This window comes from Olivibacter sitiensis DSM 17696 (assembly GCF_000427965.1).
Classification (GTDB): domain Bacteria; phylum Bacteroidota; class Bacteroidia; order Sphingobacteriales; family Sphingobacteriaceae; genus Olivibacter; species Olivibacter sitiensis.
Genome location: NZ_ATZA01000001.1, coordinates 1 through 115,343, shown reverse-complemented (window position 1 = coordinate 115,343; position 115,343 = coordinate 1). Strand labels below are relative to the sequence as shown.

The 115,343-nt window shown below is 46.7% G+C and carries 98 protein-coding genes and 1 pseudogene (1 of these 99 running past the window's edge); 43 read left to right on the top strand and 56 right to left on the bottom strand.

The window, feature by feature from the left end:
• From A37S_RS0100530 to A37S_RS0100510, 5 genes are all read left to right on the top strand, one after another.
• Positions 1–281: the 3' portion of a TPM domain-containing protein gene (locus A37S_RS0100530; protein WP_028295302.1), read on the top strand. 163 nt of this gene lie to the left of the window's left edge; the window shows 281 of its 444 coding nt (coding positions 164–444); its start codon lies beyond the left edge, outside the window; the stop codon is at positions 279–281.
• A gap of 10 nt (positions 282–291) precedes the next feature.
• A complete protein-coding gene (locus tag A37S_RS0100525) occupies positions 292–1,086 on the top strand; it encodes a TPM domain-containing protein (protein WP_028295301.1) in 795 nt (264 codons plus the stop codon).
• A gap of 68 nt (positions 1,087–1,154) precedes the next feature.
• On the top strand, positions 1,155–1,550 hold the full coding sequence (locus A37S_RS0100520) for a hypothetical protein (protein WP_157278278.1): 396 nt from the start codon (positions 1,155–1,157) through the stop codon (positions 1,548–1,550).
• Between the two features lie 19 nt (positions 1,551–1,569).
• The gene (locus tag A37S_RS0100515) at positions 1,570–2,517 is read left to right on the top strand and encodes an alpha/beta hydrolase (RefSeq protein WP_245586275.1); all 948 of its coding nucleotides are present in this window, start codon (positions 1,570–1,572) and stop codon (positions 2,515–2,517) included.
• A gap of 13 nt (positions 2,518–2,530) precedes the next feature.
• A complete protein-coding gene (locus tag A37S_RS0100510) occupies positions 2,531–3,325 on the top strand; it encodes a carboxylesterase family protein (RefSeq protein WP_028295298.1) in 795 nt (264 codons plus the stop codon).
• 16 nt (positions 3,326–3,341) lie between these two features.
• Here A37S_RS0100510 and A37S_RS0100505 read toward each other — a convergent pair whose 3' ends face one another.
• From A37S_RS0100505 to A37S_RS0100475, 7 genes are all read right to left on the bottom strand, one after another.
• Positions 3,342–4,739, bottom strand: a complete 1,398-nt coding sequence (locus tag A37S_RS0100505; RefSeq protein WP_028295297.1) for a TlpA family protein disulfide reductase — start codon at positions 4,737–4,739, stop codon at positions 3,342–3,344.
• Positions 4,736–6,091 (bottom strand): M56 family metallopeptidase, encoded by a 1,356-nt coding sequence (locus tag A37S_RS0100500; RefSeq protein ID WP_028295296.1) that lies wholly within the window; start codon positions 6,089–6,091, stop codon positions 4,736–4,738. The genes A37S_RS0100505 and A37S_RS0100500 overlap by 4 nt, the downstream gene beginning before the upstream one ends.
• Positions 6,088–6,471 carry a BlaI/MecI/CopY family transcriptional regulator gene (locus tag A37S_RS0100495; protein WP_028295295.1) on the bottom strand — a complete coding sequence of 128 codons (384 nt, stop codon included), beginning with the start codon at positions 6,469–6,471 and terminating at the stop codon, positions 6,088–6,090. Before A37S_RS0100495 ends, A37S_RS0100500 begins: the two co-directional genes overlap by 4 nt.
• Before the next feature lie 311 nt (positions 6,472–6,782).
• The gene (locus tag A37S_RS0100490; RefSeq protein ID WP_028295294.1) at positions 6,783–7,529 is read right to left on the bottom strand and encodes a LytR/AlgR family response regulator transcription factor; all 747 of its coding nucleotides are present in this window, start codon (positions 7,527–7,529) and stop codon (positions 6,783–6,785) included.
• Positions 7,530–7,545: 16 nt separating this feature from the next.
• Positions 7,546–9,144 carry a sensor histidine kinase gene (locus tag A37S_RS25975; RefSeq protein WP_084163700.1) on the bottom strand — a complete coding sequence of 533 codons (1,599 nt, stop codon included), beginning with the start codon at positions 9,142–9,144 and terminating at the stop codon, positions 7,546–7,548.
• On the bottom strand, positions 9,141–10,622 hold the full coding sequence (locus tag A37S_RS0100480; RefSeq protein WP_169719409.1) for a TlpA family protein disulfide reductase: 1,482 nt from the start codon (positions 10,620–10,622) through the stop codon (positions 9,141–9,143). Before A37S_RS0100480 ends, A37S_RS25975 begins: the two co-directional genes overlap by 4 nt.
• A 113-nt stretch (positions 10,623–10,735) precedes the next feature.
• Positions 10,736–11,920 carry a formimidoylglutamase gene (locus A37S_RS0100475; protein WP_028295292.1) on the bottom strand — a complete coding sequence of 395 codons (1,185 nt, stop codon included), beginning with the start codon at positions 11,918–11,920 and terminating at the stop codon, positions 10,736–10,738.
• A 116-nt stretch (positions 11,921–12,036) separates the two neighbouring features.
• Here A37S_RS0100475 and A37S_RS0100470 point away from each other — a divergent pair, with 116 nt between their 5' ends.
• Positions 12,037–13,023, top strand: a complete 987-nt coding sequence (locus tag A37S_RS0100470) for an NAD-dependent epimerase/dehydratase family protein (RefSeq protein WP_028295291.1) — start codon at positions 12,037–12,039, stop codon at positions 13,021–13,023.
• A 7-nt stretch (positions 13,024–13,030) separates the two neighbouring features.
• On the top strand, positions 13,031–14,323 hold the full coding sequence (locus tag A37S_RS0100465; protein WP_028295290.1) for an HAD-IB family phosphatase: 1,293 nt from the start codon (positions 13,031–13,033) through the stop codon (positions 14,321–14,323).
• Between the two features lie 4 nt (positions 14,324–14,327).
• On the opposite strand, the gene A37S_RS0100460 is transcribed toward A37S_RS0100465, so the two are convergent.
• A complete protein-coding gene (locus tag A37S_RS0100460; protein WP_028295289.1) occupies positions 14,328–14,909 on the bottom strand; it encodes an O-methyltransferase in 582 nt (193 codons plus the stop codon).
• A 152-nt stretch (positions 14,910–15,061) separates the two neighbouring features.
• On the opposite strand from A37S_RS0100460, the gene A37S_RS0100455 reads away from it, so the two are divergent.
• Complete coding sequence (locus A37S_RS0100455; RefSeq protein WP_028295288.1) at positions 15,062–15,670, top strand: hypothetical protein; 609 nt, start codon at positions 15,062–15,064, stop codon at positions 15,668–15,670.
• A gap of 149 nt (positions 15,671–15,819) precedes the next feature.
• Here the strand turns inward: A37S_RS0100455 and A37S_RS0100450 are convergent, their stop codons facing one another.
• On the bottom strand, positions 15,820–16,929 hold the full coding sequence (locus A37S_RS0100450; RefSeq protein WP_028295287.1) for a TlpA disulfide reductase family protein: 1,110 nt from the start codon (positions 16,927–16,929) through the stop codon (positions 15,820–15,822).
• A 227-nt stretch (positions 16,930–17,156) separates the two neighbouring features.
• Here A37S_RS0100450 and A37S_RS0100445 point away from each other — a divergent pair, with 227 nt between their 5' ends.
• On the top strand, positions 17,157–18,227 hold the full coding sequence (locus tag A37S_RS0100445) for a branched-chain amino acid aminotransferase (RefSeq protein ID WP_028295286.1): 1,071 nt from the start codon (positions 17,157–17,159) through the stop codon (positions 18,225–18,227).
• A gap of 58 nt (positions 18,228–18,285) precedes the next feature.
• On the opposite strand, the gene A37S_RS0100440 is transcribed toward A37S_RS0100445, so the two are convergent.
• The 8 genes from A37S_RS0100440 to purL all read right to left on the bottom strand — a co-directional run bounded on the left by A37S_RS0100440 (position 18,286) and on the right by purL (position 33,712).
• On the bottom strand, positions 18,286–20,061 hold the full coding sequence (locus A37S_RS0100440; protein WP_028295285.1) for a hypothetical protein: 1,776 nt from the start codon (positions 20,059–20,061) through the stop codon (positions 18,286–18,288).
• Positions 20,062–20,111: 50 nt separating this feature from the next.
• A complete protein-coding gene (locus A37S_RS0100435; RefSeq protein ID WP_028295284.1) occupies positions 20,112–21,779 on the bottom strand; it encodes a hypothetical protein in 1,668 nt (555 codons plus the stop codon).
• 141 nt (positions 21,780–21,920) lie between these two features.
• On the bottom strand, positions 21,921–22,559 hold the full coding sequence (locus A37S_RS0100430) for a hypothetical protein (protein ID WP_028295283.1): 639 nt from the start codon (positions 22,557–22,559) through the stop codon (positions 21,921–21,923).
• A gap of 211 nt (positions 22,560–22,770) precedes the next feature.
• Positions 22,771–24,495, bottom strand: coding sequence for a RagB/SusD family nutrient uptake outer membrane protein (locus A37S_RS0100425; RefSeq protein ID WP_157278274.1), 1,725 nt, complete (start codon positions 24,493–24,495; stop codon positions 22,771–22,773).
• A 17-nt stretch (positions 24,496–24,512) separates the two neighbouring features.
• Positions 24,513–27,995: a SusC/RagA family TonB-linked outer membrane protein gene (locus A37S_RS0100420; RefSeq protein WP_245586274.1), complete on the bottom strand. Its 3,483-nt coding sequence runs from the start codon at positions 27,993–27,995 to the stop codon at positions 24,513–24,515.
• A gap of 183 nt (positions 27,996–28,178) precedes the next feature.
• Positions 28,179–29,219: a FecR family protein gene (locus A37S_RS0100415; protein WP_028295280.1), complete on the bottom strand. Its 1,041-nt coding sequence runs from the start codon at positions 29,217–29,219 to the stop codon at positions 28,179–28,181.
• Between the two features lie 97 nt (positions 29,220–29,316).
• The gene (locus tag A37S_RS23085; RefSeq protein ID WP_036600759.1) at positions 29,317–29,904 is read right to left on the bottom strand and encodes a sigma-70 family RNA polymerase sigma factor; all 588 of its coding nucleotides are present in this window, start codon (positions 29,902–29,904) and stop codon (positions 29,317–29,319) included.
• A gap of 145 nt (positions 29,905–30,049) precedes the next feature.
• On the bottom strand, positions 30,050–33,712 hold the full coding sequence (purL, locus tag A37S_RS0100405; protein WP_028295279.1) for a phosphoribosylformylglycinamidine synthase: 3,663 nt from the start codon (positions 33,710–33,712) through the stop codon (positions 30,050–30,052).
• A 125-nt stretch (positions 33,713–33,837) separates the two neighbouring features.
• Here purL and A37S_RS0100400 point away from each other — a divergent pair, with 125 nt between their 5' ends.
• A complete protein-coding gene (locus A37S_RS0100400; protein ID WP_028295278.1) occupies positions 33,838–36,732 on the top strand; it encodes a DEAD/DEAH box helicase in 2,895 nt (964 codons plus the stop codon).
• On the opposite strand, the gene A37S_RS0100395 is transcribed toward A37S_RS0100400, so the two are convergent.
• The 7 genes from A37S_RS0100395 to fucP all read right to left on the bottom strand — a co-directional run bounded on the left by A37S_RS0100395 (position 36,729) and on the right by fucP (position 43,407).
• Entirely contained in the window at positions 36,729–37,508 is a 780-nt protein-coding gene (locus tag A37S_RS0100395) for an L-fucose dehydrogenase (RefSeq protein WP_028295277.1), read from the bottom strand. The two genes, A37S_RS0100400 and A37S_RS0100395, sit on opposite strands and share 4 nt — an antisense overlap.
• Positions 37,509–37,520: 12 nt before the next feature.
• Entirely contained in the window at positions 37,521–38,351 is an 831-nt protein-coding gene (locus A37S_RS0100390; protein ID WP_028295276.1) for an amidohydrolase family protein, read from the bottom strand.
• 5 nt (positions 38,352–38,356) lie between these two features.
• A complete protein-coding gene (locus tag A37S_RS0100385; RefSeq protein ID WP_028295275.1) occupies positions 38,357–39,214 on the bottom strand; it encodes a fumarylacetoacetate hydrolase family protein in 858 nt (285 codons plus the stop codon).
• Positions 39,215–39,271: 57 nt separating this feature from the next.
• The gene (locus tag A37S_RS0100380) at positions 39,272–40,036 is read right to left on the bottom strand and encodes an SDR family NAD(P)-dependent oxidoreductase (RefSeq protein WP_028295274.1); all 765 of its coding nucleotides are present in this window, start codon (positions 40,034–40,036) and stop codon (positions 39,272–39,274) included.
• A gap of 113 nt (positions 40,037–40,149) precedes the next feature.
• Complete coding sequence (locus A37S_RS0100375) at positions 40,150–41,802, bottom strand: UxaA family hydrolase (protein ID WP_028295273.1); 1,653 nt, start codon at positions 41,800–41,802, stop codon at positions 40,150–40,152.
• Between the two features lie 13 nt (positions 41,803–41,815).
• Positions 41,816–42,145 (bottom strand): L-rhamnose mutarotase, encoded by a 330-nt coding sequence (locus A37S_RS0100370; RefSeq protein WP_028295272.1) that lies wholly within the window; start codon positions 42,143–42,145, stop codon positions 41,816–41,818.
• Positions 42,142–43,407, bottom strand: a complete 1,266-nt coding sequence (fucP, locus tag A37S_RS0100365; RefSeq protein WP_051292625.1) for an L-fucose:H+ symporter permease — start codon at positions 43,405–43,407, stop codon at positions 42,142–42,144. The genes A37S_RS0100370 and fucP overlap by 4 nt, the downstream gene beginning before the upstream one ends.
• Before the next feature lie 195 nt (positions 43,408–43,602).
• Between fucP and A37S_RS0100360 the strand changes: the two genes are divergently transcribed.
• Together A37S_RS0100360 and prfB are read left to right on the top strand one after the other, a co-directional pair.
• On the top strand, positions 43,603–44,460 hold the full coding sequence (locus A37S_RS0100360) for an AraC family transcriptional regulator (RefSeq protein WP_028295270.1): 858 nt from the start codon (positions 43,603–43,605) through the stop codon (positions 44,458–44,460).
• Between the two features lie 67 nt (positions 44,461–44,527).
• Positions 44,528–45,617, top strand: a protein-coding gene (prfB, locus tag A37S_RS0100350; protein WP_157278271.1) for a peptide chain release factor 2 whose coding sequence is annotated in 2 segments (ribosomal slippage) — positions 44,528–44,587 and positions 44,589–45,617 — 1,089 coding nt in all. Because the reading frame shifts where the segments join, the coding sequence is not laid out codon by codon here.
• On the opposite strand, the gene dcd is transcribed toward prfB, so the two are convergent.
• Positions 45,614–46,150 carry a dCTP deaminase gene (dcd, locus tag A37S_RS0100345; protein WP_028295268.1) on the bottom strand — a complete coding sequence of 179 codons (537 nt, stop codon included), beginning with the start codon at positions 46,148–46,150 and terminating at the stop codon, positions 45,614–45,616. The genes prfB and dcd overlap by 4 nt on opposite strands.
• A gap of 54 nt (positions 46,151–46,204) precedes the next feature.
• On the opposite strand from dcd, the gene A37S_RS0100340 reads away from it, so the two are divergent.
• Entirely contained in the window at positions 46,205–46,879 is a 675-nt protein-coding gene (locus tag A37S_RS0100340) for a 4'-phosphopantetheinyl transferase family protein (RefSeq protein ID WP_245586273.1), read from the top strand.
• Between the two features lie 62 nt (positions 46,880–46,941).
• Complete coding sequence (lipB, locus tag A37S_RS0100335) at positions 46,942–47,643, top strand: lipoyl(octanoyl) transferase LipB (protein WP_028295266.1); 702 nt, start codon at positions 46,942–46,944, stop codon at positions 47,641–47,643.
• Between the two features lie 31 nt (positions 47,644–47,674).
• Here lipB and A37S_RS0100330 read toward each other — a convergent pair whose 3' ends face one another.
• Complete coding sequence (locus tag A37S_RS0100330) at positions 47,675–49,111, bottom strand: S41 family peptidase (protein ID WP_028295265.1); 1,437 nt, start codon at positions 49,109–49,111, stop codon at positions 47,675–47,677.
• A gap of 141 nt (positions 49,112–49,252) precedes the next feature.
• Between A37S_RS0100330 and A37S_RS25970 the strand changes: the two genes are divergently transcribed.
• Positions 49,253–50,920, top strand: a complete 1,668-nt coding sequence (locus A37S_RS25970; protein WP_084163698.1) for a S41 family peptidase — start codon at positions 49,253–49,255, stop codon at positions 50,918–50,920.
• On the opposite strand, the gene A37S_RS23075 is transcribed toward A37S_RS25970, so the two are convergent.
• Entirely contained in the window at positions 50,921–51,850 is a 930-nt protein-coding gene (locus A37S_RS23075) for a M28 family peptidase (protein WP_036600808.1), read from the bottom strand.
• Positions 51,851–51,986: 136 nt separating this feature from the next.
• Complete coding sequence (locus A37S_RS0100315; protein ID WP_028295264.1) at positions 51,987–53,417, bottom strand: L-serine ammonia-lyase; 1,431 nt, start codon at positions 53,415–53,417, stop codon at positions 51,987–51,989.
• Positions 53,418–53,583: 166 nt separating this feature from the next.
• Here A37S_RS0100315 and A37S_RS23070 point away from each other — a divergent pair, with 166 nt between their 5' ends.
• Both A37S_RS23070 and A37S_RS26510 read left to right on the top strand, forming a co-directional pair.
• Entirely contained in the window at positions 53,584–54,036 is a 453-nt protein-coding gene (locus A37S_RS23070) for a DUF5684 domain-containing protein (protein ID WP_036600756.1), read from the top strand.
• A 12-nt stretch (positions 54,037–54,048) separates the two neighbouring features.
• Complete coding sequence (locus A37S_RS26510) at positions 54,049–54,387, top strand: DUF2752 domain-containing protein (RefSeq protein WP_084163697.1); 339 nt, start codon at positions 54,049–54,051, stop codon at positions 54,385–54,387.
• A gap of 31 nt (positions 54,388–54,418) precedes the next feature.
• Here A37S_RS26510 and A37S_RS0100300 read toward each other — a convergent pair whose 3' ends face one another.
• Positions 54,419–55,153 carry an RDD family protein gene (locus A37S_RS0100300; protein WP_028295262.1) on the bottom strand — a complete coding sequence of 245 codons (735 nt, stop codon included), beginning with the start codon at positions 55,151–55,153 and terminating at the stop codon, positions 54,419–54,421.
• A gap of 116 nt (positions 55,154–55,269) precedes the next feature.
• Between A37S_RS0100300 and A37S_RS0100295 the strand changes: the two genes are divergently transcribed.
• From A37S_RS0100295 to A37S_RS0100270, 6 genes are read left to right on the top strand one after another with little or no spacing between them, the layout of a single operon-like run.
• Complete coding sequence (locus tag A37S_RS0100295; RefSeq protein WP_036600754.1) at positions 55,270–56,238, top strand: stage II sporulation protein M; 969 nt, start codon at positions 55,270–55,272, stop codon at positions 56,236–56,238.
• A gap of 2 nt (positions 56,239–56,240) precedes the next feature.
• On the top strand, positions 56,241–57,128 hold the full coding sequence (locus A37S_RS0100290; RefSeq protein ID WP_028295260.1) for a hypothetical protein: 888 nt from the start codon (positions 56,241–56,243) through the stop codon (positions 57,126–57,128).
• Between the two features lie 13 nt (positions 57,129–57,141).
• A complete protein-coding gene (locus A37S_RS25960) occupies positions 57,142–57,879 on the top strand; it encodes a DUF4129 domain-containing protein (RefSeq protein ID WP_084163696.1) in 738 nt (245 codons plus the stop codon).
• Entirely contained in the window at positions 57,876–59,093 is a 1,218-nt protein-coding gene (locus tag A37S_RS23060) for a DUF4350 domain-containing protein (protein WP_051292594.1), read from the top strand. The genes A37S_RS25960 and A37S_RS23060 overlap by 4 nt, the downstream gene beginning before the upstream one ends.
• Positions 59,060–60,034 carry an AAA family ATPase gene (locus tag A37S_RS0100275; RefSeq protein WP_028295259.1) on the top strand — a complete coding sequence of 325 codons (975 nt, stop codon included), beginning with the start codon at positions 59,060–59,062 and terminating at the stop codon, positions 60,032–60,034. The genes A37S_RS23060 and A37S_RS0100275 overlap by 34 nt, the downstream gene beginning before the upstream one ends.
• A gap of 17 nt (positions 60,035–60,051) precedes the next feature.
• Entirely contained in the window at positions 60,052–61,398 is a 1,347-nt protein-coding gene (locus tag A37S_RS0100270; protein WP_028295258.1) for a DUF58 domain-containing protein, read from the top strand.
• Positions 61,399–61,451: 53 nt separating this feature from the next.
• On the opposite strand, the gene A37S_RS0100265 is transcribed toward A37S_RS0100270, so the two are convergent.
• The 3 genes from A37S_RS0100265 to recJ all read right to left on the bottom strand — a co-directional run bounded on the left by A37S_RS0100265 (position 61,452) and on the right by recJ (position 65,529).
• Entirely contained in the window at positions 61,452–62,966 is a 1,515-nt protein-coding gene (locus A37S_RS0100265; RefSeq protein WP_028295257.1) for a GH3 auxin-responsive promoter family protein, read from the bottom strand.
• Positions 62,967–63,070: 104 nt separating this feature from the next.
• The gene (gene lptB / locus A37S_RS0100260) at positions 63,071–63,808 is read right to left on the bottom strand and encodes an LPS export ABC transporter ATP-binding protein (RefSeq protein ID WP_028295256.1); all 738 of its coding nucleotides are present in this window, start codon (positions 63,806–63,808) and stop codon (positions 63,071–63,073) included.
• 17 nt (positions 63,809–63,825) lie between these two features.
• A complete protein-coding gene (gene recJ / locus A37S_RS0100255) occupies positions 63,826–65,529 on the bottom strand; it encodes a single-stranded-DNA-specific exonuclease RecJ (protein ID WP_028295255.1) in 1,704 nt (567 codons plus the stop codon).
• A 159-nt stretch (positions 65,530–65,688) separates the two neighbouring features.
• Between recJ and A37S_RS0100250 the strand changes: the two genes are divergently transcribed.
• Positions 65,689–66,465, top strand: a complete 777-nt coding sequence (locus A37S_RS0100250) for an MBL fold metallo-hydrolase (RefSeq protein WP_028295254.1) — start codon at positions 65,689–65,691, stop codon at positions 66,463–66,465.
• A 311-nt stretch (positions 66,466–66,776) separates the two neighbouring features.
• Here the strand turns inward: A37S_RS0100250 and A37S_RS0100245 are convergent, their stop codons facing one another.
• The gene (locus tag A37S_RS0100245; protein WP_169719408.1) at positions 66,777–69,182 is read right to left on the bottom strand and encodes a SusC/RagA family TonB-linked outer membrane protein; all 2,406 of its coding nucleotides are present in this window, start codon (positions 69,180–69,182) and stop codon (positions 66,777–66,779) included.
• 166 nt (positions 69,183–69,348) lie between these two features.
• Between A37S_RS0100245 and purD the strand changes: the two genes are divergently transcribed.
• The 4 genes from purD to thrC all read left to right on the top strand — a co-directional run bounded on the left by purD (position 69,349) and on the right by thrC (position 75,818).
• Positions 69,349–70,626, top strand: a complete 1,278-nt coding sequence (gene purD / locus A37S_RS0100235; RefSeq protein ID WP_028295251.1) for a phosphoribosylamine--glycine ligase — start codon at positions 69,349–69,351, stop codon at positions 70,624–70,626.
• Positions 70,627–70,919: 293 nt separating this feature from the next.
• Entirely contained in the window at positions 70,920–73,370 is a 2,451-nt protein-coding gene (gene thrA, locus A37S_RS0100230) for a bifunctional aspartate kinase/homoserine dehydrogenase I (protein WP_028295250.1), read from the top strand.
• 130 nt (positions 73,371–73,500) lie between these two features.
• Complete coding sequence (locus A37S_RS0100225; protein WP_028295249.1) at positions 73,501–74,436, top strand: homoserine kinase; 936 nt, start codon at positions 73,501–73,503, stop codon at positions 74,434–74,436.
• A 74-nt stretch (positions 74,437–74,510) separates the two neighbouring features.
• Positions 74,511–75,818: a threonine synthase gene (gene thrC, locus A37S_RS0100220; RefSeq protein WP_028295248.1), complete on the top strand. Its 1,308-nt coding sequence runs from the start codon at positions 74,511–74,513 to the stop codon at positions 75,816–75,818.
• Positions 75,819–75,888: 70 nt separating this feature from the next.
• Here the strand turns inward: thrC and A37S_RS0100215 are convergent, their stop codons facing one another.
• The 4 genes from A37S_RS0100215 to xseA form a co-directional block, all read right to left on the bottom strand.
• Positions 75,889–76,161, bottom strand: coding sequence for a Txe/YoeB family addiction module toxin (locus tag A37S_RS0100215; protein ID WP_028295247.1), 273 nt, complete (start codon positions 76,159–76,161; stop codon positions 75,889–75,891).
• Positions 76,152–76,352, bottom strand: coding sequence for a DUF2683 family protein (locus A37S_RS0100210; protein WP_028295246.1), 201 nt, complete (start codon positions 76,350–76,352; stop codon positions 76,152–76,154). The genes A37S_RS0100215 and A37S_RS0100210 overlap by 10 nt, the downstream gene beginning before the upstream one ends.
• Positions 76,353–76,555: 203 nt before the next feature.
• Positions 76,556–76,804, bottom strand: coding sequence for an exodeoxyribonuclease VII small subunit (gene xseB, locus A37S_RS0100205; protein WP_028295245.1), 249 nt, complete (start codon positions 76,802–76,804; stop codon positions 76,556–76,558).
• A 90-nt stretch (positions 76,805–76,894) separates the two neighbouring features.
• On the bottom strand, positions 76,895–78,229 hold the full coding sequence (gene xseA, locus A37S_RS0100200; RefSeq protein ID WP_028295244.1) for an exodeoxyribonuclease VII large subunit: 1,335 nt from the start codon (positions 78,227–78,229) through the stop codon (positions 76,895–76,897).
• A 96-nt stretch (positions 78,230–78,325) separates the two neighbouring features.
• Here xseA and A37S_RS0100195 point away from each other — a divergent pair, with 96 nt between their 5' ends.
• The 5 genes from A37S_RS0100195 to A37S_RS0100175 all read left to right on the top strand — a co-directional run bounded on the left by A37S_RS0100195 (position 78,326) and on the right by A37S_RS0100175 (position 87,964).
• A complete protein-coding gene (locus tag A37S_RS0100195; protein WP_028295243.1) occupies positions 78,326–81,229 on the top strand; it encodes a ligand-binding sensor domain-containing protein in 2,904 nt (967 codons plus the stop codon).
• A gap of 213 nt (positions 81,230–81,442) precedes the next feature.
• Positions 81,443–84,562, top strand: coding sequence for a SusC/RagA family TonB-linked outer membrane protein (locus A37S_RS0100190; protein ID WP_028295242.1), 3,120 nt, complete (start codon positions 81,443–81,445; stop codon positions 84,560–84,562).
• A gap of 12 nt (positions 84,563–84,574) precedes the next feature.
• A complete protein-coding gene (locus A37S_RS0100185) occupies positions 84,575–86,098 on the top strand; it encodes a RagB/SusD family nutrient uptake outer membrane protein (RefSeq protein ID WP_028295241.1) in 1,524 nt (507 codons plus the stop codon).
• 9 nt (positions 86,099–86,107) lie between these two features.
• Entirely contained in the window at positions 86,108–87,034 is a 927-nt protein-coding gene (locus A37S_RS0100180; protein ID WP_028295240.1) for a hypothetical protein, read from the top strand.
• 75 nt (positions 87,035–87,109) lie between these two features.
• Complete coding sequence (locus A37S_RS0100175) at positions 87,110–87,964, top strand: glycoside hydrolase family 16 protein (protein WP_028295239.1); 855 nt, start codon at positions 87,110–87,112, stop codon at positions 87,962–87,964.
• 54 nt (positions 87,965–88,018) lie between these two features.
• On the opposite strand, the gene A37S_RS23055 is transcribed toward A37S_RS0100175, so the two are convergent.
• From A37S_RS23055 to A37S_RS0100150, 5 genes are all read right to left on the bottom strand, one after another.
• Positions 88,019–90,481 carry a DUF5686 and carboxypeptidase regulatory-like domain-containing protein gene (locus A37S_RS23055; protein ID WP_051292592.1) on the bottom strand — a complete coding sequence of 821 codons (2,463 nt, stop codon included), beginning with the start codon at positions 90,479–90,481 and terminating at the stop codon, positions 88,019–88,021.
• 96 nt (positions 90,482–90,577) lie between these two features.
• Positions 90,578–91,240, bottom strand: a complete 663-nt coding sequence (gene pdeM / locus A37S_RS0100165) for a ligase-associated DNA damage response endonuclease PdeM (protein WP_028295238.1) — start codon at positions 91,238–91,240, stop codon at positions 90,578–90,580.
• Positions 91,231–93,654, bottom strand: a complete 2,424-nt coding sequence (locus A37S_RS0100160; RefSeq protein WP_028295237.1) for a ligase-associated DNA damage response DEXH box helicase — start codon at positions 93,652–93,654, stop codon at positions 91,231–91,233. Before A37S_RS0100160 ends, pdeM begins: the two co-directional genes overlap by 10 nt.
• A gap of 82 nt (positions 93,655–93,736) precedes the next feature.
• Positions 93,737–94,207 (bottom strand): MBL fold metallo-hydrolase, encoded by a 471-nt coding sequence (locus A37S_RS23050; protein ID WP_051292589.1) that lies wholly within the window; start codon positions 94,205–94,207, stop codon positions 93,737–93,739.
• Between the two features lie 55 nt (positions 94,208–94,262).
• Positions 94,263–94,721, bottom strand: coding sequence for a cold shock domain-containing protein (locus A37S_RS0100150; RefSeq protein ID WP_028295236.1), 459 nt, complete (start codon positions 94,719–94,721; stop codon positions 94,263–94,265).
• 279 nt (positions 94,722–95,000) lie between these two features.
• Here A37S_RS0100150 and A37S_RS0100145 point away from each other — a divergent pair, with 279 nt between their 5' ends.
• Positions 95,001–95,750 carry a rhomboid family intramembrane serine protease gene (locus A37S_RS0100145; RefSeq protein ID WP_028295235.1) on the top strand — a complete coding sequence of 250 codons (750 nt, stop codon included), beginning with the start codon at positions 95,001–95,003 and terminating at the stop codon, positions 95,748–95,750.
• Between the two features lie 89 nt (positions 95,751–95,839).
• On the opposite strand, the gene A37S_RS0100140 is transcribed toward A37S_RS0100145, so the two are convergent.
• The 4 genes from A37S_RS0100140 to A37S_RS0100125 all read right to left on the bottom strand — a co-directional run bounded on the left by A37S_RS0100140 (position 95,840) and on the right by A37S_RS0100125 (position 98,672).
• Positions 95,840–96,556 carry a hypothetical protein gene (locus A37S_RS0100140; RefSeq protein WP_157278265.1) on the bottom strand — a complete coding sequence of 239 codons (717 nt, stop codon included), beginning with the start codon at positions 96,554–96,556 and terminating at the stop codon, positions 95,840–95,842.
• A gap of 116 nt (positions 96,557–96,672) precedes the next feature.
• Entirely contained in the window at positions 96,673–97,185 is a 513-nt protein-coding gene (locus A37S_RS0100135) for a hypothetical protein (RefSeq protein WP_036600795.1), read from the bottom strand.
• Between the two features lie 47 nt (positions 97,186–97,232).
• Positions 97,233–97,967, bottom strand: coding sequence for a carboxypeptidase-like regulatory domain-containing protein (locus A37S_RS0100130; protein WP_084163694.1), 735 nt, complete (start codon positions 97,965–97,967; stop codon positions 97,233–97,235).
• A 234-nt stretch (positions 97,968–98,201) separates the two neighbouring features.
• Positions 98,202–98,672: a hypothetical protein gene (locus A37S_RS0100125; protein ID WP_157278262.1), complete on the bottom strand. Its 471-nt coding sequence runs from the start codon at positions 98,670–98,672 to the stop codon at positions 98,202–98,204.
• 286 nt (positions 98,673–98,958) lie between these two features.
• On the opposite strand from A37S_RS0100125, the gene A37S_RS0100120 reads away from it, so the two are divergent.
• The 4 genes from A37S_RS0100120 to A37S_RS0100105 all read left to right on the top strand — a co-directional run bounded on the left by A37S_RS0100120 (position 98,959) and on the right by A37S_RS0100105 (position 100,647).
• Positions 98,959–99,138, top strand: coding sequence for a hypothetical protein (locus A37S_RS0100120; protein WP_028295230.1), 180 nt, complete (start codon positions 98,959–98,961; stop codon positions 99,136–99,138).
• Entirely contained in the window at positions 99,135–99,344 is a 210-nt protein-coding gene (locus tag A37S_RS0100115) for a hypothetical protein (protein WP_028295229.1), read from the top strand. Before A37S_RS0100120 ends, A37S_RS0100115 begins: the two co-directional genes overlap by 4 nt.
• A gap of 317 nt (positions 99,345–99,661) precedes the next feature.
• Complete coding sequence (locus A37S_RS0100110; RefSeq protein WP_028295228.1) at positions 99,662–99,856, top strand: hypothetical protein; 195 nt, start codon at positions 99,662–99,664, stop codon at positions 99,854–99,856.
• Positions 99,857–99,858: 2 nt separating this feature from the next.
• Complete coding sequence (locus A37S_RS0100105) at positions 99,859–100,647, top strand: SPFH domain-containing protein (RefSeq protein ID WP_028295227.1); 789 nt, start codon at positions 99,859–99,861, stop codon at positions 100,645–100,647.
• 262 nt (positions 100,648–100,909) lie between these two features.
• Here A37S_RS0100105 and A37S_RS0100100 read toward each other — a convergent pair whose 3' ends face one another.
• The 3 genes and pseudogenes from A37S_RS0100100 to A37S_RS28245 all read right to left on the bottom strand — a co-directional run bounded on the left by A37S_RS0100100 (position 100,910) and on the right by A37S_RS28245 (position 102,905).
• Positions 100,910–102,259, bottom strand: a complete 1,350-nt coding sequence (locus A37S_RS0100100; RefSeq protein WP_028295226.1) for an RNA-binding domain-containing protein — start codon at positions 102,257–102,259, stop codon at positions 100,910–100,912.
• A gap of 240 nt (positions 102,260–102,499) precedes the next feature.
• Positions 102,500–102,670: a hypothetical protein gene (locus A37S_RS26945; protein WP_157278259.1), complete on the bottom strand. Its 171-nt coding sequence runs from the start codon at positions 102,668–102,670 to the stop codon at positions 102,500–102,502.
• A gap of 30 nt (positions 102,671–102,700) precedes the next feature.
• Positions 102,701–102,905, bottom strand: a pseudogene (locus A37S_RS28245) (DUF6934 family protein).
• A 137-nt stretch (positions 102,906–103,042) separates the two neighbouring features.
• On the opposite strand from A37S_RS28245, the gene A37S_RS0100085 reads away from it, so the two are divergent.
• Positions 103,043–103,945, top strand: a complete 903-nt coding sequence (locus A37S_RS0100085) for an Rpn family recombination-promoting nuclease/putative transposase (RefSeq protein WP_028295224.1) — start codon at positions 103,043–103,045, stop codon at positions 103,943–103,945.
• Positions 103,946–104,272: 327 nt separating this feature from the next.
• Here the strand turns inward: A37S_RS0100085 and A37S_RS0100080 are convergent, their stop codons facing one another.
• The 4 genes from A37S_RS0100080 to A37S_RS0100065 are packed head-to-tail and all read right to left on the bottom strand — an operon-like array spanning position 104,273 to position 105,777.
• The gene (locus A37S_RS0100080) at positions 104,273–104,506 is read right to left on the bottom strand and encodes a hypothetical protein (protein WP_028295223.1); all 234 of its coding nucleotides are present in this window, start codon (positions 104,504–104,506) and stop codon (positions 104,273–104,275) included.
• Between the two features lie 52 nt (positions 104,507–104,558).
• On the bottom strand, positions 104,559–104,729 hold the full coding sequence (locus A37S_RS26940) for a hypothetical protein (RefSeq protein ID WP_157278256.1): 171 nt from the start codon (positions 104,727–104,729) through the stop codon (positions 104,559–104,561).
• 29 nt (positions 104,730–104,758) lie between these two features.
• Entirely contained in the window at positions 104,759–105,205 is a 447-nt protein-coding gene (locus A37S_RS0100070) for a DUF6934 family protein (protein WP_028295222.1), read from the bottom strand.
• Positions 105,206–105,216: 11 nt separating this feature from the next.
• The gene (locus tag A37S_RS0100065) at positions 105,217–105,777 is read right to left on the bottom strand and encodes a helix-turn-helix domain-containing protein (RefSeq protein ID WP_028295221.1); all 561 of its coding nucleotides are present in this window, start codon (positions 105,775–105,777) and stop codon (positions 105,217–105,219) included.
• A 585-nt stretch (positions 105,778–106,362) separates the two neighbouring features.
• Here A37S_RS0100065 and A37S_RS0100050 point away from each other — a divergent pair.
• The gene (locus A37S_RS0100050) at positions 106,363–106,809 is read left to right on the top strand and encodes a hypothetical protein (protein ID WP_157278253.1); all 447 of its coding nucleotides are present in this window, start codon (positions 106,363–106,365) and stop codon (positions 106,807–106,809) included.
• Between the two features lie 342 nt (positions 106,810–107,151).
• On the opposite strand, the gene A37S_RS0100040 is transcribed toward A37S_RS0100050, so the two are convergent.
• Positions 107,152–107,940, bottom strand: coding sequence for a hypothetical protein (locus A37S_RS0100040; protein ID WP_028295218.1), 789 nt, complete (start codon positions 107,938–107,940; stop codon positions 107,152–107,154).
• Between the two features lie 632 nt (positions 107,941–108,572).
• Here A37S_RS0100040 and A37S_RS23045 point away from each other — a divergent pair.
• The 3 genes from A37S_RS23045 to A37S_RS0100025 are packed head-to-tail and all read left to right on the top strand — an operon-like array spanning position 108,573 to position 114,176.
• Positions 108,573–111,473 (top strand): SusC/RagA family TonB-linked outer membrane protein, encoded by a 2,901-nt coding sequence (locus tag A37S_RS23045; RefSeq protein ID WP_051292588.1) that lies wholly within the window; start codon positions 108,573–108,575, stop codon positions 111,471–111,473.
• A gap of 32 nt (positions 111,474–111,505) precedes the next feature.
• Positions 111,506–112,915 (top strand): RagB/SusD family nutrient uptake outer membrane protein, encoded by a 1,410-nt coding sequence (locus A37S_RS0100030; RefSeq protein WP_169719407.1) that lies wholly within the window; start codon positions 111,506–111,508, stop codon positions 112,913–112,915.
• A 28-nt stretch (positions 112,916–112,943) separates the two neighbouring features.
• Positions 112,944–114,176, top strand: coding sequence for a TlpA family protein disulfide reductase (locus A37S_RS0100025; RefSeq protein ID WP_157278250.1), 1,233 nt, complete (start codon positions 112,944–112,946; stop codon positions 114,174–114,176).
• An 80-nt stretch (positions 114,177–114,256) separates the two neighbouring features.
• On the opposite strand, the gene A37S_RS0100020 is transcribed toward A37S_RS0100025, so the two are convergent.
• Both A37S_RS0100020 and A37S_RS0100005 read right to left on the bottom strand, forming a co-directional pair.
• Positions 114,257–114,670, bottom strand: a complete 414-nt coding sequence (locus A37S_RS0100020) for a hypothetical protein (protein WP_028295215.1) — start codon at positions 114,668–114,670, stop codon at positions 114,257–114,259.
• Positions 114,671–115,087: 417 nt separating this feature from the next.
• On the bottom strand, positions 115,088–115,343 hold a 256-nt coding region (locus A37S_RS0100005; RefSeq protein WP_028295214.1), incomplete at its 5' end, for an integrase core domain-containing protein.

The window sequence follows — 115,343 nt, the reverse complement described above, 5'->3', positions numbered from 1 at the left end:
CAAACCTCCACAATGGAGTACTTATCTATATGTCAATGAATGACCATAAGTTTGCCATCATCGGCGACAAGGGTATCCATGAACAAGTTGGCAGCAACTTCTGGGAAGACACCAAGCAAAAAATGCTTGTTCACTTCAAGGAAGATCACCTCACCAATGGCATACTGGCGGGCATTGCATGTGTAGGCGAAAAATTGCAGGTTCTTTTCCCTTCTCAGGAAGACAACAAAAATGAGCTGCCAAACGAAATCGTATTCCTAGACAAACAGAAAAAAGATTAAACCAATATCCATGCGCATTTTATTCCGGCTGTTACTTTCCTTTTTCTTACTGTTGTCTTCTCCATGGCTATCGGCGCAGGATTTTCCCGCACAGTCAAAAACACTGGTGACGGACTACTCCAACACTTTGAGTAGCAATGAGAAACAATTTCTAGAAAGCAAGCTGGTAGCATTTGACGATAGTACGTCCAATCAAATAGCGGTAGTAGTGATGCGCTCGGTGGGCGATTATGACATTGCCGACTACGGCGTGCAGCTGGCCCAGAAATGGGGCATTGGCAGCAATGGAAAGAACAACGGCATTTTGTTGCTGGTCGCTAAGGACGACCGCAAGGTGACCATACAAACGGGCTATGGACTGGAAGGAGCTGTACCCGATGCCATCGCCTTTAAGATTATTCGCGAGATCATTACACCAGCCTTTAGGCAAGGTGACTACTTTGTGGGCATAGATAAGGCCACTGATGCGCTCATAGCTTATACCAAGGGCGAGTTCAAGGCCGATCCGAAAAAAGCTTCCCGTGGCAATAATATAGGTGGCGTGCTTTTCTTTGTAATATTGGTCATTATCGTGATTGCTGTCCTCTCCAGAGGTGGCGGAGGCAAAGGCGGTGGAGGCCAAGTCATTGGGGGCAGAGGTAGTTCCGATCTCTTTTGGCTCACCATGCTGGGAGGGCTAGGCCGCGGCGGACACCGTGGCGGAGGAGGCTTCGGAGGTGGGGGCGGCTTCGGTGGCGGAGGCGGTGGTTTTGGCGGTTTTGGTGGCGGTAGCTTTGGCGGCGGTGGCGCTAGTGGGAGCTGGTAAATCATTGTTGGGGCGTATCGCCATAGGCCCTAACAACTACGCCCCAACAGATAGAATATATAGAAAAAATGCTAAAAAGAGATTCATTAATGGCCCAGATGCAGCTCCTTGGCCACGTGCTGGACAAGGTGAAGCGGCAGATATTGGAAGATAAGGAAGACTTGGCCTTGAGTGAGGTAAGGGATACACTAACTCACTATTATGACATGACAGAAGCTTATTTATCCCGTACACCCATTGACATATTCTTGCTCGAGGTGAAGCAGCGACAATACGAAGCGGAGGAGCTACGGATGCTCGCCGCTTTTATAGATGAACTGGCAGGGCTCATGGAAGATGACAATCAGCGAAAAGCCCTTTGGCATAAAGTCGTTGCATTATACGACCTGCTAGAACAGGAATACAAGGTCTTTTCCTTCGATCATGTCAGCCGTAGACAGCTATTGATGAAAGCACTTGAATGATGACCAATAATAACCTAATATGATGAAACATATATTGATCTATTCCATCTGTTTACTGACGATGATTTTCCAGGCAAAAAACATGAAAGCCCAAGAGTCCGACTATATACCCATCTATCCCGAAGGGAAAATACCGAACACAAAACCAGCCTCCGTCAAACTCAAGGAAAAAGTGGATGGGCGCGATGGCAGTAATGCCTTCGTCACCGGCATCAGTGTCCCCACCATGCGCTATTACCCTGCGCCCAGGGAGAGAACTACGGGCAGCGCTGTCATCATATTTCCCGGCGGTGGCTATGTTGGCCTGGCTTTTCAACATGAGGGCGAAGAAGTGGCCCGAGCATTCAATGCACGGGGCATTGCCGCATTTGTTGTAAAAAACAGGCTTCCAAACAATATTATTATGGAAGATAAGCGTATCGGAGCCCTTCAAGATGCGCAGCAGGCCATTTATTTGGTACGCAAAAACGCATCGTCTTACGGCATAGACCCTAACAAGATAGGGATCATGGGCTTTTCTGCCGGTGGTCACCTGGCTTCCACTGCAGGTACGCATTTCAAGGATTCCAAGATCGGTGATACGGGAGGTATCTCTCTTCGTCCCGACTTCATGTTGCTCATCTATCCGGTCATCAGTATGGACAGCAGCATCACGCACATGGGCTCTCGGGAAAATCTCTTGGGCAAATCGGCCAGTGCAGAGGATGTAAAGTTGTATTCCAATGAATTGCAGGTAGATAAGGACACCCCACCTACCTTTTTGGTGCATGCCGAAGACGATACGGCCGTCCCCATTGCCAATAGCAGACACTTTGACGAAGCCTTGGCAAAACAGGGTATAGCCCACAAACTCATTACCTATTCCAATGGAGGGCACGGTTTTGGCTTGCACAACCGTACCACCAGCGATGATTGGTTTGTCCATGCCATAGCGTGGCTCGACCAATTGGGCTTTGGAAAAAAATAATAAAGCTATACTTATGATACGCACACTAAAATACACCTTGTTCGCCCTGTTCCTGTCTTTTGGTATATCCCATGCGCAGGACAAAACGGTTGTCGAGGCCTTTGAGGCAAAACTATTTGTTAAAGGACAAGACACCCTTCCATACCGCATCCTCTACCCTAGAGACTACGATGCGGGAAAAAGTTATCCTGTCCTTTTCGTACTTCATGGAGCAGGGGAACGCGGCAACAACAACCAGAGTCAATTGGTACACGGAGCCAAGCTGTTCGTAGCATCAGATATCCGAAACGATTACCCAGCCATCGTCATCTTCCCTCAGTGCCCTAGCGATAGCTATTGGAGCAATGTGCATATCCAGACCGACAGTCTGGGCAAGCGTTCCTTCCATTTTCAAAAGAAAGGGAAACCGACCAAGGGCATGAAACTGTTCATCGGGCTGTTGGAAAAGACCCTGAAAGAGCCAACTACCAAGCTGGACCAGGTGTATGTCGGTGGCCTTTCCATGGGTGGCATGGGCACCTATGAAACGCTTCGCAGAAAGCCCAAGGTCTTTGCCGCGGCTTTTGCCATTTGCGGGGGAGACCTGCCCAGCAATGCCAAAAAATACAAACATATGCCCTTGTGGATATTCCATGGCGAGCGAGACGACGTCGTTCCACCCACTTTCTCACACGATATCGTAGCCGAATTGCAGCACCTAGGTGCTCAGCCCAAGAGCACGTTTTACCCAGAAGCCGACCACAATAGTTGGGATCCGGCTTTTGCCGAGCCAGATTTATTGCCTTGGTTGTTTTCTAATAAGAAGTGATCATTACGGCATTGTACTAATAAAAGGATTCGAATGTTTTCAATGTCATGTCACTTCCGTCTGCCTTTGTGACCAAATAGCCTTCGGCGTCTAAGATAAACTTGGCAGGGTAGCCATTGACTTTCAGTTGTCTGGTTAGCTGATGGACTTCGTCATCGAAAAATACTGGAAAGTCAACCCCCTTTTCATCCATGATCTTTTTGACATAAGACTTGTCTTTGCGCGTAACAAAATGATCGGCATTGATGGACAAAAACACTATCCCATCACGTTCTGCCAATTTCTCGTGAAAGGCATTCAATGCCGGAATCTCATTCAAGCATGGTATGCAGGAGGTATACCAGAAGTCTACCAAAATATAGTTCGCCTGCTTGATCTTTTCATCATTCAAGAGCTTGTTCAACAACTTCCACTCGCCTGGTAACACCACCTTTTCTAGTGCCATTCTTTTTACAAACCTATTACCAGACAATTTATGATCCATGCCCTCGTATAGTTGCTGCCCATATTCTTTGTCAACCTTAGAATACCATGTGATCAGGCTATCTCTGGGCAGAAGATCTTCATCCACATTGATCATTAAATTATTCAAAACAGCAAAGCATTTGTCTTTTTCCTCTCGGTCTAAAAAGTAATCTAGCAAGGTTTTGCCAAAAGGTAGGGCAAGTGGTTTTGGATAGTTATTAGCCGAAAGACCCGCTACCCAATTGGAAAAAGCTAAGTCTGATTGGCCATTAAAGAAATATCTTTTTGACTCCACATCATAGCGATACCACTGCATGGCATTAAAAAGACTGCTCCTATGTTTTTGCAAGGTGGTTTCCATAGGGACCTTTGTGCGCAATAGCTGGTCCAAACCATAGTAAACGGCAGAGAACCGATCAAAGGCAGGCTTGTCCCATGCGTATTTGACCCCATACCACAGCACATTGTTCAGAGTAGGCATCCATATGATTTCCAGATCTTTATAAGCCAGATGATTTTCTTTTATATAATTCAAATCCCTTTCTAAGGAAGGCAGCAGGTATTCACTAAAAAGATACTTGTCCAGGGTATCCCAATCATCTTGTTCGATTTTTTCTTCCAGGCTCTTCATGCACAGGATATAAGCATAGGCATCCATGTTCTTGAGAATGGGCTCGGGCAACCAAGATTGTACCTTCAAGGAATCGTCCACATAACGCTCCCAGTGACTTTTAATGGTCCAACAGAGGCTATCTATCTTTTCTGCCGTATTTAAGAGCAATTTGTGCTTTTCCAATTGGGGTATGATGACATCTCTTAACAGGATGTTTTGTTGCAGGATGTTCCTTTGCAATGCCACACTTTCGGTTTGGGCAAAGCCCTTAGAAAACAGAAAGCCTGACACTGATAAAACAAGTACGAGAATTGGTTTCAAGGACAATTGGTTCATTTTTTACTATTGAAAGGCGGTGTAGGAGTATTTCCCGACAGATTTTCGATGTAGCTACAGCCTGATGACATAAAGGTAATCTTTGTCTTTCCATCCTTCGAGGTGAACACGGAGTCCTCCCTTCCCTGCCGTTTCGCATATTCATACAGGCGTCTCAACGAATCGGACGTGTTTGAATCTATTTTCCGCATTTTTAGGAGTGCGTCTACTAGTTCCATGTCATTCTCGTTATCTATAATGGTGAAGCCCCCTCCCTTGACATTATCTAATGAGTCCCATAAACCTTGCATGTTACTCGAGCGAAATGTCCATTCCTTCCTGTAGCCATCGACAATACGGATAGTGAACTGTTCGACTGGCGGAACTTCCCCTGGTGGTTTTGGTTTGATCCATGCCAAAGCCAAAGTGGCAAAAAAGATCAAGGCGATGGTAATCAATTGGTGCTGCATGCAAGTACGCTGTTTTCTTATCGCCGTAATCCGTTGGATGCGATGAGCCAATTGCGATCTGCCCCTACCCATAGTCGCCAAGGAAAACGCATTTCTTCGTTGATGCTGCTGTAGCAAGGCAAGCTTAAAAAGGGTTTCTGCATAAAAAATGGGGGCTCCTGTCCTTTGTAATACGATCTCGTCGCAGGCATGTTCTCGCTCATCCCTCACCAGCTTGTCGATTAACAGTGAAAAAGGGTTGAAAAAAAGAAAAGTACGCATACATAGCCTAAATATGTTGAGCAGGTAGTCGTTCCTTCGTACGTGCGCCAGTTCATGGATGAGGATGGCCTCGACCTGCACCATATCCAAATGGGAAATGAGAGACACGGGAAATAAGACAATAGGTTTGATGAAGCCTATGACAAGCGGTGTACTTACTTTCTCTGACAGGTAAAAACACACCTGATGGCCAACGCCCATGTAGGTCCTTACTCGATGGAACAACCCATGGAGTTCATCGGAAGGTTCTACAATACCCGTCTTTCTCAGTCGCATGACACGGTAGTAGGAAAAAAGGAGCAAGAGGAGCTGAACAGATAGGCCTACCAGATAGGCCATCGACAGGTAGTCCATCAAGTGGGCTATTTTGCTCTTAGGCAATCGCCACACGACCGTAGCCGTTGGCACATTCTCCTGTACCGCACCAGTAGAAAAGACGGCGATGTAGAGAAATATCCCCGCAAAGAGGAAGAACAAAAAGCTCATAGCCAAGTAGGCAAGATGGTGCCGCATCTTGGCATCTAAGGAAGGGAATGCCCTAAACATAGACAGCAGTAGCACATAAAGAATAGCACCCAACCACAGTGAATGGACAATGCTCCATCCTATGGCTTCCAAGATATGATCAATAGCCCAGTTCATTTTTTCTTGTTCTTTAGTTTATCCAGGTATTTCCTTATTTCCCTCAATTCTGCCGAACTGGGCTGCTGACTGCCCAGGGCCTGCATCACCAATTGGGAAACAGATCCGGAAAACAGGTCGTTGGTCAATTTACCTATCAGCTGCTTTCCTAGACTTTTTTTATTCACGAGAGCCTCGTACACATGGGTCATGCTCGACTCGTCTCTACTGACCAATCCTTTCTCCAGCATATTCTGCATCACCTTCAGCGTGGTGGTATAGCCTACCTCGCGGCGCTCAGTAATGACGTTGTGCACTTGCCTTACCGTGCTGGCGCCATCTTGCCAAAGCACGCCTAATATTTCCAGTTCGCTCTCCGTTGGCTTCAGTCTATTGCTCATTTCTTATCATACGATTTTGATCGTAGGTAAAGATACGACAAAAATCGTATATTCAAAATATTCATGAATATCTTCAATTGTACGAATATCTTGAATGGTGCAGCAGCCATCGAGCGGTCATTGAGCATTCTAAGATTAATCCAAACAATTATGCTGCTAATTTTAGAAAAGGTCGAAATGCAGCGAGACAGCTTATCCGCCCCTTGTGGAATGTTCCCTTAGGCTTGCGCTAGCACCGCATGATGATCTTCGACCCATCATGTCGAGCGGTCATTGAGCTTGTCGAAATGTAGCGAGATACACCCACTGAACTAAAATCCCAGCAACCGTTTTACCTCTTCTTTTTTCTGTCTAGAGACGGGTATCTTATAACCGTCGGCCAAGCGCAAGTATCCCCCGTCTTCCTTTAAAAACGAGAGTACGTGTTTCCGATTGACCAAATGGCTCTGGTGGCATCGGACAAAGCCATAATGGGACAATAGCTCTTCATATTCGTATATAGGCCGGGACACAACTAGTTCTTCTCCCGAAAGCAGGTAGAAACTGGTATAGTTGTTGGTTGCCTCACACCGAACGATTTGCTGAACTTCCACCAAACGAACCTCTTTTTGCGAAGGCAAGGCTATGCGGTGATTTTCCTTTGCAACGCGCTGTTCGATGATGCCAAGCAGGTTTTCGAGTTGCAGATTGCGTTTTCGATTTTCCAAGCGCTGTCTCACCTTATCTACCGCCCCTTTCATCTCTTCTATATTGATGGGCTTTAACAGATAGTCGATGGCCGAAAACTTCACAGCTTGTATACCGTACTGATCGTAAGCTGTCACAAAGATCACTTCCATATCCCTTTCAGGCAAAGCCTTCAACAGCTCAAACCCATTTTTATCGGGCATCTGAATATCGAGGAAAATCAAGTCTGGGCGGTGCAATTGAACAAGCTCAAGTGCCGTATCTACATTGCCGGCTCTACCCACAACCGATACTTCCGGACAATGCTTGCCGAGCAGGGCCTGCAAATTGTCCAAGTTGTTTACCTCATCATCCACTAACAGTGCATTCATAGAACCGACCGTTTATTTATAAAAACCAATTCACAAAAGTAAGCATTGCACTTGTTTTGGTGTCCATCCGATAATCCAATCGTATTTGCCTATCTCGATTAATGCTATTATGAAGACGAATACGTTCATTCGTCAACTTCATTCCATAGCCCAAATTTACCTCCTTTTCCAAGAACCCATATCCACTGTCTCTTATTTCGATCAAAAGGTCCTCATCGGAACGCTTTACCATAAGAACAATTTCTCCCACCTCGCCCAAACCAGCCACGCCGTGCTTCACTGCATTTTCCACTAAAGGCTGCAGCAAGAGGGTAGGGATCTCTACGGTGGCGCTTTGTATGGATTCATCCACGACGATCTCCCAGCGAAATCCAAAACGAAGCTTTTCCAGATTGAGGTACACCCGAAGCACTTCCAACTCCTTATCCAAGGTATTGGTGATGGACTCGCTGCTTTTGAGCGTGTTGCGCAGCAAGGAGCTGAATTCCCCCAGATACTGGTTGGCCTCCTCCACCCTATCGGTATTGTTCAATCCCTGAATGGAACTCAGCGCATTGAAGATGAAATGGGGGTTGAGCTGGGCTTGTAAGGACAAGAGCTGCTGCGTGGTTTCGGACTGCGACTCTTTCGCCTTGCGCAAGCGTAGCAACATCGTATATAAAAAAGCTCCTGCCAGCGCGGCAAAAAGAAGACCACTTGAAATGGCGTAAAAACGCGTGGTTTGGTACCAAAGCGGCACCACCCGTATTCTGTAGCGACGGGCGTATTGTGATTCCGGTTGGAAGTCATACCTTACGGTCAACAAGTAGTCGTTCCCCGCCTCCAATTGCTTCAATACGATGCTTGCCCCATCGCTCTTTCCCGACAGGGTATCTGTATGCCCATCCTTGACCAACTGATATTCCAAACCCAGATTGCCCATAAGGGCCGTAGGCTTACCAAAAACCAAGCGAAGCGCCTGACCGTACTTTGTCTCAATCAGCTCGTTCACGCGTTCCCAGCGCTTGGACTCGGCTGTATCGCTCGTCAGGTACCCCGTAATGATGACTTCCCCACCGTCATAGTTGCGATAGCTTTTCAGCTGTAGAGGCATTGGCTCTCTTTCCAGGTAATACCCCTGTATCAAGGTATCGTTCGCGTTATCATAAAAATTGATCAATAAAAAATCCTGCACTTGAATGGCGGTATCAAGTATTGTCCTATTTACCTTGATCACGTTCTGAATCAACTCATATTCATTCGGATGCCTGCTGACCAATTTGGTGGCTATGGCATGCCTTGTTACCTCATTTTCCTGCCTGTCCAGCACTTTGTAATAGTACTTGCGCCCCCTTGCCGACCTATCCTTACCACCCAACAAGATGTCATCAAAATAGGGCGAACCAAAATCAGCATTCATCCCCACATAGCGACTGGCAAAGCGAAAACATTTCATTTTTCCTTTGTACTTATCGGAGAGACCTTGAGGCCATTCGCTCATTTCGGTCAACTCGCCGAACACCTTAAGTACGATGGGTATAGGGCCCCCAGAGTAGTATTCTTCGGCCTTGGCCCAAGTCATGCCCGATAAAAGCAGGACAAAACAAAGAAAACAGCGAAAACGGTCAATAGTCATTTCTTTTCCTCTTTTAAGATGGCATGGAGCATTTCCTGTAATCCCCCCTGACTGGGTCGCGGAGCTTTGTACTGGACAAACCTCCCTCCTTCGTCCAGTAACATATAGTGCGGAATGGCATACACGTTGTATCGCTTGGCCAATTCGCTCTTGAAACCGCCTTGAGCCCAGTACTGTTGTCCAACCGGCTTGTGCTGCTTGATGCCCTTTCTCCAATCTGTTTCCCTGTCGTCCAATGACACGGAGATAAACAGTAGACGATCGTCACTTTTGAATTCAGCTTCCAATTCCCTGGCTGCTGGAAACTCGGCAATGCAGGGTCCGCACCAGCTGGCCCAAAAATCGACATATACCGTTTTTCCCGCGAGGTCGGCTAGGTGGATGGTATTGCCCAAGGTATCCCGAAGCTCGAACGGAAAAGCAGGTTGCCCCGCCATAACGGCAAGCCTAAATAGTTTGATGTCGGAGATTTTCGTCCTATAGGATTTTTTCCTTTCTTCATGTCCCATAATGGTATAAAGGGCATTCATAGTACGGTCATAATATGAAAGTAAGCTATCTTCCGCCGTTTTATATTCCATGGTCATACCCTCCAATATAGTTTCGACCACATAACGTTGCAGGGGCCATATGAGGCTCTTTCCCATTAATTCGGGTACTCTTTCATAATAGGCATGATAGGCCAATGGCTCATGTCCCTGCTTTTGTCCTTCTTCGTTGGCCAAATCAAATTGTCGTCTAGTATGGGCAGCAAAAAACCATCGGTAATTACTAGAGGTCAAGTAATGCCAATCATTCTGCTGATCGTATGCATAAGGTGCTATATATTTCGCGTAAAATGTGTTTTGCTCTTCCTTGGGGAGAAATTGCATATAAGAGCGCCACACAGATATCTGGTTATATGCCTTATGTATACTGTCCAATAGCATGAAGTCTTTCAAGCCTGAAATATGCACATTGCCCTCAAAAAAAGCCCTTTTGATACTATCGCGTAAGGCATAATACTTGTTTATGGCAGGAACAAACTCTTCCTTGGGCAGGCGATATGTCTTTGCGTCATAGGCATGCTCTTTTAGTAACTTATTGCGCCGCAGGTCGGCAAGGAAATTATTATACAAGGCAGCAGAACCGGTATATCGTTGCGTTTGCCAAAACGTCAACGCATCGGAGCAATCGGCCTCGATGTGCAGGTCAGCCTTGGGCAGGAGATAGATCTCCTCATTCCTGAAATCAGAACCCCATAACCATATATAGCCGGGTGTGTCCATCTGCAGCTCCAACGCAAAATAACCATCATCGTCTGCATACAACGTATCTCTTTCCATGTAGACAAAGTCGCGGAGTGTCATCACAATCAACTCCTTGTTGTTGAGATGCTGGAACTTACCGCTCAGTTTTTGCCCTAACGCATCCCCCCGGCCCATTAAAAAAAGCAGGCATAGGGTGATACCACGATTTATATAACTTATCCGCTTCATTATTTTATGGTATTTTTCCGTATGGCCATAAATATACGAGGAGTATCTTGTGGCAAGATGCTGAAATGTGAATTTGGCCGCATCAACTGTGAGAACGACCGGGAGCCACCAATCTACACCAATTTCTGGTACGTACGCCACCATAGGTCGGGCATCTCGCCATCTACGGCCATCTGGTAGTCCTCGTATCGGCAAGGAACCATATGGAAGCGTTCATTGGCCGATTTCGTATTGGGGTAAGGTACTTGCATCCACCAGCGGTCGGATTTCTTGCTTTTCACGAAGACCAGTTCGTGCTCGTTTTCGCTCAGTGCAGCACGGTAGATAATATAGGATGTCTTGGGTTGTAAGGGGAAGTCCTTTTTTCTATTGTAATAGCCATCGATAAAATACCAGATCATCTGCGACAACAAAGTGGCCGTCTGCCCATTTTGGTCATAGGCTGGGTTCATCTCGTAAAAGCCGATGGACGACAGCTTATCGCTCATGCCCGCATAGCGGCATATCTGACAGGCCTGCTCTCCATAGAAGCCATTGGGTGTGGCGTTGGCATTGGCTAATGCGTCCGAAGAGCGTATGGCGCTGACATCAAAGCTCAGCAGGTCGGCATTTCGTATCACAGGTTCGGATTGATCGATCTTCCCGTTGGCGAAAAGACCCAGCCGGTAGGCATCAAAATAGAGCTTCTCCATCACGCGCAAGCTATCTTGACTTGTATAATATGTTTGGTAACCCACATTGCTATAGTTAAACAAATAGTTGGGCTGATGAAGCAATATCTTAGACAGAAAAGTGTGGGATGTATTTTCCAATTGCTCATCGATATCATCGTCGAGGTCAAAGTGCGAGTCGATCACCACGAGATCTACTCTCTGCTCCAATTCCTCATAGGCGGCATATTGGGGATAAGTGAGGTCTTGCCCTCCTCCCAAGATGATGGGCACGATATTCTTCTTCAATAGCTCGGCCACCACGGTCTTCACGGCCGCATAAGTATCGGCCACCGTTTCTCCTGCTTTTATATTACCAAGGTCTGCCATTTTGATCTTGTAGTCACCTTTATGTAGGGCATACAGGCGCTCACGAATATAATCGGGAGCCAAGGCGCAGCCTTGATTGCCCACGGCCCTACGGTCGTCCAGCACCCCAAACAACGCCAAATCGAAACTTTCCTCTTCGTGATTGGGAAACATATCGCTATGGATAAGGATATGGCTACCCAATTGACTGGTGAAGAATCCACTGGAAGGGGTTAGTTTCTGGAGATCTACGGGAGCAAAAAAATCGATCAATGACATGCAGGTATAAATATAAAGGTGGTAACAAAAAACGGCTTAACTAATTATTTTGTGCAAATATCCATTTAATAGCTTACTTTTGAAAGTGTTTTGGATCTATCAAGAATAAATTAAACGTGATACTGGTAACCGGCGGAACAGGATTTTTGGGCTCCACCCTTATAAGACAATTGCTTACAAGTGGCAAAAAGGTCCGCGCCACCAAAAGACCCACCTCACAAATACCTGCCGACCTGTCGAAACACCCCCAAATGGAATGGGTAGATGCCGCCCTCAACAATTACTTCGAATTGCAGGATGCATTCTCGGGCGCAACCCAGGTATACCATTGCGCCGCATTTGTATCGCTCGATCCCCAGGACAGGCAACAGCTGCTGGAGACCAATGTAGAGGGTACAGCCCATGTGGCCAACCTAGCGCTGGAAAACGGTGTCCGCCTACTTCATGTAAGCTCCATCGCCGCCATAGGTGAGCCTGCTCCCAACAAACAGCTGGCCACGGAAAACGATATCTGGGAGTTCAACGGCAAGCAAAGTAGCTATGCCATCTCCAAGTACGAGGCCGAAATGGAGGTTTGGCGCTCTATGGAAGAGGGCCTGGATGCTGTTATCATCAATCCGTCCGTCATCATTGGTGCCCATGCCGGAGAAAGTGGTAGCGGAGCGCTTTTCTATACGGTAAAAAGGGGGCTTCCCTACTACCCCACGGGCAGTATCGGCGTGGTCGACGTGGAAGATGTGGCTACTATCGCCATTGCCCTTATGGAGTCTGACATCAGCCATGAGCGCTTCATCCTCAATGCCGAGAATCTTTCCTACCAATCTCTTTTTCAAAAAACAGCTCAATACCTGGGTGTGCAAGCACCAACGAAAAAACTAAGCAATACCGTTCTTCAGCTGACCTGGCGCGCAGCCAAGTTGGCCAGCATATTCAATGGAAAACGCGCCAAACTCACAAAAGATACCGTTCGCTCTGCACAAAAAAAGCAGGCCTACTCCAATGAAAAAATCAGGAAACTCCTGGATTTTCATTTCAAACCAATAGATCATAGTTTACAAGACATCGCAATAGCCATCAACAATCATGGAAGCAACCATCAATAGCACTGCTATGAAACATTACTACATCATCGACTTCGACAGTACATTCACCCAAGTAGAAGCGCTTGACGAGCTTTCGCTCATCTCCCTGGAAAACCATCCCGCCAGGGACCTCATTTACAAAGAAATCGAGCGGCTCACCAATGCTGCTATGGAAGGGCGCATTTCCTTCAGGGAAAGTCTATCTGGGCGTGTCAAATTATTGGAAGCCAACAAACAGCACCTTGAAAAGCTGGTACATGTCCTGAGCAAAAAGGTTTCCGCTTCTTTTCTCCGCAATAAGGATTTCTTCAAAGAGCACAGCGATGAGGTCTTGATCGTGTCGGGTGGTTTCAAGGAATTTATCACACCCATTGTCACCAAGTACGGCATCAAGGAAGAAAACATCTATGCCAATTCGTTCAAATTTGACGAGAATGACAATATCACGGGCTACGACGAAAGCAACCCCCTCTCGGAAGAGAATGGTAAGGTGAAGCTACTGAAACAACTGCAATTGGACGGGGTTATCTACGGCATTGGCGATGGCTATTCGGATTTTCAGCTGAAAGAATCGGGTCTGATAGAAAAGTTCTATGCCTTTACGGAAAACATCGAACGTAAATCCGTCACGGAAAGAGCAGACCATATTACACCCAACTTTGACGAATTTCTCTATGTGAACCACCTACCTAGGGCCATCTCTTATCCCAAGAACCGTATCTCCTGCCTCATCGTAGGCAAGGTACCCGAACTTAGCATCTATTTGCTGAAAAGGGATGGCTTCACCGTGCGCTACCTGAACGACATAGACCAAAAGGAACTGAAGGATGTGGGCATGATGCTGGTGGCGGACGACATCAAAGTGCCGAACGACAAACTGAGCCAGGCACTCAAGTTAAAGACCATTGGCTACCTGGGCAATAGCAAGGAACATATAGACAGAAACATCTGCAATCAGCTAGGCATCGTGCTGTTCGACAACAAAAAGGGCAAGCGCAATGCCGACGAGTTCATTCCCAAGCGCATGATTGACTTCATCAACAAGGGCGATACGGAAAAAAGTGTCAACTTCCCCAATATGAAGCTGCCCCGCATGCACCAGGCACACCGCCTCATCCACATCCACCACAATGTACCCGGCATCATGGCGCAGATAAACAACATCTTTGCCGAAAACCAAATCAACATCGTGGCCCAGTTCCTGATGACCAAAGGCAACATCGGCTATGTCATCACCGATATCAGCAAAGGCTATGATCCCAAGCTGCTAAAGGAGCTGAAGAAGATCGACACAACCATCAAACTGAGGATATTGTATTAGCGCGCTATAGCTTTTTCACGGCTACGATAATACCCGTAGCCCAGTGCTGCTTGGTCAAGAACAGGTCCTTTCTGCTCTCCAGTGCCTCTACGAATTGAACAGCTTTCTCCTTATGCCCTTCCGGCCAGTTGGCCTGTGGCAGCATATCATCCACGATGTAGAGCGCTCCCTTGTTCAGCATGTCCAGTGTTTCGTCAAGCAGCAGGTACTTTCCATGCCAGGTATCGGCAAAGATATAGTCGAACCGTTGCCCCTCATTGGCCTTGATCCATGCTTCGCCATCCGCGTGCACCAAGGTAAGGCGTGCATCATGCCCCAGCTCTCCTCGTGCTATGTCCAGAAAGGCCTCGTCATAGTCGACGGAAACCAGCGTAGAGGCCTCATCCATGCCGCCCAGTATCCATGCGGTGGAAAGACCCGTACCTGTCCCCAACTCCAGGAAACGGCCCGAGGGTTTGCTCGCCGCCAGCGTGCGCAGCAAAGAGCAGGTATGTATGTCCGATGGCATGGTGAAGCCGCTGACTTCGGTCGCTTTGGCAATGGCCGCATAGGCCATTGGCACCGGTTGGTTTATTTCTTCCGTCATGGCATCAAAGATATAAATTGGAAGAGATATAGATTGCAAGACAGCGCAATTCCCTTTAGATAAATTCACGGTATTCTAGGATTGATACCTTTTTGGGCCAAGGGTACCTTTGTATTTGAGTACAAATATCTACTGACTGAAATACATTGATCATGAAAAGACCTATCAATATACTATTTTCCTGTCTATTGGCAATAGGCATTGCCTGTAGCAAGGACGAGCAGGGCGGACAAGAACATGAAGCTTCCTTCAGCGAAAAATACGGTGGACAACCCTATACAGGAGAGGCCAAGGGCGAACTGCTTATTGACGGCAAAGTCGTCCACACCTTCGAGGGAAAAGGAACGGTAGCCGCCATTGAACCAACTAACGACTCTATATCCCTGGTGTTTCGCGCTGATTTTGACGCCTCCGGAGAGATTACTTTCAAGGTCAGGGGCCAGCAACGCGGCGAAAACTTCTTTTCCGAAAATGAGGCGATAAACTTCCGTATTGTAGATCAAGAAATAGAGGGCGAAATGACCAATAGCGTACAACAGATTCACTTCTCGGGCGACGCCCGCGAGAAATTGGTTTTTATGGACATGAATGTTCTTTTTTTGGAGAACTCAGATCCTTTTCCAAAAGGTTCAACGCTGAAACTGGCATTTAGGACCTCGCGCGAGGTGACAGATTCCGAGGATGGTGAGGGCTGCCAAATGAGGCTGGTTCCCATATGGAGTCCAAATGGCATGACCATGGGCATGGTACCCGATTGCTAGGTATTTGTTCATTTGGCAAATGGGCTTCCACCCCAATACTCGGAGGAATAATGTTCAGATTGCGGGGCCTACGCTACAGCGTACAACTAAGATAAGAAGAGCCAGATCTTATAACAGATCTAGCCCTTCTTCTTAATTTTGGTCTTTGCCTAAAGCAGTTCTTCCAGTTTGCTGACCAAATCTTCTCCCCTCAAGTCTACGGCCACGATCTTGCCTTCTGGATCGATGAGGTAATTGGCCGGGATGCTCCTCACACCATACTGCACAGCCACCTCATTTTCCCAGAACTTCAGGTCGGATACTTGTGTCCATGCCAAGCCATCGGCCTTAATGGCGCCCAGCCAGGCCTCGCGCGCATTGGGCCTATCTAGAGAAACGCCCAGCACGGTGAAGTTCTTGTCCTTGTATTTGTTGAATGCCGCTACTACATTGGGGTTTTCCTGACGACAAGGGACGCACCAGCTGGCCCAAAAGTCTACCAGCACGTACTTACCCTTGAAAGACGAGAGCGATACGGGCTTGCCGGTCGTATCTGCCTGTGTGAATTCCGGAGCTATTTTCCCTACCTGAGTAGCTGCCACTTTGTCTTGGCGCTCTCTATATTCCTTACCAATCTCCGAATCCCTGAGATCGTTGGATAGGATCTCAAACAAGGCCTTTGATTTCTCAAAGTCGCGCTTTGGATCTATCCGCGACACCGTATAGAGGCTTACTAAGCTGGAAGGGTGCGTCTTCACAAAATCTTCCTGCACCTTTAACTGGGCAGACTGCATGGCTTCCACCTTTTCTTCCACCTGTTTTTCGAAATCCGGCGACTGACGTTGTTCGTCAGAGGTGCCATAGTAGAAAGACATCAAATCTGCCTCTAGCTTTTTCACCTCGCGCAGGGCTACATTTAGCTCTCCCTGATCTTTGTTGAGTTCCGTTCCGGCGAGCGTAGCCTTGGAAAGCGAATCGGCAGAGGCCACGGTAGTGGTGCCCTCGACAAGGTACAGGTTCAAGGCATCGGCCTCACGCTGTTGCCGGATATCCTCACCTTTGTGAGCCAGTACCAAAGTGGCCGCGGTAGGGCGCTCTACCTCTCCAGAAAATTTGAAAACACCGTTCACAATATCAGCAGAATCCAAGCCACCGCGAGTGGAAAGGTATACTTTTGCAGGAGCATTCAAATCGCCTACTTTCCCTTCGATAGTATAGGTTTCCTGACAGAATACTGCCAGTGGTGTAGCCAATATAGCGCTCAATATCACTCTTTTCATTCTTATCAATTTAGTTCATCATTTGTTCATCAATAAACAAACTTAAGAAAAAAGATTGGCAATCCAAGCCTTGCACTTCACATGTATCTCCCCCCGTATGGAGCCCATTCGTGCCGTTGTGACGTTGTAGCAAAAAATATCCGTCTATTTCGTTGCTCTTTTTATCAAATAGTCACTAACTTGTGCGCTCTTAGCGTGCTTAGCATTTTCTAATAAAACAAATTAATATGATGACGGAGGAGAAATATAGCATCAAGGTTGTTCCGAACGAAAATTCTCGTATAGGAGAAGTGGATTTCAACAACTTGGCATTTGGCAAGATCATGTCAGACCACATGTTGGTGGCCGACTACGATGACGGTGAATGGAAAGAAGTGAGCATAGTGCCTTACACCAACTTCAACCTAAGCCCCGCATCGTCTGCCTTGCATTATGGCCAAGCAATTTTTGAGGGCATTAAAGCCTACAAATTTGCTGATGGCCGCGTGAGTATCTTCAGGCCAGATAAAAATCACGAACGCTTTAACCGATCGGCCTTACGGCTGGAAATGCCCGAGGTGCCGACCGAAATTTTCATGGATGGTCTCAAACAACTTGTAGATCTAGACAGGGATTGGGTGCCTGAAAAGGAAGGATGTTCGCTATACATCAGGCCATTTATGTTTGCCACCGAGCCCGCTTTGGGCGTACATCCTTCAAAATCCTACAAATTTGTAGTTATCACATGTCCAGTGGGAGCCTATTACAACAAACCCTTGCGCGTAAAGGTAGAGACCGAATACACCCGTGCGGCAAAGGGCGGTGTAGGTTTTTCAAAAAATGCGGGCAACTACGCTCTTTCCCTATACCCTACTCGCCTGGCACAGGAGCAAGGCTTCGACCAGCTGATATGGACCGATGCCAAGGAACACAAGTACATTGAAGAAGCTGGAACGGCCAACCTCGTTTTCATGCTAAATGGTACACTCGTAACCCCTGGTTCAGACACTGTGTTGCAAGGCGTCACGCGTTACAGCATCATGTCGATAGCAGAGCACTGGGGCATCCCTACCGAAACAAGGGACGTTACCGTGCAGGAGCTTATAGACGGCATAAAGGCTGGCAATGTAACGGAGGCTTTTGCTGCCGGAACGGCTGCAACTTTAACCCCTATATCCGAAATAGGTCACGAAGGTGAAATCTACACCTTGCCAGCTCCCGAAACGAGGGAATTCTCCAATAAGGTATTGCACTATCTCAATGAGCTTCGCTATGGCAAAATAGAAGATCCTTTTGGATGGAATTTCCTTGTAGGTTAGTAATAAGAGTAATAGCTTTACCAAAGTTTGCCTGCGCACAACTTTGGTAAAGCCATTACTACTTCTTTTCCTTCTCTTTGCCAAATACTCCCTTAAAGAATCCCTTTACCTTTTTTGCGGTGCCAGATGCTCCCTCAGCGGTATTCATCAACCTGGCTTCCCTTTCCTTGGAGACACCTACGCTGGCTTTCACTCCTTCGAAAAGGCTTTTCCACAAGAAATTAAAGAAAGAAGCTTCGGGCGGCCTTTGATAGTGGATGGGCCCTGGATGGAACATGTCGTTGGCATCGGGATTGCTGTCGTTAATGATGAACGCATTGGCCAGTGTAGACACCATCCCCATCTTCGCCACTTTGCCCGTCTTATCGTCTTTCTTGAGTATAACCGCCTTTAGGTTGTTGTAGCGAAACGAGACCATCCCTTTGGCCAGCTTCTCATTTGCCTGTACATCAAAACGGAGGTCGTTCAAATTGCCCGAACTGACCTCTATCATGGCCAATGGCTTCGTAAGCGGATTGAGTGCCGTTCCGTTCATGTTCTTAAGGCTCCCACTGTAGCTAAAGGCACCCCATTGATCTTTTTGGTCAAACTTGAATGTAATATCCAAATGACCATTGCCCATGAAGCGCGAATCGATCTTGGCCGTCAGCACTTTATTCTTGGCCAGCGAGGCCGAATCATTGGTAATGTTGTAAAAGGAACCATGTGTCTTGCTAAAGAAAACACTGCCGGTTTGCTGCGTCTTGCCGTTCAGCTCCGTGTATCTGATGAAGGCTTCGCCCAGCAGCAATGTATCTATCTTAAGATCCAAAGCCAGCTTGCTCAACTGCTGAATGGGGAAAGCATGCACCTTGGCCTTTTTTGGTTTCTTGGGATACAGCCCATTCTTATAGATCTCCACAGTGCCTTTTCCCAGTTTCAGGTTGCCGGCAAACAACTTCTGCTGCTTGACCAGCTTGAACAGGTCAATATTGTTGATGCTGAGTGAATCGAAGGCAATGTCATAGCGCTCTTTGGCCAGTTTCACTTTCTTGTAGAAGTCCGTTCTGTTGTAGCGTGGCGTCAATTTCACTTTTCCCAGCGAAATACTGCGCCTGGAAGTAGAAAAAGCGATGCCATCTACATCCAAATAATACAGGCTATCGCCCGTGGCCATGCGGTATTTGTCCAATTCAAAATCTACCGACTTGGCATTGTAGAATCGGTTCAAGTCTTTTTGCGAAGTGGAATCTATCAATATATCCGTCACGTTGACATTCACATTGCGCAAGCTGGTGGATTTTTCCTGCCTATTACTCCGGTTCACATGGGTAAAGTCGATATTCTTGAGTGCCACATGTTCCACGCGCAACTCTTTCATCACTGGCGAAATCCGTTCGTAAAGGCTCTTTTCATCTCCGTTATGCTGCACCGTATCGTTATAGGGCTGATTATCGTTGATGATCTTGATCGTAGGATGGTCAATGACAATTTGGTCTATATTGAGTCTCCTTTCTGAATAGATTCGTCTAGGATGGAAATCTCTTATCAGCAATTTGGCAACCTCCAGCTCATAGAGATTGTCGGGTGCCTTTTGCTGAGCTTTCAGCTGATTGTACACATTGGTATCGGGAATGAGCCGGAAATTCCTGACCTCGGCATTGCCTGTGGCCAGGTTGAAATCAAAATCGTCGTACTCCACATGATAGAGGCTATCACTGGAACTGATGACCAAGGCGTGAATCTGCTCATTGAGAAGCGGGCGCCAATGATTGCTCAAATACCACAGGCCGCCTCCCAGTAGGATGGCCAAAAAGGCAATTATTCCCAAGAACCACTTTACGAACGTTTTCATATCACGAAAAACAACATACTACTATTTAAGTTTATTAGTCGCTAAAATAATTATTTCATTGCCGTATCCTGTATGCCCGCCATTAAGGACTTCCACAAGAGGTTGAAAAACGAGCGCCCTTGTGGGTGGTCATACCTCACCGAGCTGTGCTTGGGCTGTTCCCCTTCCTTCTCCGGATTGCTATCGTTTACTTTCAGCCAATTGACAAAAAGGGAAAACAGCCCCCTCTTCTCGATCTCTCCACTATCTTCACGTAAGGTAGCTACTTTTAGATCGCGATACAAGATCGTCACGTTTGACTGTGCTCCAAACTTATTGCCTGCCACTTGAAAATGCAAGCCTTGCAAGCTGCCTTGCTCTACGCGTATCAGTGCCAAGGGCTCCAGGAAACTATTGGCGAAGGAGAGATCGCGGGGGGCTAAGCTGCCCTTGTAGTTGAAAGCAGCATTGGGATCGGTCATGTCTATATTGACATTTAGGTCGAGCTTCGTAGCACCCATAAACTGCGTCTGCAGCAGAAAGCGCACCCACTTGTCCTTTTGCAGTTCGGCATCCATATTGGTTACATGACTAATGGTGCCATTGAGCCGCTGAAAGTTTACTTCGCCTATTCGCTTTGCCTTTGGATTGTACTCGCGATAGTGGATATTCGATTGCTTGAGGATAACGGTATCCACCTTGACTGGGAGCTTCAGTTGTTGAAAGGCAATAGCCGGAAAGGCCGCCGGCCCTTTATTCGGGTCGTCCGGCATCCCTTTATGGACAAATACTTTTAGCAGTGCGCCGTCTATAGCTACGCGCTTGGCACTAAACGACTTTGCACTTTCCATCTGCTTGAAATCGAGCTGGTCCATACGGAGATGGGCTATATGGATATCGAATCGATCTCCTTGGTACACCAGCCGCCTGGCAAATTCCATTTCGGGGAACAGGGGCGTGCAACTGAAGTCGGCAAGTTCTAATACCTCCTCCTTTGTAGATAGATGAACCTTGCCCGTACGGAAGCGATACATCCCTCCCTCCTCTTCATAACGTAACCCATCCGAATCAAGCATTATATCCCTAGCAAAGAAAACCCGATCTTCGCGCTTCAGGCTGGCCGAATCTAATACAAGGCTGCGAAGCTCTACGGAAAACTTCCCGATGGCAGCGCTGGTAACGACCTTCGGGATACGTCTATCTGTCCAATGCAAAGACATGCTGTCCAGAGCGACATGTCCTATCTGTGCACCTTGCAAAAATTCGGGAATAGATTCGTACAAACTTTTCTCTTGCTCATCACTGGAGGTGCTATCTTGCCGCAGATGGGTAATGGTGAGATTTGGCTCGTCTACTTTAAGCGAGCTTAGCTTAATTTTACCATGCAAGAGGTAACGCCATAGTGACGCACCGCTTATACTTATTGCCTTTATTTGCACGTCATATAGACTACTAGGTTTCAGGCTATCGGCAAGATCTACCAAACGGGAAGTATCGGGTTTTAGCTCGATACTATCGGCGGTCATTGCTCCCCGCCAAAGGCTCACCTTAAATGTTTTGAATGTAAGGGCATACACTCCATTCGATTTATCGTAAACAGTAGCCCTAAGCTTGTCGGGAAATTTCCTTTCCATCACCGTGCTAGCAATGGCGGCGAGTACCAATAGCAATGCCAAGCCCACACCTATCCATAGGCCCCGCTTGCGCCATCCCACCTTATTCCCTGAAATCGTCGCCATATACCAAAATCAAAATGACAATATCTGTTGATTGCTTAGTAGGCAACAATGCAATGTCGAAAATGTTGCGTCAACACGTCCACATAATAAAAATGGCACATGCTAGACAGATTAGCAAAGCATGGGGCAATGCGCTTTCAATCAGAAATGATAGGACAGGCCTAAGGTATAGAACATCAAGGAATTGACACTGCTTCCATCTTCCAAAATTGGTCCTGCATCCTTCTTCCTGTTGTAAAGGAACAGCCCTATGACGGGCGATAGCCCATCCCGTGGGGTGGACAACATATCATGTTTCCTTAAAGAAAAAGTATATACATGAAAAAGTGCGCTGCTCACCAAGTTGAAATCCATATCGTTAATGCCATAACGAACGGACAGGTCTAAGAAATATTTGTCTTTATTGGTTCTATGCTCCTTACCGTGATAGCTTTGTATATATACATCCTTTTTCTTAAACATCCCCACAATATAGGCGGGAAAAACAGAAACCCCAGCGCCAATGGCATAATGGTGGAAGCTCTCGGCACCACTTCCCTGTATGTAAGCGTAGTCTGCCAAGACATGGGCATCTGCAATATCTGATATGCCGATATACCTCTTCATGGATAGGGTATGGCTATTGCCATAGTAATCTTTCTTGGAACTTTCTTGCAATCCAAAGAGGTAGGACGCCGACCAATTTTTGCGTTTCCATTCACCATAAAAGTCTTGGCCAAACAAAGAATACGAATTGATGATCATCGTTGCCAACAAGAGCATTACGTACTTACTATTCATAAAGGTTGATTTAGATAAAGAATAGTCAAAGCTAACAAGTTTTTTCCAGAAAACCTTTATGTGCCCCTTATTTAAGATACAGCACAGATTATATACCCGAATCAAGCAGCGGAATGGATATGACCTTATAACTCCGATTCCTGAAAATGGCAGAAGGGCGCCAAAAGCTCCCCTTTTGACACCCTTCTACTGTTTTTATGCCGTTTTACGACTAATAACCCGAATTTTGGGTCAAAAATCCTCCGCTTCGGTCTATCTCGTCCTGCGGTATAGGATAGTATTCATTGTGCGGCTGGAAATCAATAGCTCTGGAGATGCTCAAATACGTGCCCTCAAAAGAAGAATAGCTATTGATGACCTGTTGCGCTATGCCCCACCTCACCAGGTCATAGAAACGATGACCTTCCAAGGCCAGTTCCAGGCGTCTCTCAAAGCGCACGGCATTTCTGGCATAGTCCGCACTGGGAAAAGCGGGATAGGGCGCTACCTGATAATTCGCTATAGGCTGTCCGCCTACCATCTTCGGCCCCAATGTCGCGGCACGTTCTCTCACGGCATTGACCAAGGCAAGTGCTCCCGCGAGATCTCCCGACTCCACCTTGCACTCGGCCGCCATCAAATAGACATCTGCCAAGCGGATGATCTTCACGTTCAGGCCCGTCACCTGCGGCGTACCTGCCACGCTATTGGCAGCCAACTGAGCCAGCTCTATGGTATGCTTCATACCAACGAATGGCCCTGCAAAGCCCGGATCACGTATCCACGCATCGCCTGGCATTACCCCCCAATCTCTAAAAGGCACTCCCCTACGGCCCACGGTATAGTCCAAACGCGGGTCTACTCGCAGTGTGCGATCTACCTGATAGTTGGTCTTGGCTGCGCCGGTAAGCCCAAAGTCTGACATATAGGGATCTGTACGGTAGCTGCCGTCCAGCAGAGGAAGTCCATTTGCATCCACCCTATAGGCATTGACCAGGTCAAAGGATGGTTGGAAAAAGCCGCAACAGCTTACCGGCGCACTGCCGTAAAAGAAATTGAGCATATCGCCCACATTGGCATTATCTCCACCGCCATCGGGATTGAGCCCGTGCTGTACTTCAAAAATGGATTCTACTCCGTTCTCGCTAGCTATATCGTAGTTTTCCGTAAACGAAAGGCCCCTGATATCCGGTTTGCTCGCAATAACGGCTTCCAAAAAAGGTAATGCCTCATCGTGTCGTTGTTGGTACAGCAGGAATTTGCCCAGATAAGCTTGTGCTACTGTCAAATTTACCCGACCAACTTCCCCATTATACTTTTCTATCGTGAGAGTTTCCACGGCAAAACGGAGATCAGCTTCAATTTGGGGGACTACATTGCTACTATTAGGCGTATTGACGGCATCTTCCGTAGTAGTTATGCTTTCATCTATCCAAGGAAGGTTGACGAAAACCCTGTGGATGAGGAAATAGTAATGCGCCCTGAGCAAACGTGCCTCTGCCTGAATCTGCACGGCGCGCTCAGCATCAAAACTATCTTCCCCTCTTTCTTGTACAGATGCCAATACCCTTAACGTATTGTTGCACCGTACGATACCTTCGAAGGAACGGTTCCACAAAACCTGCAGGTTATCGTTGGTACTTGTCGGCAGGTGCCGTTCTATGAGGTTCATGTTTGGCTGATCCCCATTGTTGCTTCCCTTATGCGCATTGTCTGCGGCAACCTCTCCCAACAACCACTGGCTGGGAGCTGAAGCATAATTCCCCCATAGTCCCTCTATCGTATTACCGTTCAATAAGGCATATGAGCCTATGAGCAGTCCTTCCACGCCTTCTCTACTTTCTATCTGCGGGATGGTGAGTTCACCCTGAGGGTTGAGTTCCAGAAAATCTCTACTACAGGATATGATCGCAAAAAGCAACGACAATCCAACAAATGCATATTTAAATCTTTTCATCTTCATACTCGTTAATATTAAAAGCCAAAATTCACGCCTACCAAAAACTGCCTATTTACCGGATAGATACCCCGATCTACGCCAAGTACCGGAAAGGTACTGTTGGCCTGGCTCACCTCTGGATCCAGACCGGTATAATTGGTGATGGTAAACAAGTTGGTAGCTCCCAGGTAAATGCGCATTTTCGTTATTCCCCATTCCTTGCCAAACAGGTTGTCCGTGGGCAGGTTATAACCTATTTGAAGGTTTCGCATCCGGAAGAAGCTGCCGTCCTGCACATAGTAGCTGGAAGACGCGTATTCAAAATCAGATGCTCCGCGGTACAAGGACGGAATATTACTGCCTGTATTTGTCGGGCTCCAAGCATCCAACAGACGGGTGGTAAGAGCTCCATCAAATGTTGTGAAATCGGTAAAATAACGAGTTGCCTCATAGAGATCGTTGCCTTGCGAGGCGTTAAAGAACATGGATATATCGAAGTTCTTATAGGATGCGTTGAGGCTCAATGAGTAGACAAAATCCGGAAAAGGATTTCCGATGATAGTCCGGTCTTCTGGATTGATGACGCCATCACCGTTGATGTCGGCATATTTTAAGCCCCCTACGCGGGCGCCTGGATAGGTAGCTTCTGAAGCTAGTTCCGCCTCACTTTGGTAGGTGCCCGACACTTGGTAACCAAAGAAAGAACCAAACGGTGCTCCCGCGCGCAATACGGTAGTACTTAAGCTTCTGAAATTACCATAAATCTGCTGTGTCACCCCAGGTGCCAAGCTAGTTACTTCATTCACGTTCCTGGAGAAGTTCAAACCTACGTCGAACTTAAACGGCCTGTCATCTACCCTGCCATAATGATAGCCCAGGCTCAGTTCGATGCCCTTATTCTGCATGTCGCCCACGTTTACGTAAGGGGAAGCGCCTCCACCTACAGCAACGGATGGTAAGGGGACTTGATAAAGCATGTCGGTAGTCTTCTTATTGTACCAATCGAATGATCCATCAATCTGGCCATTGAACAAGGTAAAATCTGCCCCTATATTGAACTGAGCTACTTCTTCCCACTTCACGGCCTCGTTGCTGTAGGCATTTTGTCTTACTCCCGTGGTACTTCCCTGCCCATCTATGGGATAGGTGGAGGTGATGAGCGATGACTGTAGCCTATTGAGATACTGGAAGGCGGGTATACGCTGGTTACCGGTAATACCATAGGAAACACGAAATTTCAGGTCGGTGAGCCATTCTGCTCCGCTCATGAATTCTTCCTGCGATAAACGCCAGGCGATACTTCCTGCCGGGAAGACCCCATATTTGTTTTCCGTACCAAAGTTAGAAGATCCATCGCGCCGTACAGTAGCACTTAGCAGGTAGCGATCCTTAAACGAATAGTCTGCCTTGGCAAACAAAGAGAAGAGCGTTCCTATAGAGCCCGTACTGGCATTGCTAATATTGGCGGTTCCAGCATTCAGGTAATAATAGTCGAGGTCTCCTAGTATAAAGAAGTTATTCCTACCACCATTCAACTGCCTATTGCGGTTACTAATGGCTTCCGTACCGGCTAATATGTTTAAGTTATGTTCATCGGCGATGTTCAGCTTGTAGTTTAAGGTATTTGTCCAAGTCCATTCAGTAGTATATCCCTGATATTCACTTAAATTATTATTGTTGCTTCCCTCAGAGTGCTCCAAATTTGGATATGCCATGCTCAGTCCATTGTAGTTTTCATAGCGCAAGCCAAAGGCCGTGCGGGCTGTCAAGCCATTTATGAGATCCACCTCACCATAGATGTTTCCAAAAAAGAAATTGCTTCTATTCTTATTGTCCTTGGCACGATAAAGCATAGACATTGGGTTTTGAGCATTTCCCAACATGCCGCCACGCGTTCCCGCAAAATTGCCCATTACATCATATACGGGCACAATAGTCGGTATCCGATAGGCAAAGCCTAGTGCACTGCCCTCATCCTGGTATTCGCCCGGTACGTTCACATTGGAGCCCATACCGAAGTTTTCCGTATAGCTGTATTGGGCGTTCTCGCCAAAGCGAAACTTGCCGTTCAGGGCTTTTATCTGGGTATTTGAACGAAAATTGAAACGTTCGAAACCTGTATGGGAAATAATGCCTTTTTGACCGAGATAACCTGCCGATACCGCATAGGTGGTATTCTCGCTGCCACCCGTAGCACCCAGCTGATAATTCTGCATGGGGGCGCTTCCCATAATCTCATCAAACCAGTCCGTTCCCGCCTGATTGGCCCGTGTAATTTGGTAAAATGTGGACCCATCCCTAGAATAGTTGTAATTGGACAGATCTGCCGCCTCGGGCGTCACCTCAAATCCAATGGCCCCACCGGCAAGTAGGTATTCGGGTAGAACGGGGTTGTCCCCGCCGCCATACATATCGGCCAGCGCACTGGCGGGATTCAAGCCTGAATTTCGATACGACAGATAAAGGTTTTCTGCATATTGCGTAGGATTCATCATAGTGGGGAAACCACTCTTCCGCGGCATCTGCGTGCCGTAATTGGCGTCTAGCGTGATATTTGGTTTGCCAGACACCCCTTGTTTGGTGGTCACGATGATGACCCCGTTGTTTGCCCGTGCACCATAAATGGAGGCGGCCGATGCATCTTTCAGTACCTGCATGCTCTCGATATCGTTCTGATTCAACCAGCTCAGCTTACCCTCGTACGGCACGCCGTCTATCACATACAAAGGCTCGTTATTGTTGATGGTACTGAAACCCCTGATGCGGATCTGTGGCGTAGAACCTGGAGCACCATCCGTCACGATATTAACGCCAGGTGCCCGCCCTTGCAAAGCCTCTACGGCGGAAGAAGCTGGCTGGCTTTTAAGCTCGCCTACGTTGACCACGGCTACAGATCCCGTGATGTCTCTCCTGCGTTGGCTTGAATAACCCGTTACCACCACTTCCTCGAGATTGCTCATCTCTGGATGCAGGTTCACATTATATGTTTGCTGTGAGGCCGTCACCGTAAATTCATGGCTTGTGTAGCCCACAAATGAAACCACGATGACGTCATTCACCTTTACCTTTAATTTATATTCTCCTTGGCCGTTCGTTATAGTACCCCCAGTTTGGGCTCCTTTTATCAATACACTTACCCCAGGTAGGGTCATTTTCGTCCCCGCATCTGTCACGGTACCGCTTATTTCTATATCTTGTCTGTTTTGTATCAATAGAATGCGTTCATTATCTATTTTATAATGGATCCCTAGCGGAATCAATGTAGCGTCCAACACTGATTTCAAATCTTTTTGTTGCGCACCAACCTCTACAGTGCGGTGTGTGTTTATAACAGAAGGGCTATATAAAAACTTTACCTGAGACTGTTTTTCCAAGCTCTCCAAGAAGTTTTTTAGACTCATCCTGGTTTTAGTTATAATAACTGTTTTCTCCAATGCCCCTTGTGCATCTGCCGGATTGGCATACGAAGTAAATCCGCCAATAGATATTAATAGGGCATGAACAAAGGATATTCTCATCGCTATTTTTATTAAAGCAATAATTCGTTCTTTTTTCATAAATTCGAAAAATTATGGTTCGCAAAAAAATCATGATTTTAACTTATGACCGACAATACCCCCATATTGTCGGTCTTTTTCATCACTATAATCAGGTTATATTCATAGGCACATTTATTTAGCTTGTTTGAAATTGGTCATTAATTATTGAATAAAAATTTCTTTCCCTTTTATTTCGTACTTGGTGGCGGTTACACAACAAATCATCTCCAACAAACTGAACAGCTCCAGATTATCCAGATTGCCCGTAAATGTAAGATGTCCCACATTCGGTTCGGCCTTAATGCCTATGCCGTAGATGTCGCTCAACTTCTCTGTCAACTTATCGAGTGGCATTTCGTCGAAGCTACCGGCTTTCAACAGATTTTGTTTAGTTTCTAAAGGCATGGGATGTTCCACGATAGTCTCACAGATGGTATGTTTGTCTTTTTGCACGATAGCCCGTTGATTGACGGATAGGCTCACGCGTGCTGGTTTTGTCATCATCCTGGCAATCAAGTTCCTTTTTTCATTATTCTCCATGACCTCTACCTTTCCGTCATATACGATAACCTCACTGCTACCCTGCTCTCCATCACCTTTAATCAAAAACCTGGTACCAAGTACCTTTGTTATCGTTCCTTCACGATAAACTACAAAAGGAGAATGGGCATTCTTCTTCACATCGAAAAGAGCGTCTCCTTTCAATAAAATTTTCCTGTTTTCATCAAATCGCTTTGCGTATTTCACCTCGGATCCTTTGTATAATTCTATAGTAGACGAATCGGGCAGGATTATTAATTTCGGACGATCATGCTCATTGCTTACGACGATAACCTTACTGCTTGCTGAAGTCAAAAAACTAGGCTCCCCCATAGCACTACTCTTCCCATTGTTTATCCACCAAGATACCATGATCAATAAAACCATACAAACTGCAATGGCCAACAAGGGTTTCTTAACGGACAGTGATTTATGACCGTTATCTCGTGCTTCGGTATTATTAACTTGGTTTATGGTGGTCGTCTTCTGGCTAATTTGGCTCCATAGGCGCGCTTCTATCTCATCAAAGTCGGCATCTCCTAACTCAAAGTCCCTGTCGGTATCGAGCAAATCATACCATTGACGCACGATTTTCTGTTCCTTTGGCGAGCATTTACCTTTTAGATACCGCTCCAATAAATCACGAAATGCCTTGCGACTCATAATGGTTCTACTAATTAGTTAATTCGGCTTTAAGAGAGCCTTTCATATAATATAGTAAAACAAAAAGGCCACATCCCTAAGATTTTTTTGTTTTTTTTTAGGCAATGGGCAAAATAGCTAGCAACACCATCACGATGATGTAATCCTTCAAGACCACTCGCATGATCTTCAGCGATTGGGTGATATGGTATTCGACTGCTTTTTCGGAAATTTTAAGTGCTCTGGAAATTTCCTTCACCGACTGGTACTCTAATCGGCTCAAGACAAATATTTTTCTGGTTTTGAGGGGGAGCATGTTGATGCCTTTCTCTATGGCAGATAGTAGGTCTTGAACGGCCAATTGCTCTTCTAGGTTATTGCAGTCTGTTTTGCCATGCTGCTTTTGGTAGTCCGCATAGTTATCTAGCTGGAGCATGGTCTTCAGATGATTGATAAATGCATATCTGGCAGCGGTCTGAAGGTAGGACGACAAATTGGCGATAACCACGATCGATCGCCTTTCCCAAAGCGATACGAACACGTTCTGGGTCAATTCTTCCGCTAGCTCTTTATTGCCTGACTTACGGTATAATTGTAAAAAACACACTTTCCAATATCGACGATAGATTTTTTGGAAAGATTCGTGGCAATTTTCTTTTAATCTAGACAATAACTCGGTATCGGCAAAGTCTCGATAGCCTATCATAATGTGGTTTGTTATAATGTGGTCTCGCAAATATAAACACAGCAATCCATTCGTCAAATAGATAAACGCCTATTTGTAACAATTTGCACATAAAAAAGGGGGTATCGTGGTAATTACCCCCTTTTTATAGTCAATAGGTTCTTGCTTAATGTTTTTCCAGCCATTTCCTGGCATTCACGAAGGCCTCTATCCAAGGCGACACCTCGTCCTTTCTGCCCATGGGGTAGTGTGCCCAGTGCCATTGGAACAAGGACCGTTCGATGTGTGGCATCATCACCAGATGCCTGCCACTCTCATCACACAGCATGGCCGTGTTATAGTCAGACCCATTTGGGTTAGCAGGATAGGTTTCATAACCATATTTGGCCACGATACGGTATTGGTCTTCGGCGTACGGTAGGTGGAACTTGCCCTCGCCATGCGATATCCACACGCCCAGCGTACTTCCTGCCAGGCTCTTCAGCATCACCGAATTGTTTTCTTGAATAGTTAGCGAGGTGAAACCGCTTTCGTGCTTGTGGCTGTCGTTGTGAAGCATCTTGGGTTTATCGGCATGGTCTTTATTGATGAGTCCCAGTTCGATAAACAATTGGCAACCGTTGCAAATACCCACTGATAGGGTATCCTCTCGATCAAAGAATTGTTGCAAAGCTTCCCTTGCCTGCTCATTGTACAGAAAAGCCCCTGCCCAGCCCTTTGCGGATCCGAGAACATCCGAATTGGAGAAGCCCCCCACGGCACCAATGAAGCGGATGTCTTCCAGTGTTTCCCGTCCGCTGATGAGATCGGTCATGTGCACATCCTTTACGTCAAAACCGGCTAGGTAAAGCGCATTGGCCAGTTCGCGTTCCGAGTTGCTACCTTTCTCACGAATGATGGCAGCCTTTGGCCTCGGGCGCGTGTTGTCTATCACCGGCTTTTTACCATCAAAAGCAGCCGGAAACACATACCGCAATACATGGTCTTTGTAGTGCTCAAAACGTTCTTTAGCCTTTAGTGTGCCACTTTGTTTCTGATCCAGCAAATAAGAAGTCTTGAACCACACGTCGCGCAAATGGTCGATATCGAAATTCCATGTGCTACTTCCGCCATTGGACACATGGAGCGCAGGCTCTTCCAGTACGGTTCCTATTTTATGAAAAGCGATGCCTTCGTTTGTAAGCAACGACTCAACCTCTTCCTCTGCCTGAAATACCAAGCCTATGTTCTCCGCAAAAAGCACTTTTACGATGTCGGCTTCGCCCAGGCTACTCAAGTCGATTTGCGCACCCAAGTTGCGATCCGCAAAACACAATTCCAATAGGGTAGTGATCAATCCGCCACTGCCAATGTCGTGTCCTGCCTGAATTTCACCCGCTTTTATCAATTCCTGCACGGCATCAAAAGCTTTCTTGAAAGCTGCAGCATCTTGTATATCGGCCGTCTCATTGCCTATGGCGTTGCGTATCTGGGCAAAAGAAGTACCACCCAGTTTATATTTATCCCCTGAAAGGTTAATGTAGTAAATGTGGCCTCCACCTTTTCGCAGCACCGGCTCTACCACTGCCGTGATATCCGTACAATGTCCACCTGCCGATATGATGACCGTACCAGGAGCAATGACATCGCCATCGGGGTATTTTTGTTTCATGGATAGGGAATCTTTGCCCGTGGGGATATTGATTCCCAATGCGATGGCAAAGTCAGAGCAGGCCTGAACGGCCTCGTACAGGCGGGCATCTTCCCCTTCATTCTTACAGGCCCACATCCAGTTGGCCGACAGCGAAACGCTCCTGATCCCTTCCTTGAGCGGTGCCCACACGATGTTGGACAGGGCTTCGGCTACCGCAATGCGGCTACCCGCGGCGGGATCTATCAATGCCGATAGCGGGGCATGCCCCACGGAAGTGGCGATACCATCCTTCCCCTGAAAATCGAGTGCCATTACGCCACAATTGTTGAGGGGCAGCTGCAAAGGACCTGCACACTGCTGCTTGGCCACCCTGCCACCCACGCAACGATCCACCTTATTGGTCAGCCAATCCTTGCAGGCCACCGCTTCCAGTTGCAGTACCTGTTCGAGGTAGGCAGATAGGTTATCTATATCGTAATCCAGTGGCTTGTATTGGCGCTCTACTGCCGTATCTTCCATGATGGTCTTGGGCGAGCTGCCGAACATGTCTTTCAGTTCCAGGTCCATCGGCTTTTCTCCCGTGGACGAGGACTCGAACGTGAAGCGGTGGTCGCCCGTCACGTCTCCTACGGTATACATCGGGGCGCGCTCTCTGTCCGCTATGCGCTTCAGCGCTGCAAGATGCTCTTCCGCAATCACTAGTCCCATGCGTTCCTGGGACTCATTGCCAATGATTTCTCGGGCAGAGAGCGTTGGATCGCCCACGGGCAGCTTATCCAGGTCTATCTTGCCCCCGGTCTCTTCCACCAGCTCGGACAGGCAGTTCAGGTGCCCACCGGCACCGTGATCGTGGATGGACACGATGTCGTTGTGGTCGCTCTCTACCATGGCACGGATGGCATTGGCGGCCCGCTTTTGCATTTCGGGATTGGAACGCTGCACGGCATTGAGTTCGATGCCCGAGCCAAAGGCTCCCGTATCGGCCGAAGAAACCGCCGCACCTCCCATACCAATACGGTAATTGTCGCCACCCAACACCACAATCTTATCGCCAGTCTTGGGCACGTGCTTCTTAGCCTGATCGGCCTTGCCATATCCCACGCCACCAGCCAGCATAATGACCTTATCGTAACCCAGTTTGCGCCCGCTCTCCTCATGCTCGAAGGTCAGCACAGAACCAGCAATGAGGGGCTGGCCAAACTTGTTCCCAAAATCGGAAGCGCCATTGGAGGCCTTGATGAGGATGTCCATCGGGGTTTGGTACAGCCATTGGCGTTCGGCCATGGCCTGCTCCCATGGCCTGTCGTTTTCCAAACGCGAAAGTGCTGTCATATACACGGCAGTTCCCGCCAGCGGAATGGCTCCCTGGCCACCGGCCAGCCTATCCCTGATTTCGCCACCGGAGCCCGTAGCAGCGCCATTAAAGGGCTCCACGGTTGTGGGAAAATTGTGCGTTTCGGCCTTGATAGACAATACCGAGTCAAACTCCTTCACTTCATAGTAGTCCGGTACATCAGCGCTTTTGGGCGCAAACTGCTGCACACGTGGCCCTTTCAAGAAAGCTACATTGTCTTTATAGGCCGATACGATACCATTGGGGTTGACTTCTGCAGTCTTTTTGATGAGCTTAAACAAGGAACTGGGCATCTCTTTCCCGTCTATGATGAAGGTGCCATTGAATATCTTGTGGCGACAATGCTCTGAATTGACCTGCGAGAAACCAAACACCTCCGAGTCTGTCAGCCTACGTCCAAGACGGTCGGCCAGCTTGTTGAGGTAATCTACCTCGTCGGCGCTCAATGAAAGTCCTTCCTGCTGGTTATAGGCAGCGATGTCGTCTACTTCCAAGACCGGTTCGGGCTGTATATGTATGGTATATATCTCTTGGTCCAGCTTACTGTATTTCTGCAATAGCATGGGATCGAAATCGGCAAACCCCTCCTCCACCCGGTGGAATTCCTCTATGCGTAAGATGCCGCTTATGCCCATGTTTTGGGTAATCTCCACTGCATTGGTACTCCATGGAGTGACCATGGCGGCGCGGGGACCAACAAAAAAATCCGTCAAAACGGATTCTTCTATCAAGTATGCCTCCCCAAAGAGCCAGTTCAGTTTCGAGATTTCGGGCACTACGAGCGGTCGTTCTATTTGTACGGCAAAAATGGTATTGGATTGGTTTCCGAAGAAATAAATCATTTTCGTTGTTATTTGATGGCACAAAATTACGGAAATAAAAATTAATTTTTACATCGGGAGAAAACTCGCATTTCATGTATAATTCCTATCTTTAAAGCTTTTTTAATGAAACTGGCATTCGATATATGGTACGGATAGATACGCAAAAGCCTTATGCTTTAGTTTATTCCCTTTGCAAACACGAATTTTTGGACTACGTCATGGAGCCCCATATCGTACAGCTCAATGCAGATGGGGGCTTTTCGCTCACGCACCAACGCATCTTCAGCCATACGGCCAAGGATTTTGCTGCTTCCATGGATGCTACCGATCTCAAGCTCATCAAATTGATGGATGGACTAGAACAAGGAGCCTTAATAAAACGGATGCACAAAAAGCCAATCCGCGCGACCGAGTTCTTCCAATCTATCTTTGACAAAAAGTTATATGCCTATATTAGGCCCAAGATAGAGCATGTACTCAATCAGATTTTCTCCCTCATTGGCGAAAAGCCCCTTTATCTAATGAGCAAAGAAGGCTGGCCCGTGGAGCGTGAAGTAAAATTGGCTTCCGAGCCTGCTTCCATACTGTTTCACTTCAGGCGCAGCGAAGAGGAGACGCGCTATTTTCCTACGATCAAATACCAGGGTATCCGCATCGAGTTTATGTTCAAGGATGCGCAGATCATAGTCAACGAACCGGCACGCATGCTCTTGGAAGACACGCTGTACCATTTTGACCAAGCACTGGACGGCAAGAAGCTCCTCCCATTTCTCAACAAGCGCTATATTTCCATACCTCGCAGCTCGGAACCCACCTATTACGACCGCTTCGTCAAGGGTCTGATAGAGAAACATCATGTGTATGCCGAAGGGTTTGAAATCAAAACCTATCAGCACGAAGGCACTCCTATTCTCAAAATCATTGATCCTCAACAGGCGGGACCATTCCTGGAACTATTTTTTAAGTACGGCCCCTACACTTTCCCTGCGGGAAGTGAACATAAAGTGAGCGTGAAACTAGAACACCGCGAAGAAGAAGACCGCTACGTCTTTCATCGCATCAAGAGATCGCTACAATGGGAAAGCAATAAGCTGGAAAAACTTCTTGCGCTTGGACTGGAAAAAAGACCGGATATGTTTGTCTCCCTACAGCTGGCAGGCAACCCCTCCACTGATCCCTATGCCCTCATGGCTTGGCTCAACGAGCACTACGACAAATTGCAGGAAATGGGTTTTAAGGTAGACAGTGAAACCAACAAGAAAAAATACCTCTTGGCACAGACCTCCATCAATATGGAGGTGACGGAAGACAATGACTGGTTTGATGTCAAGGCCACCGTGAAATTTGGCAATTATCAGATTCCTTTCATGTCCCTTAAGGAACACATCCTGAACAATAAAAGGGAATTCACACTTCCATCGGGGGAGATAGCCATTATTCCGGAAAGTTGGTTTGCAAAGTTTAGCGATCTTTTTCATTTTTCCCAATCTGGAGATCAATTGCACTTGCAGAAATACCACCTTGGCCTCCTCGATCGGCTGGATGACGGAGGCATAGCCTACCTGAGCATGGAACGCAAATTGAGCAAATTGGTCGACTTTGAGCATATAGAGCCCTATGCCGTGCCCCTCAACTTCAAGGCTAAGCTGAGACATTACCAAAAAGCGGGCTATGATTGGTTCCATTTTCTGAAGAAATACCATTTCGGGGGATGTCTTGCGGATGATATGGGGCTGGGGAAGACCATACAGACGCTGGCCTTACTCCAAAAGGAAAAGGAAGAGCAAGAGATCTTGGGAAATGGCACCACTCCCTCCCTTATTGTGATGCCCACCTCGCTTATCTACAATTGGCTACAGGAAGCGCAGAAGTTTGCCCCCGACCTGCGAATACTCTCCCATACGGGCACCAACAGGAGTAAAAATGCAGCTATTTTCTCCTCGGTCGACGTAGTGATTACCACTTATGGCATCGCACGGATAGATATGGACCTGCTTAGCGAGTTCTTCTTTCATTACATCATATTGGACGAAAGCCAAATCATCAAAAACCCCAGCTCGCAATCTTTTCTTGCCGTAAAGAAATTGAAGGGCAAACACAAGCTCATTCTAAGCGGTACGCCCTTGGAAAATTCAGTGGCCGATCTATGGAGCCAGATGACTTTCCTCAACCCGGGCTTGCTGGGTGGGCACAGCTATTTCCTGAACGAATATGTCACTCCCATAGAAAAGAAAAAAGATGAAGAAAAGGCCCGCAAGCTGCAAGCCATAATAAAACCCTTCATGCTGAGGCGTACCAAGGCACAGGTAGCCACCGAGCTGCCTCCAAAAACGGAGCAGGTCATCTATTGCGACATGAGCGAAGAGCAGGCCCAGAAGTACGAGTCCATCAAATCGGAATACCGCAACCTAATACTCAATACCGAGGGCGAAACCCTCGGCCTCTCGTCCATACAGGTATTGCAGGGACTCACCAAACTAAGGCAAATAGCCAATCACCCCAAGATGCTGGACCAAACTTACGAGAATGGTTCAGGTAAGTTTGACAATGTGTTGTACACCTTGGAAAACGTGCTGAGCAGGGGCCACAAGGTGCTTATCTTTTCGCAGTTTGTGCGCCAGCTCGACCTCTTCAAGCAGCATTTTGGCCAAGAGGGGCTCGACTATGCCTATCTGGATGGCTCCACCAAGAACAGGGAGGAAGTAGTCACCAGTTTTCGTCAAAACGACAACATCAAACTGTTCCTCATATCCATTAAGGCCGGCGGCGTGGGGCTCAACCTGATAGAAGCCGACTATGTATTCATCCTCGACCCCTGGTGGAACCCTGCCGTGGAACAGCAGGCCATTGACCGATCGCACAGGATAGGGCAAAAGAAAAATGTCTTTATCTATAAATTCATCACCAAGGACAGCGTAGAAGAAAAGATCCTTTCCCTACAAAATCGGAAAAAGACCGTAGCAGACCAATTGATCACCACGGAGGAGACCTTCGTGAAGTCCCTCACCTCGGATGACATCAAGGAGCTGCTTGCCTAAATCCCTCTATCCAAATGCACGTAGCCTCCATCTACATGGATAAGTTGCCCGGTGGTATGGCTAGAGCGTGGTGATAGCAGAAAAACGGCCATATCGGCTATCTCCTGCGAGGTGGTCATCCGCCTTCCCAAAGGGATATTTCGGGTAATTGTTTCTAGTTTTTCATCACCATCAGGCAGGGATGCTAGCCATTTTTCGTACAGCGGAGTCCAACATTCTGCCACAATGATGGCATTCACGCGTACCTGATGGGGTAGCAGTTCCACGGCCCATTCGCGTGTTAAGGCATTGCGTGCGCCATTGGAGGCTGCATAGCCCGATGTTCCACCTTGACCGGTCTCTGCCACCTTAGACCCTATATTGAGTATGCTACCGCCGTTCTTCTTCAGTTCGGGTAAGGCAAAGTGCGCCATCAGGTAGTAGTGTACGAGGCTCTTGTGCAGGCTATCCATAAAGCTTGCGTAGGTGCCTTCGGCTAGGCTCACATTGTCATTCACACCCGCATTGTTCACTAGGCCATCTATGCGTCCGTATTTTTCTACGGCCTCGCGTACGGCCATCTCGCAAGCTTCGGGCCGAGTCAGCTCGGCCAGTACCGTAGCTACCTGATATCCCGCGTTCATTAGTTCTTGCCGGGCCTGTTCATTATCCCGTTCGTTGCGGCCTATGATGATGGGCAGGGCACCTTCCCGCGCTAGCGCATCTACAATGCCCCTACCTATTCCCTTGGCTCCGCCCGTCACCAGAATGACTTTATCTTTTAGCCCCAAATCCATATCGTCCCAATATTACAAACCATAAAAATCCTTGGCATTCAGTGCCCAAATCTGTGCTTGCTCATCCATAGAAAGTGAACTCAAGAAACCCTCTATCAAATCAGCTACCTGTTCATAAGATGCTGCCAATGTACACACGGGCCAATCCGTCCCGAAAATAACACGCCCCGGCCCAAATGCTTCCAATACATGTTCGATATAGAAAGAAAAATCGTCGGCACGCCAGCCTTTCCAGTTTATATCTTCCGCGAAAAGCCCAGACAGCTTGCAATAGACCTGCTCATGTGCGGCCAACTTGCTTACATCTTCTTTCCATGGCGCCCGCTCCTTCCCATTTATATTCGGCTTGCCGAGATGATCCAGCACAAAGCGCTGTTCCTCAAAATCGCCCACCCATGCGGCAATAGACGCGATCTGGTGCCTATGGACCAATATATCATAAGTATACCCATACTTCCCCAATGCCTTTATTCCTTCCCGAAATCTTTTTTCTTGAACAATGGCAATATCTTCTGCTTGCAGAATATGCCTAAAGCCCTTGAGCTTAGGAGAGCTGCTATACTTTTCCAAATGTGCTTCTATGTTTAGATCCAGAAGGTCAATCCAGCCCACTACTCCTTTTATCGCATCGTATTTTTCTGCAAGGACCAGGAGGAAATCGGTTTCGGCCTGCGACTGGTCTGCCTGTACGGCCACACAACCCGATATACCTGCGGCCTGCATAGATGGCAAGACATTGGTGGGCAGGAAATCCCTGGCGATAGCGCGCATCTCTTCCGTGATCCAGCTATCCCTTATGGAATCGTAATGCCAAAAGTGCTGATGGGCATCTATACGCTCCATACGCGCTATGGCTTTTGATAGGCTACCACCTTTTGCCTGGCCACTCCCAGTCCATCGGCTCCCAATTCTACCACATCGCCAGGCTGTAGGTAGATGGGGGGATTGAAGCCAAGACCTACTCCGGCAGGCGTACCCGTAGAAATCACATCACCCGGCAACAGGGTCATAAACTGGCTCACGTAGGACACCAAATAGGGAATATCGAAAATGAGATTGCTGGTGTTACCATCTTGCATCACCTGGCCATTCACGCTCAGCCAAAGCCTGATATTGTTCGTGTCTTTGATTTCATCTTTCGTGGCCAATATGGGCCCTATCGGAGCAAAGGTGTCGCAGCCTTTTCCCTTGTCCCAGGTGCCGCCTCGCTCCAGTTGGTACTCGCGTTCGGAAACATCATTGTGCAGCACATAGCCGGCCACATAGTCCATCGCCTCGGACGGTTCTACATAAGAGGCCTTGGTACCTATCACTACACCTAGCTCTACCTCCCAATCGGTCTTGGTAGAATTGCGCGGAATGACGATATCATCATCGGGGCCGATCAAGGAAGTGGTCGATTTCATGAATATAATCGGCTCTGTCGGAATCTTTGCTTTCGTCTCTTCCGCATGGTCGCGATAGTTCAGTCCAATGCAAACGATCTTGGAGGGCCGCGCTATGGGGCTACTCAAGCGCGTACCTTCAGGTATTTCAATGAGTTCACCTTCATTGGCCTTCACAAATTCTTCCAGCCGGGCAAGGCCGTCATCAGCAAAGAACTCCTCGTTGTAATCGCCTCCCAAAGCAGAGACATCGTAGTTTCTGCCATCTATTTGTACGCCTATTTCTTCTCTTCCGGCATCGCCGTACCTAATCAATTTCATGGTTGTAAATTAAAAAGTTAAAAAACAAAAAATAAAAAACATGCCTGCTTCTATTCATCAATTATTCAATTTAATAAAGCCGCCATCTATGGGATAGTCATTGCCCGTAATGAAGGAGGCTTCGTCCGAACAGAGGTACAGCACCAATCCCGCTATCTCTTCAGGCTTGGCCATGCGGCCTATAGGCTGGCTCTGGGCCAATTTCTCAAACATCCCTTTCTCTTGTCCAGGGTAATTCTTGGCCAAAAAGCCATCCACAAAAGGGGTGTGTACCCGAGCAGGGGAAATGCTATTGCAACGTATGCCATATGCGATATAGTCCCTGGCGACGGACAGGGTCATGGCAGCAATGGCGCCCTTGCTCATGGAGTAGGCAAACCTGTCCGTGATGCCCACCTGTGCCGCTATTGAAGCCAAATTGAGGATGACGCCGCTCCGGTGTTCCTTCATCTTGGGCACTACCGCATAAAGTGCATTATATGCCCCTTTCACATTCACATTGAAGATACGTTCAAAATCTGCGCTATGGCAATTTTCCAGATTACCAACATGCGCTATGCCCGCATTGTTTACCAATATATCCACTTTGTCCATTTGCTGCACAATGGCCGTCAATTGCTCCTGCTTGCTCACGTCGCAGACGTGTATGAACACCTCGCCTCCGCTTTCCCTTATTTCTTGGAGCACACCGGCACCGGCCTCATGGCTTAGCTCCACGATATGCACCGTAGCCCCTTGCTGGGCAAAAAGCTTGCTAATGGCTCTTCCTATACCACTGCCGCCACCTGTGACGATGGCTACTTTATTTTCTAAACTGAACATATTAAAAAGTAAAAAACAAAAAGTAAAAAATAAAAAAGACTAAAGCTGCCTAGAAACTTCCATATGGCCAATAAACTAATGGCTAATCTACCAATCAACTAATTAACCAACAACTACAAAGAGACACCCCTTCTCCAAGGAATAAAGTCATCCTGCCCCAATTGAACGGCCTTTGCCTCCGTGCGTCCACTTGCCACCTCGATGACATAGTCCAATATGCGATGTGCCGCCTCGGCCACGCTTTCCGTTCCTTCTATAATGGTACCGCAATTGATATCAATGATGTCGGGCATCTTTTCATAGGTCTTGGTGTTGGTCGAAATCTTGATGACGGGTGCAATGGGATTGCCGGTAGGCGTACCCAGCCCCGTGGTAAACAAGACCAGGTTGGCCCCGGCCGCCACCTCTGCCGTGGTGCTCTCCACATCATTGCCCGGCGTACATAGCAGGTTGAGGCCAGGACCATTGGCTAGCTCTGGATAATCCACCACCGCCTGCACGGGAGATGTCCCACCCTTCTTGGCTGCTCCTGCCGATTTGATGGCATCGGTGATCAAACCGTCACGAATATTCCCGGGTGAGGGATTGGCATAAAAGCCCGACCCATCCGCCTCGGCCTTGGCATTATAGGTTCTCATCAAGTGGATGAATTTTTGTGCCGTTTCTTCATCCTTGCAGCGGTCGCTCAACTCCTGTTCCACACCGCACAGCTCGGGAAACTCGGCCAAAATGACGCTCCCCCCGATGCTGACCAACATATCCGAAAGATAACCTAAGGCTGGATTGGCAGATATACCCGAGAAACCATCGGAGCCTCCGCATTCCAGGCCTACGCACAGCTTGGATATGGGAGCAGGCGAACGCTCGTTTTCGTTGGCCTTGACAAGCCCTGCAAATGTTTGCTTCAAAGCTTCTTGCAACATGGACTGCTCCGTGCCCATCTGCTGCTGTTCAAAAACGTATAAGGGTTTGTCAAAATGTGGGCTCCTTTTTGCTATTTCCTTGCGGAGAATATCGGCCTGCGCATGCTGGCAACCCAAGCTCAATACAGTGGCTCCGGCTACATTGGGGTGTACGATATACCCTGCCAAGAGCCCACATAACGCATCTGAATCCATTCTGGTGCCGCCACATCCCATTTCGTGATTGAGAAATTTAATGCCGTCCAGGTTTGGGAAGAGCCTGTCGTTCTTACTGTCCTTGGTCGTGCCATATAAATCAGTGGCGAGTATTTGGGCTACGTCGCTCCCTTGCTTATACAATGCCACAAGCTGCTCCACCTCCATTTCGTACTTGGAAGAGGCCCTGTAACCTAGCCGCTTTTCAAGCGCCTCTTTCATCACGAGCACATTTCTGTTCTCGCAGAACACCATGGGGATGACGAGCCAATAGTTGGCCGTGCCCACCTGCCCATCGCTGCGATGATAGCCCATAAAGGTTTTCGCGGAGATAGCACTTACGTCCAGTCGCTGCCATTCCAGCTTGCGCTTGCCCAGGGAGAACTCCTCCGCCGCATGATGAATATTCTCCGTGGTAATGGGCTCGCCCAAAGGCAACGCTTCATTGGTTCTGCCCACCAGTACGCCATACATATAAACGGCGTCACCGCTATTCAGCGGATGCAGGGTGAATTTGTGCTTGGCGGCCACGCTTTGGGGCAGGGTAAATACACTGCCTTCAAAACGTACTTCTGTCCCCGCGGGCAAATCCTGCAAAGCTACCAGCACATTATCTGCCGGATGTATCTGTAGATATCTGTTACTCATCGCTGTGATGTTCTCAAAGTTTAAAAATTCGTTCCATTAGCTGCCATTTCTCCCCTTGCCGCGCCGAAGGCAGCGCCTGCTGGTATTTCCACATCAGGGCCTCCCATTCCTGTACCTTTGGATTTTGTGCATCCATCTCTGCCTTGTGCTCAAAAGTAAAGTCGTCGTTTACCTCCATGATCATGAACAGCCTATTGGACACACGGTAGATCTCCATACTTTGCACTCCAGAAGCGATAATGGACTCCCTAATCTCGGGCCATACCCTTCTATGATATTCGTCATACTCGCGGATGAGCTGCTCGTCAGCTTTCAGATCCAGCGCCAATGCATATTTCTTCATATCTTTGATGTTATCTTATATCCCGAAATACCGTAATAAAACACAAACAGGAAGCAAAGGGCCGGTATGCTATAAGCCAATTGAATGCTATTTGCCTCCACGGACATCAAGCCCATCAACACCGGAAAGAGGGCACCTCCCACAATGGACATGACCAAAAAAGAAGAAGCGATCTTGGTATCCTGCGAACTGAGCTTCTGGATGCCAAGAGAAAAAATGGTGGGATACATGATGGACATGAAAAAAGGTACCGCCATGAGACTATACAGGGCATTATTGCCATCCAACAGCACCGCCGATAGGCAGAGCAGAAAGCTGATGAGCCCATAGATGGCCAACAGTTTGTTGGGGGCTATATAGTTCATCAAAAAAGTTCCCAGAAAACGTCCGGCCATAAAGCCGGTCATGGCAATGGAACCAAAAAGAAATGCGGCTTGCTTTTCTCCCATACTGGAAGCCTCCCTGGCAAAACGGATGAAGAAACTACCTATCCCCACCTGCGCACCGATGTAAAAAAACTGGCTGAGCACAGCCATTGCAAAATGCTTGTGCCTGAAAATCTTTAAGCTAAACTTACCCACATGGTGGGCTTCCCCTTCATTTTCCGCAACGCGGCCATCAGGCAAGCGTGTGACGACGAAAAGCAGAAGCAGAAAGAATACCGCTCCTGCTATTACCAGATAGGGCATTTTTATAGCATCCGATTCCGTTTGCAGATATTGATTCAGTGCTGTGGGAGCCATGTTCGTCAATTCTTCGTCGGAATATTCAATACCCGAAAGGATAAAATGGCCACCCAAAATAGGAGCCAGTACCGCCCCCAAACCATTGAACGACTGTGCCAAATTGAGCCTTCTTGTCGCCGTCTCCTCACTACCCAATACAGAAATATAGGGATTGGCCGCCGTTTCCAAAAAGGTAGCCCCTGCAGCGATGATGAAAATAGCAACAAGGAACAAAATATAGCTCCGTTCGCTAGCTGCGGGTATGACCGTCAGCGCCCCAAGGGCATACAGCAACAAACCCAATATGATGCCCCCCTTGTAACTATAACGCTGCATAAAAAGGCCAGCAGGTATGGCTATAACGAAGTAGCTGATATAGGCCGACGCGTCTATCAGCGAGGATTGAAAGTCATTGAGACTAAATGCTTTTCTAAGATGTGGAATGAGTATGGGATTGAGGTTGTGCAGCAATGCCCATAAAAAGAACAGAGAGGTCACCAGAACAATGGGAATAATGATTCGCTGTTTCTTCATCATAATTGATAAGGTTTTATTGGGGTTCTTCCCGATGTGTAATACGTCAAATATACCTACCACAGAAGAACATCGCAAGTACGCTCTTTTAAGGATCAATGCAGTCATTCGGTTTAACAAAAAATTAAACTATTTTACCCTGTTTGTCCTACGATACGGGACATTCATGCTAAATTTGCACACTAAGTACGGTAATACATGAGACCAAAATTTCTAAAAGTTGCGACGAGCACCACTGAATCTTTCAGCGTGCGGATAGACAAACAACCTCAAATGAACAACATCTGGCATTACCACCCCGAGGTGGAACTCGTCTATGTAAGCAAAGGCCAAGGAACACAGTTCATCGGTGATAGTACGAAGAATTTTCGTGGCGGGCAATTGATTCTGTTAGGCGCTTATTTGCCCCACTACTGGCATTTTGATCTGAGCCAACATCCAGAAACCGATGTGAAGGTCATCCATTTCCACCCTCATTTCTGGGGAAAGGACTTTCTGCTGTTACCCGAAAACCAGGCAATATATCAGCTGCTCCTAAGGGCGAAAAGGGGACTGGAGATAGGCGGTGTCTCCAAGACAACCTGTGTCAACCTCATCAACCAGATGACCGAATGCTCTTCCAACCGCAAGATTATCTATTTGCTGCAATTACTTACAGAGTTGTCCATTGAGGAACAATTAGACCCCATATGTGGAGCAGCCTTTCAACCCACCTTGGAAAAGAGTGAGGATAAGCGTATCAGCACTATCTATGAATACTCTATGGCACATTTCAAGGAAAAAATAGGCATCGGCGAGGTCGCGGACAAGGTGGGACTTAGCCCACATTCCTTTTGCCGTTACTTCAAGTCCCGTACCGGTAAGACCTATACCCGTTTCTTATTGGAAATCCGCATTGGACATGCTTGCAATCTCCTGCTGTCAAGGGAGCTGAGCATCAAAGAGGTTGGTTTTGAAAGTGGTTTCTTCAACATCACCAGTTTTCACAAAATTTTCAAGGAGATCAAAGGATTGAGTCCGCTCGTATATCGGAACACCTATTCAAGTGCCTATTAGCTCCAAAAGTGCAGCTGTAATAGCGCTTTGGCAAAAGTAAATTCCTTTTTTTCGCTATCTTTGCGCCATGACCAAAGAAAATATTCAGGATTTGAGGGATAGGCTAAGTTCCCTGAGGAGGCATCTTTGACATCGATGCCAAAAAAGCAGAGATAGAAAAGGAGCAACAACAAACACTGGATCCTACCTTTTGGGACAATCCCAAGGACGCCGAAAAGGTGCTCCACAGCATCAAGAACAAAAAAAGTTGGACAGACAGCTTCGACCAAGCAAAAAGTACGCTGGACGACACCTTTGTGCTGTTTGAGTTTTTCCAAAGTGGCGATGCTTCCGAAAAGGAAATGGACGAACAGTACCAGCAAGCCCTCACTAGCTTGGAAGAGCTGGAATTTAAAAACATGCTCAGTGCCGAGGAAGACCAACTGAACGCCGTATTGCAGATCACGGCTGGTGCGGGGGGAACGGAAAGCTGCGACTGGGCCGCCATGCTCATGCGCATGTACATCATGTGGGGAGAGAAGAACGGCTACAAGGTGAGTGAACAGGATTCGCAAGAGGGTGACGTGACTGGGGTGAAAACAGTCACCTTGCAATTCGAGGGCGATTTTGCCTATGGCTACCTAAAGGGAGAAAATGGTGTGCACCGTCTGGTGCGCGTATCGCCTTTCGATTCCAATGCCAAAAGACATACCAGCTTTGCTTCGGTCTATGTCTATCCATTGGTAGATGACACGATAGAAATCGAGGTGAAGGATTCGGAGATAGAATGGGATACCTTTCGCTCTGGCGGCGCAGGAGGACAAAACGTGAACAAAGTGGAAACGGCCGTGCGCCTGCACCACAAACCATCGGGTATAGTCATCAAAAACCAAGAGTCGCGCTCCCAACTGCAAAACAAGGAAAACGCCTTGCGCTTGCTGAAATCACAGCTGTACGAGATAGAAATGCGCAAGCGCATGGAAACCACCGCTGCTATTGAAGGCAATAAAAAGAAGATTGAATGGGGCTCTCAGATACGCAACTATGTGCTGCATCCATATAAACTGGTCAAGGATTTGAGAACCAACCACGAAACATCCAACACACAGGCGGTCTTGGATGGGGAAATAGATGAATTTCTCAAAAGTTACTTAATGGAGTTTGGCCGGGAGAACTAAAATTGGTTCTTCCACATCATGCTCTCCACGGGTTTTGTCGTCTTATTGTTATACTTGGCATTGCCTTTGGTACTGTAAAAAGTCTCTATATCACCTTCTACGACAAAGTAGATCAGCTGACCGATAGGCATGCCGGCATATATGCGCACGGGCTGCGCCACGGAAATCTCCAAGGTCCATGTATTGCAAAAGCCCACATCGCCTTTGCCAGCCGTTGCGTGAATGTCGATGCCGAGGCGTCCGGTACTGGATTTTCCCTCCAGAAAGGGAACATGCTTATGCGTTTCGGTATATTCCATGGTCACCCCCAGGTATAGGGTATGCGGTTGCAATACAAAACCGTCCTTGGGAATTTCAAAATGAACGATCCCATTATGTTGTTTAGCATCCAATACCCTATTCTCATAGGTGGCCAAATACTTGCCCAGATGCACGTCATAAGAATTGGTTCCCAGGCAATCTTTCCTAAAAGGTTCGATCACTATGGTGCCCTTTTCTATTTCTTCTAGAATTCTTTTATCCGACAAAATCATAGTTCGGGCAAAATTACACCTAAAAAGCGAATATGTAACGAATAATTAGCATTTTTGGGAAATAGCATTTTTGCCATGCCGCTGGTTTACGAGAAGAATATAGACACACATACACGCTTTGCCATTTGGAGAATTGAGGAGAACGCCGACGAGCTACTTGCCAAGCTACAGCTGAAGCAAGATGAGCTGGCTTTCCTCAAAAAACTCAACAAAGGCAAACGTACCTTGAACTGGCTTGGAACCAGGGCCTTGCTCCGTACTATGCTGAACACAACAGGTTATATCGAATGCCCCTCCGATGCAAATGGAAAACCTTTCCTCAGCAACTTCAGTGAAAAGATATCCTTGAGCCATTCTTTTGACTATGCAGCCGTAATGATGAGCGACAAATACGACGTAGGGATAGATATGGAACTGGTAAAGCCAAAAATCGATATCATCGCCAGAAAATTCCTGTCTTCCATTGAGCTGGACCATATCGCAGAAGGAGAAAACCGAATAGATATGCTTACCGCCTGTTGGTGCGCAAAGGAAGCTGTATATAAACTACAGGGCAACAAAGGGGTCTCATTCAAAGACAATATGCTCGTGGAGCCTTTTCAGTTTAACCCCCAAGGGGGCCACCTTTTCACCCGCCTTAGTGGCTCCAAGATGGATGGCCGTTACAAAGTCTATTATGAGCGCTTTGGCGACTATATGATAGGCTACGTTGACGAGAGGACATTCTGACAATCACTTGGCACGACAACAAGCAAAAAAACATACCTTTGCACGTGCTAGCAAGTAATCTAATGAACAAACGTGTTATTTTTCAGGATTGGGGGCAGGTAGACTATCAAGAGGCTTGGGATAGGCAGGAAGAGCTGTTCAACAGCATCGTGCAGCGCAAGGTAGATAACCGCACCAAGGGTGAAGACATCCCAACCGAAAACTACCTGATATTCGTGGAACACCCCCATGTATATACCTTAGGCAAGAGTGGCAAGCCCGAGCACCTCCTTTTGGACGATGAGGCGCTCGAGGAAAAACATGCCACCTATTACAAAATCAACCGTGGTGGCGATATCACTTATCACGGCCCAGGCCAGTTGGTAGGTTATCCCATCCTAGATCTAGATAACTTCTTTACCGACATCCACAAATACCTGCGCTATATAGAAGAGGCGGTGATCCTCACACTGAAAGATTACGGCATTGAAGCGGGTCGTTACCCAGGCTATACGGGTGTATGGCTCGATGCAGACAAGCCCAACGCCAGAAAAATATGTGCCATAGGTGTTCGTAGCAGTCGTTGGGTCACCATGCACGGCTTCGCCTTCAACCTCAATACGCAGTTGGATTATTTCGCCAACATTGTACCCTGTGGCATAGCCGACAAGGCCGTCACCTCCTTGCAAAAGGAGCTGGGATACGATGTCGATATGTTGAATGTAAAAGAAAAACTAAAAGGACATTTTGCCGCCCTTTTTGGGATGGAATTAACTGATTTCTGACACAGAAATCTTTACCGCGACAATTGCAATCTCACTTGAGGACGGCTCCATGTTCAAATAGCTCAGAGACATCCAGTGGCAGTGCCACTCTACTTTTATCCTCAAAGTCTTCTAATGGTGTCAACGAGAGTCTTTCGCTCGTTGTTCTCGACCTAATGCTCATCACCTTGCTGGACGTGGCAGCACTAGCCATGGAAGGATCTATCAGCGAAAGGGCTTTTGCTACCAAAGGATCACTTGCAGACCCAAGCTCCACAAAGGGGAGCACATCCCATTCATCTACGTCATAGGTAGGAGAAAGACCATTTGGATAATCACCATATCCGTTGCTATTGGCGATCTTCAGTACAATGGGTTGTATCCCCCATTCTATCTGCCTAGGGGTTCTCCTGTCTTTAATCAAGAAGGACCCTTCGTTCTTGCCTACCGTTGTCTTACCGATATGAATAACATTGGCATCTCCCAAAAAAGGCCTCAGGTTGTTGATGACCAGTTCACTTGCGGAGGCCGAATTGTTGGTGGCCAATATAAATACACGGTTAAGATTCAGGTTATTACTCTTTACCGCAGCAATGTTCCCAGATCCTATCGTTTGTAAGTAGCTTGCAACTTCGTTACCAAAGTTGCCGTTAAAAACATATTGTAAAAATTGGCTGTTCTCATCAAAGTTGTTCTGAATAAGGCCACATAGCATTCCGGCAGTAGACACAAATCCTCCGGGGTTGTAACGCAAATCCAATATCAAGTCTTCTATACCTGCGTTTTTCAGTTTTGCTATGGAATCCACCAATTGCGACGCCTGATTGGCAATAAACTGGTTGTAAAACATGTACCCCACTTTTCGACCGCTATTGGTCTCCAAAACTTGTGCTTGATGAACAGCCTGCTCCGTAAACTGTACCGGTGTCAACGTAATGGTTTTATCTTCATAGATCGTATTGTTTTCTATTCTACCAGTGACCACCGTATAAGGGTCGTTTCCATAATACGAAGAGGAAAGGACGGTATTATAATTGCTGACGCTCAGACTTACTTCATTGAACTTAAGGATTATATCTCCTCGCCTTAGTCCTTGCTGGTACGCCGGCGAATCCTTAAGTACATAACGTACGAACGCCAAGACATCATTGGAAGATGCGCTGAGCCTCACTAATCCTATGCTCAGACCCGCCGTCCTCGATATCCCGCTAGATGAACTTTCCATCTCGTCAGCGTTGCCGATGTACGAAAAGCGATCGTCGTCGCTTAGTAAGTCCTCAAAGAAGTCCTCCGGATCTTTATCGAAATCCAGTGATGCGTTTCCTGGCACTTGGTTATTCCAGTAATAATAAATGCGCATACTGTCGACCATCCATCTATTAACCAGGCTATTGGCACTATCGACATCATTATTATCTTCATCCTTGCTGCAGGAAATCAATACCAGACCAAAGGCTAGCAAAACAAGAGCATTGTAAAATTTTATCATTTGACTATTTTAGCAGTATTAAACTCGTAAACTTTCAGCATCATTGGCCCTTTGACTCAATGATATCAATTAAATCCATTCAAATATAAAAAACAACAAATAAGATTAACAATTATTAACATTTAAATACATTAATATTGCATGAAGATACTTAGTATGATGAACATATATAGCGCCACATCACAAAAATGGTCAATACGAGTTTGCATAGTGGCTCTCTTGGCTACAAGTGCCTGTAAAAAGGACTCGCCTGCAACAGATGCGGACGATAGTCTGCATACGCCTACTACAGATCGAGTGGAACTTACCAATGACTCTATTTTTCTCTACGCCAAGGAAATTTACTACTGGAACGAGAACCTTCCAAGTTACAATACATTCAATCCCAGGCAATATACCAGCGGCAGTACCAATCTGGACAAATATGAAAACAACTTACTAGCCATAGCAAGGTATTCTACCAGTAACTACGATTTAATAACTGAAGATAATGAGACTTACACCAAGTTTTCATATATCGAGGACAGAGAAAGCATCAATCCCGAAGCAAGCGCAGGCATACAGGGAAAGATCAACGCCGTCAATCTCGAAGGAAACGGCAATGACATTGGCATACATCTCATATCGCTCTTGATAAATGATGATGACGAGAGCAAATACACCCTCTTCTTAAATGCCGTGGACGAAAACTCACCCGCCCACAGGATCGGCCTAACGAGAGGAGCTAGTATCAGCAGCATCAATGGAAAAAATATCGGCACCGTGGCCGCCTTTGACAATACCGAGAGAAGTATTATCATCAACGAACTGCTAAACGACCCATCCACCATTGCTATCAAGGGCAAACGAAAGGACGGCAGCGACTATGAAGCTACATTGAACAAAACGGTATACAAAAGCAGTCCCATCTACAAGGACAGTATCCTTGAAAGGAGCGGCAAGAAAATAGGCTACCTAGCCTATGCCCGCTTTTCTACAGAAGAAAATTCCATACCCAAATTGGACTCCATTTTTGCGGTTTTTGCTGCTGGCGGGGTGACCGACTTGGTCATTGACCTACGTTACAATGGTGGTGGCTATGTAAGCACGGCCGAGCATCTAGTGAATCTCATAGTACCCAATGGTACCTCTGGCACCATGTATGTAGAGTATTACAACCAGACCATGCGCGATGGCAAAGCTACGATATTGAAGAATCAACCTATGCGCGATGGCTCAGGTGCCATCATACCGAGGGGCGGCACCTATGCCGATATCGACTACTCACCCGAAGTGCAGAAAGCCAATTTCTCGAAAAAGGGTTCTTTAAACAACATATCCCGCGTGGTTTTCCTGGTCACGGACGAGACTGCATCGGCCAGCGAACTGGTCATCAACAGCCTGCGCCCCGTAATGACTGTGAGCTTAGTAGGTACTACCACCTACGGCAAACCCATAGGCTTTTTCCCCATGGTGCTGGAAAATCGATACAATGTCTATTACTCACTTTTTTCTACCAGAAACTCGCAAGACCTAGGCGACTACTTTGCCGGCTTCACACCTGGCGGAGAGATCGGAGGCACTAACATGTATAATTCCTCTACGGGCAATGACAGGGATTTTGGCAACTACGATTTCGGTGACGTGAGGGAAGCTTATCTGGCACAGGCACTCAACATCTTGGCGCCATCTACAAATAGCATAGCGAGCAGCAACAAAATCATGTCTACCAGAAGTCGTAATGTGACTGGCTCTCGACAACTGTTAAGGATAGGCAAGCGCCATGAATTCAAGGGTATGATCGAGGATAAGTTTATGAAGCAAAAATAATCACTTGCTGATAACGGACTTCCGAAATACCTGCTGCTTATATAGCCCAACATCCAATCTTGCTATCGTCTTTTGGATCTGCCCTACCGCGGCAACATAAAAAGCACGATTGATGTTCTCAAACGTATCCGTTACCTTGTGGTAGTCCTTATGGTCTTCCACTCCAAAATAAAGGAAGGGGATTTCTTTGGCATGAAAAGCGCCTTGATCGCTTTGATTGGTCCAATCATCGTGACCAAGCTTAGGGTCGTCATGTCCCAATAAGATATTCACCCGCTCATCATCGCTCTTCAGATAGGGTTTCAATTCCGGATAATAGAAAGTGCCGGCAGCATAGAGCTCCCCTTTGTCATTATGCGCTATCATGTCCATATTGATGTTCAATTTGATATCGCCGAGCGCCACGGGAGGACTTGCTACAAAGGCTTTGGCTCCCTGCAGTCCCATTTCTTCCGCATCGAAGGCCGCAAAAATAATGGAGTGCTCAGGCTGGTGCTTGGAAAAATACTCGGCAAATTGCAAGAGTGCCGCAGAACCAGATGCATTGTCGTCCGCACCGTTAAATATCTCTCCATTTCTGATTCCCAGATGATCGTAATGTGCACTCACGACAATATATCCCTTCCCTTTTCCTTGCACAAAGCCCACTACGTTCTTTCCTTGAATGACGGAGTCTTGCCTATTTTTAAAGGAAAAATCCGACACGTAATTACCTCCAAACGTCTGGAGTCCCAAGCTATCAAAACGGTGAACGATATAGTCTCTTGCCAGTGCATTGCCTGGGGTGCCGGTTCGCCGCCCTTCAAAACGATCGGAAGACAATACCGCCAAATCATGTAAAAGCTTTACACCTGTCTGCTCCTGCGCCACGGGCTTGGTGGTATGGCAGGAACAAAAAACAACTAGAAGAACACCGATAAATTTAAACATATTATGTGTTAATTTTAAGTAGCAGGACATCCATGAGTCCAAAGCAGAAGGACTAAAGTCCATGCTAATGAACACGTGCAAAGCATTAGTCTTTGACCTTTGGTCGCACATCTCATATCGCACGTCGCATATCTATCTAACACTCCGGCAAGCTCAGCGGAATATTGGTAGCCAGGCCGCCATCGGAAGTTTCCTTGTACTTTACGTTCATATCCTGTGCGGTTTCCCACATGGTATTCACCACGGCATCCAAACTTACCTTCGCCTTATCCGGATTGGTCTGCAAGGCCAACTGCGATGCCGTAATGGCCTTTATGGCTCCCATGGTATTGCGTTCAATACACGGAATCTGCACCAATCCGCCTATGGGGTCGCAGGTAAGTCCCAAGTGATGTTCCATGGCTATCTCTGCGGCCATCAGCACCTGTCGCTGCGAACCACCCAAGCACTCTGTCAGTGCCGCGGCGGCCATGGCCGAAGATACGCCTATCTCCGCCTGGCAACCGCCCATGGCGGCAGATATGGTAGAGCCCTTTTTGAAAATACTGCCAATTTCCGAGGCAGCGGCAATGAACTCTATGATTTTCTCCTCTTGATAGCTGTCGTAAAAGGTGATAAAATACTGCAACACGGCAGGTATGACGCCCGCTGCCCCGTTGGTAGGTGCAGTGACCACGCGTCCAAAAGAGGCATTCTCCTCGTTAACCGCTAATGCAAAACAGCTCACCCAATCCAAGGTGTACTGAAAAGAATTGCCTCCTTCGCGAATCGCTGCTATCCAAGAGTCATAGTCCGTATAGGTTCTCCCTTGCAGCAATTTCCTGTTCAGCCTTGCCGCTCTCCTTTCCACATGAAGCCCTCCGGGCAACTTCCCCTCGGTATGGCAACCGCGATAGATACAATCCCTGATGGTACGGAAAAGCATCATCACGCCTTCCTGCGTCTGGCGTTCGGTACGCCAGGCGTGCTCATTTTCCAGCACGATCTCGGAAACCTTCAAGCCCGTGCGCATGCACCATACCATCAATTCCCTTGCCGTACTGACTGGAAAGGTGAGCTCAATGTCCATTGCTTCCTGTTTGCTCTCTTTTCCTTGAGAAACAAATCCCCCTCCAATGGAATAATAGGTTTCCGAACGCGCCGTTCCATCGGCAAAGAAAGCGTGAAAAGTAACCGCATTGGGGTGAAACGGAAGGCTTTCGGCATATAGGAAGTTCATATGTGACGCATAATCAAAAGCAACGCGCTTCTTGCCGCCCACCTTCAGTACACTGGACGATTTGATTTTCTCCACCTTGGGCATCACCTGGCTTACATCGAAGGTAACCGGATCATCTCCAGAAAGCCCCAGCAAAATGGCGATATCCGTACCGTGCCCCTTGCCGGTCTTTGCCAAAGACCCATATAGCAGCACGTTGATCTGTTCCAGTTTTGATAGGGTATTGCTTTTTTCCAATACGTCTACGAACTGCTGTGCTGCGCGCCATGGCCCCAAAGTGTGGGAACTGGAAGGTCCTATGCCAATCTTAAAAATATCAAATATGGATAAAAGCTCTCTGTTTTTCATGTGTCGGCATCCTGTCCTATTTAGCGCCACTAAGATACGCAACGCAAATCATTCAGCCTAGACGAAACGATGAAATGTTTTTGAAATTGCTATTGACTGATTATAGTTATTTGTATCTTGGAGGCGTTAAATTAACATCAATTTTTCACCAAAAACCTCATTCAGTATGGAAAATTATGAGTACGGTTATTACGACGAAGGCATGTGGGCACTTTTCGGCACTGGCTACATGCTCTTTTCGCTAGCGCTTTATGTCCTAATGGCTATAGGCCTTTGGAAATTATTTGAAAAAGCGGGAAAACCCGGTTGGGCCGCATTGGTTCCGGTATATAACTTTATAGTCGTGGCGGAGATCGTAGGCAAACCTGCCTGGTGGGGCGTATTGGTCTATATCCCGTGCTGTGTCAATTTCATCTTTGGCATCTGGCTGCTCAACTTATTGATGAAGAGCTTCGGCAAAGATACCGTATACACCGTTTTGGCCGTTTTCTTCCCTTACATTGTACTTCCACTCCTTGGTTTTAGCGATGCCAAGTACTTGGGGCCGTCGGCCAAAGAAGCACAAAACAATCCTTTTGATAGGGAATACAAAAATCCGTTCGACGATCAAAATCCATAATTATAACAGGGCATGGAATTGGCAACTATCTCAACGGCATTGGACACCGCAACTGAATGGTTGAGCCATCACCTACTTCCATGCCCTTTTAAATATTTCACGGGACACGACTGTCCGGGCTGCGGCCTGCAGCGCTCCCTGTTATTCCTGCTGAAAGGCGATCTTGCAAACAGCTTTCGGCTCTATCCAGCCACTATCCCCTTGTTGCTATTGGCCATTTTCTATTTGCTGCGAAATTGGTTGAAATTTGACCCTCAGGAAAAATGGGGCAAGGTATTCGCCTTTTCAGTAGGAATTTTTGCGTTGGGGGCATATGCGCTTAAGATCTATCAGGGGCGATGGGCCTTATAACAATAGGCGGCTGTAGACATCTTCCATATCCTTACTCCCTAGACGTAAGGAAAGCATAGTCCTTTACCACCTGTTTCAAGAAAGCAAGCTCATCCAGGTCTTGCGGCTGATCCAGGTGCAATGCTTTTTGAACTTTTACAGCCATTTTATAGACCAATAGGTTGTTTCCCGAGCTGTTGAAATCGGTAATCACCTCATGTATCAATCCGATTTCTCCATCATTCAGTGCTATCACATCAGGGAAGCGTGGCACATAGCTTTCCGTCTCTTCATTTTGCACGAAGGCCACATCTTCCAATTTGGCCCTCGGTACCGTGCGAATAACGGTAGTTCCCGCTACGATATCCCCAATACGTTGCTTGTTCGGCGTGATAGCCGCAGCAATAAGTCCGCCAACTTGCATGGAAATGGTAAAATCCACAAAACGGAAGGCCCATCGCAAAAGATATTGCCCCACACTGGGCTGATAGCCATCCAAGCTAATAACCCTGATTTTCATCAGGTATTTTCCGGCACTTTGCCCATTGTAGAAATACTCGGCTATAAAATCATAGAACACAAAGGTGACCATCAATAGCCCGGACACGGTATAGGTAACCCACCTCCCAATATAACCTTCCATAAAACTGGCTATGAGGCCAAAGAACATAAACACAACGACCATGAAACCAAAGTCTATCAAACGAGCCCAAAACCGCTCGCCTATTCCGGCAACGTCATAAGCTATGGAAACATTTTGAGTAGTATTGACACTAATCGTATTCATGCAAGGGGAAATTCATGCTAAAATATAAAAGATGCCCTAAATCTATAGATATTTTTTTTATTTTTATGCCATATTTACCCATAAGCCAAAAGTACATAAACAAGATTTGCCCAGGTATGAGAGAAGCTCTTTTTGTAAAAAAAAACACCTCGAAATGGGAAAATTACGAATCGATCCCTACCGAAAATCCAGATGAGATAGCATCGCGTTTTATCGAAGTGACGGACGATCTCTCCTTTGCCAAAACATTTTATCCTAAGTCCAAAACGACCAGCTACCTAAATGGATTGGCCTATCGGTTGCATCAAGCCATATACAAAACAAAACCGGAAAAAAAAGACCGGTTACTGCGTTTTTGGAAAGAAGAACTGCCTTTGGTGTTTTATCATAGCAGAAAGCAATTGCTCTATGCCTTTGTCTCTTTTTGCATTTTCTTTCTCATTGGCTTGCTGTCATCGGCACTCGATGACACCTTCGTGCGCCTCATTTTGGGCGACGCTTATGTAGATATGACACTGGACAACATCGCAAAGGGCCAGCCATTCGGAGTTTACAGTTCAATGGATCCCTTGCCCATGTTCCTCCTCATTGCATCAAACAATGTCAAGGTGTCTTTCTTTGCGTTCCTCTTGGGTATATTGGGAGGGGTAGGCACCGTAGTATTGCTCGTATATAACGGCGTCATGTTGGGTGCATTCCAGTATTTCTTTTACAGCCATCAGCTTGGTGTCGAATCGGTACTCGTTATCTGGATACACGGCACCTTGGAGATAGCCGCCATCATCGTGTCTGGCGCGGCCGGTCTGGTGCTGGGCAAAGGGCTGCTCTTTCCACGAACCTATACCCGTTTATACGCCGTTAAACAGGCAGCGAAAGAAGGGATCAAGATGATCATAGGCCTAGTTCCAGTTTTCATTATCGCGGCACTGCTGGAATCTTTTGTCACCAGACATACGGAAATGCCCACGTGGCTTAGTGCGTTCATCCTGCTTTCTTCGGCCGCCTTCATCATTTGGTATGTGGCCGTATACCCAAGGAAGATATACCTGAAAACAACGAAAATAGATCACCTAAACGAACAATAGTCATGGCATTGAACAAGGAACCAATAGCATTTAGACAGAAGCGGGATTTCGGACAGATTATCAGCGATAGCTTTGCTTTTATTTCGCAGCAACCAAAAAGCCTGTTTAGCACCGTACTGGTGCTTGCAGGCATATTCATGCTTGGCTCTTGGGCATCCAATTCCATCTATCAGATTCAGGCTATCCAAATATATGGCAGCATGGGCAACGGAAGCAATGTAAATGCCCTGCTTTTCGGAATTCCTTATTTTCTATATCTCTTCTTCACCATGTTGACTGTTTCTTGCGTCACCTTGGCAACCTTGAGCTACCTGAAAGCCTATGATGACAACCCTGGGCATCAAGTAACGATACAGCATGTGTGGTACATTTTCAAAGGACTCTTTTTGAAATACTTGCTTGCCACTATTGCTTTTAGTATCCTTATTTTTATCGGTATCTTCCTCTGTCTTATTCCGGGCATCTATTTATTTCCCATACTCACCTTGGCCTATCCGATAATGGTATTTGAGAACACGGGCATAGGCAGTGCTTTCGACCGTGGCAGGACACTTATACGGGAAAAATGGTGGAAAACCTTTGGCACACTGCTTTTGGCCACTTTGGTAACCTCCATGTGTACGTACATTTTCATGTTACCCAGCATGTTCATAACCATTTTCAGCGTCTTTTTTAAAGGCCAGGGCTGGCTTGCAAACGGGCTCACCGTCGTGGCCTCTCTCATCGCCTCCTTTGGACAGCTGACCTATGTATTTATGTCTATAGCATCTACACTATGCTATTTCTCCTTGAGGGAAGAAAAGGAAAGCGTGGGACTCATGGATAGGATAGAGCGATTTGGCAGTGACGAGGATAGCCGTGACGGCGATCTACCTAAGGAAGAATACTAATGTTGGCAGGTTTATGTCGAGATGTGATTTTTACATATTTATGCGCCTTTTGGCCTTTCTGTTCCTTCCCCTGCTTTTCGGGACAACAAAGGTTCAAGCCGAGGCTGGGCCACTGTATGCTACAAGGAACGACAGCTCATTCGTGAAACAATGGGTTCAGCTGGACAGTACGCATATGGACAATTACCTAAAGCAGTCTGCGTTTCATTATCAGGAGGAGGAAATTCCCACATCCTGGTGGGACAAGATGAAGCTTTGGCTATGGGATATGCTCCGTGTGTTATTTGACAACAAGGAAACTGGCCCCATCATCAAATGGGGGCTCATTTTGATTGGGGCCATCACGCTCGTGTACCTCCTTCTCAGAATGAATGGCATGAGCTTGATGCGCTTCCTTGAGAAGGACAGTACAACGACCCATGATGTAGAAACCGACATAGAAAATATTCATGAAATCGACTTCGAGCACGAGTTTCAAACAGCACTACAACAAGCAGATTACCGGCTGGCCATACGTATCCTCTATCTCCAGAGCCTCAAAGCACTGACAGATGCGCAGCAGATTGAATGGCAGCCGGGAAAGACAAACAGCACCTATATTCGGGAGCTGAAGCAAAATACGCTAAAAGCCCCTTTTTCTCGCCTTACCAGGCAATTTGAATTTACCTGGTACGGTGGCTTCCCGGTATCTTCGGAACGGTTTGCCCAGTTGCAACAGGAGTTCACTACCTTCAATAGCACTGTTAAATGAAAGGCCTCAGGATCTATATCATATCTTTATCCCTGCTGCTCCTAGCATATCTCTACGTGCAATATAGGATGCCCAGCCGCATTGACTGGACACCCAGTTTCAAGCGGACGGACAAAATCCCCTTTGGCACCTATATCTTGTATAAGGAGTTAACGCAACAACACAGCGACAAGGTCCGCCTGTCTAGAAAATCACTGTATCAAACCATCCAACAACAATACGATCAACACTTCAATCTACTTATCATTGCACCAGAGGTGACAATGAGCGAAACAGAATACAGCATAGCCAAAAGGGCCATGAAACAGGGAAACGACATTTTCTTGGCCACAAAACGCTTGCCCAAAGCCATATTGGACTCCCTAAAGGTCACCATCAAATTCAACAACAGTCCTTTTGAAGGTCCCTCCTCGAAGTTTAACTTCACCAACTCCCATTTCCATCAAGAGCAACCTTACGTATACGACCATAACTTGGGCAATAGCTACTTTGGAGAAATTGATACGACAAGCACTTCCGTCCTTGCCACCAATGCAAATGGTGATCCCATCTTCATCAAGATAAACCACGGTTTGGGCAATTTTTATTTCATGTCCTCTCCAGATTTTTTCAGTAACTACGCCCTATTGCAGCCAAGGGGCATGGACTTTGCCGCAAAAGCCCTGAGCTACATAGCCAAGCACCGGCCACTGCTGCTGGACGAGTTTCAGACTAGGGGCAGAGAAGGCGACACAGACCTGTTTTCGGTGCTCTACCGGTACACCTCGCTTAGCTGGGCATATTATATCGCGCTCATAGCGGTCATTTTGTTCGTAATATACGACATGAAGCGCCGTCAAAGAATCATCCCCATAAAAGATCCTATGCCCAATACCACATTGGAGTTTATCAGGGTGATAGGGGATATTTATGTACAGCAGCACAACAACAAAGATATTGCCCATAAAAAAACGGTTTATTTTATGGAAAACATCCGTAGCAACTATGGCCTGAGGACCAATCATATGAACCGCGAGTTTATCAGTACCTTAGCCGCAAGATCCGGGGTGGATACCACACTCATTGCTCGTATTTGCAAAGAAATAGATGAGATAAACAAGGGCAAATACCCCAATGATGATGAATTGATAGCCTTTAGCAATGATATAGACAGCTTCTACCAACAATCCAAAATAATCATATGGAACAAGAATTTGAAAAAAGAAAAGACCTAAGTGCCTTGCAGCACTCCATACAGCAAATTAAAGGACAGGTGGCGAAAGTGGTTGTAGGTCAAGACAACCTAATAGATTTACTGCTGGCAGGCATATTGGCCGACGGACACTTGTTGATAGAAGGGGTGCCAGGTGTTGCCAAGACCTTAAGCGCCAAGCTGCTGGCACAATGCATAGCGGCAACCTTTAGCCGTATTCAATTTACGCCCGATCTGATGCCTGCCGATGTATTGGGAACTTCCATATTCAACCCTTCCAATACCTCCTTTGAGTTTCGCCGTGGCCCCATATTTGGCCATGTAGTGCTCGTAGACGAAATAAACCGTGCCCCTGCAAAAACCCAGTCGGCCCTCTTTGAGGTCATGGAAGAAAGACAGATCACCATAGACGGGACCACCTACCTGCTTGACGAGCCCTTTATTGTGCTGGCCACGCAAAACCCGGTGGAGCAAGAAGGCACTTATCGCCTTCCGGAAGCGCAATTGGACCGTTTTCTGTTCAAGATAGAAGTGGATTATCCTTCCCTAGTGGAGGAAACCCAAATACTGACTATGCATCATCAGCAGTCCACCAAAGAATCGCTGGCAAGCGTTGATCCCGTACTCAGTATCGCACAGATCAGGGAATACCGAAAAATGGTCAAGGAACTTCACGTAGAAGATAAGCTCTTGGAATACGTAGCCAAATTGGTCCATCAAACACGAAACAACAAGTCGCTATACCTTGGGGCGTCTCCACGGGCCTCCCTGGCTATTGTGAACAGCGCCAAGGCTATTGCCGCCATGCGTGATCGCGATTTTGTGACGCCAGACGACATCGCTTTCGTGGCGCCATCAGTGCTGCGCCACCGCATCATGCTGCAGCCGGAAAAGGAAATGGAGGGTGTATTGCCCGATGACGTCATAAACGGTATCATCAAGAACATGGAAGTACCCAGATAAGCAAAGGGACGATAGCGATGAAGAAAGCCTTTAACCTGTTTTATACCGACCTGTTTCTCTGCCCACGCCTTTTTTGGCTGCTGGGCGGCAATGTCGTGTTGTTTATCCTTTCCTTTTTTTATCCATGGCTGAGTACCTTGCCTTTTTTAATGTTTTTTAGCATCGTGCTTGCCCTAGTCCTGGATTTATTTCTCCTGTTCCAAAAACGAGGAAAGGTATTGGGAAGGCGGGTATGCCCAGAAAGACTGAGCAATTCGGACGAGAACGAGGTACGCATAGAGCTATCCAATCTTTATCCTTTTAACGTACAGATAGGTATCATAGATGAGGTTCCCGAGCAGTTCCAGAAAAGGAACATGTGGGAAAGCACTCACCTAGGGACCAAGAAAACCAAATCCATCGCTTACACCTTACGGCCCACCAAGCGGGGCGAGTATAGCTTTGGCAGCTTGAGGTTATACGTAAAATCGACCATCGGTTTTGTTCAAAGGCGCTTTAATTATGATATGGGCAAAACGGTTCCCGTATACCCTTCTTTCCTTTATTTGCGCCAATATGAACTGATGGCCATCTCCAATCGGCTAAGCGATTATGGCATCAAAAAGATACGCCGATTAGGGCATAGCATGGAGTTTGACCAGATAAAGAACTATGTAAAAGGCGATGACTATAGGACGGTCAACTGGAAAGCCACTGCCAGGCAAGGTAACCTTATGGTCAACTCTTATATAGACGAAAAGGCCCAGCACGTCTATAGCATCATCGATAAGTCGAGAGCCATGCGAATGCCTTTCTATGGATTGAGTTTGCTCGATTATGCCATCAATGCCTCCTTGGCACTTTCACGGGTCGTACTCAAAAAGGAAGACAAGACGGGACTTATCACGATATCGGAACGCATGGGCACATTGGTCGCGGCCGACAACAAGACTTCGCAATTGCAGCGCATCATGAATGTGCTGTACAAGGAGAAGACACGATACCTGGAAAGCAACATGGAACTGCTCTATGCCAATATCCGCAGGCATATCCACCAGCGCAGTCTTTTGCTATTCTTTACAAATTTCGAGAGTATGTCTGCACTGAACAGGCAATTGCCCTATCTGAAGGGCATGGCCAAATTCCACCTACTGATAGTGGTCTTTTTCGAAAATACGGAACTCAGCAATATGAGCGGCAAGGCATCTCATAGCCTTAGAGAGGCCTATCACAAAACCATCGCCGAGAAATTCATCTACGAGAAAAAGCTGATCAGCAAGGAACTACTTCGCCACGGCATTCAGTCTATTCTCACCCCTCCAGAGATGCTCACCATTAATACCATCAATAAGTACCTGGAATTGAAAGCTAAGCAAGCTATTTAATTAGTTGTGAGTTACCAATTGTCAGTTGCATGGGCACACTAGCGACGAAGAAACTATTTCAAAAGTGGCAGCAACTGTTCCAGATAGGTTCTTTCATTTGCCAGGCGAGGCACTTTATTTTGACCGCCCAGCTTACCTCTTTGCTTCATCCAGGCATAAAACGTGCCAGCTGGTGCCACGTGGACAATAGGTTCGGAAAGAGCGAGGTTGTTATTTCGCTTGGCGTCATAGTCCGAGTTAACCTCGCGCAAGGTATTGTCGAGCACTTCCTTAAATTTACCCATATCGTTGGGGTCTTGGGTGAATTCGATAATCCATTCGTGCGCCCCCGCCTGCTTGTCGTGAAAATAGACTGGCCCTGCGGTATAGTCGCCCACAATGGCATCAGTAGCTAGACTGGCAGCGCGAAGGGCATCGTCGGCATTATCTACGATGAGCTCTTCGCCAAAAGTATTGATAAAATGCTTGGTCCTGCCCGTTATCTGGATGCGAAAGGGGCTCAGGGAAGTAAATTTAATGGTATCGCCTATCATATAGCGCCAAAGCCCCGCATTGGTGGAAATGATAAGCGCATAATTCTTATCGAGCTCCACCTCGTGCAAGCCGCATGTCTTGGGGTTTTCATCAAGAATATGCTCCATGGGGAGAAATTCATAATAAATCCCATAATCAAGCATCAGCAGCAATTCATCGGAATCGGCCTGATCCTGAATACCAAAATAGCCCTCCGAGGCATTGTAATTCTCCAGGTAATACATATTATCCGAGGGAATAAACTTCCTGAACTGCTCCCTATACGGCTTGAAGCTAACTCCTCCGTGCAGGTATAGCTCCAGATTGGGCCATATTTCCAACAGGTTGTCCTTTCCGGTGATTTCCAGCACCCTTTGTGCCAAGATCACATTCCATGTGGGCACACCTGAAAGATTGGTAACGTTTTCCTTAATGGTGAGGTGGGCCATTTTCTCCAGCTTTTCCTCAAAATTGGGGTTCAGCGTCGTTTCGATATCGGGCGTGCGCATCATTTCAGCCCAAAAGGGCAGGTTGCTGATCAGAATGGCCGAAAGGTCGCCCGAGCTGCTCTCCCCATTGCCAATGGTATTGATCTTGTGACTTCCTCCAAGTACGATTCCTTTTCCGGTAAATATCTGCGACTCGGGCCTGTTATGACAGTAGATGGAAATCATGTCCTTCCCCCCTTGATAGTGGCAGTCTTCCAGAGCTTCTTCGCTCACGGGTATAAATTTGCTCCTGTCTGAGGTGGTGCCCGAGGATTTGGCGAACCATTTGATGGTGGAAGGCCACAGGATATTCTGCTCTCCACGGATCATGCGGTCAATATAGGGCTTCAACGAATTATAATCCTGAATAGGCACCCGCTCCTTGAAAACCTCTGGAGAGAGTATGGACTCATAGTCGTACTCCTTGCCCCATTCCGTAGCTTGCGCGGTAGATATGAGACTCTGAAACCATTCTTCCTGCACATCGTGCGGGTATTTCATGAAAAGCTCAATCTGATGGATCCTTTTCTTCATGATCCATGTGATGATTGAATTGACTAAGGCCATATACGTTTAAGTCAAAATTAAAAAGTCAAAGTTAGAAATAAAGACCAAAGCTTAAAGACCAAAGCCTAGGACATCTATAGATCGCACAACTGGCAACTCAAAAGTCACCCCAATTTCTTCCGCTTCAACTCAAAGTGTTGCCCCAGATAATAAGTTTTTGCCATTTCATTGACCGCAATCTCTTCTGGCGTACCGGCTAGCATAATCTTTCCTTCAGTAAGCAAATAAGCCCTATCGGTAATGGACAAGGTTTCCTGCACGTTGTGATCCGTTATGAGTATACCTATATTCCGGTGCTTTAATTTATAAATTATCGTCTGTATTTCTTCTACAGCTATCGGATCCACACCAGCAAAGGGTTCGTCAAGCAAAATGAAATTAGGGTTTGCCGCCAGGGCGCGCGCTATTTCCGTTCTGCGGCGTTCTCCTCCAGAGAGCAGGTCTCCCCTATTTTTGCGCACTCTTCCTAAGCTAAATTCATTGATCAACTCCTCTAGACGCTGCTTTCGCTCTTCCTTATTGTGGTGATGAATCTCCAACACGGCCATAATGTTATCTTCTACGGAAAGCTTTCTGAAAACGGAAGCTTCCTGTGCCAAGTATCCAATGCCTTTCTGTGCCCTGCGATACATGGGATCTTCCGTAATATCCTCTTCATCCAACATGACGTGTCCATCATTGGGCTTTATCAGGCCAACAATCATATAGAACGATGTCGTTTTTCCCGCGCCATTAGGCCCTAGAAGACCAACAATTTCACCTTGTGAGACGTAAAAAGACACATCATTCACAACAGTTCGCTGTTTATATTTTTTTACTAAGTGTTCGGCCTTTAAAATCATTCTCTTTTATAAGTAATTCATCGATAAAACCTAAGGCTCTTTACATGGAGCTGCAAAGTACGCTTTTCACGCCATACATTTTCCTCTATCGTATAGCATATATCAAAAGGTAAACCTTTGTTGATCCCATCGATATGTTCTGCCAAGCCAAAACCAATGCACGGAAATACGGGGGAGTCTTCCTGCTGTATATACATCTTGACATGATTTATCCCTACAATCATCGCTGCTCCCACGGCAAATACCTGCTTCGAGACAAATATAGGCATTGGATTTTCGGGGCCATGAGGTGCAAACTGCCTCATAATGCGGACAAATTTGCCCGTAATGCTTTTCAATCGAAGCGTAGACTCGATCAAGATTTCGGGTTTGAGCAGTTCAGGAGTGATGCGCTGCGACACTACTTCCTCGAAACGCTGCTGCAATGCCGGCACATTTTCCACGCTCATCGTGAGCCCTGCGGCATATTTATGCCCTCCAAATTGTTCAAACAGGTCCTGACACTCGCACAAAGCCTCATAAAGATCGAAACCAACTACCGAGCGAGCGGAACCGGACACGTGACCATTTGAACGGGTGAGCACGATGGTAGGCCGATAGAATGTCTCCGTAAGACGCGAGGCCACAATGCCTATTACCCCTTTATGCCAATCTTCCTGATAAACTACGGTCGTCTTTCTATTGATCAACGACTGGTCTTTCCTTATCTTGTCTAGGGCTTGTGCGGTGATGCGCATGTCCACATCCTTGCGTTCGGTATTCTGGCCATCCACCACCTCGCAGAACGAGGTCGCCTCGGCCAGTGTCTTTGCCGTGAGCAGCTGTACCGCACCTTTGGCATGGTGTATCCGCCCTGCGGCATTAATGCGGGGGCCTATTTGAAAGATAATGTCATTTAGGGTCAGGTTTTCCTTTTTGCTAGCCACATCTATCAAGGCCTTCAGCCCACAGCAAGGGTTCTGGTTTAGCTTTTGCAAACCGAAATAGGCCAATACTCTATTTTCGCCCAGCACCGGAACAATATCTGAAGCGATACTCACTGCCACCAGGTCCAAGTATTGGTAAGCCTCAGAATCTTGCAGTCCATTGGCTTTTACGAATGCCTGAATCACCTTAAAACCAATACCACAGCCAGACAGCTCCTTGAAAGGATAGGAGCAGTCCGCTCTTTTGGGATCCAGGACTGCCACGGCATTGGGAAGGCCCTCTCCTGGCATATGGTGATCTCCGATGATAAAATCAATCCCTTTCGACTTGGCATAATCCACCTCTTCCAAGGATTTTATTCCGCAATCGAGTGCGATGATGAGGCTACACCCATTTTCCTCCGCAAAATCGATTCCCTGATGAGAAATACCATAGCCTTCTTTATAGCGATCTGGCACATAATACAGAATCTGGCTATGATAATTGCGCAGAAACATATAAAGTAAGGCCACGGCCGTAGTGCCATCCACATCATAATCGCCATAGATGAGCACTGTCTCCTTATTGCCTATAGCTTTATCTATCCGGCCAATAGCCAAGTCCATATCACGCATCAAAAAAGGGTCGTGAAGGTCTTGCAATGAGGGACGGAAAAAGGCCTTGGCAGACTCAAAATCGGTGACGCCACGCTGCACCAAAACGGTAGACAGCACAGGATCGATATTTAGCTCCTGTGCTAGTCTTGAAATGACTTTCTTGTTACCTTTTGGCTGTTCTACCCACCTTTTTTCCATATCTTTGTCTCACCATTCAATCTGTAAATATACGATATGGAAGCGATATTTGCCCAAACTAATGTTCCATTTACAGACCTTCTTGCCCTATTGCGCTGACTGGCAGGGCCAAGCAATGGGTGGTTTTTTAGTTTTTATTTTTTAATTTTTACTTTATAGATGAAAGCATATTCGCTCTACGAAGGCTCCTATTCGGTTGATAGCTCTAAGAAATTTGTTCCCTTTGATCCCGAAAAGGACGATAAAAAGGATCGAAAAGGTTCTATTTTTATTCATGTGCATCCTTTTTTAATACAGACTGACAGCGATCTGGTTCTTATAGATACAGGCCTTGGTTATAAAAACGACAAGGGACAGTATGTACTCTATGAAAATATCAAGAAATTAGGTTTCGATCCTCAAGAGGTATCGCTGGTACTGATGTCGCACTTGCACCAAGACCATGCCAGCGGCATGGTCATTGAACAAGACGGCAGATTGAGCTTGGCTTTCCCCGATGCAGACTATATCGTATCTCGGGGAGAATGGGAGAATGCCTATAGCAGTCAGTCTTCATCTTATAGGACCGAAATCTTAGATGTCTTGCAACGTAGTGGTAACCTGATCCTCGTGGAAGGGGACGGAGAGGTGAACGGCACCATAAGCTATGAGCATAGCGGAGGACATACGCCATACCATCAGGTATTCCATCTTGTAGAAGACGGCAAACACTATTTCTATGGAGGCGACGAGTGGGCCGAGCCCGAGCAGTTGCTGAGGAAATTTTCGGCCAAGTATGACTACGATGGCCGCAAGGCCATGACCCTACGTGAAGAGTACGGGCAAAGGGCTGCCGCCGAAGGGTGGACCTGCTTGTTCTATCACAGTACGGGAGCAGCCATGGGCAAAGTGGAGATCAAGGACGGAGCTTTCAAGATTATTCCAGTGGAAGAATAGCAGACATCAAAAAGCAGTACAAAAGCTGCCGCTATCACACACAAAAGCCGTTCTGCTCTCTTCTGCAAAACGGCTTCGTGAATTAACAATTAAAAAAATCTTGTTCCTTCAAGGATACTGGATCTGACGCATCACTGCGTTAGATCAATAAAACGCATCAGCGACCTTAAAGTATTAACCTTTAACGATAGTAAATCTAGGCAATTTTTTTCATGTTGCAAACAGCCCATCTCCCAATAACTTTTCAACATATTTTTGAGTTTTCCACATTTACTGACGCAACAATCTAAAAAACAATTATTTAAACAAAATCATTCAACCTTGATATAAATTTTCTTTCTGGCCAGACGCCCTTCCAAATCCAGTCCCTCTATATTTATTATATAGACCCCCAACTCATCCGTTGTATAAAAGGAAACAGCGCTATGTCCATCCTTATCCGTTACCAAGCCTGGCTCCCAATAGATCGTTGCACCATTTTGCCTTGCCACTGTTGCCGCTACTGAGAGGCTATCTGCGTAATTGGGCATTACAAATTCCCTTGCGGCATAATACCCCCTAGGACTAAAGCTCACCAAACCAGCTGTTCTTTGGCCAAACCCGCCCGTTGGCTCGTGATCTCCTCGCTTGGTAGTTATAATGAGTACTCCTGACGAGCCAAAAGTACCGTAGATAGCCGTATTGCCAATGGTACGCAGCACTTCCACAGATGCCACATCATTCGGGTTCAATACCCGAAGGAAATTGGCATCCATGTACATTCCATCCACGATCAATTGCATAGGCCTATTCATGGAGCGTGTGCTATAGGGTATTCCATTTTGGAAAATGACACCCACCAGGCGTCCCTGCAAGCATATATCGAGCGTGGGACAGGTCATAAAAAGATTGTCATCCGCAATAATCTGGTCGGCCCTTCCTGGACCGTTTAGATTGGACGAGTGCTTGGTGGGGTTGGGCCGTTCTGCCGTCACCTCTACTTCCTGCAACAAAATGCTTTTGTCATTCGGATTGTAGTCCAATTGCTGCTGCCTTCTTACCGTATCTTCTACCGAACTATCCAAAGAAACGGCTACATCCGAAGCATTTCTCTTGGCCGTGGTTTTCTGACTGGGCACTTGATCGAGCTGCACCTCCACGTTTCTCCTTCCTTTTTCGTCCCTGGCCTGTACCAAAAATTCTGCATCTTCATAAAACAGTATCTTGTCAAAGGAAAAGCGTCCGCTGTCATTGGTCACCGTATCCAATACCGCCGCATCACTTCCCCTTGTAGAAAGGATGGTGACCTGCGCTTTGGGCACCGGAGTGCCGTCCTTACGGGTTACCAATCCACTCACTTGCAGTTGCTTTTCCGAACGATAGGTAATCGCAGGCTTCTTATTTTCTCTTATTGTATCCCAAAAGCCCACATCTTTGCCAATAGTGAGCATCCATAGATCCAATTCTTGCCTTCGGTCTTGCTGACCGTCTGCAACATAGTAGGCAGCATCTTTAATGGGAATCTTCACAGCTTCGGAAAGTACCAGGCTCGAATAGATATTTGCGCTATCTCTTGCTGCACTGTCAAGCCTATTCATCGCTACAACCGACATGGAGAAGCTCCCATAGCGTGCAGTATCGCTTGCAAGGCCGGCCATGATATCCAGATCTACTTTCTCCCTAGGTTTATATTCTTTTTTTCCTATAGTCACTTCCAGGGGGAGCTCTGCTAGTGGGTTTTCGTTGAAAATATAACGTTCACTCAGAAGATTTAGATCCTGGTCCAAAACAGACATCGTGGCCACTCCCCATGGCAATGCCCTTCTCGGCACGCGTACCAAGACCTCGGAAGTATCCAGCTTCCCTTTTACCGCATAGTAAACCTGCCCTTGATAATGAACCACGACATTGATAGGAGTACCCAGCTTTGCCGCTGTCGGGGCATGTAATTGGGCTATCACCATCGAATCCAAGTCATTGTTTACTGTGAGGTGAAATCCATCTTCCACTTCCGGCAACTCGTATCGCTTTTCCTCTCCACCCTCAAACTGCACTATGGCCCAATAGCGTTCCTCTGCTTCGGGTATTATAGAGAAAGATCCTATGCCGCGTTCTCCCGTTTCAAAAGTGGCTAATTCATGGTCATCAGCATCTACTATACGTCCATGCACTACCTGCCCTATACCCGGCTTTACATTGGCTACCACCGCTACCTTATTCGCTATTCCACTGGTCAGCAAGCCACTTTCGGCATACAATTGAAGGGAATTGGCACCCTTTTTTTCTTTCTTTTCAGACATAGAGGAACCGATACTTATTTCTCGTTCAAAGAAATAGCGCTCGTCGAAATTTCGCATCCAATTGGTATATGCCCGTACTTTATAGATGCCCGGCTTTAGTGTATCACCAAGTGAAAAATCGCCCATTGATAGACCCGAAAAAACAGGAAGGCGGATGGAACTTACAAGTTCATCTTGCGTCCCTATCAGCTCGGCATACATTACCTTGCTGATGGCAGAAAGGAAGTTGTAATTGCTAGTCGTTACGTAGGCTTTGAACCAAAGATTATCGCCTACATTATAGCTATCTCTATCCAAATGCAGGTAAACACGCTCTTGCGGCAAATCACGCGTATAGCTCGTAAGCCTTTTCAACAGCTCATCCATACCGTCCTGTGCCTTTGCCGTAGCGGACCACATGACAAAAATAACGACCAATAAACTACAAAACCTATTCATTATGAAATACATTGAGATTATATTAACAATAATCAAACCCCAAAGTTCTAACAACTTAGCAGAAAAACCGTTAAAAAAAATATCTTTGCCCAAAGTTTACAATCGGACACTGGTGTTATGGCGCCATGGCCTTTTGATTTTTTAGTTTTTACTTTTTACTTTAAAAATGAATATTCTCTTGATTGGTTCCGGAGGCCGGGAAAGCGCCTTTGCTTACAAAATAGCACAAAGCCCATTGACCACACAGCTATTCATTGCTCCGGGCAATGCGGGTACCACGCAGTACGGAAAAAACGTTGCACTGAAAGTCACCGACTTTGAAGGCATTGGGGCGCTTTGCCTGAAAGAAGGGATCGATTTGGTGTTGGTAGGACCAGAAGAACCATTGGTAAAAGGTATTCACGATTATTTTCTTAATAACGAGAAGTTAAAATCCATTCCCGTTATCGGCCCGCAACAAGCGGGTGCGCAACTGGAAGGCAGCAAGGACTTCTCCAAACAGTTCATGCAGCGTCACGGCATCCCTACGGCTGCCTATGCCACTTTTACCAAGGACAGCCTGGACGAAGGCTTGGCCTATCTGGAAACCCAAAGCCTGCCTATCGTGCTGAAGGCCGACGGGCTTGCCGCAGGAAAGGGCGTACTCATCTGCACCACGCTGGAGGAGGCCAAGGAAGAATTGAAAGCCATGTTGACAGATGCCAAATTTGGAGAGGCCAGCAGCAGGGTGGTCATCGAACAATTCCTGAAAGGGATAGAACTTTCGGTATTCGTGCTCACCGATGGCATCAGCTATAAGCTGCTCCCCTCTGCCAAGGACTACAAGCGCATTGGCGAGGGAGATACCGGCCTCAATACCGGTGGCATGGGATCGGTCAGCCCGGTTCCTTTTGCCGATCAAACGTTTCTGGACAAGGTGGAATCGCGTATTGTACGTCCTACGATAGAAGGACTCAAGGAGGACGGCATTCCCTACAAGGGCTTTATCTTCATAGGGCTAATGAACACGGCAGGAGAGCCCTATGTCATTGAATACAATGTACGCATGGGCGACCCAGAGACGGAAAGCGTATTGCCCCGCATAGAGAGCGATTTTGTAGATCTACTGCTAGGCGTAGCCCAAGGAAACCTTGCCGACAAGACTTTGCAGATATCTCAAAAGACAGCCGCTACCGTCATGCTGGTATCGGGCGGTTATCCCGGGCACTATGAGAACGGCATGCCCATCAGCGGATTGGAGAACATCAAGGAATCGACGGTATTTCACGCAGGCACCGTACAGGATGGCGATGAAGTGAAAACCGCGGGTGGAAGGGTCTTGGCGGTGACGGCTTTGAAGGACACGCTGTTTGACGCCCTGCAACAGGCCACCGCTGATGCTGGTCGCGTATTTTTCAAGGGCAAGGCCTTTAGGCGCGATATCGGCTTTGATTTGATAGACTAGTTTTAAGAATTAACGATTTTTTTTCTCAAACTTCTTGCAACTTTGAAAAGAATAACTTTACTTTACCGCCGTATTAAAAATAGCAATGATTAACATTACCACAACGATTATTATTTCCATTATCGGGCACAAAAGCCAGCGAGGGGAGTAATCTATTGTTGTATTAAACGAAAAGATATAGGCGCTTCCCTCACCGGAAGCGCCTTTTTTGATTTAATAGCGGAGACTTAAGTGTTACTTTTTTAACGGTTGCGTTTTTTACTTTTTATTTTTTGATTTTTACTTTAATATAGATGAAAGTACTAAAATTTGGAGGAACCTCCGTTGGATCTATTGCCAGCATCAACAACCTGATAGGTATCCTCCAACAAAGCTACGCACAAGGCGAGCGTCCCACCGTGGTGCTCTCTGCCATGAGCGGAGTAACCAACCTACTTACCAAAATGGCGGAGGATGCTGCCGAAGGTATTAGCTTTCAAAACAGCTTGGAAGAATTAGAGCAACGTCATTTTGATGTGATCAAACAACTGATCGAGATCAAAAATCAAAATCCCGTATTTACACAGATAAAGATCTTCCTCAATGAGCTAGAAGATCTCCTGCAAGGCGTATTCAGTCTTCGCGAACTAAGTGCCCAAAGCAAAGATTTGATATTAAGCTACGGCGAGCGTTGCTCCACTTTTTTAATCAGCAAGATTGCCGAGCAGCATTTCCCCGAAAGCCTTTTTGTAGATGCTTCCCAATTGATCAAGACCGACAGTAGATTTGGCAATGCACGAGTCAATACCGACTTGACCGAGAAGCTCATCATGCATTTCGTTCAAGCGCATGAAGATCGGCTGCTCTTTGTCACGGGCTTTATCGCTTCGAACGAGCAGGGTCGCATTACTACGCTTGGCAGAGGAGGCAGTGACTATAGTGCGGCGCTATTTGGATCTGCAGTGGGAGCAGATGCCATCGAGATCTGGACAGATGTAGACGGCATGCTTACTGCCGATCCGCGGATCGTCAAGAAAGCATTTCCATTACCCATCCTTTCCTATACCGAAGCGATGGAACTCTCCTACTTTGGGGCAAAAGTCATCTACCCGCCAACCATGGTACCTGCTTTCATGAAGAAGATCCCATTGGTCATCCGCAATACCTTTAACCCGAGCTTTCCGGGCACCGTGATACAATATGACAGCGGAAAGACCAATTACCCTATCAAGGGAATATCTTCTATCAATGCTATCAGTGTTGTCAACATTTCGGGAAGTGGCATGGTGGGAAAGGCTGGCTTCAGTGGCAAGCTTTTCTCTCTACTGGCTACCAATGAGATCAACGTCATTCTCATCACGCAGTCGTCTTCCGAGCACAGCATCACCTTTGCCATACATCCCGCCGATACACAGAATGCAAAAGAAATCATCGAGCAGGAATTTGAACTGGAGCTGGAAGCCAAGAAGCTCAACCCCTTGCTCATAGAAGAAGGCCTTTCCGTATTGGCCATCGTGGGCGAAAACATGCGGCAAACACCGGGCATGTCCGGCCGGCTCTTTCATGCCCTGGGCAGAAACGGCATCAATGTAAGGGCCATTGCACAAGGCTCCTCTGAATATAACATATCCGTCATCATCAGCCAGTCTGACCTGGCAAAGGCCTTGAATGCCGTACACGATGCCTTCTTTGTAGAACTCAAGAAAACCCTCAATGTCTTCTGCCTTGGCACGGGCAACATAGGAACTACCTTGCTCAAGCAATTACATCAGCAACACGACTTTTTGCTGGAAAACAACGACATAGAAATCAAGATTGCAGGTATCGGCAATAGCCGCAAAATGCTCTTCAGCACCTATGGGCTCTCCTTTGACAAATGGAGAGAACAATTGGACGAACACGGAGAACCGGCAGATTTAGCGGCATTTGTCCAGCGCATGAAACAAATGAACCTGCCCAATTGCGTATTCATCGACAACACCGCCAGTCCAGAACCGCCCAAACATTATCTTGATATTTTTAAGACCAATGTCTCCATTGTGACCTGTAACAAGATCGCCAATTCATCGGATTACACTTTTTATAAGGAGCTGAAGGAAACCGCGCGCAAGCACAACGTGGATTATTTCTACGAAACCAACGTGGGGGCAGGCTTGCCCATCGTGCGTACCTTAAATGACCTGATGACCAGCGGTGACAAAATATTGAAAATCGAGGCGATCTTGTCCGGGACGATCTCCTATATATTCAACAATTTCAAGGGAGATGCTTCCTTTTATGAGGTGGTGAAGACCGCGCAGGAGCTGGGCTTCACGGAGCCAGATCCCAGAGATGACCTAAGTGGGAAAGATTTTATGCGGAAAATGCTGATATTGGCCCGTGATGGAGGCTACGCCATAGAAGAATCGGATGTCGTACTGGGTGCTATTTTGCCAAAAGTCTGCATGGAGGCAGCGTCTGTAGATGATTTCTACAATGCCCTAAAGGCGGAAGACAGCTATTTCAATGAGCTAAAGACTAAAGCCCAAAAAGAAAACAAGGTCTTGCGCTATATCGGCAAACTGGTGGATGGTAGGGTATCCATCGCGCTGGAATTTGTGGGCGAGGAACATCCTTTCTACAGCATGTCCGGCAGCGATAACATCATTTCCTTTACTACGGAGCGTTACAAGGAACGTCCGCTGGTAGTAAAGGGGCCTGGAGCAGGTGCTGAAGTGACCGCGGGAGGCGTATTTGCCGATTTGGTAAATGTGGGAGCATTTTAGCGTTGCCAGTTGTGGGCTGTGAGTTATGACTCAACATGGTCACACAAAGGACAACCAATAAAACTATATGGGAAGTACAATTAACGTAAGGGCGGATAGAAATACGCTCCAACAAAAAACTAAAAACAACATGGAAAAGGACAGCGTACATGTCTTTGCACCGGCCACGGTGGCCAATCTCGTTTGCGGCTATGACATATTGGGCCTTGCCTTGGACGAACCTGGCGATGAAGTCATCATGGAACGTATTGACAAGCCAGGAGTCTACCTCAAAGCAGTCACTGGTGATGATGGCCGCCTACCTCTCGACCCTGCCAAAAACACGGTCTCTGCCTGTGTGCAAATGGTACTGGCCCATTTGGGACGAGAAGATATAGGCGTGGAGATCACCTTGCATAAACACATGCCCATAGGCAGCGGACTGGGTTCCAGTGCCGCCAGCACCGTGGCGGGATTGTTCGCCATCAACCAATTGCTTGGACAACCGCTAACTACCAGGCAACTGCTTCCTTTTGCCATGAAGGGCGAAGAACTGGCCTGTGGACATGGTCATGCAGACAATGTGGCCCCATCGCTATATGGTGGCATCACCTTGATAAAAAGCTATGACCCACTGGAGGTAGTACAACTAAACGTACCAGAAGAGCTACATTGTGCCGTCGTGTTCCCCCATGTGGACGTTCCCACGAGGGCGGCAAGACAAATGCTTCGCAGTAAGGTGGACCTAAAGGATGCCGTGGTGCAATGGGGCAATATCGCCGGGCTCGTTAGCGGCCTTTTCCTCAACGACTATGGTCTTATAGGACGCAGCATGAAGGATGTGCTGATAGAACCTACCAGGGCCATATTGATACCTGAGTTCTACGAGATGCGCGAAGTAGCCTTGAAGTGTGGTGCGCTAGGTTTTGGCATATCCGGTTCCGGGCCATCAGTCTTTGCCTTTACAAGAAGCAGGGATATTGCCCAAGAGGTGACGAAATGTATTCATGCCCACCTCGATGAAAAAGGGATAGGAAGCAACACCTATGTGTCCAAGGTAAATACGGAAGGACCTAAAATGCTCTGAGTTGCGTGTTGTGCGTTGTGAGAAATTACCTCACGACCCACACAACTGGCAACTCATAACTCACAACTGATACAATGAAACTATACAGTACGAACAACAAAGATTTGAGGGTATCTTTCAAAGATGCCGTATTCAACAGCTTACCAGCCGATAAGGGGCTCTATATGCCCGAGCATATTCCTGCATTGCCTGCTGAATTTATAGCCAACTTGGCAGATTATAGCCTACAAGAGGTCGCCTTTACCGTAGCCAATACCCTCATCGGGGACGATATTCCTTCCGCTGATCTGCATGCTATCATTGACGATGCCATCAATTTTGATGCTCCCGTGGTGCCTTTGGGCGATGCAATTGCTGTCTTAGAACTTTTCCATGGCCCATCCTTGGCCTTTAAGGATTTCGGTGCTCGCTTTATGAGCCGTGTCATGGCCTATTTTTCTGCCAAGGAAGACAAACCATTGGATGTATTGGTAGCCACATCGGGCGATACGGGCGGTGCCGTGGCGCTTGGCTTTTTGGGGGTAGAAGGCACAAGGGTTACTATTCTCTATCCAAAGGGCAAAGTGAGCCCCATACAAGAACTACAGCTAACAACCAATGGGCAGAACATCCGAGCCTTGCAGGTGGACGGCACCTTTGACGATTGCCAGGCCTTGGTGAAAGAGGCCTTCAACGACGGGGAACTGAACCAGCTACTAAGGCTCACTTCTGCCAACTCCATCAACATCGCCCGCCTGATACCACAGACTTTCTATTATTTCCACGCCTACGCACAGCTATTGAGGAGAGGCATCAAAGAAGTGGTCTTCTCCGTCCCCAGCGGCAATTTCGGTAACATAGGTGCTGGCCTGCTGGCCTACAAAATGGGCTTGCCCGTCAAGCAGTTCATCGCTGCTACCAATGTGAACGATACCGTTCCCCGCTTCCTGAAAAACGGAAAATACGAGCCAAAACCATCGGTGCAAACCTATTCCAATGCCATGGACGTAGGCAATCCAAGCAACTGGGTGCGTATTATGGATTTGTTTGATCAAGATGTATCGTCGCTCAAGGCCGTGGTCTCCTCCTATACCTACACAGATGAAGACACGTTAAAAGGCATTGGCGAACTGTATAAAAAATACCGATACATTGCCTGCCCGCATACGGCTATCGCCTATCTGGCCGCAAAGGCCTATAAAGAAACCCACGTAGGCAATTTTGAGGCCGTATTTCTTTCCACGGCCCATGCTTGCAAATTTCCAGACATATTCCCGCAGGAACTGGCCAGCAAGATTGAGATTCCAGAACAAGTAAAAGAACTGGAAGGAAGAGAAAGCAAGGTAGGTTCGCTAAAAGCTTCTTTTGAAGATTTCAAGAATTATTTGAAGGAGAACAATTAAAAAATCTGTCTCGAACTGCATAGATGATACGAACTAATATCAAGTAGAAATTTTGCGGTTCGGGATATTCTTATTTGTCTTCATAATGTCCCCAAATGGACAATACTTCGACGACATTTTCTTCTTCCAAAAGAGAGTAAATTAAACGGTTCTTTTTGTCTATTCTTCGGCTATAGGTAGGTATTTCATATCCTTTAAGTTGTTCTGGACGCCCCAGGCCGCTAAAAGGACTAAGGATTATCTCATCTAGTAATTTAGATATCTTTTTTTGTGCAGTGACATTGCCTCTCTTTTTCAGTAAGTCCCTTTGTTTGAGCGCTAATTTAGAAAATCTTATTTCCATAAATTGTTAGGATCCAACACTGTATATTGCCCAGCTCGCATTTCATCATAAGCTTGATCTATATCTTCCCTACTTACCTTTGAAGAAACAGTTTCTACCTGTGATTCAAAGGGAACATTAAGCACTTTCAATACTGCCTTAATGGCATCCAGTTGCTTGCTGTTTTGCGGATGTACCAAAAGAGTTTCCATATAGCAAATATCAGTAAAGCAAAGAAAGAAAGCAAATCACAATGCTATGATGAAGAAAGATTCCAAAGCAACAATTTGAAATGTACATGAGACTACCGGCATTGATTGCCGTATTGCTAAATCTAACGATGGTTTAACATATCATTATTGGAAATATTCTAGTGGCGATACACCACCAAAAATCAAGTACCTATGAGATTCCGTTATTCCTCCAAAAACCCTTCATCGGGATCTTCTTCAGCTTCTTCTGTCCCTTCATCGGCAAGGCCGTCCAAGATTTTCTTCACGTCGCCCTCCGTCTCGGTGAGCTTGGCCTTACATACTTGGATAAGCAAGGCCGCACGTTTCACCTTTTCGGAAAGTTCGTCTACCGTAATCTGCCCTCCCTCCATATCTGTCACGATCTGTTGAAGTTCATCAAAAGCATCTACGTAATTGAGTTTTTCTGCCATAATCAAAATTAAAAAGTTAAAAGTAAAAAAACAGAATGGTAGATTCACCGTACGCATATCCAAATACTTATCACGACCTACTAAGTATTATCATTCCTCTGTGTTCAATTTCTTGATCACCTTGCTTAGGAATCGGCCATTGGCCAAGGAAGTTTCCACGTCGTCTCCCAGTACAAGGTCTTGTGCATCAAATATCGCTCGCCCATTTTTCATTGTCAGGCTGAAGCCCCTTTTCAACACACCAGAAGGGCTCAATGCTCCCACCATTTTCTCCAACTGTCCTAGAGAAACCCTTTCTTCTTTCAGGAGCCATACGACGTTGCGCATCATGTCGCCGCTCCCGTGTTCCAGTAGCTTCCACTCACTGGCTAGCAGAAACTTGCCCTGTTGCCACAACAGTTTTTTCGCCTGATCCAGTTTTCTACGCTCCTGCTGTACTACGTACCTGCTCTCGTTCCGGAACGAGGTAATCAGCCTCTCCAAGTTTCTATTTTCGTACAGCAACAGCTCCTTTGTCCGGATAGCGATACGTTCCTCCGCCCTTTGCAATGGCACGGCATATTGATGAAATCGCTGAATGAGGAAATCGGCCAGTTCACTAGGCGTAATGGCATTCTTATAAGCTACCATCTCAGTTACCGTTTCGTTGGTGGCATGGCCTATGCCCGTAATAATAGGTATAGGAAAACTGGCTACGGCATGTGCCAAGGCATAATGGTTGTAGCAGCTGAGCCCCACTTCACCACCGCCGCCACGAACAATGGCGACTACATCATAGTGTGCTCTCAGTTTCTCTATTTCCTTCAACTGTGCAGCGATGGAGGCAATGGCCTTCTCTCCCTGCAACAAGGCAGGGAACAGATCATGCTGAAACCGATAGCCGAAAGGATTCTGGCCTATGATTTTAAGGAAATCGGCCAAGCCCTTACTGGTCTCTACCGAAATAACCGCCAGGCGCTTGGGCAAAAGCGGGAAAGGTACCTGCTTATTCGCATGGTATATACCCTCGGCTTTCAGTTTGTTGATTGTCTCTATCTTTTCGCGCTCCAGTTCTCCCAATGTAAAGGCTGGATCGACATCGACGATCCGTAAGCTCATGCCATAAAGCGGATCGTAGCTTATGGCTGCCTGAAAAAGTATGGAAATGCCATTTTTGAGTGGTTCACCGGTCATTTCCATAAATCGGGCATTGATCTGCTGGTAATCACCTTTCCATAAAATGGCCCTCATTTCACTCACTACCCTACCTCCACGCTTCTCCAGCAACTCGGGATAGCAATGTCCCGAGTGTTTATAGTAGTTCAGCTTGTTCATCTCCGCCTTAATCCAATACAGGCTGCCATAGCGCTCGGCAATGGTCTTCTGGACACTACGGGCCACCTCATATAGGGTGAATACGGTCTTGTTATTGACAATCTCGGGCATAGACGAAAATAGACAAAAAAAAGCTAATTTTCCTTGAAAATGGTATATTCGTTTCCAATAGCCAACGATACCATTTTCTGGGGTCGAGTCTAAATTATGAAGAAACGAACAATACTTGTAAGCCTATTTTGGTTATCGTATGCCATCACCTTTGCACAAGGTCGCTTGGCCTTGCCGCAAATCATCAATTATAGCAGTGAACAGTACAAAGGGGGTATTCAGAACTGGGACATTGCCCAAGACAAGAAAGGGATTTTATATTTTGCAAACAACGAGGGCTTGCTCAGTTTCGATGGTAGTTATTGGAACATCTACCCATTGCCCAATAAGACCGTTCTACGCTCCATAGCTATAGACGATGATGGACGCATCTTTGTGGGAGGGCAAGATGAAATCGGCTATTTCTATCCCAATGACAATGGCGCTCTCCATTACTATTCATTAGTAGAGCTAGTGCCTAAAGAGGAACGGCACTTCGCAGATGTCTGGAATATCGTCATAGACGACAAGGAGGTATTCTTTCGCTCTACGGCCAAGATGCTGCATTTCAAGGACGGCAAAATAAGAGCCGATAAAACGACGTCCGAATGGCTCTTTATCGCAAAAACCCCCTATGGCATGCTGGCACAAATAGCTGAACAAGGCCTGATGCGCTTTGAAAACGGCTATTGGAAACCTTGGATGAAACACCCCCTTCTGGAACATGCCGCCATTACCAGTATAGTGGAGTTCAAGCAAGACACGCTGTTGATAAGCACGCAGAAAGATGGCCTCTATTTTCTGCATCAGAAACAACTGTCGGACAATGATTTCACGTTGAACAGTACGCTCAGGCAAATGCGCGTCCACACCATGACCAAGTTGGAAAATGACTGGTATGCGATTGGCACCAACTCGGCCGGTATTTACATCGTCGATGAGAAAGGAACCATCATTCAGCATTATTTCCATCAGGAAGGCTTGTCCAAAAACAACATAAGACACCTATTTACGGACAGGGATAAAAACTTGTGGGTCGCCCTGGACGGGGCGATAAATTTTATTGCCGCCAATAGCTCCATTAAGTATATCCATCCGGACAGAAACAATCAAATGAGTTCATACGCCATCCATATATTTGATGACAAATTATATATCGGTACCAGTGTAGGGCTATTTTATACCCCTCTCGCATCCATGCAGGGAGACATCAGCTTCAACAAGGCCTATTTCTCGGAAGTGAAGCATAGTACAGGACAGGTATGGAACCTGGAGGAAATAAACGATCAATTGCTGATGGGGCACGAAGACGGAGGCTTTGTCATCTCTGGCAATGAGGCCACGAAGTTTTTTAGCGGATCCGGACTTTGGATCTACAGGCCCCTTTCCCATGTTTACCCAGTAAAAGAGATCATTGCCGGCACCTATCTTGGGCTTCAGCAGCTTTCGTTTGAAGGAAATAAATTGCATGACTTGGGGCATTTTGGAACTCTTTACGAATCATTACGTTTCCTGGTACATGAAAAAAATGAAGAACGGTTGTGGGCATCCCATCCTTATCGAGGTGTTTTTCGCTTCACGCTTTCCAAAGACAATGATGCCATAGCCGATACGAAGATCTATACGGAGGCAGACGGCCTGCCTTCCACCCTGTACAACTATGTTTTCTACGTAAAAAACAGCATGATGGTAGCCACCGCCAATGGGATTTATCAATATAATGCACAAAAAGACCGTTTTGAACCTGACATGCGGTTTGACAAGCACTTCAAAGGAATGGCCATCCAATACCTTAGGGAGGACAAGGAAGGGAATATCTGGTTTCTTAACCACAAGAAACTGGGTCTCATTGATTTTGAAAACAAAAATGACGAAGAGGTTTATAACATCGTCACTTTCCCGGAGCTGGATGGCAAGATATTGGGGGGTTATGAGGCCATTTATCCACACAACAAGGAGAATATCTTCATCGCGGCCAATAACGGCGTCATCCACCTCAATTATGACCGTTATATCAAAAACACACAGTCGCCGGACATCCTGATAAGTAGCGTGAAGGTCATCAACAGAAACAATTTGGATAGCTTACTTTTCGGTGGCTATGCCCCACAGACAAGCCAATCACCAGCGCTATCGTATACGTACGACTCCTTTCATTTTGCCTTCACGACTACCATGTACGGGCAGGAGGACAATATAGAATATAGCTATAAACTGGAAGGCTATGAAAAAGATTGGTCGCCATGGAGCAAAAAAAACGAAAAAGATTATACGAATTTGCCTCCTGGCAACTATGTGTTCCAAGTGATGTCCAGAAATGGACAACATAAAGTATCTGCCCCCGTAAGCTATGCCTTTCATATCAAACCCGCATGGTACGTACATCCAATCAGCATGATCTTTTACGGTTTGGCCCTACTGCTATTGATCCTACTCTTGTTCAAAAGGCAGAAAAAGAAGCTGGAGCAGCAGCACGAGGTACAGATGTACCTGAGCCAGCTGGAACTGGACAAAAAAGAAAAGGAAGTGGTGCGGTTGCAAAACGAAAAGCTGGAAAACGAGATTGCCTATAAAAACAGTGAGCTCACCACCATGACACTGGACTTGATACAGCGTGGAGAGGTCTTGAACAAGATAAAGGACGTCATCTCTTCCCTAGCAAGAAAAGACCCGAACGAAAGCGAAACCCACATACGGCATCTGCTACGTCTCATACGCAATGTAGAACGTTCAAAGGAAGATTGGGAACATTTCACTTCCCACTTCAACCACATCAATGAATCTTTTTTTAACATCCTAAAGGAGAAGTACCCCGATATTACCTCTACCGAGTTGCGTCTATGCGCATTCCTCAAGATGAACCTCTCTTCCAAAGAGATAGCCCAGATTATGCATATCACCATCAAGGGGGTAGAAGTTGCCCGTTATCGTTTGCGCAAGAGACTAAAGCTAGACTCGGAGGTCAATCTGCACGAATTTCTATCGCGAATCCACAAAACATCGAAACTACCTCAATCTTGACAGTAAACAACTAACAAACAATAGCTTAAAAAAACACTGTAGGGGCATTGTAGTGGTATTTTCATATCGCTGCGATTGCTTGTATGTGCAATGTAGGGTGTCTCACACCTTTCCAAAATGACAATATCAAATCAATACCTTATACATTTGTCAAACCATGCACCTCGTGTGCATCACCAAATTAAAACCATTTTTTAAACTTAAAATTCCATTATGAAAAGGAGAATTTTACAAGCATGCTTAATGCTATGTATGTGTTTGTCGCCAGCTATTCTTTGGGCGCAAGCACTGCAAGTGAGGGGAAAAGTCACTGCCGCCAGCGATGGAAGCCCGTTACCGGGAGTGACGGTTACGATTCAGGGTACCACCACGGCCACTAGCACCGATGTAAACGGAAACTATACCATTAGCGTACCCAATGCAGAGGCTATTTTGGTCTTTAGCCAAATAGGCATGGCCTTACAAACAGCAAAAGTGATAGTGGATGGCCCACTGAACATTTCCCTTTTGGAAGGCACCAACTTGTTGGATGAACTGGTGGTGGTGGGCTATGGTGTACAGAAGAAAAGCGTAGTTACCGGTGCCATATCCAGTGTCAAGGCTTCCGATCTGGAGACTATGCCCGTCACCCGTGTTGAGCAGTCCTTGCAAGGTCGTGCATCGGGGTTGACCATTGCCGCCAACTCCGGACAACCAGGTTCTGCGGCAACTATTCGCGTGAGAGGTATCACCACCTTTGGCAACAACAATCCGCTTTGGGTGGTCGATGGAGTTGTGGTAGACGCCGGGGGCATAAGCTACCTCAACCAATCGGATATAGCCTCCATAGAAGTACTGAAAGATGCCGCATCGCAGGCCATCTATGGTGCTAGGGCTGCCGCGGGCGTTATCCTAGTAACCACCAAACGGGGAGCCGAGGGCACTATGCGCATCAATTATAACGCCTTTGTAGGCACTTCGGCTCCGGCACGCAAGCTTAGCCTGCTGAATGCCACCGAATATGCTACCTTGCGCAATGAGTCGGCATTGGCTGCCGGAAATGCCCTGCCCTTTAGCAATCCACAAGCATTAGGCGAAGGTACTGACTGGCAAGAACAGATCTTCAACAACAGCGCCAAGAGGCAAAACCACGAGCTTAGCGTGAGTGGTGGCAACGATAAATCCACCTTTTACAGCTCTTTCGGCTATCTTGCGCAAGAAGGTATCGTAGCCACGGACATCTCAGACTACAAGCGTATCAATATCCGACTCAATTCGGAGCATAAGATAGGCAGCTGGCTGAAGCTGGGACAGAACCTGGGCTATTCGCACGAAAAGTCCAAAGGATTGGGCAATACCAACAGCGAGTTTGGCGGACCGCTCGCTTCGGCCATCAACCTCGACCCCACTACTCCGGTGGTAGAAACCGATCCAGATGTGATCAATTCGCCCAATAGGCCTTACCGCAATAATCCCGTAGTAAGGGACGCCAATGGAAATCCCTATGCCATTTCTACGCAAGTTGCCCAAGAAATGACCAACCCCTTGGCCTATATACAAACCAGATTGGGCAATCACGGCTGGTCGGACAATATCGTGGGCAACGTATATGGTGAACTGACACCCATCGAAGGCCTTACCATTCGCTCTACATTAGGTTCCAAACTTTCCTATTGGGGCAATGAAAGCTTCACGCCCGTCTTTTACCTCAATGCCACTACTCAAAGCGTTCAAAATAACTTCACAAGAGGGTTCAATCGCGGTTTTGACTGGAACCTAGAAAATACCGTATCTTATACCCGCACTATAAACGACCATAACTTCACAGCATTGGTGGGGCAAGGTGCCTATTACGACAACAGGGCAAGGGGACTAACGGTAACCTATTTTGATCTACCGGTAGACAATTTTGAAGATGCCTCCCTAAACTACATCGTCTCTGCCGATCAGAAGAACTCAACGGGTTATGAAAATGTGGGCCACACCGTCTCTTCGCTCTTTGCCAGGCTGAACTACAACTACAAAGAGAAATACCTCGTTGAGGGACTGATCCGTAGGGATGGTTCCTCTCGCTTTGGTGCCAACAATAAATACGGCGTATTTCCCTCCTTTTCTGCAGGATGGGTACTCACCAAGGAAGACTTTCTCGCCGAAAACACCTTTTTCGATCTGTTAAAGATCAGAGGAGGCTACGGCGTGGTTGGTAACGACAACATAGGAGATTTTGCCTATCTGTCCACCATCGGCGGTGGCAGGAACTATACCATCGGCCTTACGGATACCTATACCGTGGGCTATAGCCCTAACGCGCCATCCAATCCCGACCTGAAGTGGGAACAGACCAGCCAAACCAATATTGGCGTAGAAATGGTCTTCCTCAACAATTTCAACCTGACCTTCGATTGGTACAACAAGGTCACTACGGGCATTTTGCAGAATCCCCGTATTCCGGCATATGTGGGCGCGGTGGGCAACCCTGCAGCCAACGTAGCCGACATGAAAAACTCAGGTGTAGAGCTGGAACTTGGTTACACCGATAAAATAGGCGAGGTCAATTTCTCCCTAAATGGAAATGCCTCCTATCTCAGGAACGAGGTGACCAATATAGGTGCCGGCGTGAGCTTCATAAACGGCGCCAATTTCCAGTCTTCCAGCTATCCCATTACCCGTACCATGGTAGGCAACGCCTTCAACTCTTTTTATGGCTTTCAGACCCTAGGCATATTCCAAACCCAAGCGGAGATAGACAACTACCTGAACAGCGAGGGACAGCGCATACAACCGAATGCTAGGCCTGGAGACTTCAAGTGGGCCGACCTAGACGGAGACGGCACCATAGGGGAAAACGACCGGACATTCATAGGTGACCCTACACCCAATTGGTCCTTTGGTTTCACTCTGAATCTTTCTTGGAAAAATTTTGACGCCATGGTCTTTGGCCAAGGGGTAGCGGGCAACAAAGTCTTCCAGGGACTGCGACGACTGGACATCTCCAATGCCAACTACCAGAGCAAGGCCTTGGGCAGATGGACTGGCGAAGGCTCTTCCAATACCTTTCCGCGACTGGCAGACGACGATCCCAACAACAACTTTCGCTATCCTTCCGAGTTCTACTTGGAAGACGGAAGCTATTTCCGTTTCAAGACGGTACAATTGGGATATAGTCTTCCTAGCACGCTTACCCAAAAAATCAAGCTGCAAAAAGCAAGAATTTATCTCATGAGCGAGAACCTCCTAACCTTCACCAAGTATTCCGGATTTGATCCAGAGATAGGCGGAGGCATATTAAGTATCGACCGAGGTATCTACCCGCAGGCGAGATCCTTTATGATTGGTCTTAACGTTGCATTTTAAAACACGATAATCATGAAAAGATATATTCATCATATACAATTACTGGCTTGCATGGCTTTATTATGCTTACAAGCGTGCAGTGACAGTTTCCTAGAGCTGAAACCCAGAGGCACGGATCTGGAATCAAATTATTACAGAAACAGGCAAGAAGCCTATAATGGCCTAGTGGCTATCTATGACGTGGTAGGTTTCCAAAGCGGCAGCTATACCACCAAGATACTGGCTACCTCTGCCGCCTCGGATGATCACTATGCAGGAGGCGGCGGAGCTGCCGACCTGCCCAATTTGCAGGCTTGGTCCAATTACACCATTAACCCTGCTGTGGGTCCGCAGGAAGACCTCTGGCGCAAAGGCTATATGGGCGTCTCTAGGGCAAACATCTTATTGGAGAAGCTGCCCGACATTCCTATGGATGAAAACGAGAAGGCGCGGTTTGCTGCCGAGTCAAAATTCTTGCGCGCCTATTTCTACTTTGACCTCATTCGCTTCTTCAAGAATATTCCCTTGATAGACCACCCCCTGGTGGGCGATGAAATCTACGAAGTAGTACAGGCAACACCCGAGGAGATTTATGCCTTCATAGAACAGGATTTGAACGAGGCTATTCCAAACCTTCCCATCACGGTGAGCGCAACAAGCGAAGCCGGAAGAACCTCACAGGGTACGGCCAGGGCACTGCTAGGCAAAGTGTACCTCCAGCAAGAAAAGTTTGGCCCAGCAGCCCAGCAGTTTGCCGAGGTAAACGGCACTCCCGGGCAGACCAGTCAATACGGCTATCGCTTGCTGAGCAATTATGGCGAGCTGTTCAACGTGAGCAATAAGTTCAACAGCGAATCTATTTTTGAGATTTCCTTTACGAACACTTCCGTAGGCGACTGGGGGTGTATCGAGTGTACAGAGGGTAATGTGCTGAACATCTTGGTCGGCCCAAGGAACTACAACGGGAGCGCCGGTGCCCCGGACTACGTTTCCGGATGGAGCTTTCTGCCGGTCACGCCAAACCTTTTTGATGCCATCCATTACGATCCTAGAAACTCCCATACGGTCATCAATATGGACAGCCTCCAATCCAATGGCATCGCCTCGTATGAAGCCGGGTATATGAACACAGGCTTTTTCTTGGAAAAGTATGCCGGCAGGGAATCCAATAGATGGACAGGGGCAGGCACCCCCGAACTCAACTTCCCACAGAATATCTATGACATACGCTTGGCAGATACCTACCTGCTAGAAGCCGAAGCATTGGTAAGAGGAGGTGGCGACCTTGGAAGGGCGGCAAGCCTGCTGAATGCCGTAAGAAGCCGTGTGGGGCTGGGGCCCGTAGCCGCAACTATGGACAATATCAAGCGAGAAAGAAGGCTGGAGCTGGCAGGTGAAGGTCACCGTTGGTTTGACCTAGTACGTTGGGGCGACGCGGCAAGTGCACTTGGCGGTAGGGGATTTGTTACTGGCAGGCATGAAATACTGCCTATACCCCTGCAAGAGATGGACAATACCAAGATAGAGCAAAGTAGAGAATATGGTGGCACCAAATAATGATCGATCATGAAAACCCATTATAACAATAAAAACAGGACCAATAGATGGTATTGGTTAGTAGCATTTTTGGCTTTTCAGGCCTGTAGTGTAGAAGGAGACAATTTGAAGCTGGATGCCTTGCCAACTCCCGATTTTGAGATTGCGGCAGGTGAAAACAGCAATACGATGAGGCTCATCAACACCACCAATACACCGTCTATAGCCTACTGGACGGTACCCAGTACAGGGCAAAAGCTCCAGGGCGATACGATAGAGCTCAACTTTACCTTTGCCGGTAACTATGAAGTAACACTCGATGTGGCTGCACAGGGAGGAATGGCCAGCCTCACCAAAGAGGTAAGCATTGCACAGAACGACCCTACGGCATGCGAGTACACCCGAACGCTTGGCTTCTTGGCCAGCTGCACTTCCAAAACGTGGCGGCTCAATCCGGCCGCTGGCGCCCTCAAGGTAGGCCCAGGGCCAGACGATGGGTCTTGGTGGTCTAGTGGGGCAGGAGACGTTGCGACGCGGTCATGCGATTTCAACGACGAATATACCTTCAGTTTCAATGCCAATGCCACGTTTAGCTACGATAGCAAAGGCGATTTTTTCAATGATGGCTTTATCAGCGGCGATGCTGTCTGCGAGCCGGAGAGCAAGCTCGTGGGCGATCAAGAGACATGGCGCTCGGGAACCTTTAGCTATACCTATATCGCCAATGCCGGAACCAGAGGTCTGGGGCAAATAAGGCTCAATGGAAGAGGAGCCCACATAGGCCTCAGAAAAGCCTACAATGGCGGAGAAAACGCTTCCGGTCCCGTAAATAATGCCGTAACCTACGATATCCTGGAGATAAACAGGGACGTCAACGGAGAAGGCTATGATTTGCTGAAGCTAGGTGTCAACATCGGTGGCGACGGCTGGTGGACATTCACCTTGAGGTCTCTTTGAAAAGGCCACCAGGGGAGTGTCGACACCTGGTGTTGGCATTCCCCTCCTCCATCGTAAAAATTAAAATTAAACACCATGAAATTTCGCACCATGATTTTAAGCTATATCATTCCGCTGCTATTCTTAGCATGTGGAGAAGAAACCGCAAAACCCAATATCCCCTTGCCCGAGCCAGAACCTCCGAGAGAATACACCTTTGAGAGCAACCCCAGCTGGGCCGATGAATTTGACTACGAAGGGTTGCCAGATGACACAAAATGGAGCTACGACGTAGGGAACGGAGATAATGGCTGGGGGAACAATGAGCTGCAATACTATACAGAGGCACGGTCGGAAAATGTTCGCGTGGCTGACGGCCTGCTTACCATCACGGCTATAAAAGAGGAGATGGAAGGTCAGGAGTATACGTCTACCAGACTTGTGAGCAAAGGAAAAGGCGACTTTTTGTACGGCCGCATAGAAGTAAAGGCCAAGGTACCCGAAGGCCGTGGTACTTGGCCGGCGGCATGGATGCTTCCCACGGACTGGGCCTACGGCGCCTGGCCCAATTCCGGCGAGATAGATATTTTGGAACATGTGGGCTATGACCAAGATGTGGTACACATTAGCGTGCATACCAAGGCATACCACCACTCCATCAACACGCAGAAAACGGCTTTTAGGAAAATCAGCAATGCATCCACGGAGTTCCATCTTTACCGTGTAGACTGGACGCCAGATTACATCCGCGGCTATGTAGACAATGATTTGCTCTTTCAGTTTGCCAACGAAAAAAAGGGCTTTGAAGTGTGGCCATTTGACAAGCGCTTCCATATCCTGCTCAACCTGGCGGTGGGCGGAGACTGGGGCGGAGCCCAAGGAATAGATGAGTCGGTATTCCCCGCCAAATTAGAAATAGATTATGTACGCGTCTACAATCTAAAAGAATAGCAATGAATCAAAAAGGGATGGGACTGTTCGACAAGCCCATCCCTTTGTTATCAATTAAAGGTCAATATTGAGCCCTATACGCCAATTGCTCCTGTGATTCAACAGGGGGTCGTTTCCAAAAGACCGACTGTACATCAAACGTAACATGCTTTTTTGCAAACCTACGTGTCCTTCGCCATAATGTTTGATTTCCGAAGTGTGCAGGTAATGTAGTCCCCATAGTTCCTGAATCTTCAGCTTTTTGACAAGGGGAATCTTTCCCAAGAGCATGCCCGACATATTGTATTCCACATGTGCCTCCGCAAAATCGCCCGCTGTACTGTGGAGGTAATATTCCAAATTGAGGAAAGTGGAGAGCTGATGTTCGCCGATGCGGGTTTGCGTACCCACAAAATGCCTTCTGTCCACATAGATTACGGCTTTGTTGTTGAGGAATGAACCAGCAGATAGACTATAGGAAATAGATCCGTACATCCCCAGTGGATTGTCGCTCTTGGCAAGGTTCATGGATAAGTAATCATAGTCTACATCCGATCCCAAAACACCATGAATGCCTTTTTTGTACGCAAGGGTCAAGGTGGGGTAGTTCGAGGCTAGGTACCTTCTGCCGCTGGGGTAGGTGACATAGCGCTTACTGAAATTGTAGCTGGCAGAAATGGCCAATGCCATGGATTGGTTCTGCGCAAACAGCGGAATATCTTCTTCTGGCAAAAAAGGATTGTTGGAAGTAATAAACCTTCTGCGCGATTCGCTGAACGTATAGTCGGTACTGTTCTGCAGGGCCAACCTGTCCGTCCATTCTATACCCGCCCTTAACAAAACATTGACCGGTAGGCGATGGCTCCAGTTCAACTTGGCAAAACGCTGTTCGTACAATTTCATGTGGTTCTTGCCCCAAACCACCGTGTTGATGCCGTTAAACGCTACGGGCAATGTGCCCCTATTGTTCAAGTCCAGAACTTCCGACCCTCCCGAAAGGGAAAAGTTGTGTCTCTCCCAAGAATAGGCAAGCCCAGCATTGGCATTAAGGCGTTTGTTGCTGAAACCATAACGTACCTTGCCACTCAGGGAGAGGTATTGGTTAGAGGCGCTATCTATCCGCTTGCTATACTGTATACCGTAATTGGCGGCCAAGCCCTCCACCGTGTTGTACAGCAATGAACTCATCGGTGCATCAAACGACCATCGTTGCGCACTTCGCCAGTCCCTATGGGTATATCCACTCAAAAGGAAAGATAGCGGTTTGAACCTGTTGTTTTTTTGCTGTATGGAATCCCTATAAGCAGGAGATTCGTTGCGCTGTCTGATGCTATCCTTACGTACATAATCCAGACTCTCTTCCGGAGTTAGTGCAATGGGGCGCTTCGAAGCCCAATAATTGCTATCCCTTTCGTTTACTCCTTTCTCCATTCGGAACACTTCACGCATGGTCTTTTTGTCCACGCTAACCTGTGTTTCGTAGTTTTGGTATACGCTCACATAATATCCGGCAAAACGGAATCCCAACATTCCCGCCCCAAAATCGAACTGTGTGGTAGTCGGCATCCAGCTATTTTCAATGGGCACAAAAGCCTGTTTGATATGCAGCGTATCCACAAAGCTGATGCCCGAGGTCTTGTCGAGCAGGAAATCAAAGCTATGTACCGACCATTGGCCGTCTACCAGGTAAAGGTCGCCCTTATAGAGCGGCTCGTCCCTACGCCTAGGGGTCACCTTTATCTTGTGGATCGTGAATCCATCCTCCTCCCTTTGCCCTTGGTAGGCATACCTGTAAGAACCCAATGCCTGATCGGCAATGGGAGAAATAACCGGCCTAGGGCTCAATCCCTCGAAAATATCTTGGTAATTTTGGTAGATATCCAGTTCCATATCCGAAGCCCTGTTGAAACTGAAGGCCCTATTGCTGCCGGAGACTTTAGAACTGATCATCTCTTCCCGAAACTCCTTAGGCGGATTGACGGTAATCTTCGATTCGGACTCCGAAAGATAGATGATACCACGACGGTTGGAATCCAATCCCATCTGATCGCCCAGTTCGTCTATATTGACGCCCAAAAAGCTCTTCGGAGCCTTGAGCATACGCTGCAGGCCTTTGATATATACCTCCGCACTATAAGGTTTCCGTGCGGCTAGGTGTTCTTTTTTCTTGGCAATGGCCTTGCGAATCATTTCATAAGCGGGATCCTCGCTATCGCCTATTACCACTTCGCTAAGCATATAATGAGCCACCGGCAATACGATGCGGATGCTGTCATTTCTCGCTACATCTACTTGCACGGTATTGGGCTGAAAACCAACGGCAGATACCTGCAACTGATAGCTGCCCGACGGCAATGCCAATTGAAACGCACCATCTATATTGGCCGAGGTGCCTCCTGCTTTCCCAATTAGCTTCACGGAAGCGAAAGCGACCGCTTCGCCTTGGTCATCTACTACTTTACCTTTAATAACATATTTCTCCTGCGCGACGACAAGTGATGGAAGGATGAATAGAGCGATAGATAATAGTATACGCATAAGCGATCGTTTTAAGGTTCAGACGCCTTAGCACACACATTCGTTACACGACTTTAGTAAATATGGGGATATTTTTAGCTGGTGAGGTACCAAAACTTATACTACAAAAAGCCTCTCCTTTGCGATAGCGTATTGCTTGGCGCCATTTTTGGACAAGGTATGGCATCCCGTAAGGCTGCCGAAAGAGGGCAATAGCAAGAGCGACTCCGCACGATGAAAACAAGGCAATTTGATATGCACCCTGCCCAGCCCTCTTATCACGCAGCCAGGGTGCACATGCCCTGCGATATTAATGAACCCATTCGGCACCTCCTTCAATGGTTCATGTGAATAGATGAACACCTCTTCCAATAAGGAAGGAACAACTTTCAACCCAGCCCTTGCATACAGGTCCTGGTGCAATACGTCGTGATTGCCCTCTATCAATATCATTTCGATATCGCCCATATCGGATGTAGCAAAATCACTGAATAGGTGCCAATCGCCGTTGAGCTCGCTATGGAAAAGATCGCCCAGGAACAATACCCGTTTGGGCTGCCATCTATCCATCAGCACTTGCAGCCGCCTATAATCCTTGTCGTTGCCCACGCCCTGTGGCATCATGATGCCCGCTTTGCGAAAATGGGCAGATTTTCCCAAATGCAGGTCGGCGATAACCAAACTCCGGGAATGGGGTACATAGAGCGCTTTTTCGGGCAACAGCCAGACTTCCCGCCCCATCAGCTCCACCCCAATAGCCCGCTCATCTCTTATATCCATTGTTCCTTTATCCTGTTCAAGCGTTCTTCCAGGCTTTCGTTGCTGAACATTTCCCTGAAAGACTCGGCAAATATCGGAAAAGAAAATGGTGTTAGCCGCTCGGGGTAGGTCACTACGATGGATAGCTCGGCAATTCGTTCAAATGCCTGCCTCAGGCGGGCATAGTCCAATTGAAAATCGAACACCTCGTCAAAGGCTTCGCGTAGTAACAGGTTATCCGGATCATACTCTTCAAACACCTGAAAGAAAAGGCCCGCATTGGCCTGCAAGTGCCTGGTCTTCATTTCGCGCCCCGGATAGCCCTGAAAGACCAATCCGGCGATACCCGCAATATCCCTGAAGCGCTTCCGCGCCATTTCGGTCATATTAACACTTTCCTGTATATCCCTACTCAGGTTTTCCAGGGAGAACAAGCCTTCGGCCAGCCCCTGCTCTATGGGGATATCCTGATCGCTCAACAGTTCAAAGCCATAGTCATTCAGGGCAATGGAAAAACTCATGGGTTTTATCTTTCCCAAGCGATGGGCGAGCACCGTCGCCATCCCCTCGTGCACAAACTTGCCCTCAAAGGGATAGACGAACAAATGGAAGCCCTCACGCGTGACGATCTTCTCCAATAGGAAATGGTCGCCGCCCACCGGCAAAAGGCTTCGCTTTTCCTGCTCCTCGAAAAGGGGATGCAAGAAGGCCATCTCCACGCTCTCGGCCTTTCTGCTCCGCTCCCACTCTTCCAGCACATGCCTGATGGCGTAGGACAGGTGTGAAGAAAGGGGCAGGCGTCCGCCCATCCAAGAGGGCACGAGCCCTTTCTTTTTGGTCGAGATGCGTACGATGGCCTGCAGCTCCTTCACGCGCAGCAATTCCAGGTTGCGGCCAGAAAACCAAAAGGTATCGCCCGTTTTGAGCCTAGAGATAAACCACTCCTCTATGCTGCCGAGGTATTTGCCGCTCTGCAGCTTCACGGCCATCATGGCATCGCTCACGATAGCCCCTATGCTCAGCCTGTGCCTCATGGCTACCCGCCTGCTGGTCACCTTATAGATGCCATCCTCTACTATCACCTTATGGAACTCGTCATAGCCGTTCAATACCTGCCCACCCTGCGTAATCATCAACAAGCATTCGCCAAACTCCTCGCGAGAGATGGAAGAAAAGCAATGCGTGTTGACGATTTCCTCATACAACGCCTCATCCCTAAAGCCATCGCCCACGGCCAGTGTGACCATGTACTGCACCAACACGTCGAACGAACGGATATAGGGCTTGCGGTCTTCCACGATGCCCATTTCCTTGGCATAGCGCAGGGCCGCCCCTTCCATGATTTCCAGCGAGTGGGTAGGCACAAACCAAATTCTGCTGGTCTCGCCGGGGCTATGCCCACTCCTGCCCGCCCGCTGCATAAAGCGGGCAATCCCTTTGGCAGAACCGATCTGCACCACGGTATCTACGGGTCGGAAATCTACCCCAAGGTCCAGGCTGCTGGTGCAGATCACCGCTTTCAGCGTACCCTCGTGCAGGGCCTGTTCCACCCATTTCCTGATCTCCTCGCTCAAGGAGCCGTGGTGCAAGGCCATGATACCGGCCAGGTGAGGTGCCACGCGCAACAGTTCCTGGTACCATATCTCTGCCTGGGAGCGCGTGTTGGTAAAAACCAGGGTAGTTCGGCTGGCATCGATGATGTTTACCACCTTATCGGCCAGCTTGATGCCCAAATGCCCGGACCAAGGGAATTTCTCCAAGCTGTCCGGAAGTACGGTTGTAATGTCTATGTTTTTGTGCAGGTCGGCGCGTATGATGATCGCTTCTTGTTGATTTCCAATGCCCGTCAAGATGGTTTTGGCCTCTTCCAGGTTGCCTATCGTGGCCGATATGCCCCAGACCTGCAAGGCGGGATTGATGCCCTTGATACGCGACACGGCCAGCTCTACCAGTACGCCGCGCTTGCTTCCCAACAGCTCGTGCCACTCATCCACTATGAGGTATTGCACTTGCGACAGGCGCTTGTGCCCCCCTTTTTGCGCCAGCATCAAATGTACGCTCTCGGGCGTGGTGATAAGCACCTGCGATTGCTCTTTCAACTGCCTGGTCCTTTCCCGCTGGTCGGTATCGCCCGTACGCAAGGCAATGTCCAAACCCAAACCGAGATCGTCGTTCACCCGATTGAGTGCCAGGTACATTTCTTGGGAGAGCGAGCGCAATGGGGTGATCCATAGGCAAAGCAAGCCTTTATCGGATTGGTTTTTTCGGCCTTTCAACAGCCCTTCCAATACCCCAAACCAAATGGCATAGGTCTTCCCGAAACCCGTAGGGGCATTCAGCAATCCCGATTTTCCATCGGCAAGTGCCTGCCATGTCTCCCGTTGGAAAGCATGGGGTATCCACCTTTTTTGAGAAAACCATTTATCTCCCACCATATTTAAGTTGTACGTTTTAAGTTTTAAATATTGCTCGTGGCCTCGCCCACCTACGGTCTTAAAACTTATTACTTAGCACTTATTACTCCGTGTCCTGATTCAACAAGGCGAGCAAATCATCCTGTGTTTTGAAGTGATAAATAGGCAGGCCAAAGGTACTTTCGGTAACAAAATGATGGCAGGGTACGGGTTCAAAAGGAGCGGCAAGCCCATCGGAAGCCAGTTTATAATCGCCGGAGATAACCCATACCTCTCCTTTGTGTTCCAACCGCACTTGGGCAGAGCCTATGATATGTCCCGCAGGATGCAAGGAAACTCGCACACCGTTTATGCCGATCTGCTCATTGTATTCTAAAGTCTGGATGTGGATATGCTCGCCAAGACGTAGGCGCAGCAAAGGTGCTGTGTCTTTATGGCAGAGGTAATGCCTGCTGCCTGCACGGGCGTGGTCGGCATGGGCATGGGTAATGATGGCACGATCCACGGGCTGCCAAGGGTCTATGTAGGCCCTTGCCCGGGAGCAATAGATGCCTTTTTTGTTAAACGTAATCATCCTTGTATCTTATTCCCCAATAAAAGGAATAAAAGACAAGGATGTTTGGACGGTGTTATTGCGAGCTCTTGCGGACAGTCTCGGCCTGCAATCCGCGGGGGGTCTTTTTGGCAGTGTACTCTACCGTATCGCCCACTTTTATCTCTTCGGTCAAATTGTTTATATGGACGAAAATACGCTCTTGTGTGTTGATATCGCTGATAAAGCCATAACCCTTTGCCTCGTCAAAATAAGTAACTGTGGCCTTGGGCAGCACATCGGGATCCAAGAGATCTTCCTCTTTTCGTATACCTATCTCGATATCTTCCAGCTTCACCTTTACCATTTTCTTTGGGTCTGGTGGTACGGATGAAAGGTTGCCATTTTCGTCCACATAGGCCATCATGTCGTCCATGCCGCCCTTGTTTCCGCCCTCGTGCCTCTTTTCATCTCGTCGCTGCTCCTTTTGCTGTCTTTTTTGGAGTTTTTTCTTTGCTTTTTCTTTTTTGTTAAATGATTCTTGGGATTTTGCCATATTGTATTTTTTCTGCAGCGCCGTTCCATCTGCTCAGCATTCCGTTATCGTTTTGCAAAAGAGGAGGAAGAGCGATTATCCATTCACCGCATACAGGGCAAACAAAAAGGGAGAACCGGCTATGTCCATGAAAACTGAATGCGTGAAAAGGAATACTCAGCAGCAACGCTTGTTCTGCGAAGATAGCATTTTATTTGGAGGAAGTCAAATACCATTGTTGAATAGTACTCGTCCTCTTTTGTTCCATTTGTGTATATTCGTCCCGCCAGTACCGTTGATATGCTATTACCCATAGGAGATGACAATCGCGACCGTAAGTCTTTCCCTTTCGTAAATTACTTACTGATTGGGCTTAATATCTTTGTATTCATCTTCTTTCAAGATTTTGGACGCAATTTGTCATTCATGTATTCCTATGCCCTTTTCCCGGCCGAGATATTGAGCGGGAAAGATCTCGTTACCGAAGGGCAGCGCTTGGTAGATCCACTCTCGGGCCAATCTTTTGATATACCCGGACTGCAACCTACTGACGTGCCCGTGTTCTTCACGCTGATTACTGCCCTGTTTATGCATGGGGGCATTGCACACCTGGCCGGCAATATGCTTTATCTCTGGATATGCGGCGACAATGTGGAAGATAGGCTTGGACACTTGGGCTACCTGGTTTTCTATTTATTGTGCGGTGTGCTGAGCAGCTTAACGCATGTGCTTGTCACCTTGTTTTTTGGGCAAGACCTCTTCACTCCTTGCCTGGGCGCTTCGGGCGCAATCTCTGCGGTATTGGCAGGCTACGTGATGCTTTTCCCAAAAAAGCACATTGTATTCCTATTTTTCATCTTTGTCTTCTCGATGCCTTCCTTTGTGGCCATAGGCCTATGGTTCCTCTTCCAGCTGAGCAACGGCTTGGGGGCATTGGACGGCGAACAGGCAAGTGGCGTGGCCTATGGAGCGCACATCGGCGGCTTTATAGCAGGCTTCTTGCTGGTACGGCGCTTCGCCAAGAAGAAGTCTCCAAACCGATTTAGGTGAGCATTAAAAACGTAAATGCCGCAAATAGCAGCTTTGCGGCAAGGATGTTTTGCTAGTTGAGTTGTATAATTGGCAGTTACCGGAGTGGCCTAATTTGGGTATTGGATAGGAGAAATTCGCTCCACCTTTCCGCTGTCCCTTATCAAGTAGGTAGCCTTCACCGTGTCGCAGACTTCCTTCTCTTCCTTCGCATCAAAATCCATTTCACATTCGATGGTCGTGCGCATATAAGTGCTGTCGTTCACAAAACGTCCGAAACTCCGTGTAGAATATCCTCCATCACCGCCAGACTCGTACAGTACCACTTGTGCCACAAACTTTCCCTCACCGTTATAGGATCGATAGATTACCTTATCTACCCAATCATCATCCATCCCCGCAATGAGGATGGCCTGATGGCCCCTAGCCTTCTGGATGGAATAGAGTACTTTCGTATCCTCCCTCAGCTGGTTTGGCACGAAGGCCGTGTCCTGATAAACTTCCCGCGCCAGCTCACCGATAATTGGGCGGTAGCGCTCGTAGACTGCTCCTTCCGTGTTCAGGTCTTTGATGGAAGCCTCGTCAAAAACGGTCATGTCCCTATGGGGAAAATCCTTCTCATATTTAGCTATCAGGAAGTACCCATTAGCCATCGTTGGTTCTTCACTGTCTCGTATCTCGGTAGCAAGGGTATCTTGCTGTTCTGTTTGCGTTACTTGCAGCATAGGTTTGTCGTGTTCTTCGTCCCGCCTTGCAGCGTTGTGGCAGGAAAACATGACCGCCAGTCCCATGAAGAGTATTATTTTTCCTGGACAAGTTTTTTTCATAAACATACATCGCTATTTCAGTTAGCCTGCCGTAGTGGCAATTACTGCCTTAAAGATAGAAAATCTACGCAAAACCTATTATGGATGCATCAAACAAATGAGGGATGTTTGTCCATTTATCCTAAAAACACACTTATCAAGAGCAACGCCCACCAGATTGTCCCAACCACTATTAGCGCTATTTGCCTTCCGCTAAATTTTGTCTGCTCTATGACCACAAAATCCGTCGAATGACGTTTCGCAAAATTGAGCGCTTCAAAAGGAGAAAAGAAAAAGACCACGCTAATCATCGTCAGCATCCAATAGGGTTCCGGCAAATAGCACAATAGGTTAGCTAGTAATAAACCTATAAAAAGCACAACTGGAGAGTAACTAAATCCATATCCCTTTTCTTTCGCAAGATGCTGTATTTTTTCAAAGAGAGCAATAAGGAAAAATAAGCTTAAAATAGCTCTCACAGCTGGCATTATATCACTTCGTTCTTTTTGCTGAAAGAATCTCCACGCTTTATACATCCACCATACTTGATAGGCTCCAAATGATACTATGGACAGCAAAATAAACTTGTCTATGTTAATGATGTACTGATCATCTATTTCGAGCGTTCTTTCAGCAGCGGCATTGTTCATGATATTTTCGTCTAGGTTTTCCATATTGCTATAAGCATGATCTATCTTTAACGGAACAAATTTCTAATCCTATTAACCAGCCCCCTTGTTTTGTTTACCACTACCACTTCACCCAATAAAACTCCATCCGTACAGAGCTCTATTTCCAGGTATTCATCCAGCTTTTTGGGGTTCAATTTCATTTTTTTCACTTCATAACCAATATATTTGAATTCCAGCACCATCCCTTTACGCAAAGCAGTATCAATATTCAGTTGGAAGACCCCATTGCTATCCGTTACAGCTCGGAGTTGCGTTCCCTCAAGCCCTACATAAACGCCTGCCAGCGCCTCTTTTGATTCATTATCCATGACCTTTCCGCCAATTGCCTTTACCGTATCAGCCACAGCGTTGTCGCACAGATAATTCTTAGGCGCCCTTTCTCGAGGCTGGCTTACCGCAACACTGGCAGCCTTTGGCGCTCCTTTTACGCTTTCGACAGTTGCCAGCACAAGCGGCAAAGCCAACAACAATTTGCTCCAGAAAGCTCCTTGCTTGTTGCCCATTTCTTCTATTAGACTACGGTTTAACTGTTCAGGTCGAAACCTACCACATACATGCGCATCCATCGAGTTTGCAAAAAAGGATACCACCTGGCTATCGGTCATTCGAGTGAAGTCAACGACGGTCTTTTCACACTGCCCACAATATCTCCCTCCATCCGTATCCTGCATATTTACCCAAGAGGCACTGCATGGGCGAGGTATTGTCAGTCGTTGTTTTGTCCAATCTTTTCTACACATAACTTTTTTTATCCCATAAATAAACAGACTTCATCCCAACCATCTAGCAATCAACTCACTAAAATAACAAAAAATTAAACAGTCTTCCTGTTATACCTGATTTTTTTCATAATACTATTTCACATAAGACTTTTCTGGGCCCCATGCTACGAAATGAGCTACAGTCAGTGCTGAAATGGATAGCAGGCTTTGAATCCACTCATCCGCTGGAGCCACTTGCCTCCGTAGGCTACGTTAGCAAACAGTAAAAGGTGAATGCCTTGTCTCAGTTAATGCGTGCCTCAGGCTGCTAGTCAGAACAAGTCCCGCGCTGAATGCCAAATGCGCCAGCATCAGATGCCTGTAGTAATGGCCATAAGGTGTTTTGGGTGGCTTGGGGTGGATGGTGAATATCAATTTCCACATGCCCACACCAAAGGCACCGCTACTGATACCTGCTATCAACATTTGTCCAAGGCCCGGCTTTATATGCGCTTTTCGCCAATAGGCGTTAAAGGCAGCCGCCAATAGGATACCCATCGCGTAATGCATGGCCCAGCCGCTCGCTCTTGCTACTTGCTCTTGTTTGATGATGCTGTTCACGATCTTCGCCAGCAGTTTGGGCTCCTTGAAGTTTTTATTCCTTGACCGGGATACATAATAACTGAACAGGGTCATCATACTGGTGCCTATTATACCGGAAAAGATAGGGTGTGAGCTCTTCATAGATGTTTGATTTTTAATAAAATAGTAGCCATAATTGTGCCCAATCGAAAACTCACGGTCTATGGAGTTCAACGGCATATATATGTTTGCAGGTTTACATACCGGTCTATACCAAAAAATAAACGATGTGTGCGGTGTTATATACGCTAGGGTTGCCTAAAGAGGGCACCTTGAAAACAATGCCAAAACGTGGAACTCTCTATAAAAGGTTGCTGCAATGACGTTATTTTAAGGCATATGCGGTCAAAATGCCCTTTTTGCTTTTTTATTTCGTCTTTTTAAGGTTATGGGCATTGAAATTGGTTTTAAAAGTCCAGTTAAAGCTGCACGGGCGCTGCCCAATACCCATAAGGGCCTGCAAGCAGGTGATATGCAAAAGTCCATGACCATCAGTATGGTAGGCTCAGAAATTGGCGACAGAAGGGACAATGACTATTTTACGAACAATAATGAGGATAGACTATGAAAAAGTTTGTGTTAATGATAATGATAGGGGGACTGCTGCTGGCAAGTTGCAGTGGCAACCGTAGGGATGAAGATGAAGGAACGAGCGGTTTTGGCGAGCGCCAAGATACCCTGTACGAGGATTTTGAGCGATCAGACATCCCGCTTGATACGGCACCCATGCCAGCACCTTTTGACACAGTTGCAGATACCGCCCACAAGCATTAATGGACGCGATTTCTTGTCTGTGCTTACCCGGGACAATATTATCTAGTGTACATATGCGGTTATCATCCCCCCAACCGTCAGGGGGCGTATTGCCATCTTACACCCAAAAGGCAACGCTACGGCCTCGTTTGAGACATATGCCTTAACATACTTTTCAATTTCCAATTTGCTACGGTTGGCACTTCTATATACCAGTCCTTCGTAATCGGGCCATTTCCCTAAAATTTTAGAAAGCAGTTTGCCAAATTCCGTGTTTTCCGTGCCTTGTTTTTTTATTTACCAAAAAATGCTTATTTTTAAGACAAACAGTAAAGCGTATGAAGAATAAGAAATATTTCGCTCTTGCACTGGCGCCCCTTTTGGTCGCCCTGTACTTCGTGGCCTTCACCGAGGCCTTTAGCCTGTTGCGGGCACAGTCGGATTTCAAGGTATTTTTGGGCGTACTGGTCATTGCGCTCATCATCGGCCTGAGCGTGGTCTTATGGTTTAATGTCAAACGGATAATGGAATAAATATGAACAAAACTAGACTAATTGGCATTGTGGCTTTGGTGCTGCTGGGGCTCATCGGGCTTACGCAGTGCAATACGCGCATCGATGCGGGCAACGAAGGCGTACTGGTGAAACTATATGGTAGCGACAAGGGCGTGCAGGACGTGAGCCTGGTGACCGGCCGCGTATGGTACAATCCCTTCACCGAGGAGGTGTACGAGTTTCCCATCTATGTGCAGACGATAGATTATGACGCCTTCACCGTCAATGCCAAGGACGGGTCGGTGTTTACCGTAGACCCCACCCTGTCCTTCAAGGTGCGGGAAGGCAAGAGCCCGGAGATATTCAAGAAATACCGCAAGGGTATACGCGATATTACCGAGACCACGCTGTACAACTATATAAAAGATGCCTTCCGCATCGAGTTTAACCGCTATACGACGGATAGTATCATCTCCAATAGGGAAAACTTCGAGACGGCCGTGCAGACCAATATGCAGAAAGTACTGGAGCGCGAGGGCTTTGAGCTGGAACAGATGACCTCGGGCGTCAAGTACCCCGATGCCATTACCCAATCGGTAGATGCCAAGAACAGGGCCGTGCAGGAGGCCATGCAGGTAGAGAACGAACTGAAGGTGGCGCAAGCCAGGGCACGCAAGCTGATCGTACAGGCAGAAGCAGAGGCCAGGGCCAACGAGCTGCGCAAGCAGTCGCTCAATCAGCTGCTCATCCAGCAGCAGTTCATCGAGAAATGGGACGGCAAGACCCCCATTTATGGCAATGCGCCTGCTTTTTTTAAACAGGTGGATTGATGAAGTTTTAAATGAAAAAAGCCGTCTCAAAAAATAATGAGGCGGCTTTTTTGTGATGGAATATAGCCCTATTTGCAAATGAAAGTACGGTACTTATGGATTTTGGCGGTTGCCGTTGTATTTGCCCACGAGGTGCTGAACCAGTTATTTTTATCTTTTTCGGGCGATGTTGACAAAAGTGCATCTCAACTTCGGAGTGACTACCTTCAAAGCTTCGTATTGAGCTTTTCTCACTCTGGCCTTGATGTCCGCTATAAATTTGTTATTCTTTCACCTCCCAATAGCCCCCTTTGTCGGGGCCAATCCTGACTAATTTTTTTTCTTTTTGCAGCTTCTGCAGGTTTCGTTCTATTGACCGCTGGGAGACACCTATCGCTGTAGTTAGCTCTGCTATGGTCGTTTCTGGATTGCTTTTGAGTAACCCAAGTATTTTCTCCGACGTTTTCTCCGACGTTTTCTCCGACGTTTTCTCCGACACTTTTGTACTCATTGCCTCATTGAGCGGCTCTGCATAAACAATAGCACGAAATCCATGCTGAAAGTTTTCAAAGACAGGGGGCACAAGTCCATGGGCAGCGAAACCTTCCTGGATCCTTTTTATACCAGAGCCATATTTCTCTATTAGCTGCGCCTCTTTAAAGGTAGCAGCGATTTTCTTGTTCCGCGTCCAGGAAGAATAATCACCGCTCAATAGCTGCTCAACGGTGATATTATCCGGCAGGCTGCCGGGGTTAAAGAACTCAATGAAGTCATCGTAGATCTTAACGGATGAATCGCCCGAATCCATATAATCACGGTGTACGATCATATTGATCACGATCTCGCGGATAGCTTCCATCGGGTATTGCCAGCGTTCTTCCCTTCGGGGATCGCCCGTGATGATATAGCTCTTGTTGATATGCTTCCGTATAAAGTCCAGTACCTGATCAACCTCACTGAACAGATCCGACCGCACGGTAAGACCGTCCTTGATGCTGGTGGGAGTAGAAAAACGCCCCAGCTCAATGGTTGCCTGAAATACATCGCCTCTGGCAAATAAAAGAAATGCCGCATTGGTAACCTGCGCGTCCTTGATCAGCTCATACTTGTTCAGGACGGTCAACGGATCGTCCGTAATGGGATATTGCCTGTCCTCGTTGCAATTGGCGATAAACCTGTTTACTTTCTCAATGGACAGGGAGTCGATGCTCCTTTCCGGATTGATATAGCTATCCCAGCTTGTATTGAACGACCGAAGGTGCATGTCAGCGATCTCCGATAAGGACAGCAAATGGTTGGCATTGTTCACCCGCTTGTAGTACCTGCCCCTAAAGGCCACGGGCTTTACAGGGAATTCCTTCACGGACAGTTCGCCCACTTCATTTCCACCTACCTGGACCACGTTCGCATCGGGGATTATGCTAGGCTGCGTCTTGTTTTTCACCTCGTTCACCCACTTTTGCAGCGTTTCGGCCCCAATGGTGAAGCCTTTGACGGACTTGCCTTTGTCATCGACGCCAATCAATACTCTGCCGCCTATCGTATTGGCAAAGGCTGTCAACGACTCGATGACCCCATCGTTAAAGGCGCTTTTAAATTCTGTTTGTATATCTTCTTTTAACAGAGTTCTCATTTACAAATAACTCGCTGATTAAAATGTCCAATCTATAAACGATACTTTTACACAATCAAATTTATTTGCGCCTTAGATTTTTGTCACTAATCAAATCGGTTTACTGCCTCAACCCCATCCCCTTAAAAAGCACCTTAAACAAATCCCTAGATTCTTTATCCGCAGCCGTTTCTATAAGAAGAACTTATACGTTTCAATTTTGTATGAAAGAACGTCAAGATTGATATGCAATGTAATAGGTTAAATGCCCAAGCGGCTTTTGCGTTCTTTCAACAGTTCTTTTGGAAAGCCATGTTTGTCCAAAAAAGCCTTGGACTGGCGAGCCTTGTTTATGAAATATGGGTCGTTGCCATGATCCTTCATGTCGACCACGATGATGGCTTTTTCCTGTTTTTCTTTTTTATGGTTCATAAAAACCTCCTTCAAAACAAAAGTAATCAATTATTTACGCATCACAAAAAACGCTTCAAAGTTGATGTTCTTCTCAAATCTTTTCCATTCACCTTTATGGAAGCCATAAACGTTCACGATTTCAGCTACCACATCCAAGTGCGTAGTGATGCCCATTTTGATATAGGCGTGTACGCGCAGGCGTACTGTCTTGTGCCATCACTATTGCCTTGGGGTGTTGCTCAATAAAGACCACTACGGTTTTGACCACCGTGGCCAAAGCCTTTTTTTGTCTTGATATTACTTATTCGACAACCCTTAATTTTGTCTAAAAATATTAGTATTTCCATTTCCAAACATGTATATTTGGCTGACAATCTAATCATTGACCATATGGCAAAGCAAGCTAGCAAGAGCAGGTATATAGATTTGACCACCGACTTCGGATTTAAAAGGGTGTTCGGCACAGAGCCCAATAAGGATTTGCTGAAAGCTTTCCTCAACGAGGTTTTTCGTGGCAGGAAGGAGATAGTAGACTTAGTATACAACAAGAACGAGCATGTAGGCGATATCGAGGAGATTGGTAGCGTCATCTTTGACCTTACCTGCACGGCAGACAATGGCGAAAAGTTCATTATAGAGGTGCAGCGCAGCGCACAGGTCAACTTCATCAAGCGGACGCTCTATTACGGCAGCAAGCTCATAACAGACCAAGCACCCAAGGGCAGGCGTAAGGAATGGGGCTACGGTATCAGCGAGGTGTACGTCATCGTGCTGATGGACGGCTTTGCCATGCCCGATGGAGACGATGGCACGAGCTATCTGCACGATATTTGCCTGTGCAACAGGGATACCGGAAAAGTTTTTTACGATGACCTTGGTTTTATTTACCTTGAATTGGTTAACTTTGTAAAGGAGGAATCCGAGTTGGGGTCCTATCTGGACGGCTGGCTCTTCGTATTGAAGAACATGGGCAGGCTGGACAGGATACCGCTCTATCTACGGAAACCCATATTCGAAAAATTGTTTGACATTGCTGAATACAGCAAATTGAGCACGGAGGAAAAGGAGATGTACGATACTAGCTTAAAACAGAAGTGGGATAACACAAACGCCCTTGCCTATGCTAGGCAAGAGGGCGAAGTGAAAGGCCTTGAAAAAGGCAGACAGGAAGAACGTGCCAAGGCCGAGGCCGAGAAACTGGACATTGCCCGTGAAATGAAGAAAGACGGCCTTCCCATAGTGCAGATTGCCAAGTTCACCAAGCTTTCTATTGAAGTAATAGAAAAACTTTAGTCCTACATGTAAGCATGACAGCCTTATGCTCGATCGGAATTTAAAACACAAATGGGATAACACAAACGCCCTTGCCTATGCTAGGCAAGAGGGGCAGAGCAAAAAAGCTGTGATGTGGTAGAAAATCTTATAACGAAACTTGGCTTAACTAACGAGCAGATTGCTCGCATAGCCGAAGTCTCCATTGACTTCGTGCGCAAAGTCCGCTCCGACTTGGGCAAAAAGAAATAGCCCACCACAACATATTTTTATAGGAACGCCTTTTCGTGGATAGCGAAAAGGCGTTTCTATTTGTACTAACGTCAAGGGTAGCTTGGATTGCTCCTGTTAATAATTCAACCCCATCCCATTAAAAAGCACCTTAAACAACTCTCCAGATTCTTTATCCGCAGCCGCTTCTATGAGCGCAAGCTTATACGTTTCGATTTTGTATGAAAGAATGTCAAGATTGAAATCCTCTAGCGAGAATACGAGCTTTCCAGTTTCGGAAGTGTCTTCCCTGATGTTTTTCGAAAGCGGTTTATCGGTGTATGCATGAAGTGATTTTTGTTTCTGATTCACTACGATATCGGTAGTAAATCCCTATTATGTTTCCAACATAATACGCAACAGGTTAAATGCCCAAGCGGCTTTTGCGTTCTTTCAATAGTTCTTTTGGAAAGCCATGTTTGTCCAAAAAAGCCTTGGACTGGCGAGCCTTGTTTATGAAATAGGGGTCGTTGCCATGATCCCTCATGTCGGCCACGATGATGTCTTTTTCCTGTTTTTCTTTTTTATGGTTCATAAAACCTCCTTCAAAACAAAAGTAATCAATTATTTACGCATCACAAAAAACGCTTCAAAGTTTATGTTCTTCTCAAATCTTTTCCATTCACCTTTATGGAAGCCATAAACGTTCACGATTTCAGCCACCTCATCCAAGTGCGTAGTGATGCCCATTTGATATAGGCGTGTACGCGCAGGCGTACTGCCTTGTGCATATACCATCACGTCGGGGAAGTGCGATGTGAAATGAAGCACAATAGTTGCTACCGTTGCCAGCACTTTGTCCCTGTCTTGGTTATTGGTCGTAGTAAGGTCGTCCACCTTTCCCGTTGAATCATTTAAATCGCCAAAACCAAGGTTGAAATAGGTGATGCCATTGGAGTTCTCTGGAGTGAAGCGAACGACCTTTTTTACCCTACCTTTCGGCCCAACGCTTTCAAAACTATACTCCAAGTAGTTAGAGGTAGATTGTATTGAATAATGATCTAGGTTCATTTTGATAACGATTAATTTACGAACATTGGTTTTACAAAACTATAATAGAAAACTTTCCCTTTTCCTGTTCTATCCTCCCTTTTTAATAGCCCTATCCCCCAAAGCCTAGACAATACCTTGGCAACAGTTTTGCTGTTGAAGTCCTTGTCATATTTTCCATTTATATGGTCGGTGATTTCTTTTGCTCGCTTACCCGTATTAAAAAATGGATCCAGTAGCATCACGGCTTTTAGAAACTCAGTTACCACATCTTCTTTAACACGGTCTTGAAAATACTTCTTATTCAGTTTACTTTCGACATAAAAATTTTTTAGAGTAGGCACTTGATCTAATCTCCTAAGTCGAGCCATTTTAGACGAAAAAATCTGGTCTATACCAATACCGAAGAAATCCGCTAGCCTCTGAGCAGTATTTGGAGAAATGTTAGTATTTAAGTTCAAAATTCTATTCAAAGTATGTACCTCAATTCCCGCACCTGCCTCCACCCCGTGTACTGTTAGTCTATAAGTGTCCATTAGAGTTTTAAGGTTTTTTGCCACTATTTTAGCCCTATTGATATCGACTGTGCTCATAATGAGCAAAAACCGTTATATTTTTGGAGACAATTTTGAACTTTTTATTTCTTTTTTGTCTTTAAATAATTATATTTGTCCTATTAACTTTTATTTGGATGAGATAAAAATTCACAAAACAACTAATAAAGAAAAAAGGCATAAAAAAAGAGTCTCGTTTCCCAAGTCTCACAATAACAATCGAACACGAGAGCGACGGATTTATGCCCACAGATCTTATTATGCTATATTTGTAGCATATAAGAATGTGGGTACTGTCGTTTGATGCGGAGTTCGAAGGCGTGAGACCCTGGGAATAAAGCTAGATAGTACCCAATTTTTATTATCCATGCTCACGAGGCTCGCCAATAAGCGAGCAAAATGAACAACCAAAACTATTCCACAGAAATCCGTAATACAAGATTCGCCCAAAGGGCGAAAGGGAATGGTTTTGGTTTGTTGTTTTCTACCACAGGCCCCTCAACCTTTGATATTCTTTTTGTACGTAAGCCCAAAAACCCGATCTGATAAAGTTGAAATTGATTTTCCAAGCCTTACGGCTTGATGGATAATTCATTGATTTTCAATCTCGACCTTATCAAAAAAATGAACGTAAAAAACGTAATGGGCATGCTATTGCCCAAAATAAAGCGAAAGCGTATTGATTTAAAACTTACAACTTACAACTTAAAACTCACCCCGTTTCTTACGGCCCACGCTCATAGGTCTACTGGAAGGCCTGTCTTGATACTTGCATCTTATGTCTTGATACTAACAACCTTGTTTGTGTGTCCGGCCGCGGCGCAGACTCCCGAGCAATCGGGAGCTGCCCAAGGCCAATTGCTTTCAAACGAACAACTACCAACCAACATCCAACAACTAAACATTGGCGATACTATCCCGGAAGCCCTGTGGCACCTGCCATTACAGGTGGTGAACCATCCGCCAACTGGCGGAAAGGATACCATCACGTTTAACGACTACCGGGGCAAGGCGATCATACTGGATGTTTGGTCAATAGCCAACTGCAATCTTATTTTGATCAAGAAATAGGTATAAATTTTTCTTCCTGAAACAGCTTGTCTCTATATAAAACCACACCTGACAGGTTTTTGAAACCTGTCAGGTGTTCGAAGACTACGTTTTAGTATGCGGCCTTCCTGAATACTACCTATGATGTTTATCCTTTCAACCCCATCCTCTTAAAAAGCACCTTAAACAACTCCCCAGATTCTTTATCCGCTGCCATTTCAATGAGCGCAAGCTCATAGGTTTCGATTTTGTCAATGCCCAATTTTGTCAAGCGGGAGAGTCTACCCCTGTTTTACCTATTCCAATAATAACTCACATCACCAACGGTTGGGTTTCCTTTCAATTAAGAGATACTATTGGGATTTATTTAATTTCCGAATAATACACCACATTATCCACCGTTTCCTTGACTAACAACTTTTCCTTATCTACGAATCCATTGAGTGCAAAGGGGATATAGCTCAAGTCATATCCTTCTCCTAATTTGAGTTTTGCTTCTGCTACAATATCTTCCTCCGTTCTCTTATTGTCATTGAAAAATCCATAGTCAATTAGACTTTTTGTAAACTCTTTTGCCTCTCGCTTTGCCTTTTGTATAGCTAGATCGCCTTTGTACTTTTCTCGTAGCTCTTCTTGTTCTTGAGGAGATTTTAGGGTGATATGGCCACACAATATACTGTAAGCTTCGCTCAATTTTCCTTTTAAGGCCTTGACAGTTCGGTGAATTTCGTGTGCAAGAGGGCTGGCCTTCTCATTATTTCGAAGCTGGCTTATTCTAAATTCTGTCAAACCGGTTTTCTCTGAAAGGACTTTTTGATTTATTAGCACACTTGACAAATACTTGTCATAATTTGTTTTATACGTTTTTTCGCTAGAGATAAGTTCGTCATCTTTGATAACATAATCTTTGAAAGTCTCTTCGCTCATCTCATCTAAATCTGCATCCAAGGAAAGTCCTATTAGATAGAACTCTTCCATAGTCATTGTATCTACTTTGGAATCTAATATATTGGACAATCTGCCACGAGGTATCCCGGTTTCAAAATGAATCTCGGTTTTCTTTTTTAAACTTTTTCCCACAAAGGCACCTAAATGGTGAGGAACAACAGCTTTTTTGTCTGAACTGGAATCATTTTTCTTACTTTCTTCCACTTTTTTTCTTTAAAGAAACCGCGCGAACAATAGTGGAACAAACCGAATTTAAAAAGTTATTTAAAACCAAACATAGATTTGGTTTTAAATAACTTTTATCTATATTTGCTTCATATAGATTGAATAAAGAATAGAACATACCAAAAATAATATCCAAGCATTTGGAAACTGACACTTGCTCATGAGAATGTAGGAACTTTTCTAGAGTTGCAAGTTGCAGGAGATAAGTGCCCATTTGTTATCTTTGTCAAAAAATGATAATGATGGGCCCTCTTGTATGCAACTCGGCCTTCCTACAGGCTTCATGAGCGTACAGGAGGACAACCCATCATTATCATTTAAAAGGTCGCTTCCTGTGTGGTGTTGGCTTCCGTGCCATAGCCAAATAGAGGAATGAGAAATCAATCAACCAAAAAACAATTCTTACGCAACCTTATTTCCGCCCCCGAGTAGGAGGAAAGCCAAAAGCTGGGATTTATCGACTACGTTTCACTCCGCTCGAAATGACGATGGGAACGATTTTGGGAATCTGACGTGCTTTTGGCCTTACCTCTCTTTACGCATATCGGGGCCCCAATGCGGTAAAGAATTTTCTAATTCATTGATTATGAAAACTCTAAACCTTTACAGAAATGTCGCTTTACAAAAGCTGCATGGGGCACCTTTATGCCTTATTTCAGACGCTAAATGTACGGGCGAAATATTTTTCGCCCCAACTTATACTTTTACTCATATTATTTAACCCTGCGCTAGCGCAGGTGAACGATACCACTCAACGGCTACCGGCCATTGATACCGCCAATAAAACCAACAAGCGCAGCTTAGAGGACACTACCTTTCAATTGCAGGAAGTGGAAATAAATGCCGGGTACTATAAAGTAAATAACAGGGAAAAGACGGGGTCTATAAGCCGAATAACGGCACAAACGATAGGTAGTCAACCGGTGAGCAACACACTAGCAGCTTTGCAGGGAAGAGTACCGGGCCTATTGATAACGCAATCCAGCGGGGTTTCGGGATCTGGGTTCAAGATCCAGATTCGTGGGCAAGGCTCGTTGCTACAGGGGACAGACCCCCTGATTTTAATAGATGGCGTACCGCTCTCTGCCGGAAACAGCGCACTCAATGTCGTCTCCAGTGCGGCTAGCGCATCCAACAATTCGGGCATCAGCCCATTGAGCCTAATAAATCCGGCAGACATAGAAAGCATAGAGGTCTTGCGCGATGGCGATGCCACGGCCATCTATGGTAGCCGCGGAGCAAACGGCGTCATCCTCATCACCACCAGGAAAGGTAACGCAGGAAATATACAGGCCATCGCGAATATCCATTCGGGCATCAGCACAATAACCAAAACAATGGACATGCTCAATACCCGGCAATATCTGGAGATGAGGGCCGAAGCGTTGGCGAATGACGACATTGTCTCTACCACGGTCAATGCCCCCGAAATCACCGTGTGGGACAGCACGCGTTATATAGATTTCAAGGAACTGCTCATTGGCGGAAATGCGGCGTACACGGATGTCAACCTAAACCTACAAGGAGGAAGTGCCAATACACAATTCCTGATAGGGGGCAACTACAAAAGGGAGACTACCGTATTTTATGGAGATCAGGCGGCAAATAGAGGAGGTGCACTGGCCTCCATGAACCACCTGTCGCCAAATAACAAACTTCGCGTTTTATTAATGGCCAGTTACACCCATAGCAAGAGCAACCTTACGGGAGAGGACCTTACGAGATACATAAACTCGCCACCCAACATGTTGTTATTTGATCAATCAGGCAACTTAAACTGGCAGGAAGGAGGTGTGGCTTTTCCGGGATCGCTGCCCAATCCGCTTGCTGCCAGCTACAATGAATACACAGGTATATACCGAAACCTGATAAGCAACCTTACTCTTTCCTATTTACTGGCAAAAGGCCTGTCACTGAAATCGAGCTTTGGCTACAACAGCACCTCCGGCGACGAGATAAACCTTAATCCCTCAACCTCGTTGAACCCAAATACGGGAAACCTTCCTTTCTCGTTTTTCGGCAATTCACAACAGGGCAGCTGGATAATTGAACCTCAGCTAGAATACGTGGGCCAATGGGGCAAAGGCAAGCTTTCAATGCTATTAGGGACTACTCTTCAAGAGAACAGGTATTCTTCCCTGAACATCAGTGCCTACAATTACAGTAGTGATATCCTTTTGGGATCCGTGGCAGCGGCAGGTTTCTCCTATTCTTCAAACGACAACTCACATTACAGCTACAGAGCACTTTACACCAGGGCCAACTACAATTGGGATGGCAGATATATTGTAAACGTCACTGGTAGACGGGATGGGAGTAGCCGTTTCGGGAGCGGTAGGCAATTCGCAAACTTCGGAGCTATTGGTGCGGCATGGATCATAACGAATGAAAGGTTCGCAAAAAACAACCTGCCATTCCTGAGCCACGCCAAGCTACGTGGCAGCTATGGCATTACTGGTAATGACCAAATAGGGAACTATCGCTTTCTGGACTCTTGGTCAAATACGGCCCAATCCTATCAAGGGTTGACTGGCCTGTCGCCCGTGAGTCTGTACAACCCCGATTTTGCATGGGAAACGAACCGCAAATTTGAGTTGGCGCTTGAAGTAAGCATGTTAGGGGATAAATTGTCAGTGGCAACGACCTACTTTAACAATAAGAGCGGCAATCAACTCGTGAATTATTCACTCCCGATACAAACCGGCTTCCCCTCCGTGCTGAGAAATCTAGATGCAACCATAAGGAATTACGGATGGGAATTGGAGCTGGAGTCAAAAAATATAGCTGGTAAAGGCTTTTCGTGGAACTCCACGGTAAACCTGACAGTACCGAAAAATAGGTTGACGGAATTTCCGGGTCTTTCAACATCACCCTATTACAACCGGTATATTATAGGGCAGTCTATCTCTACGACAAGGAACTTCAAAAGTCTGGGGGTAAACAGCGAAACGGGCTTTTACGACTTTCTGGATGTCAATGGCGATGGTGCTTATACCAATGATGACAAAACAATCCTCATCAATACCGACCCCAAGTTCTTCGGGGGCATGGGACATGACTTTTCACTAGGGAACTTCCAGTTATCCCTTTTCCTGGAGTTCCGGAAGCAAATAGGTTTTAACTATTTGTACACACAGTCTACAAACGTACCCGGAACGAGGTATAGAAACCAGCCGACCATCGTACTGGAACGCTGGCAGACGCCGGAAGATAACAGCTCCATCCAGCGGTATGCAACAAGCGTAGTGTCCAATCCCTTAGGGAACTACTTGGTGGAGTCTGATGCGATATACGGCGATGCCTCGTACATCCGGTTAAAGAACATGTCGCTGTCTTACAACCTGCCGTCTGCCGTTTCCAAAAAGATCAAGGTAAAACACATGAAGTTATTCTCCCAAGGCCAAAATATCCTTACGATTACGAACTACCTTGGAGCAGACCCGGAGAACCAGAACCTGTACATTTTACCCCCACTTCGCACCATTACATGCGGAATTCAAATAACGTTATGATGAAAAGTTCAACAATAAAAAAGATCAAAAAAATGGACAGAAACCATTCTACCATGGCCAAATTTCTCTTTATGTTACTGACATGTACCTGTTTTTGCTGCAAACAGACAATAGAGGTGGAAACCTCTTCGAATCTCATACAGCAAAAGGCGGTATTCGAAAATGAACAGACCGCCTTTGCCGCTTTAAGCGGGCTGTATACCCGCATGTTCGCACTGAACCTTAGTCTCGCAAATGGGGGTGTAACGGTCTATGCCGGGCTGTCAGCCGATGAACTAGAGAACAACGCCGGTGACGAACGTTACGATTTTTTCTATAACAACGCACTCTTAACCAACAATTCCGTCATAGAAACGAATTTCTGGAGTGCTGCGTATACTTGCATATACCACGCAAATGCCATCATCGCGGGGCTGGAAGACAGCAATGCTTTGACAGACGTCGCCAAACAACCACTGATAGGCGAGGCAAAGTTCATAAGGGCATTCTTTTTTTTCTATCTGGTAAACCTGTTCGGCGATGTCCCGCTCACCATTTACACCGACTACAGGAAAAATTCATTAATGGCCAGAACGCCGAGCGACCAGGTTTACGAACAAATAACCCTTGACTTATTGGAAGCAAAGCACTCAATTGCAGAAGGCTATCCAAACGGCCTTCGCGGAAGGCCCAACAAAATGGCGGCCAGTGCATTATTGGCCAGGACATACCTATATCGGGGCGAATGGCAAAAAGCTGAGGTAGAGGCTTCTGCCGTCATAAACAGTGCTTTGTATGCACTGGAGCCAGACCTCGACAAAGTATTTCTGTCAGAAAGCCCAGAGGCCATATGGCAATTGGCCCGGACAAATGCCAATACCGCAGAGGCAAGCATATTCATACCTTCATCCAGTTCGGTGTTGCCCACCTTGTCACTTTCCGATTCCTTTATCGAGGGATTTGAGCCAGGTGACGCAAGAAAATCTAACTGGGTAGCTGTCAACATCTTTGACAGCACTCCATACTACTACCCATACAAATACAAGTCACGCACGAGTGTCCCGCTAGCTGAAAACCTGATTATGCTAAGACTGGCCGAACAATACTTAATAAGAGCAGAAGCCAAGGCACAATTGGATAGGGTAGCTGAAGCTATAGAAGATATCAATGCCGTAAGGGATCGAGCAAGGAGCATGGAAACACATGGTACTAGTCCATTACCGAAGATAGCTTCCTCCTTGTCCAAGACTGAAGTCATGAAAGCGATTGAACATGAGCGAAAAGTAGAGCTGTTCGCTGAATGGGGGCATCGGTGGTTCGACCTAAAGCGATACAATAAAATCGACGTCGTATTGGCCGGTCAAAAGAATGGTTGGCAACCCTATAAAGCATTATTTCCTATACCACTCGCACAGATACAACTAAACCCATACCTATTACAAAATATTGGCTATGATTATTAATCCATTGATGCGACCCTTGATATCGTATATGTATATAACGATAGCCGTTCTTTTGACGATCGGTACTCCCGTCCAATTACGGGCGCAAATGAAGATTGGCCAAAGTCTGCCAGACAGCATTTTCCACAACGTTTTTAACTATGGAAACTCTTCATTGAAAATGTCAGATATAGACCGCAAACTGGTTATCTTCGACTTCTGGAGCTTTACCTGTGCCAGTTGCTTACACTCTTTCGCAAAGTTGGATTCGCTCCAACGTATCTTCAAGGATGACATCCAAATCATACTGGTCAATCAGGAATCACGGGATGACACCGAAAACCTATTCAAAAACAGAAAGACCCTAGTTAAGCCCAACGTGCCTTTTATTACATCAGATACCGTCCTTCACGATACTTTTGGGATCATCGGCAAACCAGCGCTTGCCTGGTTTAATCATAAACGTATATTCCAGGGGATGACAAATAGCGTATCCTCGGAAGATCTCAGGCGATTCCTGCAAACGAAAACGGTTGACACAGACAGTTATGTCCGGCAACCGGAATACAGACCCAACCATTTCGATACCCGTTTGTCCAACTCTATGACCTATTATTCTTACATAGCAAAGCATCAGAACGGGATAAACCTCCTATACACGGACAGTACGCTGTCCAAGTCACCTGCAACGATATTAGATTTATATATCGCGGCCTACGACCCACTGGACAACAAGCGGTACAAACGCCCTGGCAGGTTAATTATGGATAGGCAGGTAAAGGATGCAGTGCAGGCCCAAAACCTATATGACTATCTTCTTCACGTCCCAAATACTGGCCTGGCTGAAAGGCATAAGATCATGCAACAAGACTTGAAAAGATACTTCGGTTTCGACGTAAAGGTAGAAAAACGCCTTCTAAGTTCGTTTGTTCTCGTACGGACGAGCGACAAGGATAAACTGAAAACGCTGGGCAGTGAGCCGAAAATGACTTTTTTTGCCTCAAACCCGCAAATGGATGATATCCAATCAGAAGAACGGGTATTGATCAACAGGCCTTTCCGCTTTTTCTCCAATATCTTGGGAGGACTTATAGAGAGCAGATTTAACAGACCATTTATAGACCAGACAAATTATTCAGGCTTAGTAGACATCCGTTTTAACGCCAATACGTTGGACGAGATGGAATTGGGCACATTAAAGATAGATTTGAAGAAATATGATTTAGATCTTATAGAGCAAGAAATCTGGATAGACGTGTTGAGTATAACTCAAAGCAAATAAGAAAAGGCTGCCCGATATTGTAGTGCCCCCAAAAAGCTAGACACTTATTGGGGGCACTTTGGATATGGCAGCCTTGGCTTTTAGTTTGTTCTTCTGATGGTTTCCTGGGGTGTAGGATTGTCGCCAATGGCCTGCACCGAAGAGTAACCGTACAAACAGTCCGTTGCCGCAGTATCATCGCAAGAAGTAATACTTGTCGCGCTCCCTGGCATGGCCTGTGCTTTGGTAAGCGGTGTGGAATTCTGGAGAGCCACTAGGTTGCCGCTCGCATCAAACGTGTACCAATAACGGGGGATTTGCAACGATGCATCATCCACCCATTTTCCTTTCTTTGGAGAAACGACTTGTTTTATCGCACATCCCTTCCCTTCCGTTCTTTTTTCGGTTTTTTCTCTTCCTTTTGGCGTATCCTTTGCCATCAGATCCACTGCTCCAAAGAGCATCATCACGGAGGCTACCATAGCCACCATGCTATTCTTTAGATTTATTTCCATGTTGTGTTTATTTAATGATTGAGTTTTTTCTTCTTACTTATAGTTGCTTCTTTGCCCTCGGGGTTTTTGAAGCGGCTGCTGTTCATGGATTCATCACTTCCTCCTTTCATTTAATGCGCTCCCTTCTACCATCGTCGCCACAAGGGCTAAATTAGCTCGAAAGCAGGCGCTTGAACTTTGGATTTTACCAGCAAAATCATTTGGATTTTCAAACTTTTGACCGTTTTTGTGCATTTTGCTGGAAATTTTCATCCATCAACAAAGCATCATGCACATGAAATACCTCATATCCTGCACGCTCACCCTACTGTTGATATTCCCGCTCAGGGCCCAGCTGAGGGACACTGGAATTACAACAAAAAAGTGGAGACATTTTTCAGTATTTAGGTTAGGTTGGTTTTTCCTAACACTATAATCCTAAGCGGCCCGATCCAACAGCAATTTTTCATATTGTGCAGGTGTTAAATACCCGAGGGCTGAATGGAGCCTTTTCCTGTTATACCAGCTTTCAATATATTCGAATACTGCTACCGAGGCCTGTGGCCTGTCAATATATTCATGATGGTATATCCATTCGGATTTCATCGATTTGAAAAAGCTTTCCATCGGAGCGTTGTCCCAGCAATTCCCTTTCCTGCTCATGCTCTGCAGTACCGGATATTTTTTCAGTAGA

Bases quoted from the DNA above. Each gene is read 5' to 3' on its own strand.
- A37S_RS0100525 (WP_028295301.1), top strand. From the start codon at position 292: ATGCGCATTTTATTCCGGCTGTTACTTTCCTTTTTCTTACTGTTGTCT.
- A37S_RS0100520 (WP_157278278.1), top strand. From the start codon at position 1,155: ATGCTAAAAAGAGATTCATTAATGGCCCAGATGCAGCTCCTTGGCCAC.
- A37S_RS0100515 (WP_245586275.1), top strand. From the start codon at position 1,570: ATGATGAAACATATATTGATCTATTCCATCTGTTTACTGACGATGATT.
- A37S_RS0100510 (WP_028295298.1), top strand. From the start codon at position 2,531: ATGATACGCACACTAAAATACACCTTGTTCGCCCTGTTCCTGTCTTTT.
- A37S_RS0100505 (WP_028295297.1), bottom strand. From the start codon at position 4,739: ATGAACCAATTGTCCTTGAAACCAATTCTCGTACTTGTTTTATCAGTG.
- A37S_RS0100500 (WP_028295296.1), bottom strand. From the start codon at position 6,091: ATGAACTGGGCTATTGATCATATCTTGGAAGCCATAGGATGGAGCATT.
- A37S_RS0100495 (WP_028295295.1), bottom strand. From the start codon at position 6,471: ATGAGCAATAGACTGAAGCCAACGGAGAGCGAACTGGAAATATTAGGC.
- A37S_RS0100490 (WP_028295294.1), bottom strand. From the start codon at position 7,529: ATGAATGCACTGTTAGTGGATGATGAGGTAAACAACTTGGACAATTTG.
- A37S_RS25975 (WP_084163700.1), bottom strand. From the start codon at position 9,144: ATGACTATTGACCGTTTTCGCTGTTTTCTTTGTTTTGTCCTGCTTTTA.
- A37S_RS0100480 (WP_169719409.1), bottom strand. From the start codon at position 10,622: ATGAAGCGGATAAGTTATATAAATCGTGGTATCACCCTATGCCTGCTT.
- A37S_RS0100475 (WP_028295292.1), bottom strand. From the start codon at position 11,920: ATGTCATTGATCGATTTTTTTGCTCCCGTAGATCTCCAGAAACTAACC.
- A37S_RS0100465 (WP_028295290.1), top strand. From the start codon at position 13,031: ATGAAACATTACTACATCATCGACTTCGACAGTACATTCACCCAAGTA.
- A37S_RS0100460 (WP_028295289.1), bottom strand. From the start codon at position 14,909: ATGACGGAAGAAATAAACCAACCGGTGCCAATGGCCTATGCGGCCATT.
- A37S_RS0100455 (WP_028295288.1), top strand. From the start codon at position 15,062: ATGAAAAGACCTATCAATATACTATTTTCCTGTCTATTGGCAATAGGC.
- A37S_RS0100450 (WP_028295287.1), bottom strand. From the start codon at position 16,929: ATGAAAAGAGTGATATTGAGCGCTATATTGGCTACACCACTGGCAGTA.
- A37S_RS0100445 (WP_028295286.1), top strand. From the start codon at position 17,157: ATGATGACGGAGGAGAAATATAGCATCAAGGTTGTTCCGAACGAAAAT.
- A37S_RS0100440 (WP_028295285.1), bottom strand. From the start codon at position 20,061: ATGAAAACGTTCGTAAAGTGGTTCTTGGGAATAATTGCCTTTTTGGCC.
- A37S_RS0100435 (WP_028295284.1), bottom strand. From the start codon at position 21,779: ATGGCGACGATTTCAGGGAATAAGGTGGGATGGCGCAAGCGGGGCCTA.
- A37S_RS0100430 (WP_028295283.1), bottom strand. From the start codon at position 22,559: ATGAATAGTAAGTACGTAATGCTCTTGTTGGCAACGATGATCATCAAT.
- A37S_RS0100425 (WP_157278274.1), bottom strand. From the start codon at position 24,495: ATGAAAAGATTTAAATATGCATTTGTTGGATTGTCGTTGCTTTTTGCG.
- A37S_RS0100420 (WP_245586274.1), bottom strand. From the start codon at position 27,995: ATGAGAATATCCTTTGTTCATGCCCTATTAATATCTATTGGCGGATTT.
- A37S_RS0100415 (WP_028295280.1), bottom strand. From the start codon at position 29,219: ATGAGTCGCAAGGCATTTCGTGATTTATTGGAGCGGTATCTAAAAGGT.
- A37S_RS23085 (WP_036600759.1), bottom strand. From the start codon at position 29,904: ATGATAGGCTATCGAGACTTTGCCGATACCGAGTTATTGTCTAGATTA.
- purL (WP_028295279.1), bottom strand. From the start codon at position 33,712: ATGATTTATTTCTTCGGAAACCAATCCAATACCATTTTTGCCGTACAA.
- A37S_RS0100400 (WP_028295278.1), top strand. From the start codon at position 33,838: ATGGTACGGATAGATACGCAAAAGCCTTATGCTTTAGTTTATTCCCTT.
- A37S_RS0100395 (WP_028295277.1), bottom strand. From the start codon at position 37,508: ATGGATTTGGGGCTAAAAGATAAAGTCATTCTGGTGACGGGCGGAGCC.
- A37S_RS0100390 (WP_028295276.1), bottom strand. From the start codon at position 38,351: ATGGAGCGTATAGATGCCCATCAGCACTTTTGGCATTACGATTCCATA.
- A37S_RS0100385 (WP_028295275.1), bottom strand. From the start codon at position 39,214: ATGAAATTGATTAGGTACGGCGATGCCGGAAGAGAAGAAATAGGCGTA.
- A37S_RS0100380 (WP_028295274.1), bottom strand. From the start codon at position 40,036: ATGTTCAGTTTAGAAAATAAAGTAGCCATCGTCACAGGTGGCGGCAGT.
- A37S_RS0100375 (WP_028295273.1), bottom strand. From the start codon at position 41,802: ATGAGTAACAGATATCTACAGATACATCCGGCAGATAATGTGCTGGTA.
- A37S_RS0100370 (WP_028295272.1), bottom strand. From the start codon at position 42,145: ATGAAGAAATATGCATTGGCGCTGGATCTGAAAGCTGACGAGCAGCTC.
- fucP (WP_051292625.1), bottom strand. From the start codon at position 43,407: ATGATGAAGAAACAGCGAATCATTATTCCCATTGTTCTGGTGACCTCT.
- A37S_RS0100360 (WP_028295270.1), top strand. From the start codon at position 43,603: ATGAGACCAAAATTTCTAAAAGTTGCGACGAGCACCACTGAATCTTTC.
- dcd (WP_028295268.1), bottom strand. From the start codon at position 46,150: ATGATTTTGTCGGATAAAAGAATTCTAGAAGAAATAGAAAAGGGCACC.
- lipB (WP_028295266.1), top strand. From the start codon at position 46,942: ATGAACAAACGTGTTATTTTTCAGGATTGGGGGCAGGTAGACTATCAA.
- A37S_RS0100330 (WP_028295265.1), bottom strand. From the start codon at position 49,111: ATGATAAAATTTTACAATGCTCTTGTTTTGCTAGCCTTTGGTCTGGTA.
- A37S_RS25970 (WP_084163698.1), top strand. From the start codon at position 49,253: ATGAAGATACTTAGTATGATGAACATATATAGCGCCACATCACAAAAA.
- A37S_RS23075 (WP_036600808.1), bottom strand. From the start codon at position 51,850: ATGTTTAAATTTATCGGTGTTCTTCTAGTTGTTTTTTGTTCCTGCCAT.
- A37S_RS0100315 (WP_028295264.1), bottom strand. From the start codon at position 53,417: ATGAAAAACAGAGAGCTTTTATCCATATTTGATATTTTTAAGATTGGC.
- A37S_RS23070 (WP_036600756.1), top strand. From the start codon at position 53,584: ATGGAAAATTATGAGTACGGTTATTACGACGAAGGCATGTGGGCACTT.
- A37S_RS26510 (WP_084163697.1), top strand. From the start codon at position 54,049: ATGGAATTGGCAACTATCTCAACGGCATTGGACACCGCAACTGAATGG.
- A37S_RS0100300 (WP_028295262.1), bottom strand. From the start codon at position 55,153: ATGAATACGATTAGTGTCAATACTACTCAAAATGTTTCCATAGCTTAT.
- A37S_RS0100295 (WP_036600754.1), top strand. From the start codon at position 55,270: ATGAGAGAAGCTCTTTTTGTAAAAAAAAACACCTCGAAATGGGAAAAT.
- A37S_RS0100290 (WP_028295260.1), top strand. From the start codon at position 56,241: ATGGCATTGAACAAGGAACCAATAGCATTTAGACAGAAGCGGGATTTC.
- A37S_RS25960 (WP_084163696.1), top strand. From the start codon at position 57,142: ATGTCGAGATGTGATTTTTACATATTTATGCGCCTTTTGGCCTTTCTG.
- A37S_RS23060 (WP_051292594.1), top strand. From the start codon at position 57,876: ATGAAAGGCCTCAGGATCTATATCATATCTTTATCCCTGCTGCTCCTA.
- A37S_RS0100275 (WP_028295259.1), top strand. From the start codon at position 59,060: ATGGAACAAGAATTTGAAAAAAGAAAAGACCTAAGTGCCTTGCAGCAC.
- A37S_RS0100270 (WP_028295258.1), top strand. From the start codon at position 60,052: ATGAAGAAAGCCTTTAACCTGTTTTATACCGACCTGTTTCTCTGCCCA.
- A37S_RS0100265 (WP_028295257.1), bottom strand. From the start codon at position 62,966: ATGGCCTTAGTCAATTCAATCATCACATGGATCATGAAGAAAAGGATC.
- lptB (WP_028295256.1), bottom strand. From the start codon at position 63,808: ATGATTTTAAAGGCCGAACACTTAGTAAAAAAATATAAACAGCGAACT.
- recJ (WP_028295255.1), bottom strand. From the start codon at position 65,529: ATGGAAAAAAGGTGGGTAGAACAGCCAAAAGGTAACAAGAAAGTCATT.
- A37S_RS0100250 (WP_028295254.1), top strand. From the start codon at position 65,689: ATGAAAGCATATTCGCTCTACGAAGGCTCCTATTCGGTTGATAGCTCT.
- A37S_RS0100245 (WP_169719408.1), bottom strand. From the start codon at position 69,182: ATGAATAGGTTTTGTAGTTTATTGGTCGTTATTTTTGTCATGTGGTCC.
- purD (WP_028295251.1), top strand. From the start codon at position 69,349: ATGAATATTCTCTTGATTGGTTCCGGAGGCCGGGAAAGCGCCTTTGCT.
- thrA (WP_028295250.1), top strand. From the start codon at position 70,920: ATGAAAGTACTAAAATTTGGAGGAACCTCCGTTGGATCTATTGCCAGC.
- A37S_RS0100225 (WP_028295249.1), top strand. From the start codon at position 73,501: ATGGAAAAGGACAGCGTACATGTCTTTGCACCGGCCACGGTGGCCAAT.
- thrC (WP_028295248.1), top strand. From the start codon at position 74,511: ATGAAACTATACAGTACGAACAACAAAGATTTGAGGGTATCTTTCAAA.
- A37S_RS0100215 (WP_028295247.1), bottom strand. From the start codon at position 76,161: ATGGAAATAAGATTTTCTAAATTAGCGCTCAAACAAAGGGACTTACTG.
- A37S_RS0100210 (WP_028295246.1), bottom strand. From the start codon at position 76,352: ATGGAAACTCTTTTGGTACATCCGCAAAACAGCAAGCAACTGGATGCC.
- xseB (WP_028295245.1), bottom strand. From the start codon at position 76,804: ATGGCAGAAAAACTCAATTACGTAGATGCTTTTGATGAACTTCAACAG.
- xseA (WP_028295244.1), bottom strand. From the start codon at position 78,229: ATGCCCGAGATTGTCAATAACAAGACCGTATTCACCCTATATGAGGTG.
- A37S_RS0100195 (WP_028295243.1), top strand. From the start codon at position 78,326: ATGAAGAAACGAACAATACTTGTAAGCCTATTTTGGTTATCGTATGCC.
- A37S_RS0100190 (WP_028295242.1), top strand. From the start codon at position 81,443: ATGAAAAGGAGAATTTTACAAGCATGCTTAATGCTATGTATGTGTTTG.
- A37S_RS0100185 (WP_028295241.1), top strand. From the start codon at position 84,575: ATGAAAAGATATATTCATCATATACAATTACTGGCTTGCATGGCTTTA.
- A37S_RS0100180 (WP_028295240.1), top strand. From the start codon at position 86,108: ATGAAAACCCATTATAACAATAAAAACAGGACCAATAGATGGTATTGG.
- A37S_RS0100175 (WP_028295239.1), top strand. From the start codon at position 87,110: ATGAAATTTCGCACCATGATTTTAAGCTATATCATTCCGCTGCTATTC.
- A37S_RS23055 (WP_051292592.1), bottom strand. From the start codon at position 90,481: ATGCGTATACTATTATCTATCGCTCTATTCATCCTTCCATCACTTGTC.
- pdeM (WP_028295238.1), bottom strand. From the start codon at position 91,240: ATGGATATAAGAGATGAGCGGGCTATTGGGGTGGAGCTGATGGGGCGG.
- A37S_RS0100160 (WP_028295237.1), bottom strand. From the start codon at position 93,654: ATGGTGGGAGATAAATGGTTTTCTCAAAAAAGGTGGATACCCCATGCT.
- A37S_RS23050 (WP_051292589.1), bottom strand. From the start codon at position 94,207: ATGATTACGTTTAACAAAAAAGGCATCTATTGCTCCCGGGCAAGGGCC.
- A37S_RS0100150 (WP_028295236.1), bottom strand. From the start codon at position 94,721: ATGGCAAAATCCCAAGAATCATTTAACAAAAAAGAAAAAGCAAAGAAA.
- A37S_RS0100145 (WP_028295235.1), top strand. From the start codon at position 95,001: ATGCTATTACCCATAGGAGATGACAATCGCGACCGTAAGTCTTTCCCT.
- A37S_RS0100140 (WP_157278265.1), bottom strand. From the start codon at position 96,556: ATGAAAAAAACTTGTCCAGGAAAAATAATACTCTTCATGGGACTGGCG.
- A37S_RS0100135 (WP_036600795.1), bottom strand. From the start codon at position 97,185: ATGAACAATGCCGCTGCTGAAAGAACGCTCGAAATAGATGATCAGTAC.
- A37S_RS0100130 (WP_084163694.1), bottom strand. From the start codon at position 97,967: ATGTGTAGAAAAGATTGGACAAAACAACGACTGACAATACCTCGCCCA.
- A37S_RS0100125 (WP_157278262.1), bottom strand. From the start codon at position 98,672: ATGAAGAGCTCACACCCTATCTTTTCCGGTATAATAGGCACCAGTATG.
- A37S_RS0100120 (WP_028295230.1), top strand. From the start codon at position 98,959: ATGGGCATTGAAATTGGTTTTAAAAGTCCAGTTAAAGCTGCACGGGCG.
- A37S_RS0100115 (WP_028295229.1), top strand. From the start codon at position 99,135: ATGAAAAAGTTTGTGTTAATGATAATGATAGGGGGACTGCTGCTGGCA.
- A37S_RS0100110 (WP_028295228.1), top strand. From the start codon at position 99,662: ATGAAGAATAAGAAATATTTCGCTCTTGCACTGGCGCCCCTTTTGGTC.
- A37S_RS0100105 (WP_028295227.1), top strand. From the start codon at position 99,859: ATGAACAAAACTAGACTAATTGGCATTGTGGCTTTGGTGCTGCTGGGG.
- A37S_RS0100100 (WP_028295226.1), bottom strand. From the start codon at position 102,259: ATGAGAACTCTGTTAAAAGAAGATATACAAACAGAATTTAAAAGCGCC.
- A37S_RS26945 (WP_157278259.1), bottom strand. From the start codon at position 102,670: ATGAACCATAAAAAAGAAAAACAGGAAAAAGCCATCATCGTGGTCGAC.
- A37S_RS0100085 (WP_028295224.1), top strand. From the start codon at position 103,043: ATGGCAAAGCAAGCTAGCAAGAGCAGGTATATAGATTTGACCACCGAC.
- A37S_RS26940 (WP_157278256.1), bottom strand. From the start codon at position 104,729: ATGAACCATAAAAAAGAAAAACAGGAAAAAGACATCATCGTGGCCGAC.
- A37S_RS0100070 (WP_028295222.1), bottom strand. From the start codon at position 105,205: ATGAACCTAGATCATTATTCAATACAATCTACCTCTAACTACTTGGAG.
- A37S_RS0100065 (WP_028295221.1), bottom strand. From the start codon at position 105,777: ATGAGCACAGTCGATATCAATAGGGCTAAAATAGTGGCAAAAAACCTT.
- A37S_RS0100050 (WP_157278253.1), top strand. From the start codon at position 106,363: ATGAACGTAAAAAACGTAATGGGCATGCTATTGCCCAAAATAAAGCGA.
- A37S_RS23045 (WP_051292588.1), top strand. From the start codon at position 108,573: ATGTCGCTTTACAAAAGCTGCATGGGGCACCTTTATGCCTTATTTCAG.
- A37S_RS0100030 (WP_169719407.1), top strand. From the start codon at position 111,506: ATGGACAGAAACCATTCTACCATGGCCAAATTTCTCTTTATGTTACTG.
- A37S_RS0100025 (WP_157278250.1), top strand. From the start codon at position 112,944: ATGTATATAACGATAGCCGTTCTTTTGACGATCGGTACTCCCGTCCAA.
- A37S_RS0100020 (WP_028295215.1), bottom strand. From the start codon at position 114,670: ATGGAAATAAATCTAAAGAATAGCATGGTGGCTATGGTAGCCTCCGTG.